Annotated in this window: 116 protein-coding genes and 1 pseudogene (1 of these 117 only partly in view); 36 read left to right on the top strand and 81 right to left on the bottom strand. The window is 69.6% G+C overall.

The window, feature by feature from the left end; genetic code table 11:
* Window positions 1–15: 15 nt before the first annotated feature.
* Both AC1MEY_RS27615 and AC1MEY_RS27610 read right to left on the bottom strand, forming a co-directional pair.
* Window positions 16–675, bottom strand: a complete 660-nt coding sequence (locus AC1MEY_RS27615; protein ID WP_480228509.1) for a phosphate signaling complex PhoU family protein — start codon at window positions 673–675, stop codon at window positions 16–18.
* A 79-nt stretch (window positions 676–754) separates the two neighbouring features.
* Window positions 755–1,156: an ATP-binding protein gene (locus tag AC1MEY_RS27610; protein ID WP_480228508.1), complete on the bottom strand. Its 402-nt coding sequence runs from the start codon at window positions 1,154–1,156 to the stop codon at window positions 755–757.
* Window positions 1,157–1,426: 270 nt separating this feature from the next.
* On the opposite strand from AC1MEY_RS27610, the gene AC1MEY_RS27605 reads away from it, so the two are divergent.
* On the top strand, window positions 1,427–1,792 hold the full coding sequence (locus tag AC1MEY_RS27605) for an STAS domain-containing protein (RefSeq protein WP_480228507.1): 366 nt from the start codon (window positions 1,427–1,429) through the stop codon (window positions 1,790–1,792).
* A gap of 7 nt (window positions 1,793–1,799) precedes the next feature.
* Window positions 1,800–3,176: a hypothetical protein gene (locus AC1MEY_RS27600; RefSeq protein ID WP_480228506.1), complete on the top strand. Its 1,377-nt coding sequence runs from the start codon at window positions 1,800–1,802 to the stop codon at window positions 3,174–3,176.
* A 90-nt stretch (window positions 3,177–3,266) separates the two neighbouring features.
* Here the strand turns inward: AC1MEY_RS27600 and AC1MEY_RS27595 are convergent, their stop codons facing one another.
* The 3 genes from AC1MEY_RS27595 to mbp1 form a co-directional block, all read right to left on the bottom strand.
* On the bottom strand, window positions 3,267–4,448 hold the full coding sequence (locus AC1MEY_RS27595; protein WP_480228505.1) for a zinc-dependent alcohol dehydrogenase: 1,182 nt from the start codon (window positions 4,446–4,448) through the stop codon (window positions 3,267–3,269).
* Window positions 4,449–4,518: 70 nt separating this feature from the next.
* On the bottom strand, window positions 4,519–5,691 hold the full coding sequence (locus AC1MEY_RS27590; protein ID WP_480228504.1) for a glycosyltransferase: 1,173 nt from the start codon (window positions 5,689–5,691) through the stop codon (window positions 4,519–4,521).
* A gap of 169 nt (window positions 5,692–5,860) precedes the next feature.
* The gene (gene mbp1 / locus AC1MEY_RS27585) at window positions 5,861–6,094 is read right to left on the bottom strand and encodes a microaggregate-binding protein 1 (RefSeq protein ID WP_480228503.1); all 234 of its coding nucleotides are present in this window, start codon (window positions 6,092–6,094) and stop codon (window positions 5,861–5,863) included.
* A gap of 142 nt (window positions 6,095–6,236) precedes the next feature.
* Between mbp1 and AC1MEY_RS27580 the strand changes: the two genes are divergently transcribed.
* Window positions 6,237–7,592 (top strand): hypothetical protein, encoded by a 1,356-nt coding sequence (locus tag AC1MEY_RS27580; RefSeq protein WP_480228502.1) that lies wholly within the window; start codon window positions 6,237–6,239, stop codon window positions 7,590–7,592.
* Between the two features lie 3 nt (window positions 7,593–7,595).
* On the opposite strand, the gene AC1MEY_RS27575 is transcribed toward AC1MEY_RS27580, so the two are convergent.
* The 3 genes from AC1MEY_RS27575 to AC1MEY_RS27565 are packed head-to-tail and all read right to left on the bottom strand — an operon-like array spanning window position 7,596 to window position 9,514.
* Window positions 7,596–8,225, bottom strand: coding sequence for a methyltransferase domain-containing protein (locus AC1MEY_RS27575; protein ID WP_480228501.1), 630 nt, complete (start codon window positions 8,223–8,225; stop codon window positions 7,596–7,598).
* Entirely contained in the window at window positions 8,226–8,864 is a 639-nt protein-coding gene (locus tag AC1MEY_RS27570) for a TIGR04282 family arsenosugar biosynthesis glycosyltransferase (RefSeq protein WP_480228500.1), read from the bottom strand.
* 29 nt (window positions 8,865–8,893) lie between these two features.
* A complete protein-coding gene (locus AC1MEY_RS27565) occupies window positions 8,894–9,514 on the bottom strand; it encodes a glycosyltransferase (RefSeq protein ID WP_480228499.1) in 621 nt (206 codons plus the stop codon).
* Between the two features lie 137 nt (window positions 9,515–9,651).
* On the opposite strand from AC1MEY_RS27565, the gene AC1MEY_RS27560 reads away from it, so the two are divergent.
* Entirely contained in the window at window positions 9,652–10,332 is a 681-nt protein-coding gene (locus AC1MEY_RS27560) for a response regulator transcription factor (RefSeq protein ID WP_480228498.1), read from the top strand.
* Between the two features lie 19 nt (window positions 10,333–10,351).
* Window positions 10,352–11,380, top strand: coding sequence for a sensor histidine kinase (locus tag AC1MEY_RS27555; protein ID WP_480228497.1), 1,029 nt, complete (start codon window positions 10,352–10,354; stop codon window positions 11,378–11,380).
* A gap of 107 nt (window positions 11,381–11,487) precedes the next feature.
* Here AC1MEY_RS27555 and AC1MEY_RS27550 read toward each other — a convergent pair whose 3' ends face one another.
* The 3 genes from AC1MEY_RS27550 to AC1MEY_RS27540 all read right to left on the bottom strand — a co-directional run bounded on the left by AC1MEY_RS27550 (window position 11,488) and on the right by AC1MEY_RS27540 (window position 14,551).
* Window positions 11,488–12,615: a nitronate monooxygenase gene (locus AC1MEY_RS27550; RefSeq protein WP_480228496.1), complete on the bottom strand. Its 1,128-nt coding sequence runs from the start codon at window positions 12,613–12,615 to the stop codon at window positions 11,488–11,490.
* Window positions 12,616–12,746: 131 nt separating this feature from the next.
* Window positions 12,747–13,778, bottom strand: coding sequence for an NAD-dependent epimerase/dehydratase family protein (locus AC1MEY_RS27545; RefSeq protein WP_480228495.1), 1,032 nt, complete (start codon window positions 13,776–13,778; stop codon window positions 12,747–12,749).
* A complete protein-coding gene (locus tag AC1MEY_RS27540) occupies window positions 13,775–14,551 on the bottom strand; it encodes an S-methyl-5'-thioadenosine phosphorylase (RefSeq protein ID WP_480228494.1) in 777 nt (258 codons plus the stop codon). The genes AC1MEY_RS27545 and AC1MEY_RS27540 overlap by 4 nt, the downstream gene beginning before the upstream one ends.
* A 126-nt stretch (window positions 14,552–14,677) precedes the next feature.
* Here AC1MEY_RS27540 and AC1MEY_RS27535 point away from each other — a divergent pair, with 126 nt between their 5' ends.
* The 3 genes from AC1MEY_RS27535 (at window position 14,678) to AC1MEY_RS27525 (ending at window position 19,457) form a co-directional block, all read left to right on the top strand.
* The gene (locus AC1MEY_RS27535) at window positions 14,678–17,662 is read left to right on the top strand and encodes an arabinosyltransferase domain-containing protein (protein WP_480228493.1); all 2,985 of its coding nucleotides are present in this window, start codon (window positions 14,678–14,680) and stop codon (window positions 17,660–17,662) included.
* A gap of 27 nt (window positions 17,663–17,689) precedes the next feature.
* Entirely contained in the window at window positions 17,690–18,559 is an 870-nt protein-coding gene (locus tag AC1MEY_RS27530; RefSeq protein WP_480228492.1) for a 1,4-dihydroxy-2-naphthoate polyprenyltransferase, read from the top strand.
* Window positions 18,560–18,662: 103 nt separating this feature from the next.
* Window positions 18,663–19,457 carry a class II aldolase/adducin family protein gene (locus tag AC1MEY_RS27525; protein ID WP_480228491.1) on the top strand — a complete coding sequence of 265 codons (795 nt, stop codon included), beginning with the start codon at window positions 18,663–18,665 and terminating at the stop codon, window positions 19,455–19,457.
* Here AC1MEY_RS27525 and AC1MEY_RS27520 read toward each other — a convergent pair.
* Window positions 19,454–20,494 carry an aminotransferase class V-fold PLP-dependent enzyme gene (locus AC1MEY_RS27520; protein ID WP_480228490.1) on the bottom strand — a complete coding sequence of 347 codons (1,041 nt, stop codon included), beginning with the start codon at window positions 20,492–20,494 and terminating at the stop codon, window positions 19,454–19,456. The two genes, AC1MEY_RS27525 and AC1MEY_RS27520, sit on opposite strands and share 4 nt — an antisense overlap.
* A gap of 7 nt (window positions 20,495–20,501) precedes the next feature.
* Entirely contained in the window at window positions 20,502–20,780 is a 279-nt protein-coding gene (locus AC1MEY_RS27515; RefSeq protein ID WP_480231704.1) for a DUF4229 domain-containing protein, read from the bottom strand.
* A 75-nt stretch (window positions 20,781–20,855) separates the two neighbouring features.
* Here AC1MEY_RS27515 and AC1MEY_RS27510 point away from each other — a divergent pair, with 75 nt between their 5' ends.
* Window positions 20,856–21,020: a hypothetical protein gene (locus AC1MEY_RS27510; RefSeq protein WP_480228489.1), complete on the top strand. Its 165-nt coding sequence runs from the start codon at window positions 20,856–20,858 to the stop codon at window positions 21,018–21,020.
* A gap of 4 nt (window positions 21,021–21,024) precedes the next feature.
* Here the strand turns inward: AC1MEY_RS27510 and AC1MEY_RS27505 are convergent, their stop codons facing one another.
* The 20 genes from AC1MEY_RS27505 to AC1MEY_RS27410 all read right to left on the bottom strand — a co-directional run bounded on the left by AC1MEY_RS27505 (window position 21,025) and on the right by AC1MEY_RS27410 (window position 37,377).
* Complete coding sequence (locus AC1MEY_RS27505) at window positions 21,025–22,182, bottom strand: MinD/ParA family ATP-binding protein (RefSeq protein ID WP_480228488.1); 1,158 nt, start codon at window positions 22,180–22,182, stop codon at window positions 21,025–21,027.
* A 2-nt stretch (window positions 22,183–22,184) separates the two neighbouring features.
* Complete coding sequence (ccsB, locus tag AC1MEY_RS27500) at window positions 22,185–23,168, bottom strand: c-type cytochrome biogenesis protein CcsB (protein WP_480228487.1); 984 nt, start codon at window positions 23,166–23,168, stop codon at window positions 22,185–22,187.
* Window positions 23,165–24,706 carry a cytochrome c biogenesis protein ResB gene (gene resB / locus AC1MEY_RS27495; protein ID WP_480231703.1) on the bottom strand — a complete coding sequence of 514 codons (1,542 nt, stop codon included), beginning with the start codon at window positions 24,704–24,706 and terminating at the stop codon, window positions 23,165–23,167. Before resB ends, ccsB begins: the two co-directional genes overlap by 4 nt.
* 56 nt (window positions 24,707–24,762) lie before the next feature.
* The gene (locus tag AC1MEY_RS27490) at window positions 24,763–25,554 is read right to left on the bottom strand and encodes a cytochrome c biogenesis CcdA family protein (RefSeq protein ID WP_480228486.1); all 792 of its coding nucleotides are present in this window, start codon (window positions 25,552–25,554) and stop codon (window positions 24,763–24,765) included.
* Entirely contained in the window at window positions 25,551–26,147 is a 597-nt protein-coding gene (locus AC1MEY_RS27485; RefSeq protein ID WP_480228485.1) for a TlpA disulfide reductase family protein, read from the bottom strand. Before AC1MEY_RS27485 ends, AC1MEY_RS27490 begins: the two co-directional genes overlap by 4 nt.
* The gene (locus AC1MEY_RS27480) at window positions 26,147–26,767 is read right to left on the bottom strand and encodes a histidine phosphatase family protein (protein WP_480228484.1); all 621 of its coding nucleotides are present in this window, start codon (window positions 26,765–26,767) and stop codon (window positions 26,147–26,149) included. Before AC1MEY_RS27480 ends, AC1MEY_RS27485 begins: the two co-directional genes overlap by 1 nt.
* Window positions 26,767–28,083, bottom strand: coding sequence for a glutamate-1-semialdehyde 2,1-aminomutase (gene hemL, locus AC1MEY_RS27475; protein ID WP_480228483.1), 1,317 nt, complete (start codon window positions 28,081–28,083; stop codon window positions 26,767–26,769). The genes AC1MEY_RS27480 and hemL overlap by 1 nt, the downstream gene beginning before the upstream one ends.
* Before the next feature lie 78 nt (window positions 28,084–28,161).
* A complete protein-coding gene (locus AC1MEY_RS27470; RefSeq protein WP_480228482.1) occupies window positions 28,162–28,656 on the bottom strand; it encodes a pyridoxamine 5'-phosphate oxidase family protein in 495 nt (164 codons plus the stop codon).
* A gap of 9 nt (window positions 28,657–28,665) precedes the next feature.
* Window positions 28,666–28,890, bottom strand: coding sequence for a hypothetical protein (locus AC1MEY_RS27465; protein WP_480228481.1), 225 nt, complete (start codon window positions 28,888–28,890; stop codon window positions 28,666–28,668).
* Window positions 28,891–28,949: 59 nt separating this feature from the next.
* Window positions 28,950–29,534 (bottom strand): TetR/AcrR family transcriptional regulator, encoded by a 585-nt coding sequence (locus AC1MEY_RS27460; RefSeq protein ID WP_480228480.1) that lies wholly within the window; start codon window positions 29,532–29,534, stop codon window positions 28,950–28,952.
* The gene (locus tag AC1MEY_RS27455; protein ID WP_480228479.1) at window positions 29,521–30,387 is read right to left on the bottom strand and encodes an oxygenase MpaB family protein; all 867 of its coding nucleotides are present in this window, start codon (window positions 30,385–30,387) and stop codon (window positions 29,521–29,523) included. Before AC1MEY_RS27455 ends, AC1MEY_RS27460 begins: the two co-directional genes overlap by 14 nt.
* 52 nt (window positions 30,388–30,439) lie before the next feature.
* A complete protein-coding gene (locus tag AC1MEY_RS27450) occupies window positions 30,440–30,679 on the bottom strand; it encodes a hypothetical protein (protein ID WP_480228478.1) in 240 nt (79 codons plus the stop codon).
* Window positions 30,676–31,158: a DUF3093 domain-containing protein gene (locus tag AC1MEY_RS27445; protein WP_480228477.1), complete on the bottom strand. Its 483-nt coding sequence runs from the start codon at window positions 31,156–31,158 to the stop codon at window positions 30,676–30,678. Before AC1MEY_RS27445 ends, AC1MEY_RS27450 begins: the two co-directional genes overlap by 4 nt.
* Window positions 31,155–31,547 carry a hypothetical protein gene (locus AC1MEY_RS27440; protein ID WP_480228476.1) on the bottom strand — a complete coding sequence of 131 codons (393 nt, stop codon included), beginning with the start codon at window positions 31,545–31,547 and terminating at the stop codon, window positions 31,155–31,157. Before AC1MEY_RS27440 ends, AC1MEY_RS27445 begins: the two co-directional genes overlap by 4 nt.
* 60 nt (window positions 31,548–31,607) lie before the next feature.
* Window positions 31,608–32,018 (bottom strand): hypothetical protein, encoded by a 411-nt coding sequence (locus AC1MEY_RS27435; protein ID WP_480228475.1) that lies wholly within the window; start codon window positions 32,016–32,018, stop codon window positions 31,608–31,610.
* The gene (gene hemB / locus AC1MEY_RS27430) at window positions 32,015–32,995 is read right to left on the bottom strand and encodes a porphobilinogen synthase (protein WP_480228474.1); all 981 of its coding nucleotides are present in this window, start codon (window positions 32,993–32,995) and stop codon (window positions 32,015–32,017) included. Before hemB ends, AC1MEY_RS27435 begins: the two co-directional genes overlap by 4 nt.
* Before the next feature lie 19 nt (window positions 32,996–33,014).
* Window positions 33,015–34,670, bottom strand: a complete 1,656-nt coding sequence (locus AC1MEY_RS27425) for a bifunctional uroporphyrinogen-III C-methyltransferase/uroporphyrinogen-III synthase (protein ID WP_480228473.1) — start codon at window positions 34,668–34,670, stop codon at window positions 33,015–33,017.
* On the bottom strand, window positions 34,654–35,613 hold the full coding sequence (hemC, locus tag AC1MEY_RS27420; RefSeq protein ID WP_480228472.1) for a hydroxymethylbilane synthase: 960 nt from the start codon (window positions 35,611–35,613) through the stop codon (window positions 34,654–34,656). The genes AC1MEY_RS27425 and hemC overlap by 17 nt, the downstream gene beginning before the upstream one ends.
* Window positions 35,614–35,643: 30 nt before the next feature.
* A complete protein-coding gene (locus AC1MEY_RS27415) occupies window positions 35,644–37,014 on the bottom strand; it encodes a glutamyl-tRNA reductase (RefSeq protein ID WP_480228471.1) in 1,371 nt (456 codons plus the stop codon).
* Window positions 37,015–37,101: 87 nt separating this feature from the next.
* Entirely contained in the window at window positions 37,102–37,377 is a 276-nt protein-coding gene (locus AC1MEY_RS27410; RefSeq protein WP_480231702.1) for a glutaredoxin family protein, read from the bottom strand.
* Window positions 37,378–37,455: 78 nt separating this feature from the next.
* Here AC1MEY_RS27410 and AC1MEY_RS27405 point away from each other — a divergent pair, with 78 nt between their 5' ends.
* On the top strand, window positions 37,456–38,286 hold the full coding sequence (locus tag AC1MEY_RS27405) for an HAD family hydrolase (RefSeq protein WP_480231701.1): 831 nt from the start codon (window positions 37,456–37,458) through the stop codon (window positions 38,284–38,286).
* Window positions 38,287–38,355: 69 nt separating this feature from the next.
* Window positions 38,356–38,895, top strand: a complete 540-nt coding sequence (locus AC1MEY_RS27400; RefSeq protein ID WP_480228470.1) for an FAS1-like dehydratase domain-containing protein — start codon at window positions 38,356–38,358, stop codon at window positions 38,893–38,895.
* A 23-nt stretch (window positions 38,896–38,918) separates the two neighbouring features.
* Here the strand turns inward: AC1MEY_RS27400 and AC1MEY_RS27395 are convergent, their stop codons facing one another.
* From AC1MEY_RS27395 to AC1MEY_RS27355, 9 genes are all read right to left on the bottom strand, one after another.
* Window positions 38,919–39,983, bottom strand: coding sequence for a lysophospholipid acyltransferase family protein (locus AC1MEY_RS27395; protein WP_480228469.1), 1,065 nt, complete (start codon window positions 39,981–39,983; stop codon window positions 38,919–38,921).
* Between the two features lie 33 nt (window positions 39,984–40,016).
* Entirely contained in the window at window positions 40,017–41,138 is a 1,122-nt protein-coding gene (locus tag AC1MEY_RS27390; protein ID WP_480228468.1) for an SDR family oxidoreductase, read from the bottom strand.
* 29 nt (window positions 41,139–41,167) lie between these two features.
* Window positions 41,168–41,269, bottom strand: coding sequence for a 30S ribosomal protein bS22 (locus tag AC1MEY_RS27385; RefSeq protein WP_003402602.1), 102 nt, complete (start codon window positions 41,267–41,269; stop codon window positions 41,168–41,170).
* 136 nt (window positions 41,270–41,405) lie between these two features.
* Window positions 41,406–41,672, bottom strand: coding sequence for a helix-turn-helix domain-containing protein (locus AC1MEY_RS27380; protein WP_163796757.1), 267 nt, complete (start codon window positions 41,670–41,672; stop codon window positions 41,406–41,408).
* 138 nt (window positions 41,673–41,810) lie between these two features.
* Window positions 41,811–42,683 (bottom strand): pyrroline-5-carboxylate reductase, encoded by an 873-nt coding sequence (proC, locus tag AC1MEY_RS27375; RefSeq protein WP_480228467.1) that lies wholly within the window; start codon window positions 42,681–42,683, stop codon window positions 41,811–41,813.
* Window positions 42,684–42,721: 38 nt separating this feature from the next.
* Window positions 42,722–43,585, bottom strand: coding sequence for a thioesterase family protein (locus AC1MEY_RS27370; protein WP_480228466.1), 864 nt, complete (start codon window positions 43,583–43,585; stop codon window positions 42,722–42,724).
* A 15-nt stretch (window positions 43,586–43,600) separates the two neighbouring features.
* Window positions 43,601–44,446 carry a sugar phosphate isomerase/epimerase family protein gene (locus tag AC1MEY_RS27365; RefSeq protein ID WP_480228465.1) on the bottom strand — a complete coding sequence of 282 codons (846 nt, stop codon included), beginning with the start codon at window positions 44,444–44,446 and terminating at the stop codon, window positions 43,601–43,603.
* 19 nt (window positions 44,447–44,465) lie between these two features.
* Window positions 44,466–45,641 carry a hypothetical protein gene (locus tag AC1MEY_RS27360; protein WP_480228464.1) on the bottom strand — a complete coding sequence of 392 codons (1,176 nt, stop codon included), beginning with the start codon at window positions 45,639–45,641 and terminating at the stop codon, window positions 44,466–44,468.
* On the bottom strand, window positions 45,638–46,624 hold the full coding sequence (locus tag AC1MEY_RS27355; RefSeq protein WP_480228463.1) for a Ppx/GppA family phosphatase: 987 nt from the start codon (window positions 46,622–46,624) through the stop codon (window positions 45,638–45,640). Before AC1MEY_RS27355 ends, AC1MEY_RS27360 begins: the two co-directional genes overlap by 4 nt.
* Before the next feature lie 133 nt (window positions 46,625–46,757).
* Between AC1MEY_RS27355 and AC1MEY_RS27350 the strand changes: the two genes are divergently transcribed.
* Window positions 46,758–47,504 carry a DUF3109 family protein gene (locus AC1MEY_RS27350; RefSeq protein WP_480231700.1) on the top strand — a complete coding sequence of 249 codons (747 nt, stop codon included), beginning with the start codon at window positions 46,758–46,760 and terminating at the stop codon, window positions 47,502–47,504.
* Between the two features lie 3 nt (window positions 47,505–47,507).
* Here the strand turns inward: AC1MEY_RS27350 and AC1MEY_RS27345 are convergent, their stop codons facing one another.
* Both AC1MEY_RS27345 and AC1MEY_RS27340 read right to left on the bottom strand, forming a co-directional pair.
* Window positions 47,508–48,863, bottom strand: a complete 1,356-nt coding sequence (locus AC1MEY_RS27345) for a glutamate-1-semialdehyde 2,1-aminomutase (protein WP_480228462.1) — start codon at window positions 48,861–48,863, stop codon at window positions 47,508–47,510.
* Window positions 48,860–50,254: an O-antigen ligase family protein gene (locus AC1MEY_RS27340; protein WP_480228461.1), complete on the bottom strand. Its 1,395-nt coding sequence runs from the start codon at window positions 50,252–50,254 to the stop codon at window positions 48,860–48,862. The genes AC1MEY_RS27345 and AC1MEY_RS27340 overlap by 4 nt, the downstream gene beginning before the upstream one ends.
* A gap of 146 nt (window positions 50,255–50,400) precedes the next feature.
* On the opposite strand from AC1MEY_RS27340, the gene AC1MEY_RS27335 reads away from it, so the two are divergent.
* From AC1MEY_RS27335 to AC1MEY_RS27310, 6 genes are all read left to right on the top strand, one after another.
* A complete protein-coding gene (locus AC1MEY_RS27335) occupies window positions 50,401–51,774 on the top strand; it encodes a hypothetical protein (protein ID WP_480228460.1) in 1,374 nt (457 codons plus the stop codon).
* A gap of 379 nt (window positions 51,775–52,153) precedes the next feature.
* A complete protein-coding gene (locus AC1MEY_RS27330) occupies window positions 52,154–52,933 on the top strand; it encodes a WecB/TagA/CpsF family glycosyltransferase (RefSeq protein ID WP_480228459.1) in 780 nt (259 codons plus the stop codon).
* Window positions 52,923–53,852, top strand: a complete 930-nt coding sequence (locus AC1MEY_RS27325; protein WP_480228458.1) for a glycosyltransferase family 2 protein — start codon at window positions 52,923–52,925, stop codon at window positions 53,850–53,852. The genes AC1MEY_RS27330 and AC1MEY_RS27325 overlap by 11 nt, the downstream gene beginning before the upstream one ends.
* Complete coding sequence (locus AC1MEY_RS27320) at window positions 53,849–55,117, top strand: oligosaccharide flippase family protein (protein ID WP_480228457.1); 1,269 nt, start codon at window positions 53,849–53,851, stop codon at window positions 55,115–55,117. The genes AC1MEY_RS27325 and AC1MEY_RS27320 overlap by 4 nt, the downstream gene beginning before the upstream one ends.
* An 8-nt stretch (window positions 55,118–55,125) precedes the next feature.
* The gene (locus AC1MEY_RS27315) at window positions 55,126–56,508 is read left to right on the top strand and encodes a tyrosine-protein kinase domain-containing protein (RefSeq protein WP_480228456.1); all 1,383 of its coding nucleotides are present in this window, start codon (window positions 55,126–55,128) and stop codon (window positions 56,506–56,508) included.
* Window positions 56,508–57,368, top strand: coding sequence for a glycosyltransferase family 2 protein (locus AC1MEY_RS27310; protein ID WP_480228455.1), 861 nt, complete (start codon window positions 56,508–56,510; stop codon window positions 57,366–57,368). The genes AC1MEY_RS27315 and AC1MEY_RS27310 overlap by 1 nt, the downstream gene beginning before the upstream one ends.
* Here the strand turns inward: AC1MEY_RS27310 and AC1MEY_RS27305 are convergent.
* Window positions 57,331–58,434: a class I SAM-dependent methyltransferase gene (locus AC1MEY_RS27305; RefSeq protein ID WP_480228454.1), complete on the bottom strand. Its 1,104-nt coding sequence runs from the start codon at window positions 58,432–58,434 to the stop codon at window positions 57,331–57,333. The two genes, AC1MEY_RS27310 and AC1MEY_RS27305, sit on opposite strands and share 38 nt — an antisense overlap.
* 14 nt (window positions 58,435–58,448) lie before the next feature.
* On the opposite strand from AC1MEY_RS27305, the gene rfbC reads away from it, so the two are divergent.
* The gene (gene rfbC, locus AC1MEY_RS27300) at window positions 58,449–59,000 is read left to right on the top strand and encodes a dTDP-4-dehydrorhamnose 3,5-epimerase (RefSeq protein ID WP_480228453.1); all 552 of its coding nucleotides are present in this window, start codon (window positions 58,449–58,451) and stop codon (window positions 58,998–59,000) included.
* On the opposite strand, the gene AC1MEY_RS27295 is transcribed toward rfbC, so the two are convergent.
* The 10 genes from AC1MEY_RS27295 to AC1MEY_RS27250 all read right to left on the bottom strand — a co-directional run bounded on the left by AC1MEY_RS27295 (window position 58,984) and on the right by AC1MEY_RS27250 (window position 68,877).
* Window positions 58,984–60,018, bottom strand: a complete 1,035-nt coding sequence (locus tag AC1MEY_RS27295; protein WP_480228452.1) for an NAD-dependent epimerase/dehydratase family protein — start codon at window positions 60,016–60,018, stop codon at window positions 58,984–58,986. The two genes, rfbC and AC1MEY_RS27295, sit on opposite strands and share 17 nt — an antisense overlap.
* Window positions 60,015–60,683 carry a PIG-L deacetylase family protein gene (locus AC1MEY_RS27290; protein WP_480228451.1) on the bottom strand — a complete coding sequence of 223 codons (669 nt, stop codon included), beginning with the start codon at window positions 60,681–60,683 and terminating at the stop codon, window positions 60,015–60,017. Before AC1MEY_RS27290 ends, AC1MEY_RS27295 begins: the two co-directional genes overlap by 4 nt.
* Entirely contained in the window at window positions 60,680–61,474 is a 795-nt protein-coding gene (locus AC1MEY_RS27285; RefSeq protein WP_480228450.1) for a glycosyltransferase family protein, read from the bottom strand. The genes AC1MEY_RS27290 and AC1MEY_RS27285 overlap by 4 nt, the downstream gene beginning before the upstream one ends.
* Window positions 61,471–62,727, bottom strand: a complete 1,257-nt coding sequence (locus tag AC1MEY_RS27280) for a class I SAM-dependent methyltransferase (RefSeq protein ID WP_480228449.1) — start codon at window positions 62,725–62,727, stop codon at window positions 61,471–61,473. Before AC1MEY_RS27280 ends, AC1MEY_RS27285 begins: the two co-directional genes overlap by 4 nt.
* A gap of 176 nt (window positions 62,728–62,903) precedes the next feature.
* Window positions 62,904–63,590 (bottom strand): two-component sensory transduction protein RegX, encoded by a 687-nt coding sequence (regX, locus tag AC1MEY_RS27275; protein ID WP_480228448.1) that lies wholly within the window; start codon window positions 63,588–63,590, stop codon window positions 62,904–62,906.
* A gap of 56 nt (window positions 63,591–63,646) precedes the next feature.
* Window positions 63,647–64,831 carry a sensor histidine kinase gene (locus tag AC1MEY_RS27270; RefSeq protein ID WP_480228447.1) on the bottom strand — a complete coding sequence of 395 codons (1,185 nt, stop codon included), beginning with the start codon at window positions 64,829–64,831 and terminating at the stop codon, window positions 63,647–63,649.
* A 149-nt stretch (window positions 64,832–64,980) separates the two neighbouring features.
* Window positions 64,981–65,721, bottom strand: coding sequence for a phosphoglyceromutase (locus AC1MEY_RS27265; protein WP_480228446.1), 741 nt, complete (start codon window positions 65,719–65,721; stop codon window positions 64,981–64,983).
* A 33-nt stretch (window positions 65,722–65,754) separates the two neighbouring features.
* Window positions 65,755–66,270, bottom strand: a complete 516-nt coding sequence (locus AC1MEY_RS27260; protein ID WP_480231699.1) for a type III secretion system chaperone family protein — start codon at window positions 66,268–66,270, stop codon at window positions 65,755–65,757.
* A gap of 14 nt (window positions 66,271–66,284) precedes the next feature.
* Complete coding sequence (mshA, locus tag AC1MEY_RS27255) at window positions 66,285–67,601, bottom strand: D-inositol-3-phosphate glycosyltransferase (protein WP_480231698.1); 1,317 nt, start codon at window positions 67,599–67,601, stop codon at window positions 66,285–66,287.
* Window positions 67,602–67,611: 10 nt separating this feature from the next.
* A complete protein-coding gene (locus AC1MEY_RS27250) occupies window positions 67,612–68,877 on the bottom strand; it encodes an ROK family protein (RefSeq protein WP_480231697.1) in 1,266 nt (421 codons plus the stop codon).
* A gap of 229 nt (window positions 68,878–69,106) precedes the next feature.
* On the opposite strand from AC1MEY_RS27250, the gene AC1MEY_RS27245 reads away from it, so the two are divergent.
* A complete protein-coding gene (locus AC1MEY_RS27245) occupies window positions 69,107–69,856 on the top strand; it encodes an SDR family NAD(P)-dependent oxidoreductase (protein WP_480228445.1) in 750 nt (249 codons plus the stop codon).
* A 9-nt stretch (window positions 69,857–69,865) separates the two neighbouring features.
* On the opposite strand, the gene AC1MEY_RS27240 is transcribed toward AC1MEY_RS27245, so the two are convergent.
* The 3 genes and pseudogenes from AC1MEY_RS27240 to AC1MEY_RS27230 all read right to left on the bottom strand — a co-directional run bounded on the left by AC1MEY_RS27240 (window position 69,866) and on the right by AC1MEY_RS27230 (window position 73,027).
* Complete coding sequence (locus AC1MEY_RS27240; protein WP_480228444.1) at window positions 69,866–71,173, bottom strand: L,D-transpeptidase; 1,308 nt, start codon at window positions 71,171–71,173, stop codon at window positions 69,866–69,868.
* Between the two features lie 15 nt (window positions 71,174–71,188).
* Window positions 71,189–71,449 (bottom strand): annotated as a pseudogene (gene murB, locus AC1MEY_RS27235) (UDP-N-acetylmuramate dehydrogenase); the annotation flags it as partial.
* Between the two features lie 432 nt (window positions 71,450–71,881).
* A complete protein-coding gene (locus AC1MEY_RS27230; RefSeq protein WP_480228443.1) occupies window positions 71,882–73,027 on the bottom strand; it encodes a hypothetical protein in 1,146 nt (381 codons plus the stop codon).
* Window positions 73,028–73,140: 113 nt separating this feature from the next.
* On the opposite strand from AC1MEY_RS27230, the gene AC1MEY_RS27225 reads away from it, so the two are divergent.
* Genes AC1MEY_RS27225 through AC1MEY_RS27215 form a run of 3 tightly spaced genes read left to right on the top strand, consistent with a single transcriptional unit; the run spans window position 73,141 to window position 77,576 of the window.
* Complete coding sequence (locus AC1MEY_RS27225) at window positions 73,141–74,574, top strand: hypothetical protein (protein WP_480228442.1); 1,434 nt, start codon at window positions 73,141–73,143, stop codon at window positions 74,572–74,574.
* A complete protein-coding gene (locus AC1MEY_RS27220; protein ID WP_480228441.1) occupies window positions 74,567–76,981 on the top strand; it encodes a CHAT domain-containing protein in 2,415 nt (804 codons plus the stop codon). Before AC1MEY_RS27225 ends, AC1MEY_RS27220 begins: the two co-directional genes overlap by 8 nt.
* Window positions 76,982–77,027: 46 nt before the next feature.
* Window positions 77,028–77,576, top strand: coding sequence for a hypothetical protein (locus AC1MEY_RS27215; RefSeq protein WP_480228440.1), 549 nt, complete (start codon window positions 77,028–77,030; stop codon window positions 77,574–77,576).
* 3 nt (window positions 77,577–77,579) lie between these two features.
* Here the strand turns inward: AC1MEY_RS27215 and AC1MEY_RS27210 are convergent, their stop codons facing one another.
* Window positions 77,580–78,596 (bottom strand): UDP-N-acetylmuramate dehydrogenase, encoded by a 1,017-nt coding sequence (locus AC1MEY_RS27210; protein WP_480228439.1) that lies wholly within the window; start codon window positions 78,594–78,596, stop codon window positions 77,580–77,582.
* Between the two features lie 71 nt (window positions 78,597–78,667).
* Between AC1MEY_RS27210 and AC1MEY_RS27205 the strand changes: the two genes are divergently transcribed.
* From AC1MEY_RS27205 to AC1MEY_RS27185, 5 genes are all read left to right on the top strand, one after another.
* Window positions 78,668–80,260, top strand: a complete 1,593-nt coding sequence (locus tag AC1MEY_RS27205) for a Rieske 2Fe-2S domain-containing protein (protein ID WP_480228438.1) — start codon at window positions 78,668–78,670, stop codon at window positions 80,258–80,260.
* A 725-nt stretch (window positions 80,261–80,985) separates the two neighbouring features.
* Window positions 80,986–81,489 (top strand): DUF2505 domain-containing protein, encoded by a 504-nt coding sequence (locus tag AC1MEY_RS27200; RefSeq protein ID WP_480228437.1) that lies wholly within the window; start codon window positions 80,986–80,988, stop codon window positions 81,487–81,489.
* Window positions 81,490–81,508: 19 nt separating this feature from the next.
* A complete protein-coding gene (locus tag AC1MEY_RS27195; protein WP_480228436.1) occupies window positions 81,509–82,297 on the top strand; it encodes a class I SAM-dependent methyltransferase in 789 nt (262 codons plus the stop codon).
* Window positions 82,298–82,315: 18 nt separating this feature from the next.
* Entirely contained in the window at window positions 82,316–83,131 is an 816-nt protein-coding gene (locus tag AC1MEY_RS27190) for a carbon-nitrogen hydrolase family protein (RefSeq protein WP_480228435.1), read from the top strand.
* Window positions 83,128–84,051, top strand: coding sequence for an LmeA family phospholipid-binding protein (locus AC1MEY_RS27185; protein WP_480228434.1), 924 nt, complete (start codon window positions 83,128–83,130; stop codon window positions 84,049–84,051). Before AC1MEY_RS27190 ends, AC1MEY_RS27185 begins: the two co-directional genes overlap by 4 nt.
* Window positions 84,052–84,054: 3 nt before the next feature.
* On the opposite strand, the gene fmdA is transcribed toward AC1MEY_RS27185, so the two are convergent.
* The 8 genes from fmdA to AC1MEY_RS27145 form a co-directional block, all read right to left on the bottom strand.
* Window positions 84,055–85,311, bottom strand: coding sequence for a formamidase (gene fmdA, locus AC1MEY_RS27180; protein WP_480228433.1), 1,257 nt, complete (start codon window positions 85,309–85,311; stop codon window positions 84,055–84,057).
* Window positions 85,312–85,335: 24 nt separating this feature from the next.
* Complete coding sequence (locus AC1MEY_RS27175) at window positions 85,336–85,665, bottom strand: FmdB family zinc ribbon protein (protein ID WP_480228432.1); 330 nt, start codon at window positions 85,663–85,665, stop codon at window positions 85,336–85,338.
* Between the two features lie 77 nt (window positions 85,666–85,742).
* Complete coding sequence (deoC, locus tag AC1MEY_RS27170) at window positions 85,743–86,420, bottom strand: deoxyribose-phosphate aldolase (protein WP_480228431.1); 678 nt, start codon at window positions 86,418–86,420, stop codon at window positions 85,743–85,745.
* Window positions 86,421–86,828 (bottom strand): DUF2599 domain-containing protein, encoded by a 408-nt coding sequence (locus tag AC1MEY_RS27165; RefSeq protein WP_480228430.1) that lies wholly within the window; start codon window positions 86,826–86,828, stop codon window positions 86,421–86,423.
* 3 nt (window positions 86,829–86,831) lie between these two features.
* Window positions 86,832–87,116, bottom strand: coding sequence for a DUF2516 family protein (locus AC1MEY_RS27160; RefSeq protein ID WP_163796728.1), 285 nt, complete (start codon window positions 87,114–87,116; stop codon window positions 86,832–86,834).
* Between the two features lie 56 nt (window positions 87,117–87,172).
* Window positions 87,173–87,853 carry a heparin-binding hemagglutinin gene (locus AC1MEY_RS27155; RefSeq protein WP_480228429.1) on the bottom strand — a complete coding sequence of 227 codons (681 nt, stop codon included), beginning with the start codon at window positions 87,851–87,853 and terminating at the stop codon, window positions 87,173–87,175.
* A 59-nt stretch (window positions 87,854–87,912) separates the two neighbouring features.
* Window positions 87,913–88,344, bottom strand: a complete 432-nt coding sequence (locus tag AC1MEY_RS27150; protein ID WP_480228428.1) for a helix-turn-helix domain-containing protein — start codon at window positions 88,342–88,344, stop codon at window positions 87,913–87,915.
* An 85-nt stretch (window positions 88,345–88,429) separates the two neighbouring features.
* Window positions 88,430–89,758, bottom strand: a complete 1,329-nt coding sequence (locus tag AC1MEY_RS27145) for a DUF445 domain-containing protein (protein WP_480228427.1) — start codon at window positions 89,756–89,758, stop codon at window positions 88,430–88,432.
* Window positions 89,759–89,845: 87 nt separating this feature from the next.
* Here AC1MEY_RS27145 and AC1MEY_RS27140 point away from each other — a divergent pair, with 87 nt between their 5' ends.
* From AC1MEY_RS27140 to AC1MEY_RS27130, 3 genes are all read left to right on the top strand, one after another.
* Window positions 89,846–90,550, top strand: coding sequence for a TetR/AcrR family transcriptional regulator (locus AC1MEY_RS27140; RefSeq protein WP_480228426.1), 705 nt, complete (start codon window positions 89,846–89,848; stop codon window positions 90,548–90,550).
* 52 nt (window positions 90,551–90,602) lie between these two features.
* The gene (locus AC1MEY_RS27135) at window positions 90,603–91,475 is read left to right on the top strand and encodes a polyphosphate kinase 2 family protein (protein WP_480228425.1); all 873 of its coding nucleotides are present in this window, start codon (window positions 90,603–90,605) and stop codon (window positions 91,473–91,475) included.
* A gap of 110 nt (window positions 91,476–91,585) precedes the next feature.
* Window positions 91,586–92,443 (top strand): endonuclease domain-containing protein, encoded by an 858-nt coding sequence (locus AC1MEY_RS27130; RefSeq protein WP_480228424.1) that lies wholly within the window; start codon window positions 91,586–91,588, stop codon window positions 92,441–92,443.
* Window positions 92,444–92,518: 75 nt separating this feature from the next.
* On the opposite strand, the gene AC1MEY_RS27125 is transcribed toward AC1MEY_RS27130, so the two are convergent.
* The 3 genes from AC1MEY_RS27125 to AC1MEY_RS27115 form a co-directional block, all read right to left on the bottom strand.
* Window positions 92,519–93,373 (bottom strand): 3-hydroxybutyryl-CoA dehydrogenase, encoded by an 855-nt coding sequence (locus AC1MEY_RS27125; protein ID WP_480228423.1) that lies wholly within the window; start codon window positions 93,371–93,373, stop codon window positions 92,519–92,521.
* A gap of 68 nt (window positions 93,374–93,441) precedes the next feature.
* Window positions 93,442–94,728, bottom strand: coding sequence for an isocitrate lyase (aceA, locus tag AC1MEY_RS27120; RefSeq protein ID WP_480228422.1), 1,287 nt, complete (start codon window positions 94,726–94,728; stop codon window positions 93,442–93,444).
* 260 nt (window positions 94,729–94,988) lie between these two features.
* Complete coding sequence (locus AC1MEY_RS27115; RefSeq protein ID WP_480231696.1) at window positions 94,989–95,765, bottom strand: acyl-ACP thioesterase domain-containing protein; 777 nt, start codon at window positions 95,763–95,765, stop codon at window positions 94,989–94,991.
* Between the two features lie 134 nt (window positions 95,766–95,899).
* Between AC1MEY_RS27115 and ramB the strand changes: the two genes are divergently transcribed.
* Both ramB and AC1MEY_RS27105 read left to right on the top strand, forming a co-directional pair.
* Window positions 95,900–97,327 (top strand): acetate metabolism transcriptional regulator RamB, encoded by a 1,428-nt coding sequence (gene ramB / locus AC1MEY_RS27110; protein ID WP_480228421.1) that lies wholly within the window; start codon window positions 95,900–95,902, stop codon window positions 97,325–97,327.
* 10 nt (window positions 97,328–97,337) lie between these two features.
* The gene (locus AC1MEY_RS27105) at window positions 97,338–97,904 is read left to right on the top strand and encodes a carboxymuconolactone decarboxylase family protein (RefSeq protein WP_480228420.1); all 567 of its coding nucleotides are present in this window, start codon (window positions 97,338–97,340) and stop codon (window positions 97,902–97,904) included.
* Here the strand turns inward: AC1MEY_RS27105 and AC1MEY_RS27100 are convergent.
* The 3 genes from AC1MEY_RS27100 to AC1MEY_RS27090 form a co-directional block, all read right to left on the bottom strand.
* Window positions 97,901–98,170, bottom strand: coding sequence for a hypothetical protein (locus tag AC1MEY_RS27100; protein ID WP_480228419.1), 270 nt, complete (start codon window positions 98,168–98,170; stop codon window positions 97,901–97,903). The two genes, AC1MEY_RS27105 and AC1MEY_RS27100, sit on opposite strands and share 4 nt — an antisense overlap.
* Window positions 98,171–98,181: 11 nt before the next feature.
* Window positions 98,182–99,576: a dihydrolipoyl dehydrogenase gene (gene lpdA, locus AC1MEY_RS27095; RefSeq protein WP_480228418.1), complete on the bottom strand. Its 1,395-nt coding sequence runs from the start codon at window positions 99,574–99,576 to the stop codon at window positions 98,182–98,184.
* Window positions 99,577–99,664: 88 nt separating this feature from the next.
* Complete coding sequence (locus AC1MEY_RS27090; protein WP_480228417.1) at window positions 99,665–100,162, bottom strand: DUF779 domain-containing protein; 498 nt, start codon at window positions 100,160–100,162, stop codon at window positions 99,665–99,667.
* A 26-nt stretch (window positions 100,163–100,188) separates the two neighbouring features.
* Between AC1MEY_RS27090 and AC1MEY_RS27085 the strand changes: the two genes are divergently transcribed.
* The 3 genes from AC1MEY_RS27085 (at window position 100,189) to AC1MEY_RS27075 (ending at window position 104,489) form a co-directional block, all read left to right on the top strand.
* Window positions 100,189–102,216, top strand: coding sequence for a prolyl oligopeptidase family serine peptidase (locus AC1MEY_RS27085; protein ID WP_480228416.1), 2,028 nt, complete (start codon window positions 100,189–100,191; stop codon window positions 102,214–102,216).
* A complete protein-coding gene (locus AC1MEY_RS27080) occupies window positions 102,213–102,536 on the top strand; it encodes a hypothetical protein (RefSeq protein WP_480228415.1) in 324 nt (107 codons plus the stop codon). The genes AC1MEY_RS27085 and AC1MEY_RS27080 overlap by 4 nt, the downstream gene beginning before the upstream one ends.
* A 135-nt stretch (window positions 102,537–102,671) precedes the next feature.
* Window positions 102,672–104,489, top strand: coding sequence for a GMC oxidoreductase (locus AC1MEY_RS27075; RefSeq protein WP_480228414.1), 1,818 nt, complete (start codon window positions 102,672–102,674; stop codon window positions 104,487–104,489).
* Here AC1MEY_RS27075 and AC1MEY_RS27070 read toward each other — a convergent pair.
* From AC1MEY_RS27070 to AC1MEY_RS27035, 8 genes are all read right to left on the bottom strand, one after another.
* Window positions 104,486–105,250 carry a hypothetical protein gene (locus tag AC1MEY_RS27070; RefSeq protein WP_480228413.1) on the bottom strand — a complete coding sequence of 255 codons (765 nt, stop codon included), beginning with the start codon at window positions 105,248–105,250 and terminating at the stop codon, window positions 104,486–104,488. The two genes, AC1MEY_RS27075 and AC1MEY_RS27070, sit on opposite strands and share 4 nt — an antisense overlap.
* Window positions 105,178–105,522: a hypothetical protein gene (locus tag AC1MEY_RS27065; protein ID WP_480228412.1), complete on the bottom strand. Its 345-nt coding sequence runs from the start codon at window positions 105,520–105,522 to the stop codon at window positions 105,178–105,180. The genes AC1MEY_RS27070 and AC1MEY_RS27065 overlap by 73 nt, the downstream gene beginning before the upstream one ends.
* 3 nt (window positions 105,523–105,525) lie before the next feature.
* The gene (locus AC1MEY_RS27060) at window positions 105,526–106,650 is read right to left on the bottom strand and encodes an alpha/beta fold hydrolase (protein WP_480228411.1); all 1,125 of its coding nucleotides are present in this window, start codon (window positions 106,648–106,650) and stop codon (window positions 105,526–105,528) included.
* Complete coding sequence (locus AC1MEY_RS27055) at window positions 106,647–109,172, bottom strand: LuxR C-terminal-related transcriptional regulator (RefSeq protein ID WP_480228410.1); 2,526 nt, start codon at window positions 109,170–109,172, stop codon at window positions 106,647–106,649. Before AC1MEY_RS27055 ends, AC1MEY_RS27060 begins: the two co-directional genes overlap by 4 nt.
* A 450-nt stretch (window positions 109,173–109,622) precedes the next feature.
* Window positions 109,623–110,495 (bottom strand): hypothetical protein, encoded by an 873-nt coding sequence (locus tag AC1MEY_RS27050; protein ID WP_480228409.1) that lies wholly within the window; start codon window positions 110,493–110,495, stop codon window positions 109,623–109,625.
* A gap of 62 nt (window positions 110,496–110,557) precedes the next feature.
* The gene (gene ppk2, locus AC1MEY_RS27045) at window positions 110,558–111,403 is read right to left on the bottom strand and encodes a polyphosphate kinase 2 (RefSeq protein WP_480231695.1); all 846 of its coding nucleotides are present in this window, start codon (window positions 111,401–111,403) and stop codon (window positions 110,558–110,560) included.
* Window positions 111,404–111,517: 114 nt separating this feature from the next.
* Window positions 111,518–113,047, bottom strand: a complete 1,530-nt coding sequence (locus tag AC1MEY_RS27040; protein ID WP_480228408.1) for an aldehyde dehydrogenase family protein — start codon at window positions 113,045–113,047, stop codon at window positions 111,518–111,520.
* Between the two features lie 9 nt (window positions 113,048–113,056).
* Window positions 113,057–113,406 carry the 3' portion of a phosphatase PAP2 family protein gene (locus AC1MEY_RS27035; RefSeq protein ID WP_480228407.1) on the bottom strand. It continues 235 nt past the right edge of the window, so the window shows 350 of its 585 coding nt (coding positions 236–585); the start codon falls outside the window, past its right edge — the gene reads right to left on this strand; it ends in the stop codon at window positions 113,057–113,059.

Genomic DNA, 113,406 nt, shown 5'->3' with positions numbered 1-113,406 from the left:
GGATAGACGTCAGGGTCAGACCAGCGCGTCGCCGTGCACGTTGCTGCCCGTCGTCTGGAACCGCACCCGGCGGGCGATCTCCCCGGCGTGGTCGGCGAAGCGCCCGTAGAACCTGCCCAGGAGCACCGCGTCGATCGCGGCGGTCGCGCCGTGGGACCAGTCCTTCTGCATCACCGCGCGGTGGACCCCGCGGTGCACCTGCTCCATCGCGTTGTCGTCGTCGAGGATCCGATCCGTCTGCGCCCCCGTACCGTCCAGCACCGCCGCGCGGCACCGGTCCGCGAGGTCGACGGCCAACGCGCCCATCTGAACGAAGCTGGGCTGCAACGGATCCGGCACCACCGGATCGGGATGGCGGAGCGTGGGCACGCGTGCGATGTGGGCCGCGAGCCCGCCCATCCGATCGGCGTCGGCGGCGATCTGGATGGCGGTGACGACCTCGCGGAGGTCCCGGGCGACCGGTGCCTGCCGTGCCAGGATGCTGACGACCTGTCGTTCCACGGCGCCGTCGAGCACCCGGAGGCGGTCGACGTCGTCCGACACGCGTGCCGCAGCGCCGAGGTCGTCCCCGAGCAGGGCATCCGTCGCCGAGCCGACCGCGGTGCCGGCCAACGAGCACATGCGGCCGAGGTCGGCGCGCAATGTCTCGAGTTGCCGGTGGTAGTCCGCCCGCATCGCTCCCCCGTGTTTCGTCGATCGCTGACGTGACGCGGTACCCGCGGCGCCCGCGATGCAAACCCGGCTTCGGCCGCGCCTAGGTCGGTGCCGGGAAACTCATCGACAGGCGGGTGCCGCGATCGCTGGTGCTGAGGTCGACGCGGGTGCTCAGGGCGCGTACCAGCGGGAGTCCGCGACCGCGCGACACGTCCGCGTCGGTGGCACCGCCCCGCCACTGCCCGAAGTCCTCGATGGTGAGACAGATGCCGTCCGATTCGTGGTCCGCGCTCAGACGGACGACGCCCGGGGTCCGGCCGAGGTAGGCGTGCTCGATGCTGTTGGAACACGCCTCGTTGACGACGAGGAGGATGTCGGCGGCGAGTTCGGCGCCGACGCCCGCCAGCGCCAGCCACTCGGAGAATCGACGCCGCACCGACGCCAGCTCTTCGGCGCGTGCCGGGATCTCCAGATGCAGCGGCGGTGAGTGAGGTCTCGTCATGATCGTTCGACGCAGCATCGGAGGGTGCCCGAAGGCGCCGTCGATCGGCCTGCCCCGTACGCCGACGACGGGCATGCCGCCGCGCGCGAGGGTGGTTCGAACGACATGCAGGCTCCCGTGACTCGTTCCCCGTGATGCTTCGTCCGTATGTGCACATTGCGGTGATGGTTCAAACATTGCGATAGGGTTCGATCGGTTTCAGACCCGAGGCCCGACCAGTGCTGCACGCCGTGCAGCCAGTCCCTCGCCCCTCATTGGAGGAAGGTCCGAATGCCTCGAGACCTGTTGACGACCCGCGTCGAACGCCTCCCCGGCGACGTCGCGGTGCTGTCGGTCGAGGGTGAGATCGACCTGGCGACGGCCACCATTCTGGACGCCGCCGTAGCCGAGGCGACCGCCACCGGCAGCCACGCGTTGATCGTGGACCTGAGCGGCGTCGGCTTCATGGGATCGGCGGGCCTGCGGATCCTCGCGGAGACGAACGACAAGATCGCCCCCTCCGCGTTCGCCGTCGTCGCCGATCGCGCCGCCACCCGCCGGCCGATCCAGGTGACGGGCCTGACCGACGTGTTCGCGATGTACGACTCGCTCGCCGACGCACTCGCGGCCGTCCGACCCGATCCGGGCGACTCCTAGCCGTACCGTGGACCGCCGAGAGTTCCTGCATCGCAACGGCTCTCGTCGCGACGTCGTCGCCGCCCTCGCCGGTGTCGGCCTGGTGCTGGCGGCGTTCGGACTGCCACGGCTGAACGTCGGCGTCGCACCGCTGATCGGCGCCACGCCGGAGAAGTACGCGGAACTCGCGGGATCCGCCCCGATCCACGGCTGGTGGGAGTGGCACGTCGGGGCGGGCACCCTCCCCGCGGTCGTCATCGGACTCGCCACGGCACTGTGGGGTCCGGCCGTCGCCGCCCGGATCCCGTGGCGCACGCTCGTCGCGACGACGTGGGCGACGTCCTGCGCCTGGGCGTTCTCCCTGGCGTTGATCGACGGATGGCAACGCGGTTTCGCCGGCCGGCTCACCACCAAGCACGAATATCTGCGGCAGGTGCCGTCGGTCAACGACGTCGGTGCGGCGGTGCGGGGCTTCGCCGGCCGGATCCTCGACTACCAGCCCGACTCCTGGGTCACCCACGTGTCCGGCCATCCCCCCGGCGCGCTGCTGACCTTCGTCTGGCTGGACCGGATCGGACTCGGCGGCGGCGCGTGGGCGGGCGTGCTGTGCCTGCTGGCCGGGTCCAGCGCCGCGGCGGCCATCGTCGTCGCCGTGCGGGCGCTGGCCGACGAGGCCACGGCGCGGTCGGCGGCGCCGTTCGTCGCGGTGGCCCCCACCGCGATCTGGGTCGCCGTATCGGCGGACGGCTACTTCGCGGGGGTGACGGCGTGGGCGCTGGCGCTGCTGGCCCTCGCCGTCCGCCGCGACGTCCGCAGGCCGGTGGCCTGCGCGGCCGCCGCGGGCCTGCTGCTGGGGTGGGCGGTGTTCCTCAACTATGGGCTGGTGCTGATGGGGCTGCCCGCCGTGGCGGTACTGCTCGCCGCCACCGACCGACGGGTCGCGCTGCGGGCCCTGGCCGCCGCGGTACTCGCCGCGCTAACCGTGGTGGCGGTGTTCCTGCTCGCCGGGTTCTGGTGGTTCGACGGCTATCACCTGGTGCAGGAGCGCTACTGGCAGGGCACCGCCAGCAGCCGCCCGTTCGGGTACTGGGGATGGGCGAACTTCGCGTCGGTGGCGTGCGCGGTCGGCCTCGCCGGCGTGGTGGGCGTCGCCCGGGCCGTCGACCCGGCGGCGCTGCGCCGACGGTCGGGCCTGCACCTGATCGTGGTGGGGATGCTCGCCGCGATCCTGTGCGCCACGGCCAGCATGCTCAGCAAGGCCGAGGTCGAGCGGATCTGGCTGCCGTTCACGATGTGGTTCCCCGCCGCGGCCGCACTGCTGCCGCCGCGGTCACACCGGTGGTGGCTGCTGTGCGGCGTCGTGGGTGCGCTGCTGCTGAACCACGCGCTGGTGACCACCTGGTGATCGGCTACTCCTGCCCGCGAGTTTGACGTGGCCGACACGTGTACTCGAACTTCGTCGCGCCAGCGTCAATCTCGCGGCCTCGGGTCGAAACTACGGCTTGAGCATCACCTTGATGGCGCCGTCCTGCTTCTTCTGGAAGATGTCGTAGGCGTGCGGTGCATCGGCGAGCGGGAGTACGTGGCTGGCAAACCCGTCGACGCCCAATGGGTCCGAATCGGTGAGCAGCGGCAGGATGTCGTCCACCCACCGCTTCACGTTGGCCTGCCCCATGTGCAGCCGGACCTGCTTGTCGAACAGCGTCAGCATGGGCAGCGGATCGGCCATCCCGCCGTAGACCCCGCTCAGCGAGATCGTGCCGCCGCGACGGACGATGTCGATCGCGGAGTACAGCGCGCCGAGCCGGTCGACACCTGCCTTCTCCATGAGGGGCTTCCCGAGCGCATCCGGGAGCAACCCTGCGGCCTGCTGCACGAGCTTGGTGACGGGTGACCCGTGGGCCTCCATGCCGACAGCATCGATCACGGAGTCGGTGCCGCGCCCGTCGGTGAGGTCGCGGACGGCGTCGCCCACCGGCCCGCCGAGCGCCTCGATGTCGATCACCTCGATTCCGAATGCCGCCGTCCTGGCGAGTCGCTCGGGTACCCGGTCGACACCGATGACCCGGTGGCCGCGGTGGTGGGCGATGCGCGCGGCCATGTCGCCGATCGGCCCCAGACCGAGGACGGTCACCGAACCGCCGTCCGGAACGTCGGCGTACTCGACCGCCTGCCATGCGGTGGGCAGGACGTCGGACAGGTAGACGAACCGCGAGTCCGGCGGGCCGTCGGGCACCTTGACGTGGGTGAACTGCGCCTGCGGGATCCGCAGGTACTCGGCCTGGCCGCCCGGCACCGAGCCGTACAGTTCCGAGTAGCCGAAAAGCGCTGCGCCCATGCCCTTCTCGCGCACCTGCGTCGTCTCGCACTGCGTGTAGAGCAGGCGGTCGCACATGAAGCAACTGCCGCAGGAGATCTGGAACGGCACGACGATGCGATCGCCCACCGAGAGATTCGAGACACCCGGGCCGACCTCGCGCACCACGCCCATCGCCTCGTGGCCCAGCACGTCGCCCGCATTCATGAACGCGCCCAGAACCTCGTACAGGTGCAGGTCGGATCCGCAGATGTTGGTCGACGTGACCTCGATGATCGCGTCGGTGTCCTGTTCGATTCTCGGGTCCGGTACCTCGTCGACGCGGACGTCCCGCTTGCCGTGCCAGGTCACTGCCTTCATGCGTGCCACCTTCCAGTCGGTCCGTGGCGGTTACCCGGGACCGGACACCGGAAACGCGGCGCGCGGACGGTCAGCGGCCGCCGGCACCCGCGGCGGGCCGGCCCGAGGGAGCCACGAGGTGGTCGTCGACCGCACGCAGGTGCACAGTCTCGGCATCCGCGGCGACGCGGTCCCAGCCGTAGCAGGATCGGGCGCGGGCGCGTCCGGCCAGACCCATCCCCTCGCGGAGCAGACCGCCGTGCAGCATCGCGCCGAGCGCTGCCGACAATCGGACCGGATTGCGCGGCGGCACCAGCAGGCCCGTCACCTCCTGGACCACGAGGTCGCCGGCGGCACCCGCCTCGGTGGCGACGACGGGCACGCCGCACGCCATGGCCTCGATCACCGCGACGTTGTTCGGTTCGTACCACGACGCGCAGGCGAACACGTCGGCCGATCGGAGCATCTCGGCTCGCTGGTCGACCGGCAGCGCACCGGTCAGCCGCACGCGGCCCGCGACGCCGGTGTCGACCGCCAGCCGTTGCAGCCGGGCGGCCTCGACGTCGTGTTCGAGCCGGTCGGGTGCCGGGCCGCCCATGATCACCAGCTCGGCGTTCGGCAGCCTTGTCATCACCCGAACGAGGTCGTCGAGACCTTGATGCGGGAGCAGTTCGTCGACCGCAGCCACGATCCGGTGGCCGTCCGCACCGCGGTCGGCCACCGGGCCCGTCGGCGCGAACGCCTCGACGTCGACGCCGTGGGGCAGCACGGCGATCCGCGCGCGGGCGCACCCCATCCGGATCAGGTCCTCGACGTCGTCCGAGCAGGCGGCCGCGATGCGGGTCGCACTGCGCGCGAGCAGACGCTCCATCCGCGTGCGGGCCGGCGGGCCCACGACGCGGGACTGCCGCCTGCGCAGCGCGGATCCCAGCTCGGGCAGGGCCTGCACGGTGGGCAGGGCATGCCGGTCGGCCGACAGTTGAGCCGCCACGCCGTGCAGCCACGACCGGGCGTGGACCACGTCGGGGCGGTCGGTCGACCACTGGTCGACGAGGAAGTGGGCGAAGTCGTTGAGGACCTCGGCGAGGTCGGACGTGGCCGTGCCGATCGCCCGCGGGGTCTGGACGAGGCGGTACCCGTCGATCTCGACCGAGTCGGGTGCGTCGGCGTGGTGGCGCGGCGCGTACACGGTGACCTCGGCGCCGCGCGCCGCCAGAGCGGCGGCCAACTCCGCCGTCGACATGCCGCGCTCAGCCGGTTCCACCGCCGGATTCGCGCCAACCAGACCAACCCTCATCCCGACGCCTCTCACCTAGGGGTGAAGAGAAACCCGGATCCGGCGGTCGGCAAACCGCGTCGGCTCGTCCGCTTCGCTTCGGGGACGACGGGCTTCGCCCAGCGGATCGTGACGAGGGTCGGCCCGGCCGAGCGGCCTACTCCGCGGACTTCTGGCGCGCCTCGTTGGCCTTGGCGGCCCCGCGGGCACTCTCCGCCTCGGCCTCCTTCTGTGCGGCCTCGCGCTGCGCGTCCGCCTTGTCCTGTTGCGCCTCGCCCTCGCGCTGCAGGTCGTCGCTGCCGGTCACCGCGCCGGCGACCTCCTTGGCCTTGCCCTTCACGCCCTCGACCGCGCCCTTGACGCCTTCCTCCGGTCCGCTGTCGCCTGCCACGTGGCCGTCCCCTCTCGTTGAGATGTGACCCCGTGCGGGGTCCGTGCGCGTCGTGGGTTCCCACCGGATCCCCCGCGAAACGACCGACCGTCATGAACCCGTCAGGCCGGGTACACGAGGTCGACGCCTAGGGTTGACAGGCGTGAAGACCGCCCGTCGTGACGTGATCGCCGTGACCCTCGCGATCCTGTTGGTGGTGGCGGCATTCGTGGTTCCGCACCTCCACCTCGGCATCGTCACGCCGCTGATCAATGCCACCCCCGAGCGGTTCCGCGACTTCGCGGGCACCGCGCCGGTGTTCGGCTGGTGGAACGCCCACGTCGGCTGGGGGACGCTGCCCGCGATCGTCATCGGCGCCGCCATGGTCGTGGCCGGCCAGTCCGTGGCCGCCCGGCTGCCGTGGCGGGCGCTGCCCTGGGCGACGTGGGCGGTGTCGTGCGCCTGGGCGTTCTCGTTGGCGATGATCGACGGCTGGCAGCTCGGTTTCGCCGGCCGCCTGGAGGCCCGCCACGAGTACCTGCGGCAGGTGCCGACCATCACCGACATCCCCGAGACCGTCCGCACGTTCTCCGACCGGATCCTCGACTTCCAGCCCGACTCCTGGATCACCCACGTCTCGGGCCACCCGCCCGGCGCGCTCCTCACGTTCGTGTGGCTGGACCGGATCGGGTTGAGCGGCGGCGGCTGGGCCGGGCTGCTGTGCCTCCTGGTCGGCTCGAGCGCGGCGGCCGCCATCGTGGTGGCGGTCCGGGCGCTGGCCGACGAGCCCACCGCGCGGCTGGTCGCGCCGTTCGTCGCGGTGGCACCGACGGCGATCTGGATCGCCGTCTCGGCCGACGGCTACTTCGCGGGTGTCGCCGCGTGGGGTCTGGCCCTGCTCGCGCTGGCGGCACGGTCGGCGGTGCGCGTCCCGATCCTCGCCGCCGCGGGCGCCGGGCTGCTGCTGGGCTGGGTCATCTTCCTCAACTACGGCGCCGGGCTGATCGCGCTGCCCGCCGTCGCGATCCTGGTCTCGGCACGGAACGCGCGGTCCGCCGTCCGCGCGCTGGTGCCCGCGGTGGCGGTGGCGCTCGTCGTGGTCGGGGTCTTCGCGGCCGCCGGGTTCTGGTGGTTCGACGGTTACCACCTGGTGCAGGAGCGCTACTGGCAGGGCATCGCGCTGGACCGGCCGTTCCAGTACTGGGTGTGGGGCAACCTCGCCGCGGTGGTGTGCGCGATCGGCCTGGGGACCGTCGCGGGCATCGGGCGGGTGTTCGACGTCGCGGCGATCAAGCGGCGCTCCGGCCTGCACCTCGTCGTGCTCGGCGCCCTGCTGGCGATCGCGTGCGCCGACCTCAGCATGCTCAGCAAGGCGGAGGTCGAGCGCATCTGGCTGCCGTTCATGGTGTGGCTGGTGGCGGCGGCGGCGCTGCTACCGGCCCGTTCGCACCGCTGGTGGCTGGCGCTGAACGTGGTCGGCGCGCTGGCGCTCAACAGCTTCATCCTGACGAACTGGTAGCCCTCAGGCCGCGGCCAGCGTCGTCAGCAGCCGGGTGCCCATCGGCTGCACGTCCTCGATGGTGAGGCCCACCTCGTCGGCCAGCTGGTGGGCGCCCGCGAGCCCCACCGTCGCCCAGCGGAACCACGGCCCGATCGTGCGCGAGGACTCGAGCCGGACCCAGCGGACCACGACGCCCTCGGTCTCGGCGTCGAACTCGGTGACGCACCGGCCGCCGGAGCGCAGGAGTTCCGCCGCGCGGCTGAGGACCCGCCGCGGATCCCCGCCGAGGCCGACGTTGCCGTCCGCCAGCAGCACCGTCGACCAGCGACCGGTGCCGGGGAGCGGCTCGAAGACGTCACGCCGGAGTGCGGGCGCGCCACGGCGTCGCGTCATCTCGACGGCGGTCGCGGACTGGTCGACGCCGAGGGCGGGCAGTCCGCGCTGGATCAGGTCGACCGTCAGGCGCCCGGGGCCGCAGCCCAGGTCGATCGTCGGCCCGACGCACTCGCCGACGACCGCGCGGTCGAAGTCGTCGTCACTGCGGCGCTGGCCGAGCCAGCTGTGCACGGGCAGACCGTGCACGCTGCCGTCCTCGTAACGGATCCAACATCGCTCGCCCGTCAGGGCGCGGTCATACAGATTTCCGAACATTCAGGCTCCTCCGGCCGGTGCGAGTCTGCTGAACCGGGTTCCGGAGGTGCACTCGCGTCGCACGGCATCCAGATCGTCGATGGTGTCGAGGTCGGTCAGGGTCGCGACGAGCGCGACGTCGAGGCCCGTGGCCTCCAGCGCCGCCAGCGTGAGCGCGCCGGTGTCGTCGCGCGACATCGGGACGTCGCGCAGGGCATTCGCCGTCACGGGATCGTGGACGCCGAGCACCCACCAGCCGCCGTCGGACGCCATGCCCAGTACGGCCTCGGACGCGAGCAGGGTGGTGGCGCACTCGTCGAGCAGGGCGGCCGTCACCTGCGGGGTGTCCATGCCGATCTGGAGGACCGGCAGTCCGCTGGCGGCCGCCGCGTCGGCGTGCGCGTGGGCGAGGCGGTCACCGAAGGCGTCGCCCCTCTGGTCGACCACGACGAAGTCGGCGAGGCGGGCCCGGATCGCGTCGGACCGGCTGGCCCCGTCCAGGTCGCCGGTCATCGCGACCACCCGCGCGGTCGCCGACGACGAGGCGACGGCGTCGAGGGTGTCGAGCAGGGAGGCGGCGGCGAGGTCGGCGGCGGCTTCGTCGCCGAGGGTCGCGGCCAGCCGTGTCTTCGCGAAGCCGGGTACGGGTGCCTTGGCCACGACCAGCACGGTGCACGGGACGCCGCCGCTCACGAGATCACCCGCCAGAAATCCAGGGCCGCGTGAACGCTGCCACGCACCGAGCCGCTGACCTTGGACTTCCCGCCGGAGCGGGGACCGTAGGCGACGTCGCGTTCGACCACGTTCCAGTCCGCAGCGGCCGCGCGGACCAGTAGTTCGAGCGGATACCCGGAACGGCGGTCGACGACACCAAGGCCGAGTACGGCGTCGCGGCGGGCCACGCGCATCGGCGCGATGTCGTGCACCGGCATGCCGTGCCGGGTGCGCAACCGCCAGCACACCGCGGCGGTGCCGAGACGGGCGTGCCAGGGCCAGCCCACCCCACCGGCGGCGCGGCGGCGGCCGACGGCCATGTCGGCACCCCGGTCGAGGTCGGCGACCAGGGCGGGCAGGTCGGCGGGGTTCAGCGAGCCATCGGCGTCGATGACGGCGACGATCTCCGTGTCGGCCGCTTCGATGCCGGCGTGGACGGCGGAGCCGTAGCCGGGCCGGGACTCCTCGACCACCCGGGCGCCGGCGCGCCGCGCGACGTCCGCGGTCCCGTCGGTGCTGTTGTTGTCGACGACGAGCGGGGCGAATCCGGGGGGCATCGAGGCGAGCACGCCGGGGAGGGCTTCGGCCTCGTTCATGCACGGCAGAATCACCGTCACCCGACCGTCGTTCACGGTCCCATGGTTTGCCACGCGGGCTCCGATCAAACGACTAATGGGCTGACGAAAGAGTGACGCGGGCGTAAGGAACCTCTTTGCCCGTTAACCTTGACACCGTGACCCGAGTCCTGATCGCCGACGACGACAACGTCGTCCGCGACGTGTTGCGCCGATATCTCGAGCGCGACGGGCTCGAGGTGACCATAGCCCGGGACGGGCACGAGGCGCTTCACGTACTCGACACCGAGGCGATCGACCTCGCCGTCCTCGACGTGATGATGCCCGGGCCCGACGGCCTGGTGCTCTGCCAGACGCTGCGCGACCGGAGCGGCTACGAGGTCCCCGTCATCCTGCTGACCGCCCTCGCCGAGGAGGACGACCGCATCGCCGGCCTCGAGGCGGGCGCCGACGACTACGTCACCAAGCCGTTCAGTCCGCGCGAACTGGCGCTGCGGGTCCGGTCCGTGCTGCGCCGCAACCCGTCACCGCAGGCGTCGCCGCCCGCGACGCTGTCGACCGGTGCGTTGAAGATCTCCGCGTCGGCGCGCTCGGTCACCCTCTACGACCAGCCGGTGTCGCTGACCAACCGCGAATTCGACCTGCTGCTGTTCTTCCTCACCCACGACAACACCGTCTACAGCCGCGAGGAGCTGCTGAAGAACGTGTGGCAGTGGGACTTCGGCGACCTGTCGACGGTGACCGTGCACGTCAAGCGACTCCGGTCGAAGCTGGGCGACCAGCACCGCGTGCAGACGGTGTGGGGTCGCGGCTACATGTGGAGCGAGGCACGGGAATGACGCGGAGCGCCACCGTTCGATGACCGCACCCGACATCTGGGAGATGATCGGCCTCGCGCTGGCCTTCTCCGTTCCCGTGGTCCTGGTCGGCGCACTGGTGATCAAACTCGCGCAGTCCTGGTCGCTGGCCGTCAGCATGGTCGCGCTGGTGCTCATCCCGACCGTCGCGACGTTCACCGGCGTGCTCGGCGCCAGCGGCTTCATGGTGACCGACGGCTTCGAGAGCTTCGGCGTGGTGCTGGTGATCGTCTCGGTGGTGACCATCCCCGCCGCGGTCATGCTCGCCCGTCACCAGGCACGGAAGATGGTGTGGGAGGACCAGATCCGTCAGTCCGAACACGCCGCCGAGGTGTCGCGGCGCCGGCTGGTGGCGTTCGTCAGCCACGACCTGCGCACGCCGCTGGCCGGCATCCGGGCCGTCTCCGAGGCGATCGCCGATGGCGTCCTCGCCGACGACGAGATCCGCGACCACGCCCGCCACATCGAGCAGGAGACCATCCGGCTCTCGGAGATGGTCGACGACCTGTTCGAGATGAGCAAGATCAACGCCGGCGCGATCCAGCCCGTGTTCGACCGGGTGGCCCTCGACGAGGTCGTCGACGACGTGCTGTCCGCGCACCGCATCACCGCCGAGCGCGCGGGCGTGACGCTGCGCGCCGACCTGCCCGACGAGCCGGTGCGGGTGATCGGCAGCGACCGGGCGCTGGTGCGGGTGCTGTCCAACCTGGTCGCCAACGCGATCGCCCACACCCCCGACGGTGGCAAGGTGGCGCTGTCGGTCGGACGCGACGAGCGCGGCGCGTGGGCCCGCGTCGACGACACCGGCGTCGGCATCGACGAGGCCGACCTGGCGCGGGTGTTCGACATCGCCTACCGCGGGTCCAACGGCCGGGTGCCCCGCTCCGACGCCTCGCTGCCCAGCGGCTCCGGGCTCGGGCTGGCGATCGCCGCGGGCCTGGTGCAGGCCCACCACGGCACCGTCACCGCCTACAACCTCGAGCACGGCGCGCGCCTCGAGGTGCGGCTCCCCCTCGCCGGCGAGGCCTGAGCGCTCTCTTCCTTCCGCGAGCCCTCTCTTCCTTCCGCGAGCGTGCGTGTCTGCGGGCGACACGCCGGTCGCAAACCTGAGTTTCCGCACGCTCGCCGGCGGGCCGGTCAGTCGGGGATGGTGCGCCCGAGGCGCTCGGCGGCGGCGAGGTAGTCCTCGATGAACTCCAGCACCACCTCGCGGGCGGGCTTCACCTTGTTCATCATCCCGACGCCCTGACCGACGAAGTACGTCGCGAGCGATTGCGCACCCTCGTGCCCCTGCTCGGCGAGCGCGTCGACGCGGCGCAGCACCGGCTCGACGAGCATCGACTGCAGCGGAAGCGGCAGCGGCCGGCGACCGCCGTCGTTGGGGGCCCACGCGTCGGTCCAGTCCGAGACGAGCTGCCGCGACGGCTTGCCGGTGCGACCGGCCGACCGCACCGTGTCACGGGACGACGCCGCGAGCATCTTCTGGACGGTGTGCGGCGCGGTCTCGGCCTCCTCGGTGGTCAGCCACACCGAACCCGTCCACGCGCCGGCCGCACCCATCGCGACGGCGGCCGCCATCTGCCTGCCCGTGACGATGCCACCGGCGGCCAGCACCGGGATGTCACTGCCGGCGGCCTCCAGCGCGTCGAGCACCTCGGGGACAAGCACCAGCGTGCTGACCTCGCCGCAGTGCCCACCCGCCTCGGTGCCCTGCGCGACGATCAGGTCGACCCCGGCGGCGGCTTGCTTCAGCGCGTGCTCCTTGGCGCCGACGAGCGCGGCGACCGGGACGCCTGCGGCGCGACCCGCCTCGATCATGTAGTCCGGCGGCACGCCGAGCGCGTTGGCGATCAGCTTGATCGGGTGGCTCATCGCGACGTCGAGCAACTCACGGCCGGTGTTGCCCGACAGCATCGGGCTGCCGATGCGGGGCGTGGCGTCGGGCTCGATGCCGTGGCCGCTGAGCAGTTCGGCGACGAACGCCTTCGCGTCGTCCGGGATCCGGCTCGCGAGGTCACCCTTGGACAGACCCTCGCCCTTCCCCTCGAACTTGGCGGGCACGATGATGTCGGCGCCGTAGGGCTTGCCGTTCACGTGATCGTCGATCCACGACAGCTCGCGGTCGAGCTGCTCGGGTGAGTACGCGGTGGCCCCGAGAACGCCGAAGCCCCCGGCGTTGGTGACCGCGGCGACGACGTCGCGGCAGTGACTGAACGCGAACAGCGGGAAGTCGATGCCGAACTGTTGACAGATGTCGAGTTTCACGTTCGCCAGTATGGCTTCCCCGCCCACCTCTCCCCGCGAGCAGACACAAACGTTCGCATTTGCCCAGGAGAGCGCGCACATTTACGTCTGCTCGCGGGAAGACGGGACCCGCGCGGAAGGACGGGGAACGGCTACCCGCGCAGCGGGGCGAACGCGAAGTCCGCCAACCCCTCCTGCGGGTCGATCGCGGCGCGGAAGCCGAGCACGTCGGCGGCCGCCGCGGGGCTGGCGACGATGTGCCGCACGTCGCCGCTGCGGTACTGCCCGGTGACCACCGGCGCCAGCCCGTCGCGCACCTCGCAGATGCGCGTGGCGACGTCGCGGATGGCGATGGGCCGCCCCGAGCACACGTTGAACGCGGCGAAGCCCTCGCCGCCGAAGGTCGTGGCCGCGACGTTGGCGGCGGCGACGTCGTCGACGTGGACGAAGTCCCGCATCTGGCCGCCGTCCTCGAACACCCGCGGCGGCTCGCCCCGCTCGATCGCCGACCTGAAGATCGCCGCCACACCGGAATACGGGGTGTCGCGCGGCATGTGCGGGCCGTAGACGTTGTGATAGCGCAGCGCCACCACCGAGCCACCCGTCGCCTCGGCCCACGCCAGCGCGTAGTGCTCCTGCGCGACCTTGCTTGCGGCGTACAGACTTCGGGGCCGCAGCGGCGCGTCCTCGTCGACCAGCCGCCACTGCAGCGGTTCGGCGCCGACGGGGCAGCGGTGCTCGAACTCGCCGGCGTCGAGGTCGGCCTTGGTCCGGGGCAGCGGGTCGACGACGCCGTGCTCGGCGCACGCGAAACCACCCTGGCCGTAGACCACCATCGACGACGCCAGCACCAGCTTCTGGCAGCCGGCGGCATACATCTCGGCGAGCAGCACCGTGGTGCCGTAGTCGTTGTGGCTGCCGTAGGACGGCGCGTCCGACGCGTCGACACCCGCACCGACGACGGCCGCCTGGTGGCACACGACGTCGACGCCGGGCAGCAGTTCCGCGAGGCCCGCGGCGTCACGGACGTCGAGCACCCGGACGCCGTCCGGCGGCGTGGTGGCGTCGCCGTGGGCGGCGGGCAGCATCGCGTCGACCGCCACGACCTCGTGACCGCCGTCGGTCAGCTGGGCACGAATCCGCGATCCGATGAAACCGGCTGCGCCGGTGAGCAATACCTTCACGGCAGCTCGATTGGCAGCGTGACGCCGGCATGCGGCGAGCAGTGCGTGCAGGCGTTCTCGACGTCGACCTGGTCTATCGCCTCGTGCACCAGCTGCTTGAACGGCACCAGGTTCTTCTCGAACTCGGCGAAGACGTCGACCGCGGTGACGCCTGCGCCCGATTCGATGCCCGCGTCCAGGTCGGTGACGAGTGCGATTGCGGCGTAGCACATCTCGAGTTCCCGGGCGAGCACCGACTCCGGGTAGCCGGTCATGTTGACCAGCGCGAAGCCCTCGCTTGCGAACCAGCGACTCTCCGCGCGCGTCGAGAACCGCGGGCCCTGGATGACCACCATCGTGCCGCCGTCGACGACGCCGGGCAGGCCGGTGACCGCACGCCGCAGCGTCGGGCAGTACGGGTCGGCGAACCCCACGTGGATGCCGCCGGAGTCGAAGTACGTGTCGGCCCGGGCGCTCGTCCGGTCGACGAGCTGGTCGGGCACCACCATCGAGCCCGGTCCGAGTTCGGGCTTGAGGCTGCCGACTGCGCACGGACCGAACACCCGTCGCACGCCCAGCGCCCGCAACGCCCACATGTTGGCGCGGTACGGGACGGTGTGCGGCGAGAACTCGTGGTTGGCGCCGTGCCGCGGCAGGAACGCCACCTCGTGCTCGCCCACGGTGCCGACGGTGATCGCGCCGCTCGGCGCGCCGTAGGGCGTGTCGAGGTTGACGCTGCGCGCGTCCGCTCCGAAGAAGGAGTAGAAACCGCTGCCACCGATCACACCCAGCATGCACTGCTCCTCACGTCGATTCCGCTACATCATCGCCCATACCCGTCCGCCGGTTTTCTGACGCCGGGGTGACTTCGGGCGGTTGCCGTGCACGGCGCGGCAGCCAGGTGACAGCCTCTTGGGGACGTGACGACCACACAGACGAGACCCGACCGGGCGGCGCGGAGCCCGTGGCCTGCACTGATCGTCGGGCTGGTGGGCGTTCTGGCCGCGCTGGCGCTGCCGTTCGCGCCGGTGTGGGTGGCGTCGAGCACGGTGACGTGGCCCGCCCAGGACCGTGCCGCGGCACGCGAGACCGCCGCGGAGGACACCGCGTCCAGCACCGCGATGATCGTCCCGTACCGCCCGGCGAGCCTGACCGCCGTCGTGCCCTGCGCGGCGCTGCGTGCGGCGGTCCAGCGGAGCACCCCGACCGTGCTGGACACCGGCGACGAGGGCCTGCTCGTCACCGCCGACGCCGCCGGCGCGGCCGTGACCCTCGACGACCGGCGCGTCGCCGTCCCCGTCCCGCCTGGTGACTGCCGCGCCGTCGTCATCCGGTCGACGCCCGACGGCATGGCCGTCGACACCGCCGACGGCCGGACCGTGACGCTGGACGGCGCACCCGTGCCGCGGGTGTTCGGCTTCCGCACCGCACTCGGCGGGGCCGACGCCGCGGGGCTGACGGTGACGCTGTCGACGATCGACCGGTTCACGACCTCGCCGTCGCCGCTGAAGTGGGCGCTGATCGCCGTGGCGCTGCTGGCCACGGCGGGCAGTCTGATCCTGCTGCCGGGATCGCGGTGGCGGCGCCCGCCAAGACGACCCAGGTGGCGACCGCGCCGAGCGTGGTGGGTCGACGCCGGGGTGGTCGGCGTGCTCGCCGGCTGGGCGGTGATCGGGCCGCTCGCGGTCGACGACGGCTGGGCCACGATGATCGCCCGCAACGTCGCGGCCACCGGCAACCCGGGCAACTACTACCGCTGGTGGAACGCCGCCGAGGTGCCGTTCGCGTTCAGCCAGGAACTGCTGTCGGGCCTGACGACTCTCAGCGTCGCACCGCTGTGGCTGCGGCTGCCGAGCACCGCGCTGGCGATCGCCACCTGGTTCGTGCTCAGCCGCGGCGTCCTCGGTGCGGCGCTACCGGTACGGTCGGCCACGGTCCGCGTGCGACTGCTCGCGGCGGTGTGCCTGCTCGCCACGTGGCTGCCGTTCAACCTGGGCACCCGCCCCGAGTCCTACGTCGCGCTGGGCGCCACGGCCGTTCTGGCGCTGGCGATGCGGGCGCGGTCGCCCCGTGACGTCGCCCTGCTGATCCTGGTGGCCGGGTTCGTCGTGCCGATCAGCCCCAACGGCGCGGTGGTTGTCGCGCCGGTGGTGGTGTTCGCCCCGACGCTGTGGGCAGCACTGCGGTCGGGCGCGGCGCCGCGACGGCGGGTGGCGGCATACGTGCCCGCGCTCGCCGCGGTGGCCGCGGTGTCGGTGGTGCTGATCTTCGGCGACCAGACGTGGGATGCACTGGTCACCGCCACCGACTGGCACACCTTCTTCGGGCCGGCCCTGCCGTGGTACGACGAGCCCGATCGCTACGCCTATCTCCTCCAGTCCGATCAGCAGGGTAGCTTCGCCAAGCGGGCGGCCGTACTGCTCACCGTCGCAACGATTCCCGTGATCCTGCTGCTGCGCTGGCGGCGTCCGGATTTCGTGGCGCGGGCGGCGGCCCGACTCGCCGTGGTCGTGCTGCTGACGCTCGCCCTGTTCTCGCTGGCGCCGTCGAAGTGGTCCTACCACCTGGGTGCGGCGGCGGGCCCGTTCGCCGCGCTGCTGGTGGTCGCGGTGGTGCTGATCGTGCGGCGGGCGTGGACGCCGGACCGCCGTACCGTCGTCGCCGCGGCGTGCGGCTCCGCGCTGCTGACGTGGGCCGTGGCGGTGTCGTTCGCCGGACCGAACGCGTGGTGGATCCCCGCGGTGTACGACGTGCCGTGGCCGTCGGAACACCCTGCACCTCTTGGCATCCCACTCATCTGGCCGGTGCTCGCCGGTGCGGTGCTGGTGCTGCTCGCCACGAGGCGCGTGGCGGCGGCGCCCGCGGCGCTCGTCGTCGTCTCGCTCGCCACGTCGGTGGCCGTCATGCTCGGCTCATTCGTCGCCGCACCGCTGCGGCGGCCGGAGGGGTCGCTCGCCATGGCCGACGTCGGCCGGATCACCGGGGCGCGGGTGTGCGGCCTCGCCGACGACGTGGAGGTGCTGCCCGACGGACCGGTGCTGCGGGCCGCCCCCGACGCCGCCCCCGACGCCGCCCTCGACCGACTCGACGGCTTCATCCGCGGCGGCGGCTACCCGCCCGAGGCCGCACCACCCGACCCGCCCGGCGTCGGCACGTCCGAATTCCTATGGGGCAGTTGGGCGGATCCCGACCCCGGCCGCGCGGCGATGACGAGCCGCTGGTTCGTGGTGCCCGCGCTCGCCGCCGACGGTGGCCTGGCCGTGTCGGTGGCGGGCCGCACCGACGACGGCAACCGGTTGGCGTTCGAGTTCGGCCGCGCCGACGGCGACGAGGTGACGACGCTGGGCGAGCGCTCCCCCGCCGACCGGCCCGCGTCCGACGAGGACCCGGCCGACCCGCTGTGGCGGTCGATCGGCGTCGACGCACCCGACGTCCCCGCCGGCGCCGACCGCGTCCGGATCCGCGCCGAGGACGGCCGCACCGACGACCTGGGCTGGCTCGCGGTGACGGGCCCGCGCCAGCGGTCGGTGGTGCCGCTGAACCGCTTCCTCGAGTCGCGCGGCCCGGTCCTGGTCAGCTGGCCGCAGGCGTTCCTGTTCCCCTGCGTGCGGAACCCACCCACCATCGTGGCGGGCGTCGTCCAGACACCGCGGGCCGTGATCGAGTCGCCCCGGCCGTACTCGATCGACGACCGCACGACGGCCGCGGGCGGCAGCTTCGCCGGCCTCCTGGCCTTCGACGAACTGCACGAGATGACGACGCGGCTGCGCGGCCGACCCGACGTCGACTGGGGCGCCCTGCGCCTGCCGCCCGACACCGCGGCCGTCGACGACTACTCGCACACCGTCACGCACGGCCTGGTGCCCGGCATCCACGGCGTCCCGGCGGTGCAGCCCGAGAGGTGACGACGCACGCCATGGCACGATTCCCCCATGGCGACCGTCGCGCAATGGATCGAAGGCGCCCGCCCCCGGACGCTGCCCAACGCGGTGGCGCCGGTGATCGCGGGCACGGGTGCGGCCGCGTGGCTCGGCGAGGCCGTCTGGTGGAAGGCGCTGCTGGCGCTCGCCGTGTCGCTCGCGCTGATCGTCGGCGTCAACTACGCCAACGACTACTCCGACGGCATCCGCGGCACCGACGACGTGCGCTCCGGGCCGCTGCGCCTGGTGGGGTCGAAGGTGGCTTCGCCGCGCGCCGTCCTGACCGCGGCGCTGGTGAGCCTCGGCATCGGTGCGGCGGCGGGATTGGCCCTGGCCATCCTCAGCGCGCCCTGGCTGATCGCCGTCGGCGCGGCGTGCATCGCGGGCGCGTGGCTCTACACCGGCGGGTCCAAGCCGTACGGCTACAGCGGCCTGGGCGAGGTCGCGGTGTTCGTGTTCTTCGGGCTGGTCGCCGTGCTGGGCACCCAGTTCACCCAGGCGCTACGGGTCGACTGGGTGGGCGCCGCGGCGGCCGTCGCCGTCGGTGCGCTGTCCTCCGCGGTGCTCGTAGCCAACAACCTCCGCGACATCCCCACCGACCGGGAGACCGGCAAGATCACCCTCGCCGTCCGGCTCGGCGACGCCAAGACCCGCGTCCTGTACCAGGTGCTGGTGGCGGCGGCGTTCGTGCTGACGCTGGTGCTGATGCTCGCGACGCCGTGGTGCGCGGTGGGCCTGCTGGCGCTGCCGCTGGCGGTCCGCGCGGCCGCGCCGGTGCGCAAGGGCCTCGGCGGCCGCGAACTGATCCCCGTGCTCCGCGACACCGGCCTGACGATGCTGGTGTGGTCGGTCACCGTCGCGCTCGCCCTCGCGCTGGGCTGACCGCCCGCCCAGTCGCCGAACGTTGGTTACCGCCACGCTTCAGCGAGAAAAGCGTGGCGGTAATCAACGTTCGGCGGGTTGCGCCGCGGCCTACGCTGGCGTCATGTCCGCTGACGCCGACCAGGCCTCCCGACTCGCCGGTGGCAACACCGCAGCACTGCTCCCCCAGGACCGCACGGTCTCCGAGGAGCGCCTGCACCGCAAGCAGCGGCTCGCCGCGTCGTTCCGGCTGTTCAGCAAGTTCGGCTTCGACGAGGGCGTGGCAGGCCACATCACCGCCCGCGACCCGGAGCTGACCGACCACTTCTGGGTGAACCCGTTCGGCATGCACTTCGGGCACATCCGCGTCAGCGACCTGCTGCTGGTGCGCCACGACGGCACCATCGTCGAAGGCGACCGGCCGCTCAACCAGGCGGCGTTCGCGATCCACTCGCAGGTGCACGCCGCCCGGCCGGACGTGGTCGGCGCCGCCCACTCGCACTCGGTGTACGGCAAGACGTGGTCGACGCTGGGCCGGCTGCTGGATCCGATCACCCAGGACGCATGCGCGTTCTACGAGGACCACGCGCTGTTCGACCAGTACTCCGGCGTCGTCCTCGACCTCGAGGAGGGCAAGCGGATCGCGCACGCGCTCGGCGATCGCAAGGCCGCGATCCTGCGCAACCACGGCCTGCTCACCGTCGGGCAGTCGGTGGAGGAGGCGGCGTGGTGGTTCATCACCATGGAGCGGTCCTGCCAGGCGCAGCTGATGGCCGAGGCCGTCGGCACGCCGATCCTGATCGACCCGGACATGGCCAAGCTCACCTCGGGCCAGGTCGGCACCCACTTCGCCGGCTGGTTCAGCTACCAGCCGCTGTTCGACCGCATCACCCGCGAGCAGCCGGACCTCTTCGACTAGCCGCCCAGCGCGTCGACCAACCGGTCCAGGTCGTCGTCGGTGTTGTAGAGGTGGAAGCCCACCCGCACCGCCCCGGCGCGGACGGCGGCGCGGATGCCCGCCCGCCGAAGCCGCTCGTCGGCATCCGTCACCGGGATCGACACGATCGCCGACGTCGACGGGGGTAGCTTCAATTCGGCGCGCAACCGGTCGGCCAGGCCGACGCAGTGCGCCTCCACCGCCGCCGCGTCGAGCGACGCCAGCCACGACATCGTCGCGCCCGCGCCCAACGCCCCGGCCCACGCGGGCGACGCGTCGAACCGGCGGGCGTCGTCGGCCAGCCGCAGCGGCAGCCCGTAGATCGTCGACCACGGTTCGGCACCGGCGTACCAGTTCGCCGCGTGCGGTGTCATCGAGTCGGCCGCCCGCTCGCTCAGCGACATCCACGCCGTGCCCCGCGGTGCCAGCAGCCACTTGTAGACCGCCGCGACGGTGACGTCGGCCCAGCCGAGGTCGAGCGCCTTCCACCCGACCGCCTGGGTCAGGTCGACCACCGACAGCGTGCCGGTGCCGGCCACCGCATCCCGCAGGGCGTCGACGTCGAGGACCGCGCCCGACGACGACTGCACCAGGCTGACCGTCACCACGTCGAACTCCGGCGCAGCCGCGAGCAGTTCCGCCTGCGTTAGTTCGGTGACCGTCACGCCGCGTCGCTCCTGCGCGGCGAACGGGAACGTGGTGCTGGTGAATTCGCCCGCCAGCGTCAGCACCCTGCTGCCGTCGGGGACCGCCGCGGCGACCAGCGCGAGCAGCGCCGACACGCTGCCGCCCATCGCCACCGACCCGGCCGGCACGCCGACCAACGACGCGTAGGCCGCGCGACCCCGTCGCACCGACTCGTCGTAGGCCGGCGGGTACATCGTCCCGCCCTGCCACTGCGCAAGATGGCCGTGCAGTTCGTCGATCAGAAAAGTGGGTGGCAGGCCATAGGTCGGCGAGTTGAGAAAGCCCGCCGCCCCGGTGAACTCGGCCCCGAAGGCCGCCCTCGCGGACGTCACGGATTCGTCACTCGGGCGTGGAGCCGTCGCCGCGCAGCCGGGCGCGCAACTGGTCGCGGTCGGTGCGCCGGCGCTCGTCGAAGACCGCCATGCTGGCGGTGGCGCGGCGACGCAACGGCGCGAAAACCCATATGCCGAGCGGTAATGCGACGACGAGTGCGAACAGCATCGCCACGACGAGCGGGAACTCGCCGGCCACCAGCGTTCCCACGCCGTAGACCACGCCGGTGAGCACTGCCACCAGGAGCAGACGGGCGATGGCGTAGGCCGCCACGTCGAGCAGCATGCGGGTACCGGGGCGTCCGTCAGTCACGCCTTCGAGGGTACCGACGACGCGTATGCTGGACGTAAGGAGGTTTTCGTGCAGTTTTTGCTCCTCGTTCTCGTGTTGGCAGGCTTGGCCTACGTGGCTTGGCGGTTGATCCGCGCCTCGGCCAACTCACCGAGGACGCGCGTGGTCGGCCCGGACGACGATCCGGACTTCCTGCGCAGGATCAACAACCACCCGGACCCGGACGGCGTCTGACGCCTCACCTCGCAGCGGGGAATCCCGTCGCGACCGTCGCCGCCAACTGAAGCAGCGCATCCCGCGTCTCCGGCCGCAACCGGTCGAGGCTGATCTCCGCACCCTCTTCCAGATGGGCGTCGAACGGCACCCGCTGCACGGCCCGGCACCGCCGGGCGAAGTGGTCGACCACCTTGTCCATGTCGACGCGCGTGCCGCCGCGACCGGCCCGCACCCCGTTCACCACCACGATCGAGGTGGTCACCAACTGCTGGTAGCCGTGGGCGTCGAGCCAGTCGAGCGTCGCCGACGCACTGCGCGCGCCATCGACCGCACCTGAGCTAACCACGACGAGCACGTCGGCCGTGTCGAGCACCGCCGACATCGCCGAGTGCAGCATGCCGGTGCCGCAGTCGGTGAGCACCAGGCTGTAGTACCGCTCGAGCACCTCCAGCGTCCGCTGGTAGTCCTCGGAGCTGAACGCCTCCGACACCGCGGGGTCGCTCTCCGAGGCGAGCACCTCGAGGCGGCTCGGCCCCTGGGAGGTGTAGTGCCGTACGTCGCTGTAGCTGTCGATGCCCTCCGCGTCCCGCAGCAGGTGCCGCACGGTCGACGGGGTCTCCAGCGGCACCTTCTGGCTCAGCGTGCCGCGGTCGGGGTTGGCGTCGACGGCGATGACGCGATCACCGCGGACCGACGCGAACGTGGCGCCCAGCGTGGCGGTGATCGTGGTCTTGCCGACGCCGCCCTTGAGCGACAGCAGCGCGATCCGGTAGCAGTCCCGCAGCGGCCTGCTGACCTGCGCCTCGAGGTTCCTGCGCTGGACCTCCCGAGGCCCCTCGCCGACGTTGACGAGGGATCCGGTACCCCGGTAGAGCGCCCGGCGCCACCCCCGCGACGGCGGGCGTTTGGGCTGGCCGAGGAGCGCCACCGCGGCCGGATCGAAGTGTGGCGGGGAGTCGGCCACGACGGGCATGGGCGCCGACGGCGGCGCACTCACGGGAGCGGGCGCCGGACCCGGCGGACGGCCGACCGCGGTCAGCAGCGGGGCGAGCGGGATCCCGTGCGGCGGGGTCGGTGCCGTCCACTCCGGCGGGATGGTCTCCGACGGGTCGCGGAACCGATGCTGCTCCCGGAAGCCGGACGGCTGCGCCGGCACCGACGGATCCCCGGAGAACGGCAAGGTCAGCCCACCCCTGCGTAGGAGTGCAACCCGACGGTGACGAGGTTGATGAAGAACAGGTTGAAGACCATCGCCACGAAGCCGACCACGTTGATGTAGGCGGCCTTCTTGTCGCGCCAGCCCGCGGTGGACCTGGCGTGCAGGTACGCCGCGTAGACGACCCACGCGATGAACGAGACGGTCTCCTTGGGGTCCCAGCCCCAGTAGCGGCCCCACGCCTCCTCGGCCCAAATGGCGCCGAAGATGACGCCGAAGCCGAAGATCGGGAACGCGAAGATGGTGGTGCGGTAGGCGATCCGGTCCAGCGTCTGCGCGTCGGGCAGCCGCGACACGACGCCCGCCACGTACCCCTGCCTGCCGGGATCGCCCAGCTTCGACATCTTGACCAGGAACAGGATGCTGGCGACGCCGCCGACCAGGAACACACCGGAACCCAGGCTGACCACCGACACGTGGATGGGCAGCCAGTAGGACTGCAGCGCGGGCATCACGGGGGCGGCGTGGGTGTAGAGCCACTTGCCCGACACCGCGAGCAGGATCAGCACCGGCGTGAGCACGAACACCCACAGTGCGCGGAACTGCGGGCGGCGCAACACGATTCCCGCGGCCACCAGACCGCAGAAGCACGTCAGGTTGATGAACTCGTACATGTTGCCCCACGGCACGCGGGAGGTGGCGAAGCCGCGCAGCACGATGCAGACGAACAGCACCCCGATGCCGACGTAGGTGAGCGCCAGACCGGCCCGGCCGATCCGCTCGTCGAGGGGACGCCGCGGGGCGTCGACCACCACGCCGGGGCGGGCACTGTCCGCGGCGACCGAACCGCCGCCCGCCGTGACCAGTTCCCGCGCCTCGACCTTGCGGCCGCGGCTCGATGCGAGTTCGACGGCGAGCAGCAGCAGCGCGGCGACCAGGACGATGACGGACGTGGTGAACGCCCAATCCGAGTACCGAGCCAACTCGACGTCTATGTCATAGGTATTCACGCGATCCCGCTCCGCTTCTCGCTGCCGCTATTCACCGCGCCACCTCGTGTCTCTGCCGGCAGCAACCGCCCGGTCAGCTTCTCGAACTCGTCGCCCCACCCGCTGTTGTCGGTGCGCGCGAGACCACCCAGTTGCACCTCAACCGTACCCGCCGGACCTGGCGTGATACGAACCCAGACGCGGCGCCGGCGGATCACCAGCGACACCAGCAGACCGGCCATCATCGACATCGACCACACCAGCACCCACACCTGTGCCGGATCGTGCGAGACCTGCACGTTGATGAACGGGACCGCGTTGTCGAAGCGGATCACGGTGCCGTCCTTCAGCCGCGTCGACTCGCCCTCGGAGAGGTTGACCCGGACCTCCTTGGTGAGGCGGTTCTGGCCGATGAGGCGGGTGTCGAGCGAGAACAGCGACTGCGGGCGGCCGGAGTCCAGCCCGCTGTCGCCGCGGTATACGTCGATGGCCACCGCGGGGTCGTTCAGCGACGGGAAGCTCGACGACAGCAGCGTCCCGTCGAGCTGCTTGGTCGGCGCGAACAGGCCCTGGATGGCGATCTGGTTGCGGCGGCGCTCGAAGTCGTTGGGGAAGGTGCCGCCGGGCGGGTCGAAGCGCATCACGCCCGACGACAGCAGCGTGAGCTGATCGTCGGGTCGCCACTGCACGGTCTGGGTGCGGGTCTGGCCGTCGGGGAAGGTGACGGTGAAGGTCGGCGCGTAGCCGTGGCCCTGCAGGTAGAGGCGGTCGCCGCCGAGGCGCAGCGGGTGGTTGACCTCCAGCCGGTACTGGCGCCAGGTGTCACCGGCGAGGTCGTCGCCGGCCTGGTACTCGACGTTGGCGGCGAACGTCAGCGCCTGTCCCGAGGGCAGGTACTGGGCGTCGAAGTCGTTGACGCGCAGACAGATCGGGTTCAGGGACGTGCCGTCGACGGTGTTGCCGGCGCGGAACGAGTCGAACGCGGCGGGCGAGGCGGAGCAGAAACCCGGCCCGCCGTTGGCGACCACGATCACGTTGCCCTCGTAGCCGAACAGCTTGCCCACGGCGATCGCGACCAGCAGCCCGAGCAGCGAGAAGTGGAAGACGATGTTGCCGAACTCGCGGAGGTATCCCTTCTCCGCGGAGATCTCGGTGACTCCGCCGTCGGTGCGGGTGGTGCGCCGCCACCCCTTCAGCGCCCGGTCGACGTCCGCGGCCACCGCCGAGGCGTCGCCGGGCACCGTCGCCGAGTGGTGCTTGGGCAGCCTCGCCAGGTTGCGCGGTGCGGCGACCGGGCGGGCCCGCAGGCTGCGGACGTGCTCGGCCAGTCGCGGGGTGAGGCAGCCGACCAGCGAGATGAACAGCAGCACGTAGATGGCGGTGAACCAGAAGCTGGCGAACACGTCGAACGCCTGCAGCCGGTCGAGCAGCGGACCGATCGTGGAGTGGTCGGCGATGTACTGGTCGACCTTGCTCGCGTTCAGCGAGCGCTGCGGCAGCAGGGCGCCGGGGATCGCGGCGAGGGCCAGCAGGAACAGCAGCACCAGGGCGGTGCCCATCGACGTCAGGTTGCGCCACGTGTTGCGGATCAGCGCGAACACCCTGCGGACGGGGTTCACAGCGGCAACCTGACGTCGCTGACGAACGCGTCGCGCACCCAGGACACGAAGTCCGCCCACAGACCGGTGACCAGCGCGATGCCGACCCCGATCAGCAGGATCCCGCCGAACACCTGGATGGTCCGGGTGTGCCTGCGCAGCCACCCCAGTCCGCGCATCGCGCGCGCCGATCCGAACGCCAACGCCACGAACGGGAGCCCGAGCCCCAGGCAGTACGCGACCACGAGGCCCACGCCGCGGATCACGTTGCTGCCCTCGGTCGCCGACGCCATCGCGATCACGGCCGTCAGCGTCGGCCCCAGGCACGGCGTCCAGCCCAGCCCGAACACGGCGCCGAGCAGGGGTGCGCCCGCGAGCGTCGACATCTGGCGCGGCGTGAACCGGGTGTCGCGCTGCAGCGCGGGCACGAACCCGACGAACACCAGGCCCATCAGGATGGTGACCACGCCGCCGATGCGTTGCAGCAGAACCTGATTGATGATCAACGTGGTCGTCATGCCCAGCACGGCCACCGTGCCGAGGACGAACACCACGGTGAAGCCCAGGACGAACAGCGCGGTGGCGCCCGCCACCCGCAGCCGGGCGGTGCGCAGCGCGACCCCGCCCCCGTCGGCATCCTCGGTGTCGGGGTCGACGCCGACGATCGCCGCGAGGTAGGAGAGGTATCCGGGCACCAGCGGCACGACGCACGGCGACGCGAACGACACCAGGCCGGCGAGTGCGGCCACCAGCAGCGCCAGTACCACGGGCCCGGTCGCCATCAGCTGGTCGACCTGATCGAGACTCACGGCTGTGCAGCCAACCGCTCGACGACGGGCTGGAGATCCTCGGCGAGGAGTTCCCGCAGATACACCGCGGCCACCCGGTGCTGGCGGTCCAGCACGATGGTCGACGGGATGACGGTCGTCGGATACTTGCCGCCGAACGCGATCATCGTGCGCATCGACGGGTCGTAGATCGACGGGAACGTGATCTTGCGGTCGATCACGAAGTCGACCGCGGCGTCGCGGTTGTTGTCCCGCACGTCGATGCCGAGGAACTGGACGCCCGCGGCCTTCGTCGCGTCGTAGACCTTCTGCAGCTGCGGCATCTCCGAGCGGCACGGCCCGCACCACTGTCCCCACACGTTGACGACGACGACCTCGCCCTCGAAGTCGTCGAGTCCCACGGTCTTGGCCGGGTCGCGCAGTTCGGGACCGGAGATCTTGCCCGGCTTGCCGCGCGCCTCCGGCGGGTCGTAGAAGATGTCGGTCTTGCCGCCGGGCGCCACGAACTCGAACGTGCCGCCCTGGGCGACGGCGTCGTCACCGGTCGAGCAGCCCGCCAACAGCACGGTCAGCGCTGCCGTGCACGACACCGCCACTGCGGCAAACGATCTCACTACAGCCTCCAGGGCTCCGAATAGCCCCAGCGCACCAGTTCCTCGCCCAGGAACGTGAACGACGTGATCGATCCGACGTTGCACAACCTGCTGTGCGGCAGCGGTAGATGGGCGAGCTTGCGGTCCGTCATCGCGCGGCGCAGCGTCTCGACGGGGAGTTGGTGGCTGACGCAGACCGCCTCGTGCCCGACGGCCTTGCGGCGGGCCCGGTGCAGCGCGTCGATCATCCTGGTCGCCACCTCCTCGTACGGCTCGCCCCAGGACGGTGTGCGCGGGTTGCGGAGCTTCGGCCAGTTCCGCGGGTTGCGCAGCGCGCCGTCGCCGGGCGCCACCTTCTCGCCCTCGAACTGGTTCCACGACTCGATGAGGTCGGCGTCGGTGTGGACGGCCAGGCCGTGCGTCGCGGCGACCGGCGCCGCGGTCTGCTGCGCGCGCTCCAGCGGCGAGGCCACCACGTAGACGACGTCGTTGTGCGCCAACCACTCCGCTGCGGACTGCGCCTGCGTGCGGCCGCGATCCGACAGGTTGAATCCCGGCAGCCGGCCGTAGAGCACCTGGTCCGGGTTGTGCACCTCGCCGTGGCGCATCACGTGCACCGTCGTCTTCTCCGGGGTGGCCATCAGGCGGGCCGCTCGGCGGAGGCGGCGGCGCGGGCCGCGGCGGGGAGTGCGGACGCGATCCGGTCGAAGGCGTCGTCGTCGAGCGCCGTGGAGACGAACCACGCCTCGAACGCGCTGCAGGGCGGGTAGACGCCCGCGTCGAGCAGCGCGTGGAAGAACGGCGGGAAGCGCCAGGTGTCGGTGGCCTTCGCCGAGGCGAAGTCGGTGACCGGCTGGTCGGAGAAGAAGACGCTGAGCATGTTGCCCGCGCGGGAGACGCGGTGCGCGACGGAGGCGTCGGTCAGTGCGGCGGTCAGCAGGCCGTCGAGCCGGTCGGCGTTGGCGTCGAGGGTGGCGTAGGCGGCGGCGTCGGCCGTCTGCAGCGTGGCGAGGCCGGCGGCCATCGCGACGGGGTTACCCGACAGCGTGCCTGCCTGATAGACCGGACCGATCGGCGCCAGCTTCTCCATGACGTCGGCGCGGCCGCCGAACGCGGCGGCGGGCAGGCCGCCGCTCATCACCTTGCCGAACGTCACGATGTCGGCGGCCACGCCGTCGACGCCGAACCAGCCGGCGGCGGTCACGCGGAAGCCCGTCATGACCTCGTCGAGGATCAGCAGCGCGCCGTTCTCGTCGGTGATGCGGCGCAGTTCGGCGTTGTATCCCGGCGACGGCGGGACCGCGCCCATGTTGCCCGCCGCGGCCTCGCTGATGACGCAGGCGATCTGATCGCCGAACTCGGCGAAGGCAGCCTCGACCGCCGCGACGTCGTTGTAGGGCAGCACGATGGTGTCGACGGTGGCGGCGCCGGTGACGCCCGGCGACGACGGCAGCCCCAGCGTGGCGACACCCGATCCGGCGTCGGCGAGCAGGCCGTCACTGTGTCCGTGATAACACCCGGAGAACTTGATGATCTTGGCTCGGCCCGTGTAGCCGCGGGCCAACCTGATCGCGCTCATGGTGGCCTCGGTGCCGGAGTTCACGAACCGGATGCGCTCCACCGGCGCCACCCGCTCGATGATCTCGGCCGCGAGGTGGGTCTCCGCCGCGGTCGGTGCGCCGAACGTCAGACCGTCCAGGGCCACCCGCCGTACGGCCTCGACGACCGCGGGGTGGGCGTGTCCGAGCAGCGCCGGACCCCAGGAACACACCAGGTCGACGTAGTCGTTGCCGTCCGCGTCGGTCAGGTGGCAGCCGTTGGCCTTGGCGATGAAACGGGGCGTGCCGCCGACCGAGGTGAACGCCCGGACCGGCGAGTTGACGCCACCGGGGATGACGGCGGACGCCTCGGCGAAGAGGCGCGCCGATACTTCGGTCGAGCGGGGTTCGGCGGGCATCTCCCCAGTGTTCCAGCCGGGGCGCGGGCGTCAACTACAGGGTGTAGTGGGAGGCCCCGGGGAGGCGCGCCGACGGGGTCACAGATCGACGTCCGACGACCAGGTGAGCGGTGCCCCCTCGCCCGCGGTCATGACCGTGCCGGGCATGACCCGCAGCCGGTAGGGCGTCAACCGGATGACGGCGAACTGGTCGCTGGTGGGGCCGTCCTGCCACGGCCCGATGATGGCCGGGTCGTAGCCGACGGGTGCGGGGCCGTTCGCGAACTTCGCCCACACCTCCCGCCGGGTGTCGTCGTCGACGTACCACTGCGCCTGACACTCGGCACTGCACGTGTCATGGGTCGGCGCCCAGTAACTCACGGACACCTGCGGGTGGGCCTCGAGGTGGGCACGCTTCAGCGGCGTCGGCACCGTCGCGATCCACCCGTCGAGATCGGTGCCGTCCCAGTCCCAGATCGGGTGCAGGATCCGCGTGCGCGGCCGCCCGTCGGACGCGACGGTGGCGACGGTGGCCCACACGATCCCGTGGGCCATGTCGCGGAACGCCGGTGCGATGTCCCCGAGGCTCGTCACGGGGTCGGCCTAGGTCTCCCCGACCGGGCGCTCGACTTCCTTGTCCACCTCGCCGAACTTGGGCGAACCGTCGTCGTCGACCCAGTCGTTGACCGCGGTGCCGGTGACGCTGTTGCCCGACCCGGGGAGCGCGATGGTGGGCCGCTCCTCCTCGTAGGACTTGCGCATCTCCTTGGCCTGCTCTTTGTGCTCGTCGGTGATCTCGGGCTTTTCCGTCACTTGTTCGTCAGCCATGCCCGCAGGCTGCCCGTTCGTGTGATCTGCGAAACAGTTGCCTGATCCGGGGGCCCGGGTCACACCGGGACGGCGCGCAACGCGGACGGCAGACTCGGCAGGAAGTGGCGGGTCGCGAATTCGCGGATCTGCTCGGCGGTCTCGAGCGGCTGCGCGCTGGGCAGCATCAGCACCATCAGCGCGTAGCGCAGGATCGTGTCCGCCAAGTCGGCGACGGCCCGTTCGCCGACCCGGTCGGCGAACCCGTCGGGGAAGATGACGTGCAACGCCTCGGCCATCCGCTCGATGGCCCGCGGGTAGTGCCGCCGGGCCTGGGCCAGCACGAGCGCCGGTTCGTCGGCCATCAGCTGGTCGAGCACGCGGTGGCGCCGGAACCGCAGGATCGACAGCGTGAACGCCTCGACGTAGTAGTTGGACCCCCGCCCGGCGCCCCTCAGCTCCTCGGCGATGTCGGCGAACAGCGCGACGTTCTCGCGCTCGATGACGGCGGCCACCAGCTCGTCGCGGTTGGCGAACCTCCGGTAGATGGTGGTGCGGCTGACGCCCGCGCGCCGCGCGACGTCGTCGAGCGCCACCCGGTGCACGCCGTGCCGCTCGAACTCGACCAGCGCGGCATCCAGAATGGCCCCCTCAGCAGCGGCCATACCCCACCTGCGCAAATCCGTTGTACCGCACCCGCATCGGCAGCCGGTCCCACACCCAGTTGACCGGCCGCGACCGCCAGAAGGCGGCGAACGCCCGGTACGCCCGCTCCCTGCGCGGGCTCCACGGCAGCGCGAGCAGATCGCGGGCGCGCGGCGGCATTCCGCCGGTCGTGAGGAAGGCGGCGATCGGGTCGAACACCGGCGACAGCAGCCGCCAGGCGAGCGGCGAGATCCCCTTGGGACGGGGGAAGCCCTTGGTGACGTAGCCGACGCCGTACTGCGCGGTGGGATGGGCGACGATGATCTCGTCCATCATGCGGTCCCAATAGCGCTGAAAGCCGGCGTAATCCGCGGGCATCGGGCGCTCGCTGACGCCGTAGCGGCGGTACCACGTCTTCGACTCGAGGTAGATCCGCTCCCGGTCCGCGTCGGTCAGGCGTCGCACGAACGTGTCGGCGAAGTACAGCACCTGCTCGACGAACGTGGCGTGCGCCCAGAAGTACGTGTCGGGATCGAGCGCGTGGTACCGCGTGCCGTCCGGCATGTCCCCCTTGATGTCGCGGTGGAAGTCGCGCACGCGGGTGCCCTCGTCGTCGTCGTCGGTGCCGTACACCGTCATCATGATCGGTGGGATGGACCGCTTGACGCGAGCGGCCGTGTCGGAGAAGAACACCGAGTGGTCGAGTACGCCCTGGCCGAGTTCGGCGAGCATGTTCTGCAGCACCGCGGGCCGCGGCCCGATCAGGTACATGCGGTTGTCCCCGAAGTACTTCCACACCAGCGACTCCGGCCCGAGCGGCAGGGCGTCCGGCGGCGTGCTCGAGCGGCGATCGTCCTCGGCCAGTTCGGTCATGGGGACAGTGTTACAGATTCCGCACTTTGTACCAAGATGGATGTGACCGGGCTCACCGGCCGCCGCGGAGCCGTCCGATCCCGACGACCGCGAGCACCCCGGCGACCGCGAGCAGCAGCAGGGCCAGCCCGATCAGGGGCGGGTAGTAGACCGCCGACACCTGGGACGGTTCGGTGGTCGCGACGGGCGGCGCCATCTCGGTCGAGCGCGCCCCGACCCAGCAGGCGGCGCAGCCGATCAGCGCCGCGACGGCGAGGACCAGCTCGACGGTCGCCCGACCGCGGCCCCTCACGGCTCGCCGTTCAACGACTCGAGCGCCGCCCGCAGCCGGCGGTGCCGCTTGGCCCACGCCTGCGCGGTGCGGCCGCTGGTCAGCTTCAGGCCGATGCCGGTGCGGCCGCGCGGCACGCCGGTCAGCTCGCCGAGCGCGCGCGCCGACTGCCACTTCGGCGTCTCGGCGCCCTCCGCCTCCGGGTACACCACGAGGATCTCCGAGGTCCGGATGGTCTCGGCACCCTGCCGTAGGTACTCGGGCGTCAGCTCCAGCGACGTGTGCATGCGGGCGGCCTTCACCTGGATCGAGAGGAATCCGGTCACCAGCACGAAGAAGACGATCGGCACCAGGAAGTCGATGCCGTAGCCGGTCCACACCTGCAGCAGCAGCATCGCGCCCGCCGCCACGGGCCCGGCCATCGCCCACCACCACGTCGCGCCGGGTTCGGAGTACAGCACCTCCACGGGCTTCGACGGCTCGGCGTCCGGTGCGCTCACCGGGCGGCCTCGAGCCACTGCCGGGCCTCGTCCCTGCGGATCAGCACCGAGCCGACGATCAGCAGCACCATCGTCACCGCCACGATCGCGAGCACCACGATGCCCGCGCCGAACAGCAGCAGCATCGCCAGGAACACGATGGACGCCATCGCCAGCCCCACTCCCGCCGCCGCGAACCGCGGCTCCCGCCTACGCGCCCGGCCGGCGAGGAACGCCTGCCCGAGTCCGGCGGCGAACAGCAGCGCGCCCGCGACGAACATGAAGGGGTGGCCACCCTGGCTCAGCGTCAGCATGCCCAGCGCCGAGGTGAGCACGGCGCCCGCGACCCAGCACCAGAACGCGGTGTCGACGATGCGCGGCCGATCAGGCGATGCGGGGGTGGCGGGCATGATCGGGCCAGCCTATCGGTCACCCTCGGCGAGACGTCAGCGGTAGAAGCGCGCGGGTCGTCAGCGGACGAAGTACGCGTGGGCGTCCTTGCGGTGCAGCAGGTACACCCCGCCCGCGACCAGCACCGAGCCGATGATCGCGCAGCCCGCGTAGACGGGCGCCGCGACCTCCGGGCGCTCGACGGCGAACAGGTTGCCCACCATGTAGACCACGGATGCGGCGGCCCCGCCGGTGAGCAGCGTGCGCGCCCAGCGGTAGCCCTGCCGGAGCAGGAGCAGCAGCGCAACGGAGATCGCGGCGATCACCACCGCGGAGAAGCCGGCGAAGGCCGTCACCACCCACGGCTGGTCGGGTGCGGTGACCAGGTCCACCACGTAGCCGCCCACCATCAGCGGCAGCGCGACGACCCACAGCCAGAAGCCGGTGACGACGTCCTCGGGGATGCCGTCAGGGGTCTCGTCGTCCGTCACGCCAACCAGCCGGCGACGTCCGCCGCCCAGTAGGTCAGCACGATGTCCGCGCCGGCTCGCCGGATGCCGACCAGAGTCTCCAGCGCGACGGTCTGCAGATCGATCCAGCCGTTGGCCGCGGCGGCGCTGATCATCGAGTACTCGCCCGAGACCTGATAGGCCGCAACGGGAACCGGTGAGACGTCGGCCGCGGCGCGAACCAGGTCGAGGTAGGACATGGCGGGCTTCACCATGATGATGTCGGCGCCCTCGTCGATGTCGAGTTCGATCTCGTGCATCGCCTCGCGGGCATTGCCGGGGTTCTGCTGATAGGTGCGCCGGTCGCCGGACAGGCTCGAGGCCACCGCCTCGCGGAACGGGCCGTAGAAGCCGGACGCGAATTTCGCGGCGTAGGCGAGGATGGCCGCGTCGGTGTGGCCGGCGGCGTCCAGTCCGTCCCGGATGGCGGCCACCTGACCGTCCATCATCCCGCTCGGGCTGATCACGTGGGCACCCGACTCCGCCTGTGCGACCGCCAGTTCCACGTACCGCGCATTGGTGATGTCGTTGTCGACCCGGCCCGCGGCGTCGACCACGCCGCAGTGCCCGTGGTCGGTGAACTCGTCGAGGCAGGTGTCGGCCATCAGCACGGTGGCGTCACCGACCTCGGCAGCCAGGTCCCGCAGTCCGACGTTGAGGATGCCGTCGCGGTCGGTGCCCGCCGAGCCGATGGCGTCCTTGTCCTCGTCGCGCGGCACCCCGAACAGCATCAGACCGCCGACGCCCGCGGCGACCGCGTCCACCGCGGCGCGGCGCAGCGAGTCGCGGGTGTGCTGCACGACGCCCGGCATCGACGCGATCGGGCGTGGCTCGTCGATGCCGTCGGCGATGAACATCGGCAGTACGAGATGCCGTGGCTCCAACGAGGTCTGCGACACCAGTCGGCGCATAGCCGGGGTGTTGCGCAGACGCCGCGGACGGTGTCGGGGAAAGGCCATGGAGGAGTCCGTCGAACGGCTAGCGGCGACGGCTCTTCTTGCGCGGCGGCGGCAGGGCACCCTCGGCACGCAGGCGGGCGGCGTGCTCGGCGAGCGCCTCCACCAGCGGACCGACGGCCGCCGTCTCCGGCTGGACGTCGACGCGCAGCCCGAACTCCGCTGCGGTCTCGGCGGTCTTGGGCCCGATGCACGCGACGATGGTCCGCGCGTGCGGCTTGCCGGCGATGCCGACGAGGTTGCGCACCGTCGAACTCGACGTGAAGCACACGGCGTCGAAGCCACCGGTCTTGATCATCTCGCGCGTCTGCGCCGGCGGCGGGGCCGCGCGCACCGTGCGGTAGGCGGTGACGTCCTCGATCTCCCAGCCACGTTCGCGCAGACCCTCGGCCAGCGTCTCGGTGGCGATGTCGGCGCGGGGCAGCAGCACCCGGTTCACCGGGTCGAAGATGTCGTCGTACGGCGGGAACTCGTCGAGCAGCCCGAGCGAGGACTGCTCACCCGAGGGCACCAGCTCCGGATTGATGCCGAACGCGCGCACGCGATCCGCGGTGGCCTGTCCGACGCAGGCGATCTTGACGCCGGAGAACGCCCGCGCGTCGAGACCGAACTCGTTGAACTTCTCCCACACCGCACGCACCGCGTTGGTGGAGGTGAAGACGACCCACTGGAACCGGCCGTCGACCAGACCCTTGACCGCACGCTCCATCTGCGCGGGGCTGCGCGGCGGCTCGACGGCGATCGTCGGCACCTCGATGGGCAGGGCACCGTGCGACACCAGACGATCGCTCATCTCGCCCGCCTGGTCCTTGGTACGCGGCACCAGCACGGTCCAGCCGTACAGGGCGCGGCTCTCCCACCAGTTCAGCTTGGCGCGGTTGGCGACGGTCTTGCCGATGGTGGCCACCAGCGGTCCGGCCAGCGGGCCCGCGGGCTCGCTGCCGGCCAGGGTGGCCTTGTCGAGCAGGCCGGCCAGCGTGGTCTCCACCGAACGCTGTTGGCAGGTGGTGCCATTGGCGGTGATGACGCACGGGGTGCTGTCGGTCAGCCCGTACTCGATGAGGGTGCGGGCCGTGTCGGAGAGGTGCGACGCCGTCGCGTGCAGGATCAGCGGGCCGGGGGCGGCGGCCAGCGCGGCCCAGTCCACGTCGCCGCGGACGTCGGCCACCGTGTGGGCCGAACCCAGCGGGAGCCCCGCGTAGGTCGGGACGGCGGTCGTGGCGGGCAGGCCCGGCACGATCTCGAAGTGCGCCTGCGAGCGGGCGACGGCGGTGACCTCCGCGAGCACGGCATCCACCGACAGCGGATCGCCGGAGACCAGGCGCACCACGTCGACGCCGGAGCGTGCCTCGTTGACCAGGATCTTGGCGACCTCGGCGGGATCGCCGAGCGCGGGCCGGACGTCGACGCCGTTCGGCACGGCGACGGTGGCGTCGGAGGTCGTGCCGGCGTCGCCGTCGGCGGCGTCGTCGGTCTTGGCCGGCGCCTCGGGGCCCGAGGGTGGCGGCAGCTCGGAGCCGATGAGGGCGAGCACCGCCTCGGGCACGTCGGGGTCGGTGAAGGCCAGCGCGGCATTGGTCAGCACGATGCGGGCGCGGGTCGTCAGGAGACCAGGGTCCCCCGGCCCGGAACCCACGAACGTGATGCGGCCGGGCTTGTGCCTACGTCGGGTCGTCATCTTTCGCTCCCGCTCTATCAGTCAACTCCACCAACAGTTCTCGCGCTCCCAGCTCGAACAACTCCCCGGCCACCGAGAGCCCGAGCTCTCGTGCCCGATCGGGAGTCCCGATGCCGGACGCACGGATCACGTCGGATCCGTCCAACGTCGCCACGCAGCCGCGAAGCGACAGTTCCACGAAGACGTTGCCCTCCTCGTCGATGGACTCGACCACTTCCGCGATCGCGCCCACCGGCGCGGAACATCCCGCCTCCAGTTCGGCGAGCAGGGCACGTTCTGCGGTGACCGCCGCCCGCGTGTCGGAATCGTCCAACTTTGCGAGCAGTGCGACCAGCTCGGCATCGCTCGCGCGGCACTCCACCGCGAGCGCTCCCTGCGCCGGTGCTGGCAACATCTGCACCGGCTCCAGGGTCTCGGTGATGTCCTTCAGACGTCCGATGCGGGCCAGGCCCGCTCGGGCGACGACGACACCGTCGAGATCACCGCTACTTACCCTGTTCAACCTGGTGTCTAGGTTGCCTCGTAGGGGGCGGATTTCCAAACCCAGACCCAGTGCTCTAAGCTGCGCGGTCCGCCGTGGGCTCGACGTTCCGATCACCGAGCCGGTCGGCAACTCCCCCAGCACCATTCCGTCGCGGGCGACGAGCGCGTCCCGGGCATCCTCGCGACGGGGTATCGCCGCGATCGAGAACCGCGGGTCGGCCGCGGTCGGCAAATCCTTGTACGAGTGCACGGCCATGTCGACCCGGCCGTCGGCGATCGCCTCGCGCAGTGCGGCGGTGAACACGCCGATGCCGATGTCGGCGATGGGGGCGCTGGAGCGGTCTCCCGCCGTCGAGATGATCACCAGCTCGGCCTGATGCCCTCGGGAGATCAGTTCGTCGCGGATCAGGCCGGCCTGGGTGGTGGCCAGCAGACTGCCGCGCGTACCGATGCGGATCACGGCCGATTCAATTGCTGAAGTGGGCAAGCGCTACTCGGTCTTTTCCGGATCGAAGATGGATTCGCCTGCCATCAGCGGCAATTCGCCACCGGCCACGGCGTCGACGGCCTGCGGGTCGAGTTCGAACAGTTCGCGCAGCGCCTCGGCGTAGCTGTCGCCGCCGGGCGCCCCGGCGAGCTGCTTCACCCGCACCGTGGGGGCGTGCAGCAGCTTGTCGACGACCCGGCGCACGGTGCGCGCCACCTCGTCGCGGTGCGAGGCGTCCAGGCCGGGCAGGCGGTTGTCGAGGCGCAGCAGCTCGGCCTCGACGACGTCGGCGGCGCGCTGCCGCAGTGCGGTGACGGTGGGGGTGACCTCGGCCATCCGCTGGCCCGCGAGGTAGTTGGCGACCTCGGCGGCGACGATCGCCTTGGCTGCCTCGGCGTCACCGGCCGCGGCACGCGACGCCGGTTCCCGCTGGATGCGGTCCATGTCGATCACGTGCACGCCGGGCAGGCCGGCCACCGCGGGGTCGACGTCGCGGGGCATGCCGAGGTCGCAGATGACGAGTTGCTTGGGTTCCTGGCCGTGGGCGAGACCGCGGTGCACGTCGGCCAGCGAGACGACGGGAAGCACCGCGCCCGTACAGGACACGACCACGTCGGCGTCGGTGAGCACCGGCGGCAGGTGGTCGAACGGGAAGGCGTCGGCCTCGACGCCCTGGGCCCGCAGGTTCGCCACGATCCGCTCGGCGCGGGGCAGGGTGCGGTTGACGACGTGCACCCGGCCGATGCCGGCCCGGACGAGGTGGGCGGCGGCCAGCGCGCCCATCGATCCGGCGCCGACCACGACGGCGGTGCGGCCGGCGAGGCCGTCCACGCCGTCGGCGCCGAGCCGTGTGGCGGCCATGTCGAGCGCGACCGACACGACCGAGGCGCCCGCGGCGTCGATACCGGTCTCGGAGTGCACGCGCTTGCCGACCGACAGTGCGCGCTGCGCCAGTTCGTGCAGGGTGCGGCCGACGGTGTGGTTGGCCTCGGCGGCGGCGTAGGAGCGGCGGACCTGCCCGAGCACCTGCTGCTCGCCGATCACGGCGGAGTCCAGGCCGCTGGTCACCGCGAACAGGTGCTCGACGGCGGCCTCGGCGTACCGGACGTAGGCGTACCTGGTGAGGTCCTGCAGCGACATCCCGGAGTGGTCCGAGAGCACCTGGCCGACCACGGAGAGTCCGCCGTGGAACGCCTCGACGACGGCGTAGATCTCGACCCGGTTGCAGGTCGACAGGATCATGGCCTCGGTGACCAGCGACGACCGGAGGAGTTCCTCGACGATCTTCGCCTGGTCCGACTCGGCGGTGCTCAGCTGTTCCAGCACGGACACGGGCGCGCTGCGATGCGACACGCCGAACAGGAGAACGCTCATGGCCTCGTCACCACGTATCCGAAGGTAGTCGCAGCGTGACCGGTCCTCCAAATTTGCTGAGCAGTATCACAGCCCGTGGGAGCGATGTCACAGCCCGCCGAGGTCGGCGCGCAGCCGCACCTCGTCGACCTCCCAGTAGCTGTGCTCGGTCCCGTCGAGCAGCACGACGGGCAGCCGGTCGCCGTACTCGGCCCGCAGCGTGGCGTCCCCCGCCTCGGCTGCGGCGTCGACGTCGGTGGTGGACAGCTCGAAGCCCAGCTCCTCGGCCAGCGCGGCCAGCTGGACCCCGGCCCGGTCGCAGAGGCTGCACCCTGCCCGGCTCAGCAGGACCACCTCTCGGCGCGGTTGCTCGCCCACTCGCATCACGCCACCGAGTATGGCGTGACCTAGGGTTGACGCGTGCCCGAGTCCGGTGACCGTGAAGCCGAGGCCGACTCCGACGTGCTGGTCGGCGAGCAGGGCGTGCTCGCAGAGGCGTCGCCCTCGCCGCCGCCGCCGCCCGATCTGACCGCGGCCGCCTTCTTCGACGTCGACAACACCCTCGTACAGGGATCCTCGCTGGTCCACTTCGCCAGGGGGCTCGCCGCCCGCAAGTACTTCACCTATGGCGACCTGGCCCGCTTCGGCTACGCGCAGGCGAAGTTCCAGCTGACCGGCAGGGAGAACAGCGACGACGTCGCCGCGGGCAGGCGCAAGGCGCTCGCGTTCATCGAGGGCAGGCCGACGTCGGAACTCGCCGAGGTGGGCGAGGAGATCTTCGACGAGATCATCGCCGACAAGATCTGGTCGGGGACCCGGGCGCTGGCGCAGATGCACCTCGACGCCGGCCAGCAGGTGTGGCTGGTGACCGCGACGCCCTACGAGCTGGCGGCCACGATCGCCACCAAGCTCGGCCTGACCGGCGCGCTGGGCACGGTCGCGGAGTCCGTGGACGGCGTCTTCACCGGTCGGCTGGTCGGGGAGATCCTGCACGGCGCGGGCAAGGCGCATGCCGTGCGGTCGCTCGCCATCCGCGAGGGGCTGAACCTGCGGCGCTGCACGGCCTACTCCGACAGCTTCAACGACGTGCCGATGCTGTCGCTGGTGGGCACCGCCGTGGCGATCAACCCCGACTCGGCGCTGCGGGGCCTGGCCCGCGAGCGGGGCTGGGAGATCCGCGACTTCCGCACCGCGCGCAAGGCCGCGCGGATCGGGGTGCCGTCGGCGCTGGCCCTCGGCGCGGTCGGCGGCGCCCTGGCCGCGGTCGTGTCCCGCCGCGACGGCGGCCACTAGCCACACCGTCGGGAGCACCTCCGCTGATAAACTCGCGCCGCTCCGACCACGATAGGAACAGCACCGACCATGACCATCGCCGCCGACATCATCGGAACCCACTACCGGTATCCCGACTTCTTCGAGGTGAACCGGGAGAAGGTCCGTGAGTTCGCGCGCGCGGTCAAGGACGACCATCCCGCCCACCACAGCGAGGACGCCGCCAAGGAGTGCGGGTACGACAGCCTGGTCGCGTCGCTGACCTTCGTCGCCGTGGCGGGCCGCCGGGTGCAGCAGGAGATCTTCGAGCAGTTCGACGTGCCGGTGAACATGGAGCGGGTCCTGCACCGCGACCAGAAGCTCACCTTTCACCGCCCGATCGTCGTCGGCGACCGGCTGTGGTTCGACTCCTACCTGGATTCGGTCATCGAGTCGCACGGCACCGTGATCACCGAGATCCGCGGTGAGGTGACCGACGACGACGGCAAGCCCGTGCTGACGTCGGTGGTCACGATGTTCGGCGAGGCCAGCAGGGACGAGTCCGACGAGGTCAGCGCTCAGATCGCCGCCGCGCGTGACGCCGCGATCGCGAACATGATTGCCGGGCAACGGGGTAACGCGGCCAAGTAGGCCCGTTCGACCGTCGCGGGCGGTCAGCCGAGGAAGGTGTTCCTGCGGTTGGCCAGCAGCTGGTACAGCGTTTGCTGGATGGTCTCGCGCACCTGGTCGGTCAGCTCGAACGTGACCATCGGGTCATCGGCCGCGGACTCGTCGTAGTCGGCCGTGCTGATCGGCTCGCCGAACTGGATGTGCCACTTCGACGGCAGCGGAACCAGTCCGAGCGGACCGGCGAGCGGGAACAGCGGCGTCACCGGGAAGTACGGCAGGCCGAACAGTCGCGCGAGCAACTTCACGTCGGCGAGCATCGGGTAGATCTCCTCGGACCCGACGATCGAGCACGGCACGATCGGCGCGCGGGCGTGCAGCGCTGCCGAGACGAAGCCGCCCCGGCCGAAGCGCTGTAGCTTGTACCGGTCGCGGAACGGCTTGCCGAGACCCTTGTAGCCCTCGGGGAACACGGCGGTCAGTTCGCCGGCGGCCAGCAGCCGGTGGGCGTCGGCGGTGCAGGCCATGGTGTGGCCGGCCTTGCGCGCCGCCTGACCCATGACGGGCATGTCGAAGACCATGTCGGCGGCCAGCAGACGCAGGTCGCGGTGCGCCGGATGGTTGTCGTGGACGGCCACCGATGCCATCAGCCCGTCCAGCGGGAGCACGCCGGCGTGGTTTGCCACGATGAGCGCGGCACCGGTCTCGGGGAGGTTCTCGATGCCGCTGACCTCGACCCGGAACCAGGACTTGAAGAGCCCGCGCAGCAAAGGCAGGAAGATTGCGCTGTTGAGGTGGGGGTCGAAGCCGAACTCGTCGACCTCGTAGTCCCCGGTCATCCGCTTGCGGACGAACTCGGCCACCGCGGAGATGCGCTGGGCCAGTTCGTTGGGGGTGTCGTCCTCGCTCGCGCCGCCGACCGCGCTGCGGCGTTCGTCGATCTCACGGACCACCGCGGCGATCTGCTCGGCCGACGCCCGACTGCCGGGATCGGCGAGCAGCGACGGATGCCGCCTGGTGCTCTCGGCGCGTGCCGCGGCACGTCGCGCTGCCGATGACCGACTCGAAGTCGAGTGCAGCGGAATCACATTCGCCTTGGATTCACCTGCCATGTCGCTGCCTCCTCCCACGGGTTCCACGTCTTGTCACCGGCCCAGTCGTTGCGCTACGGCCACGGCGCGATGCTCCATGGAGCGTACCCAGCGAGGATCGATGATCGGCGTCAACGAGCGACCGCGGACGTAATCGTCAAAAGCTTCCGCCGTCGTCCACTTCGGGATATAACCCAGCTCGTCGAACATCCTCGTCGTGTCCATCACCCGGCCGTAGCTCAGGTATCTGAGCTGCTCACGATCGACCTCAGTGTAGCGGGTTGCGCGTCTCAGCGAATCAACGGCAGACAATGCCGATTTCGGAACGGGCAGGCGAACCCGGCCTGAACGGCGAATGGCCTGCGACATCATGATGATGCCCGAGCCGCCGATGTTGAAGGTGCCCGCGCGGCCGGCAATCGTCGCGCGCTCGAGCGCCCCGAGCGCGTCCTGCTCGTGCAGCAGTTGCAGACGGGCGTCGCGCCCGAGGACCGACGGCACCATGGGTCCGGCCAGGTACCGCGACAGCGCCGTGTCCATCGCCGGCCCGATCATGTTGGCCAGGCGCAGGATCGTCACCGCGATGTCGGGCCGGCGCCGGGCCAGGCCGCGGGCGTAGCCCTCGATGTCGATGCTGTCGCGGGCGAAGCCCTCGCCCGGTGGGCGTCGTGCGCTGCTGTCCTCGGTGAACATCACCGGGTCGTGCGCGCTCGAGCCGTAGACCTCCGAGGTCGACTTGAGCACCACCCGGCGAACCGACGGCGCCTTCTGGCAGGCGGCGAACAACTGCATCGCGCCCATCACGTTCTGTTCCTTGAGCGCGACCCTGCCGCCCGACCCCGGGGCGTACGACGCCGCCGAGGCATGCACCACGGTGTCGACGTCGCCGTTGCGAATCACCTTCGCGATGAAGGGATTCCGGATGTCGGCGCGCACGAACTCGGCGCGGCCCATCCTGCGCAGCAGGTCCTTGGTCGGCATGACGGCGTCCACCGCGATCACGTGATCGATCTGCGGGTTCTGCGCCAGACGTGCCGTCAGGTAGCCGCCGAGGAATCGGCAGGCACCGGTGACCAGCACCACCTTCGGATGATTCGGCGGTTCGATGGCATCCGATCCACCGGTGGACGTCGAGCCAGGCTCGGACCGCCCACCAGAGCGTCCGTCAGCGTCCATCGGCTCAGCCTATCGGCTGAGGCCGAGAACTACTTGCCAAGTTTTCTGCGCTGCACCCGGGTACGACGAAGCAGCTTGCGGTGCTTCTTCTTCGACATGCGCTTGCGCCGCTTCTTGATGACTGAACCCATGAACTCCGCTACCTAAGACAAACCGAGGACAACTGAGGCTGACGATCTCGAGTACGCCTCGTTAACTGACCTGGTCACCTTACCCGGCCACCGGGTGCGGACGAAAACGCCTGCTGCCGTACCCCCAGGGGCTCGGCTATCCGGCGTCGAAGTACGACGTCTCCAGGAGGTCGTGCACCGCCTTGGCGTGCACGCGGAAGGACCGGCCGACCCGGACGGCGGGAAGTTCGCCGTTGTGGACCAGTCGGTAGACCGTCATCTTGCTGACCCGCATCAAGCTGGCCACCTCGGCGACGGTGAGGAATTGAGCACGGGGCTGTTGACCATCCCCGGATCCTCCGGCGGCATCACGCGCCTTGCCGCCAGAGGAATCGCGTGCCGATGGCCCGTTCATAGACGTCATCGCAACCCAATCAATCAGGCACGGCCCTGCCAGCGGCTTCCCCACCGCTGGCGCAGGTCCGTGCATACAACGAGGAGAATAGCGTGGCAGTTGTGGTTATTGCGACGGGTGTGGGGTAACTCGTCGGAAATTCATTAACTACTCTGATGTAATTCCTAGCTGCTCAGAGCGTGTTTTTGCCGCGGCGACCGCGTTGTCCACCGCGGTCCGCAGGCCCCCTCGCTCGAGTTCCCGCAGACCAGCGGCCGTGGTGCCGCCCGGAGACGTCACCATCGCCCGCAGCTGGGCGGGGCTGGTGTCCGGCGCCGGGCCCGCGGCCCCGTCCACACCCGCGGGGCGCCGCTCGAGGCGATCGAGCAGCATCGCCGCCGAACCGGCCATCGTCTGCGACACCAATTCGGTCGCGACGTGGCGCGGCAGGCCCGTCGCGACGGCGGCGTCCACCAGTGCCTCGGCCATCAGGAAGAAGTACGCGGGACCGGACCCGGACACCGCCGTGACGGCGTCGATCTGCGTCTCCGGGACCACCGCGACCTCGCCGACGACGCCGAAGATCGCTGCGACGTCCTTCACCTGCTCGGGGGTCGCGTAGGTCCCGGGCGACACCGCGCTCATCCCCACCCCGACGAACATCGGGGCGTTGGGCATCACGCGGACCACCGGCGACCCCGCGGGCAGCTTCGACTCGTAGAAGGCGGTGCCGACGCCAGCCGCCACCGACACGATGACCTGTTCGGCGCTGCCGTCGTGGGCCTCGGCGAACGCGTCGGCGATCTGCGCCACCACCGACTCCACGTCGCTCGGCTTCACCGCGACGATGACGTAGGCGGCGTTCTCGGCGGCGTCTGCGACCGAGGTGAGCAACACCGAGTACTGCTCCGAGAGGTGCTTGGCCCGCGCGGGATCCTTCTCCGCGACGGCCAGGTCCTTGGCCTGCCGCCCACCCTTCAACAGTCCCGAGAGCAGCGCCTCGCCGATGCTTCCGCCGCCAATGATCGCGATTCTCGCCACGCGGAAAGCATTGCACGTCACCCCCACCCCGGGCGGCGTCAGGCCTGGGCGGGCACCATCGCCAGTTGCCGGGTCTGCACGATGATCCGGCCGGCGGAGTCGACCACGACGTGGTCCTCGTCGAACCACTCCTGGCCGATCTGCATGGTCGTGCACAGCACGCGCAGCCACCCGTCTGCCGGGATGCCCCGCAGATAGGCCGTCAGCTGCACCGTGGGCGCCCAACCGAGCCGGTTGACGCCGAACGTCACCGGCGCCGACACGTCGCCGCACACGAGGGCGAACAGGACGTCGGGCGCGCAGTCCCGCGGCCGCACCCAGTACTCGATCACCGGTGGACCGCCGTCGGAGCGCGGCTGCATGGTGGTCAGCGACGGCCGGATGTCACAGCCGCGGGCGAGGTGCACGACGTCGGCCATCGGGTGGCCCGGCCCGATCGGTTCGAGCCCGGGCGGCGGTTCGGGCGTCATGAGCGGCACCACCGGGTTCGCGACGAGCAGCGGTGCGACGTCGTGCTCCGGCTCGGCCAGCGTGATGGTGGCCCGGACGGCCGTGCGGTCCCCCTGGTCCAGTTCGACGTCGACGATGCTGACGCGCCTGCCGCGCTTGCGGGTGGTCGCGGTGACGCGCATCGACCCGGGGTCGGGCGCCCACAGGAAGCTCCCCGACACCGCGATCGGCTGCAGGCCGTATTCGTTTCCCGGGTCGCTGCGCTCCAGCCCGCCGGCCGCACCCGCCGCCGTCCGCGCCGCATTCGCGCACAGCGCGAGCATCACTCCCCCGTGCACCTTCGGCCCGATCGTCCAGTTCTCGTTGACGAAGCCGTCGAACCGCGAGACCGGCCCGTCGCTGTCCACCGGCGTCAACTGCATCGCCTCGGTGAACGACGTGGATTCCGTCACTGATACCCCAATCTGTCAGCGCAGCAGGTGTTCCCGCGCGAACTCCAACGACTCGACGAGGAGCTGCTCGCGCTCGGCGGCGTTGCGCGCCCGCGACGTGGTGACCTCGAGGATCACGTGGCCGGAGAAGTCGCTGGCGGCCAGCATCTGGCAGATCTCCGCGGCGGGCTGCGACCCGTGGCCGGGCACCAGGTGCTCGTCGGTGGCGGCGCCGCTGCCGTCGCAGAGGTGCAGGTGCACCAGTCCCTCACCCATCCGCTGCGCCATCTCGATGGCGTCGGTGCCGGCCGTCGCCGCGTGCGACAGGTCGAGCGTGTAGTGCGCGTGGTCGCCGTCGAGCGGGTCGAACGACGGGGCGAACGCCGAGATGCCCGTACCCGGGCTGCCACCGCGGCGACGCATCCGCTCGATCGAGGACTGCCCGGCCCCGAAGAAGCGGTCGGCGCGGAACGGGAACATGTTCTCCACCGCCACCATCACGTCGCTCGCAGCCTCGAGTTCGGCGACCTGCTCGGTGAAGCCCTCCGCGTAGCGGCGCTGCCAGCGGAACGGCGGGTGCACCACCACGGTCTGCGCGCCGAGCGCCTCGGCGGCCCGCACGCTGCGCTCCAGCTTGGGGATGGGGTTGGCACCCCAGATCCGCTGCGAGATCAGCAGGCAGGGTGCGTGGACCGACAGCACCGGGACGTCATACGTCCGCGACAGCTTGGCGATGGCATCGACGTCCTGGCTGGCCGTCTCGGCCCACACCATGAGTTCGACGCCGTCGTATCCCAGTCGCGCGGCGTATTCGAAGGCCGCCTCGGTCCGCAACGGGTAGACCGAGGCAGTCGAGAGACCGACCTTGATGGCGGGGCGCACCGGGGATCTGTCTCGACCCTCAGTGCGACTGCAGGAGCGCCAGCGGCCCCAGCGTGACCAGTGCACCCACCGCGACCGCGATGAGCGTGCTTCCGATGTCCTCGGTCTTGCGCACCACGCGCACGCCGACGACCAGCCCGAGGATCACCAGCACCGAGAGCACCAGCGCCACGATGTTGTTCCACTTCCACAGCTGGTCGAACGCGATGAACAGTCCGGCGCCGAAGGCGACCGCCAGGATGCACTGCCCGACCACCCACACGCCGCGCAGGAACGCCGAGCCGCGTGTCTCGGTGGTGGCGGCGGGGGTCACGTCGACGGCGACGGTGTCATCCGCGTGGTCCTCGTCGCCGAGGTCGATGTCCTCGGGGCCGGGCCGGGTGCCGCGGCGCGCGAGATCGTCGGCCATCGACTGACCGTCGCCGAACAGCGTGTCGTCGGCGGACCGGAGGTAGGACGGCGACGGGCTCTTCGTCGTCGAATCGCCCTTGTCGGCGGCGATTCCGGCGAAGTCGAGGTCGATGCCGTCATCGGCGCCGAGATCGTCGTCGTCGTCGAAGGACGGGTCGGGGCTCATCTCCTCGGCGCCGCCGGCGGCGGAGAAGCCGGTGCTGGTGGCGGCACCGGGTCGGCGCAGCGGCGGGGCGAAGGCGATGGGGGCGGGATCGGCGTCGCGCTGTTCGAGGTGTGCCGCGTAGGCCTCCTCGGCGTCGTCGGCGGGCGTCGGGTCCAGCTCGACCAGTTCGTCGGCCTCGGGGTCGTCGACGACGTCGGATTCCTCGGCGGTGACCTCGGGTGCGGGTGATTCGCTGACCGACGCGTAGTCGGCCGCACCGGGGCTCGGCTCGTCGGCCGCGGGCTCCTCGGCGACGGGCTCTTCGGCGGGCTCCTCGACGGCCGGCTCCTCGGCGGGCTCCTCGACGACCGGCGCCGCGGCGACGGGCTCCTCGACCGGCTCCTCGACGACCGGCGCCACGGCGGCGGGCTTCTTGGCGGGACGCGTCTGCGCCAGTTCCTCGGGGGCGGCGCTGATGATCGGGATCTCGCCGGTGAGTTCGGCGACGGTCACCGAATCGGTGTTGCCACGCCTGCGCCTGCGGCGGCCGCCCGCCGGCGGTGCGCCGATGGTGCCGTTCTTCGCGAGGAGTTCGGCCACCGAGATGGGCCGGGTGGCGTTGTCGTCTGAATCAGTCATCGTCTGCTGCCTCTGGCCTTGGCCAAGTCCGCGGAAGACTCCACCAGGGCGGTTCCGTCGGCTTCACTGTCGAGTTTCCGCAAAATCAGTCCCTCTCGCAACGCCCAGGGGCAAATGTCCACCGTGTCGATCGACAGTGCCCGCATGCTCGCTTCGGCAACGAGTGCGCCCGCCACGATCTGTGGCGCACGTTCGGTGCTCACCCCTTCCAGTTCGGCGCGGTCCGCGGCGGTCATCCTGGAGATGAACGCGATGAGCTGTCGCAGGCCCGCTGCCGTCAGTGTCCTCTTCACACGCGGTCCTGCGCCGGAAGGCGCCGCACCGGTGAGTCGCGCGAGCGAGCGGAACGTCTTGGACGTCGCGACCGTGAGGTCGGGGGCGCCGGCGTCGAGCACCTTGGCGCCCGCCTCGGCCATCTCGGTGTCGAGCCAGTCGCGCAGCATCGCCACGCGGCGCCGGCCCGGCGGGTCGTCGGGCAGCCACTCGCGCGTGAGGCGGCCCGCACCCAACGGCAGGGACAGCGCCACGTCCGGCTCCTCGTCGACGCCACTGGACAGTTCGAGTGAGCCGCCGCCGATGTCGATGTTGGTGATCCGGCCCGCACTCCAGCCGTACCACCGACGCACGGCCAGGAAGGTCAGACGCGATTCGTCGACGCCGCTGAGCACCTTCAGGGCCACGCCCGCCTCGGTGCGCACCCGCGCCAGCACGTCCTCGGAGTTGGTGGCGTCGCGCACCGCGGACGTCGCGAACGCCATCAGCTCCGAGCATCCCGAACTGGCTGCGATCTTGGCGAACTCGTCGATGGTGTCGACCAGCTTGTCGGCGCCCTTGCGGGTGAGCTTGCCCGAGCCGTCGATGGCCTCCGCCAGCCGCAGCGACGCCTTGGTGGAACTCATGGGCGTGGGGTGACCACCCCGCCTGGCATCGACTACCAGCAGGTGAACTGTGTTGCTGCCCACGTCGAGCACGCCCAATCGCACGCAGCCCACGTTAACGGGTCTACCGTTGGTTTCCGTGACGGGGACCGGCGATGAGCGCTTGCGCGAAGAGCAGAAGACCGGCGACGAGCACTCGCGCGACCGGCAGAAGACACGGCATCCCGGCGAAGTCGACATGGACTTCGCCCGCGAGTGGGTCGAGTTCTACGATCCCGAGAACCCCGAGCACCTCATCGCGGCCGACATGACGTGGCTGCTGTCGCGGTGGACGTGCGTCTTCGGCACCCCCGCCTGCCAGGGCACCGTGGCCGACCGGCCGGACGACGGCTGCTGCTCGCACGGCGCCTTCCTGTCCGACGACGACGACCGCGCGATGCTCGACGACGCGGCGTCGATGCTGACCGACGAGGATTGGCAGTTCCGGTCCAAGGCGCTGGGCCGCAAGGGATACCTCGAGATGGACGAGTACGACGGCAAGCCGAACTGGCGGACGCGCAAGTACAAGGGTGCGTGCATCTTCCTGAACCGGCCGGGCTTCCCCGGCGGCATCGGCTGTGCCCTGCACTCGAAGGCCCTCAAGCTGGGCGTCGAGCCGTTGACCATGAAACCCGAGGTGTGCTGGCAGCTTCCGATCCGCCGCACGCAGGAATGGGTGGAGCGGCCCGACGGCAGCGACATCCTGCGCACGACGATCACCGAGTACGACCGCCGCGGCTGGGGCGAGGGCGGCGAGGATCTGCACTGGTACTGCAGCGGCGATCCCGCGGCCCACGTCGGCACGCGCCCGGTCTGGGAGTCGTACGCACCCGAACTCACCGAGCTGCTCGGCGAGAAGGCCTACGGCGAGCTGGCGGCGATGTGCAGGCGGCGCGGCGGGCTCGGCCTGATCGCGATCCACCCCGCCACCCGCGCGGCTCGGTGACCGTTACGCGCGTCGCGCGATGAACCGAGGTTCGGCGGTGCGACGGATCGCGGGCGCCACCGGGCGCCCCTCCAGCAGACCCTCGACCGACTTCGCCTCGATCGCCCGCCGGTAGACCGTCAGCGCCTCGGTGACCGCGGCCACGGTCTGGTCCACGTCCGCCGCGGCGTGCGCGGCCGAGGTGACGAACGACTGGCCGAGCACCCCGCGCCGCAGCAACTCCTGCAGGAACAGCGTGCGGTACGCCTGCGACGGCTGCCCGTCGGCGCCGCGGGTGGAGAACAGCAGGCACGACGGCCTGCCCAGCACCTCGACGTAGTAGTCCAGGCCCACCGCGGACACCGCCGCCGAGATCTCGCTGGCGAGCTGGCGGCCCGCGGCCTCCATCCGGCCGATCGGATCCTGCGTGCGGTAGGCGTGCACGACGGCGCGGAAGGCGGCGAGCGACGACGTCTCGGCGCCGTGGGTGGTCGACAGCAGGAACACGCGGTCCTTCTCCGTCCGCAGCCCGCCGAGTTCCATGTACTCCCGCTTGCCGGCCAGCGCGGACAGCGGGAAGCCGTTGGCCATCGCCTTGCCCCAGCAGGACAGGTCGGGGGCGACGCCGTACACGCCCTGCGCACCGCCCGCCGACCAGCGGAAGCCGGTGATCATCTCGTCGAATACCAGCAGCGTGCCGTGCGAGTCGCACAGCGCGCGAACGCCTTCGAGGAATCCCGGTTGCGGCTCGGCGAGTGCGGTCGCCGCCTCCAGGATCACGCAGGCGACGTCGTCGCCGGCCAGTGCGGCGGCCACCGACGGCAGGTCGTTGTAGCCGAAGCGCACGGTCGACTCGGCGGCCGCGGCGGGGACCCCGCCGTTCATCGGCGTGGTGCCGATGAACCAGTCGTCGGTCGAGAAGAACGGCTGGCGGCACACCGCGACCCGGGTCCGCCCGGTGGCTGCGCGCGCCAGCCGGACCGCGGCGGTGGTGGCGTCCGATCCGTTCTTCGCGAACTTCACCATGTCCGCGGCCGGCACCAGGTCCAGGAAGTCCTCGGCCGCAGCGAGTTCCAGCTCGGTGGGCCTGCTGAAGTTGACCCCGTCGGCGATGGTCCTGCTGACCGCCTCGACCACGGGCTGGTATCCGTGTCCGAGCGTGACCGACCGCAGCCCCATGCCGTACTCGACGTAGGAGTTGCCGTCGACGTCCCAGACGCGGCAACCCTGGCCGCGCACCAGCACCGGCGCCATGAACTCCGGGAACTGGTCGGAGCCACGGGCGTACGTGTGCGCGCCGCCGGGCACGACCTCGTGCAACCGGTCCTGCAGGACACGGGAGCGCTCGAAGGAACGCGGGGGCATCTCGTGGGCGGTCATGACCGACCTCCTCCTGCTGGTACCGGGACACGGGTGTGGTCGATGGCGGCGGGCGGTGCCGCGGCGTCGGGGGCGGGGTGCGCGGCGAGCAGGCCGAGCAGCATCACCACCAGGACGGTGAACTGTGGTGTGGAGAAGGTGTTGTCGATCGCGGAGTAGAACAGCACCCCCACGGCGAAGGCGGCGACCGTCCACCGGGTGGTGCCGCGCTGGGCGCGCGCCGCCCGGTAGAACAGGGCCATCATCGCGGCGAGCAGGCCGAGCGCGAAGAACACGCCACCATCGAGGACGAGGTGGATGTACTCGTTGTGCGGCGCGACGAACTGCTTCTGCACGTGCGGCGGCGCGAACATCTGCACGGCGACCGTGGCGAAGCCCAATCCCCGCCCGGTGACCGGACTCTGGCTGGCGAGACCGTAGAAGAACTCCCACGCCTGATCGCGGCCGGACGTGTTGAACGTGCCCTCGTAGCTGTTGCCCATGCTGCGGCGGATCAGCTCCGGGGCGGCGAACACCATCGCCGCTCCACCGACCCCCGTCACGAGCCAGGCCGCCCGCTTAGCGCGGCGCGTGACCGACCGCTTGCGCAGCAGCGACTGGGCGACGAATGCGAGCGTGACGAGACAGCCGACGACCAGTGCGCCGCGGGTGGCGGTGCCGATCAGCACGACGAGGTTGAGACCCGCCCACAGGAAGGTTTGCGGACCGCGGGGCGCGTGCGCCGACGCCAGCAGGCACAGGCTCGCGGTCAGGCCGATCAGCGCGAGCATCGCGAGGTGCGCGGGCAGCGACGCGCCCTGCAGACGGGGTACGCCGGTGTCCTCGACGCGCAGCACGGTCGTGATGCCGGCGAACTGCAGCAACAGCCCCGCCACCAGGCACCACAGCGGCAGCTGCGCCAGGAACGTCAGCCCGCGGGCGACCCCGATGCGCCGCCAGTTGACGAACAGGAACGTCCACGGCAGCGCGTAGCCGATGAATGCGCGGGCGGCGGTGCCCATCTCGACGTCGATTGCCCCGCCGATGTCGAGGGCGGATACCACGAACGCGATGCCGATCGTGGCGACGGCCGCGCCGCCGATGGTCGACCACCTGCCGCCCGCGGTGATCAGCAGGCACAGCAGGACGACGATCAGCAACGCCTTCTGCGCGGCGTCGCCGTTGGGCAGGGGGTTGCCGACCGAGTCGACGAAGATCGACGGTGACACGACGAGGATCGCCAGCGGGGCCAGCTGCCACCACGTGCCGGGGTAGAACAGCGAGGCGAGCACGAGGAGCAGCAGCGCCTCCACTGCCAGGAAGCGGGGATCGACCGCGACGGCCGCGCCCGCGGCGATCGCGGCGGCCAGTGCGACGAGCACCGGCGCCGCCCCGCGGATCCGACTCAGCATGACCTCACCCCTTCGGTTGGTCCCGCGCATGGCGTTCTGGCAACTAGCATCTGCGTCCGAGGGCGCGAGAGTCGAGGCTCCGGTCCCCGCGCCGGTCGGCCCACGCGATCTCCCGGCACGTCCCGCCCGAGACAGAAGGACCCACCGTGAGCGCAGCCGACAAGCCCACCGCACCTGCCGCCGACGGCGTCGACCGCAGCAGGCGCGGCATGCTGACCATCTCCGCGGTGGCGATCGGCGCCGGTGCGGCGGCCGTCGCGTCGGCGTGCCAGCGGCCGGACGCCGGGTCCGTCGAGGTGGAGGTGACCGCGCGCAGCGTTCGGGCGGCGCTGTCCACGTCGGCCGACGCCGCGGCGAACTCGGCCGCGCTCGACGACGCCGTCAAGGAGTCGGTGGATTCCGGGGCGGACGTCGTGCTCCCCGGCGGCGAGTACGCGATCGCCGGTCTGACGCTGCCCGTCACGGGCAGGGTCAACGTCCGCGGCGCGGGCCGCGGCATCACGGTGCTGCGCAACGAGGGCACCGGCGCCGCGGTGACGGCACACGGCGTACCCGGCGGTGACGAATACCTGTCCGACTGGTCGCTGTCCGGAGTCACCCTCACCGCGGCGGACAAGGGCCGCGACCTGGTGGGGCTGAGCGTCAAGCTGGCGTCGCGGTTCTCGGTCAGCGACGTCACGGTGTTCGGCCACGGCGTGGGCGTGCGGCACGAATCCGGCTGGGACGGCGGCTATGACGGCGTCAGCGTCAGCGGCGCGGGCACCGGCTGGCTCTTTCCCCGCACCGACTTCGCACCGACGTCGCCGCTGGGGCTGCGCAACTGCAGCGCGGTCGACAGCGATACCGCCGTCATGATCGAGAACGGCGTCGAGACCATGGAGTGGATCGGCGGCGACTTCGCAGGCTGCGGGCGGGGTCTGGTCGCGCTCGGAAACGACACCAGGTCGATCTCGTTGCACGGCATCAACTTCGAGCGCATCCGCGACGAGGACATCGTGGTGGGTGACGGCGAGACCGGCCCGGCGACCATCACCGTCAACGGGTGCCGCTTCCTGCGGGTGACCAAGGGCGGCTCGTCGGTGCGCTTCGTACGCGGTGACGCGCTGACGTTCACCAGTTCGCGCTGGACCAAGTACCGCACCGCGGTCGACCAGGGTCCGGACTCCGGCACGCTGGTGGTCAACACCAGCACCGGGTACGAGGTGGATCAATTCATCACCTCGACGAGCGGCGTCGCCCCGCAGGGAGTGTTCAACGCGAGCGCGGGCGCGATGTCGCTGGTGCTGTCGGTCGACGGCACCTCGTACCTGCCCGCGGTCACGGGCCGCGAGGGCGTCACCACCAAGGTGGTGTCCGGCCCCGACAGGACGACCATCGGCGATCGCGACTTCGCGATCGCGCCGCAGCCGGGATGCACCGCGCTCCTGCGGAACGAGTCCGACGGGTCCATCCGGCACGCCGTCAGGGGCGTGACCGGCTGGTTCGTCTCGGCGCCGTATGCGCCGGCGCGGCGTCCGTAGCCCGCCGCACGCACACCAGATTCCGCCACGTCGTCACCTCCCGCGTCCCCCCGTGCGCCCGATCGGCGCTGTCGGCACTATAGCAATAGTTTGCTGAAACGGCACATTGATGCGAAACGTCGAGAACGATCCGGTGGCCGGAATCACACCCGCCAGGCGCCACTGGCGTAGAGATGCTGGTCAGAGCTGGTGTATAACTCCACCTAAGAAGTGCAGGAGAACTGCCATATTGAGCGGAGTAGCGAAGAAATGCATACCAGTAGTACGATTCCTCAGGCCGGGTACAACGGCCTCCGGAAGGCTGGTTTCGCGACCTACCTTCACACTTCGAATGAATTTGCACGTTAATAACATGGCAAACATCGACACGGAAAAACCTGTGACTGACTTCAAAGATCTCGAGCTGAGCACCGCACGCGAGTGCGTCCTGATCGGCGGGTTGCCCTTCGAGGTGACCGACATGGACACGGCAGTCGAGGACGTCATCGACATCGCCGCGGACCGCACGCCCACGGGCGTGGCGGTGCGCCTCTCCAACGCCTACTGCGTCGCGCTCGCCAGCCAGGACCCCGAGTACCGCGAGATCTTCGACGGGCCCGGCCTGACGTTCCCCGACGGCGCGCCCGTCGCATGGGCGATGCGCAGCAGGGCCCGCGACCCGGAGAAGACCGGCCGCGTACGCGGTCCCTCCTTCTTCGTCGAGGTCCTCGACCGCGGCCGCAAGCGCGACCTGCGCCACTTCATGCTCGGCGCCACCGACGACGTGCTCACCAAGCTCACCGACGAGGCCGAGGCCCGGTATCCGGGCGTCAACATCGTCGACTCGTACTCGCCGCCCTTCGGCCCGGTCGAGGAGTCCATCGACGAGGCGTGCATCGAGCGCATCGCACGATCGGGCGCCGACATCATCTGGATCGGGATGGGCACGCCGAAGCAGGACTTCGCCGCCGCGATCCTCGCCGACCGACTGCCCGGCGTCTTCGTCGGCGTCGGAGCGGCATTCGACTTCGTCGCGGGATCGGTGCGCGAAGCGCCCAGGTGGGTGCAGAACTCCGGCTTCGAGTGGTTCTACCGGCTCTGCGCCGAGCCGAAGCGGCTGTGGCGTCGCTACCTGTTCGGCAACGCCCGCTTCGTCATGGCAGTGCTCCGTGGCCGGTGACGGCTGGGGCGAACCCGTCCTCAGCGTCGTCCTGCCGACGTACGACTCGGCGCACACGCTGGGCGCCGCCGCCCGCAGCGTGCTCGGCGGCAACACCGTCGCCCTCGAACTGATCGTCATCGACGACGGCAGCACCGACGACACCGCGGCCGTGCTCGCCGAGCTGACCACCGATCCCCGGGTGCGCGTCATCTCCCGGCCCAACCGGGGCCTGGCCGCGTCGCTCAACGAGGGCATCGCCGCCGCGCGGGCCCCGTTCATCGCCCGCATGGACGCCGACGACGTCTCGGCCCCCGGACGGTTCGACGCCCAGGTCGAGTTCATGGCGGACCACCCCGACGTCGTGCTCGCCGGCGGTCAGATCCGCCGGGTCATCAACGGTGTGGCCGAATCGTCGTCGCGCTTCCCGCTCGACCACGACACGATCGTCGCCGCGCTGCTGCGCGGCCAGCACGCGGTGTGCCACCCCGCCGTCGTCATGCGCCGGTCCGCGCTCGACCGGGTCGGCGGATACTGGGACGAGGGCGTCGCCGAGGACTGGGATCTGTTCCTGCGACTGTCCGAGGTCGGCGAACTCGCCAACCTCGACCGCCACGTCCTCGACTACTCGTTCCACGGCGGTGGCATCAACGCCTCGAGCATGGTCGCGGTCCGCACCAACATCGGGCTCGCGGTTCGCAACCACTACCGCCGTACCTGTGGGCTCGACACCCTCAACGTCCGTCGCTACCGCGAGGACCTCACCGTCCCCAAGCGCATGAAGATCCGCGCCGAGAGCCTCAGCCTGGGCCTGTACCGCCGGTCGATGCAGGCGGGCACGTCGAGCAAGACGGCGAAGACCGTTCTGCTCGCCGGTGCCGCGCTCAGCTGGCCGCCGTTCGCCGTGCGCCGCATCCGCGAGACTGCGCACGCGTCGTGAACGCCCAGTTCGCCTCGATCCTGTCGGCGCGCATCCTCGCGAACGTGCTGCAGGCCGTCAACGTCATCGTCCTCGCCCGGGCCGTGGCCCCCTCGGACATCGGCATGACGTCGGCGATCATCGGGTTCTGCATGGTGCTGTTCACCATCACCGACTTCGGGCTCTCGACGCTGATCTCGAAGTCCTATGCGCGCGAGGACCACGTGATGGTCGCCTCCGCCCTGCGCTTCACCACCATGACCACCTGGGGCTTCGGGACGCTCGCCTTCGCCGTCGGCCTCGGGCTGTCGGCCGGCGACCTGATCCCGCTGTCGATGACGGCGCTCATCCTGTCCGTCGCGATCGACCGGTGCGTCGAGTACCGGCTCAGCGTCCCGATCGCGGCGGACTCGAAAGTCGTTCCCGCGTCGTCGATCCTGCTGCGCCGTGGCATCCAGTTCCTGATCTTCGTCGCGCTGGTGATCGGCGGGGTGTCCGCGCTGTGGGCGTACTGCCTGGCCCAGCTGATCGGCGCGCTCGCGGGCTACGTCCAGAGCACCTACTTCCTGCGCTCGCGCGTGGTGAAGATCGCGGATCGTCTGCCGTGGCGGACGGTGCTGACGAACTCGTACGCGTTCTTCGTCAACAGCGTCACCGCCCAGATCACCACGCTCGACACGTTTCTGGTGTCGCTCTTCTCCGGCGCCCACAGTGCCGGCCTGTACGCCGCGGCCTCGCGCGTCACCAGCCCGCTGATCCTCATCCCCGGCACGCTGGCCTCCACCGTGCTGCCGCCCGCGGCGCGCGCCACGCCCGCGCAGGCGCGCAAGATCGGTGTCCGGCTCACGATGCTGCTGCCGGTGGTCCTCGCGATCGCCGCGCCCGCAGGCTACTTCGTCGCCGAGCCGCTCTGCCAACTGCTCTACGGCGCCGACTACCGACCCGCGGGCCTCCCGCTGACGGTGCTCGTGGTCGGCATCCCGTTCGCGATCCTCGCCGCCGCACTGAGCGCCATCCTGCAGGCGCAGGGCAACGAGCAGTTCGTCGCCAAGGTCGGCGTCGGCTTCGCCGTCGTCTTCATCAGCGCCATCGGCGTCGGCGGACACCTCTACGGCGCGTTCGGCGCCGCGATCGGCGGCTGCGCGGCCGCCGCACTGAACTGCATTCCGCTCGTGATCAAGGTCTTCGGGCTACGCGACGCACCCGAGGCGGCCGACCACCGTCCCCTCGGAACCGCCGACCTGGCAGCAGCGCCTGCCGTCGGCGCAGGGACATCGGAGAAATAGGAGCACCCATGACAGATCTGCACGAGCGCATCCAGCCTGCGCCCCCGCCACCGTCCGTCGCCGCCGGCGACGAGGCGGGCGCCCCGACCGGGCTGCTCGACTTCGCCCGCCTGGTGGCCCGCCGCTGGATCATCATCGCCACGGCCGTCGTCCTCGGCGTGCTCGGCGCGGGCGTCGTCTCCTTCCTGGCGCCGCCCGAGTACCACAGCTCCACGCGCGTGCTCGTCGGCACGTGCGCCGAGGGCTCGATCGAACAGGCCTACCAGTGCGGCATGTTCACCAAGGACCGTGCGCTGTCCTACGCCGCGCTGGTGACCAGCGACCTGCTGGCCCAGCGGGTGGTCGACGACCTCAAGCTCGACCGCGACGCCGGTGACGTCGCGGGCAGCATCGCCGCCGCCGCCGAGCCGGAGACGGCCCTCATCGAGATCACCGTCACCGACCACGATCCCACCGAGGCACGCCGGATGGCCGACTCCGCGGCACGCCAGTTCGTCCAGATGGTCGGCACGGTGGAACTGCGCAACACCGGCCTGCAGAACAACCCCTTCACCAACCTGACCGTGGTCGAGGCCGCCAAGGCGGCGTCGAAGACCGGGTCCACGACCGCGATGAACCTGCTGTTCGGTGCGCTCGGCGGCCTGATCGTCGGCCTGATCATCGCCATCGTGCGGGATCGCCTCGACAACAAGGTGCGCGGCGCCGGCGACGTCGAGGGCGCCGGCCTGCCCGTGCTGTCCGAGCCGCCGCACGCCGTGTCGGTGCCGTGGACCGACGGCGACCAGCGCGTCGAGGAGTTCCGCCGGCTGCGCATGTCCGCGGCCGGGTCCGGCCAGGTGCTGACGGTCGTCGGCGTGCACTCGCAGGAGGCGGCGTTCTCCGCAGCGGTCGACCTCGGCCGCGCGGCCAGCGAGTCGGGCGCCCGCATGCTGCTGGTCAACGCAGACATGCGCAGCGGCCAGAACTTCGGCACCGTGCCGTCCAGCCACCAGGGCCTCGCGGACCTGCTGCGCGAACCCGAGATGACGATCGAGGTCGCCGAGCGACTGCCGACCTGGAACACGCCGGCCGTCCACATCCTCGGCGCCGGAACGGTTCCCGCGGGCACCACCGCGACCTCGCTGCTCTCGTCGGGCCGGCTGCCCAAGGTGCTGGAGTCGCTGCGCCAGGAGTTCGACCTCGTGATCGTCTATGCTGCACCGGTACTCGACGCTGCAGACGCGTCGATCGTGGGGGCCGCGTCGGACGGTGCACTGCTGGTCGTCGAGGTGGGGGAGAATTCGCGCGAAGACGTCGCCGCCGCGGTGGCGACGTTGCGCGGGACCGGGGTCAACGCGCTCGGCGCGGTGCTGACCCGCAGGACATCGAAGGTCAGACGCCTGGGGGGCTGATGAACGATCTCATGGAGAACACCCGCACACCCGCTGTCTCGCTGTGCATTCCGGCCTACCAGGCCGAACGGCACCTCAAGGAGACGCTGGACGCCGCGTTCGCGCAGACGTTCCAGGACATGGAGATCGTCGTCCTGGACAACAACACCACCGACGGCACGCGACGGATCCTCGCGGAGATGCGCGACCCGCGTCTGCGGGTCGAACGCAACGACAGCACGCTGTCGATGCCCGACAACTGGAACCGCGTCGTCGACCTGTGCCGCGCACCGCTGATCAAACTGCTGTGCGCCGACGACCTCATCGACGAGACGTGCGTGGCCGATCAGGCCCGCGTCCTGATGGACGATCCGGACGTCGCGATGGTCGCCTGCAAGACCGACCTGCTCGACGACCGCGGCCTCCCGCTGCGCCGATCCACCGGCCTGCGCCGGCTCATCGGCCGCCACGACGGCAGGACCGTCGTGCGGCACGTGGTGCGCAGCGGCGGCAACCCCATCGGCCCGTCCGCGGCAGTGACGTTCCGCCGCGCCGACTTCCGCGCGGTGGGCGGCTTCAAGGGTGACCTGCTCTACCCGATGGAACTCGAACTGTGGACGCGGCTGCTGCGCCAGGGCGACTTCGTGGGGCTCCCGACGCCGTCCGCGGCGTTCCGCGTATCCGCCGACGGCGCAACCACGTTCACCTCGGCGAAGTCGCAGTTCGATCAGCAGGTGGAGCTGAGCAAGCGCATCAGCGACGACGCCGCCTGGCAGGTGCGCTGCTCGGACCGGCTGATCGGCTGGGTCGGACGCGCCACCATGCAGGCTCGGCGCAGCATGCTCATCGCACAGTCCGGGCGGCGATCGACTCATCGGTGACCCAGCGGCCGGCCAGCTCCGGGAAGCGGGCCGAGACCTCGGGCAGCAGGTCGGCCAGCGTCAGCACCACCACGTCGGGGTCGGCGGCGACGAGGTCCGCCGGGGACGTGATGGGGATGTCGGTGCCCGGCATCCGGCGGCCCTGCTTGGCGGTCGACGCGTCGGCCACGCTCTGCAGCAGGCCGCGGTCGAGTCCCGCCAACGCCAGGAGGGCCACCGCGCGCGACGCCGCGCCGTAGCCGTGGCAGCGCCGCCCCGCGGCGCGCTCGCGTTCGAGGTAGGTCCGCAACGCCGTCGCGTGATGGTCGGCGGCGGACTGCAGGGTCGCCAGTCCCGCGGGCGTGGCCAACGCTGCCTCGCCCGCCAGCATCCGGTCGATCTCCGGGTCGCGCAGCGCGTCCCGCGTGGAGCCGCGGTGCACGGCGGCGACGAGCGCGGTGCCGCCGTAGAGGCCGAAGTGCCACACGGCGACGGCGCGCATGCCCGCACCCGTCAGCAGGGCCTCCAGCGCGGGCATCGAGTAGTACGCGAAGTGCCCGTGGCGCAGCGCATTCCACTGACCGGCCGAGGTGATCGCGCCCAATTCGTGGTACTGGACCAGCAGCACGCCCTCTGGCGCGGTGGCGGCGGCCCGCTCGGCGAACGCCGCCCGCTGATCGGGTTCGTGCATGATGCCGAAGCAGTCCAGCACCACGTCGGCGGGCCAATCGGTGACGGTCATGCCGCGGTCGGCGAGCAGCGGCAGCCAGCTGCCGCCGTGCGGACTGCCGAACTCGCGCACCGACGTTCCGGTCAGCCACCCCGCGTCGGCGACCCTGCCCACGGCGTCGAGCGCCTGATCCACCAGCACCCGGGGTTCCACCCCGCGGGGCTCGCTGGTGACCGTGTCGTCGTCGGCGAGTTGGGCCAGCCCGCACACCGTGCAGAGGTCCATCGCCAGCGGGTGGCTCGTCTCGCCCGGCTCGACGGGCGATCCGGCCGGCGGGAAGTGGTCGGCCGCCGGTACCTCGCCGAGATCGAGGACGCGGTGCAGTCCCCCGGCCCCACACGCGCGGCAGGCACTCATGCGACCATGACCGCGTGCGCATCGAACCGGCCGGACTGTCGGGTGTGATCGTCCTGGTCCCCGAACCCTTCCACGACGACCGCGGACTGTTCACCCGCACCTTCGACGCCGACGAGTTCGACGGGTGGGCGGGTGCGGGCACCTCGGCGCGCTTCGTGCAGGACTCCCAGTCCCGCTCGCGCCGCGGCGTCATCCGCGGCATGCACGGCAGGCGCGGCCGCGGCGAGGCGAAGCTGGTGCGGTGCGCGCGCGGCGCCGTCCACGACGTCCTGGTCGACATCCGGCCGGATTCGCCGACGTTCGGCAGGCACGAGGCCTTCCGGCTCGACGACGAGGAATTCCGACACCTCTACGTCCCGCCGGGATTCCTGCACGGCTTCCAGGCGCTGACCGACGAGGCCGACGTCTGCTACCGCATCGACCGGCCACACGACCCGGCGGAGGACGTCGGGGTGGCTCACGACGATCCGGATCTCGCGATCGACTGGCCGCACCCCGTCGGCGTCGTGTCCGCTCGGGACGCCGCCGCGGGCAGCTGGCGGGATCTGGTCACACTGCTGCGCTGACACGGCGCATCGCCTGGTCGATCGCTCCGGAGGATCGCAGCGCCTCCAACCGCGCGAGCCGGGTGAAGCCGTTGTCGAAGGCGTCGCGCGTCAACCCGAACGCGGTGTAGGCGTTGAACAGCTCGCTCGCACCGTCGGCCACCGACCACAGCGCCTCGAAGCCCAGTTCCGTTCGCGCCCTGCTGAAGTCGACGCGGTAGGACCGGGGGTCGGATCCGCTCTCGCCGGTGATCAGCAGCTCCGCCGCGGGAACCGTGTCGCAGACGGCGTCGGCGATCTGCGCCACGGTGAGGTTGTTGGCCTCCGTGCCCACGTTGTAGGCGCGCGCCGAGACGACGTCGGCGGGCGCCTCGAGGCACACCTGGAACGCCCGCGCGATGTCGACGGCGTGCACCAGCGGCCGCCACGGCGTGCCGTCCGACAGCACCCGCACCACGCCGGACAGCACGGCGTGCCCAACGAGGTTGTTCAGCACGATGTCGGCGCGCAGCCGCGGGGAGAAGCCGAAGGCCGTGGCGTTGCGCAGGAACACCGGGGTGAAGGCCGAGTCGGCCATCGCGGCGACGTCGCCCTCCACGCGGACCTTGCTGATCGCGTACGGCGTGATGGGATGCAGCTCGGCATCCTCGCCGACCAGGTCCTGCCCCGCCGCCCCGTACACCGAGCACGTCGAGGCGTACAGGAAGCGGCGTACGCCGGCCTCCTTGGCGGCGGCCGCCAGCCGCACCGACGCGTGATGGTTGATGCCGAACGTGATCTCGGGATCGAGCGCGCCCAGCGGATCGTTGGACAGCGCGGCGAGGTGCACCACGGCGTCGAACCCGCGCAGGTGTTCGGCCGTCACGTCGCGCAGGTCGACCGCCAGATTCGGCGGGTCGTCCGGGAGGGGGCCCAGCACGCAGTCCGCGAAGTAGCCGTTGTCCAACCCGACGACGTCGTGGCCCGCCTGTCGCAGGATCGGGACCATGACGGTGCCCAGATATCCCTGATGGCCGGTGACCAGAACCCGCTGACTCATCTGCTGCCTCCACTGCCGTCGTTACCGAAAGTCACTGATACCTTGTCCACCACGAACGCCTCGGCGTGCGGGCTGCGGCACTGCACGCCGCGCAGCCGGGACAGCCCGAGGAACGACAGCTCGTCGAACCAGTCGCGGCTGCGCTGCGAGGGGTAGTGCTCGTGCAGGAGCTTCACCTTCTCCTCCGCGGTCGCGGCGTCCAGGCCGTGGAACACGGTTGGGGTTGGGGTGTCCGTCTCCCACTTGAGGATCTCGTAGCCGAGCGTCAGATGGTCCCGGAACTCCGTGGGGACCAACTCGGCGAGCGTGCGGTGATCCTGGTGCGCGTCGTGGCGCTGGGTCGCGAACACGACGTCCGGCTCGCAGGTGCGGCGAAAGTCGCCCAGCGCCTGCTTGATCCGGTCCCAGTGCTGCGGCGCGCGGCCGTCGGGCAGATCGAGGATCGTGGCGGTCACCACGGCGTCCGGACAGAACGCGGCCAGTGCCGCGCGTTCCTCGGCCTCGCGGTCGGTGCCGCCACCGCTGAGCACCAGCGCGTGCACCCGCAGGCCCGGGTTCGACCGGGCGAGCGTCAGCAGCGTCGCGCCCATGCCGATCGCGATGTCGTCGCAATGCGCTCCCAGCACGGCGATCTCGCCGACCTCGGCGGCGCTCAGCGAGATCACGAGGGAACGGGTTCCTTGGCGTGCTCCCACAGCATCCACGGGCGGTCGCCACGCGCATAGCCGGAGTCGAGTTCGGCGCGCTCCTTGAACGTGTCGGCCGGCTTCCAGAACCCGAGGTGCTTGTAGCCGTGCAGCTTGCCCTTCTCGGCCAGCGCACCGCAGACGTCCTCCACCAGATCGCAGTCCTCGGTGAGCATGTCGAGCACCTGGTTGGACAGCACGAAGAAGCCGCCGTTCTCCCAGATCGGGAGACGCGACACCGGCGTGATGCCGGTGATGGCACCGGTGCCCTCGATGTCGACGCAGTGGAACGACGACTGCGGCGGCACGATCAGCATCGACGCCGCGGCGCCCGACTCCTTCACCTCGTCGATGATGTCGTTCATCGGTGCGTCGGTGAGCACGTCGGAGTAGTTGGCCAGGAAGTACTCCTCGTCCTCGACGAAGCTCTTGACGCGTCGAAGGCGCTCGCCGATCGGCGATTCGGGGCCGGTGTCGACGAACGTGATCGACCAGTCGCTGATGTCGGAATCGAGGAGTTCGACCTTCCCGCCGCGGATCACGAAGTCGTTGGACACCGATTCCTGGTAGGTCAGGAAGTAGTTCTTGATGTGTGCCGCACCGTAACCCAGGCACAGGATGAAGTCCTTGTGCCCGAAGTGCGCGTAGTAGCGCATCACGTGCCAGATCAGCGGCCGCGGCCCGATCATCTGCATGGGCTTGGGGATGGAGTCGTCATCACCGTTGCGCATCCGCATGCCGTAACCGCCGCAGAACAGGACGACCTTCATGGCGTTTCTCCTTCTCGGTCCCCGGCGGCCGGGGTGACGACGTGCAGGGTCGGTAGCGGGTAGACGAGTTCGGCGCCCCACTCGGCGGTGTAGCCCAGCTGGGCGGTGATCTCCGCCTCGAGGTTCCAGGGCAGCACGACGATGACGTCGGGCCGGTCCTTGTCGAGACGGTCCACGGGATGGATCGGGATGCGCGTGCCGGGGGTGAACCGGCCGTGCTTGTAGGGGTTGCGGTCCACGACGTATTCGATGAGGTCGGAACGGATTCCGCAGTAGTTGAGCAGGGTGTTGCCCTTGCCGGGCGCGCCGTAGGCCACCACCCGCTTGCCCTCGGCGCGGCGGTCGAGCAGGAAGCGCAGCAGTTCCTGCCGCTGCCCCTCGACCCGCCGCTGCAGGCCGACGTAGCCGGCCACGTCGTGCAGGCCCGCGTCGGACTCCATGGCGAGTGCCGCGGCGACCCGCGCACTCGGTTCGTCGGCGACCGCGGCCGGACGTGCCCACACCCGGATCGACCCGCCGTGCGTCTCGACGAGTTCGACGTCGACCACGGTCAGGCCGGCGGTGGCGAGGGCGTTGATCGCGGACGCGACCGTGTAGTACTGGAAGTGTTCGTGGTAGATCGTGTCGAACTGGGCCTGTTCGACGAGCGCCAGCGCGTGGTGCACCTCGATCGACACCCAGCCGTCGTCGGCGACCAGCGCGCGCAGACCGCGGGTGAACCCGAGCACGTCGGGGATGTGCGCGTAGACGTTGTTGGCCACCACCAGGTCGGCCGGCCCGTGCTCGGCACGCACCCCCGCACCCGTCGCCTCGTCGAGGAAGGCGGTCAACGTCGGCACGCCGTTGGCGACGGCGGCGGCGCCGACGTTGACGGACGGTTCGATCCCCAGGCACCGGACGCCCGCGTCGACGACGTGGCGCAGGAGGTAACCGTCGTTGCTGGCGACCTCGACGACAAACGAGTTCGCTCCCAACTCCAGCCGGTCGACAGCCGCCGCGACGAAGTGTCCGGCGTGCGCGACCCAGCTGTCGGAGAACGACGAGAAGTACGCGTACTCGGTGAAGGTGTCCTCGGGCGTGATGAGCGCCGGGATCTGCAGCAGCAGGCAGTCCGCGCAGAGTCGCAGGTGCAGCGGATAGGTGGTCTCCGCCTGGTCCAGCGCGTCTTCTGCCAGGAACTTCTCGCACGGCGGGGTGGCGCCGAGGTCGAGGACACTCAGTAGTTGGTCGGACTCACACACTCGGCACGACACGCTGGGACGCTTCTCTCCTGGAGTTCACCGCGTGGACTCCAGTCGGGCCCCCGCGCCGCCGTACGCGTGCGCGGGTTCGCATTCCCCCGCAGCGCATGGCCACGGGAGGAAGAGTAGCAAGGTCGAGCTAAGTATGCGAGCGTTGCTGAAATCGCATCGCGCGGAACTTTTGCGAGTCAGCCCTCGAGCTTGTAGCCAAGCCCGCGGACCGTGACGAGGTGCACCGGGTTCGCCGGATCCGCCTCGATCTTGGATCGCAGCCGCTTCACGTGGACGTCGAGCGTCTTGGTGTCGCCCACGTAGTCCGCGCCCCACACCCGATCAATCAGCTGGCCGCGGGTGAGCACCCGGCCACTGTTGCGCATCAGGTACTCGAGCAGGTCGAACTCCTTGAGCGGCAACGTGATCGGATCGCTGTTCACCGACACGACGTGCCGCTCGACGTCCATCCGGACCGGGCCTGCCTCCAGGACGCCGTCGACGATGCCCGACTCGTCGGGATCGGCGCCGCGGCGCAGCACGGCCCGGATGCGCGCGATCAGCTCCCGCGCCGAGTACGGCTTCGTCACGTAGTCGTCGGCGCCGAGTTCCAGCCCGACGACCTTGTCGATCTCGCTGTCACGCGCGGTGACCATGATCACAGGCACGGTGGACCGCAGGCGAAGTTGTTTGCACACGTCGGTACCGCTCATCCCCGGCAGCATCAGATCCAGGAGCACGATGTCGGCTCCGGACCGCTCGAACTCGGCCAGGGCCGAGGGCCCGTCGGACACCACCGTCGCCTCGAAGCCCTCCTTGCGCAGCAGGAACGCCAGCGGATCCGCCAGCGACTCCTCGTCCTCCACGATCAACACACTGGTCATCAGAGAGCCGTGCCTTCCGTTTCGATGTCCTCCACGATCAACACACTGGTCATGGTTCAGTCCTCCGATTGGTCGAGATGATCTGAGTCGTCATCGTGAAAGGGGTAGGCCGGTATCGACAGCGTGAACGTCGACCCGGTGCCCGGCTGACTCCACAGCCGGATGGATCCGTTGTGATTGGCGGCCACGTGCTTGACGATGGCCAGTCCGAGGCCGGTGCCGCCGGTGGCCCGGGAGCGGGCCTTGTCGGCGCGGAAGAACCGCTCGAACACCCGCTCCTGGTCGGCGCGGGGGATGCCGATGCCGCGGTCGGTGACGGCGATCTCGACGTCGTCGCCGCGCCGCCGGCGGGAGATCGACACCCCCGACCCCTCGGGCGAGTAGGCGATCGCGTTGGACACCAGGTTGGCCAGTGCCGTGACGAGCAGCTGCTGGTTGCCGTACACGCGGTAGCCGGTCGGGGCGTCGGTGGTGATCTCGATGTCGGCGTTGTCGGCGGCCACCTTGTAGCGCGACAGCGCCTCTGCCACCACGGTGTCGACGTCGACGGCCTCAAGGTCGGGCAGCGGATCGGCGCCCTGCAGCCGGGACAGCTCGATGAGTTCGCCGACCATGTTCGCGAGCCGGTGCGATTCGATCAGCATCTTGTCGGCGAACCGCTTCACGTTCTCCGGGTCGTCGGTGGACGCCAGCAGTGCCTCGGCCAGCACGCCCATGGCGCCGACCGGGGTCTTAAGCTCGTGGCTGACGTTGGCCACGAAGTCGCGGCGGGTGGCCTCCATGCGGGCGTGCTCGGACTGGTCGTCGACGAAGATGACCGCGAAGCGGCGGTCCTCCTCGGTCAGCAGCCGGACGTGGCCACGCACGTGCAGTCCCGAACGCCCGGGGTGCCGGCGCGACGGCGCCAGGTCGACCTCGACGTCGGCGCCGGTCACGAGGGTCCGTTGCGCGGCGGCCCAGGCACGGTCGTCGAGCAGCCGATCCCGCACCAGGCCCAGCTGACTCGCCTGGGGGTTGATGAAGACGACGTCGCGGTGGATGTCGACCACGACGATGCCCACCGGGGACAGGGCGACGACGTGCTGCAGCATTTCTGAGATCGTGATGCCCGCCTGATCGGCGGCCCGGCGTTCCCGGCGGTCACGAAGACGCGGAACGAGCACCGCTCCCGACGCGACGCCGAGCGCCAGCGCGAGCAGTGCCACGACCGTCGCCAGGGACAGTGCGGACCCCACACTCACGGGCAAAGCGTACGCATTGGGTGAACGTCATCCCAGCAGCGTGCGGCCAATTCGGGACAAGTCACACAGACAAATACAGGAGTTTGGCACCCGTTCACCGGAGTTAACCGACTGTTCGCTCGGGTGGGCACCGGTCCGCGCCCGGTGCGCTACTTGGCGCCTTGGGCGGCGACCGCGGCGGCGCCTGCGGCGGCGGCCTCCGGGTCGAGGTATCGGCCACCCGGGACGGTGGGCTTCAGGTCGTCGTCCAGTTCGTAGACGAGCGGGATGCCGGTGGGGATGTTGAGGCCGACGACGTCGGCGTCGGACATCCCGTCGAGGTACTTCACCAGCGCGCGCAGCGAGTTCCCGTGGGCGGCGAGCAGGACGGTGCGTCCGGCGCGCAGGTCCGGCACGATCGTCTGCTCGAAGTACGGCACGAACCGTGCGACGACGTCGGCCAGGCACTCGGTGAGCGGTCCGCCGTCGATGTCGGCGTAGCGCGGATCCGCGTCCTGGCTGTACTCGCTGCCCTTCTCGATGGGCGGCGGCGGCGTGTCGTAGCTGCGGCGCCACGCCATGAACTGCTCCTCGCCGTACTTCTCCTTGGTCGCGGCCTTGTCGAGGCCCTGCAGGGCGCCGTAGTGCCGCTCGTTGAGCCGCCAGTTGCGGTGCACGGGAATCCAGTGCCGGTCGGCTGCGTCGAGAGCGAGGTTGGCGGTGGTGATCGCCCGTCGCATCAGCGAGGTGTAGAGCACGTCGGGCAGCACGCCGGCCTCGGCCATCAGCTTCCCGCCGCGGGAGGCCTGCTCCCTACCCTTCTCGGTGAGGTCGACGTCCACCCATCCGGTGAACAGGTTCAGGGCGTTCCATTCGCTCTCGCCGTGGCGGAGCAGCACCAGCGTGGCCATGCGGACATCCTGTCACGGCCGGGCCGGAACGGGTCAGTCGTCGTCGCCGTCGTCGCCGTCGTCGTCGTCGATGAGGTGCTCGAAGGCCTTCAGGTTCTTCAGCGACTCGCCGCGGGACACCCGCCACTCCCATTCCTTCTGGATGGACGTGCGGAAGCCCAACTCCAGCAGCGTGTTGAAGTCGGCGTCGACGGCCTGGAGCACCTGGCCCAGCACGAGGTCGACCTCGTCGGTGGTCACCGCGTGCGGCGCCATCCGGCCCACCAGGTAGATGTCGCCGACCTTGTCGAGGGTGTAGGCCACGCCGTAGAGCTTGCGGTTGCGCCGCAGCATGAAGCGGTAGACGCCCTCGTGGTTCTCGTCGGGCCGGCGGCAGACGAAGGCCTCGACGCGCACGGCGTGGTCGCCGATGCGCAGCAACGTGTTGGTCTTGAGCTTGCGCTCCCCCGGCAGCGCGACGATCACGGCGGGGTGGTCGCCGTGCTCGTCCTCGCGGACGGCGTACTCGAGTTCGCCCTCGGTCAGCGTGTCCTCGATGGTCTGCCGCATCTCGGCGATGGTGCTCACGCGCGCACGCCCCGACGGATCGAGAGCCGTCGGCGGTCGCGTCGCGGGACGTCGCGGCGCTGGTGGCGGGACCGGTAGTCGGTGATGGCGTGGCCGTAGCTGGCCAGCAGGCCGTCGACGGTGTGCGCCCAGGAGAACGTGGCGGCGTGGTCGTGGGCCGCGATCGAGATCTCGGCCGGGTCGCGCCGGAGCACGCCGTCGATGGCGGCCGCCCAGTCGTCGGGGTCGTGGGTCGCGACGAGCGCTCCGCTGACCCCGTCCCGCACGGCGACCGGCAGGCCCCCGACCGCGGCGGCGACCACGGGCGTGCCGCACGCCTGCGCCTCGACGGCGACCAGGCCGAAGGACTCGGCATAGCTCGGGATGGCCACCACGTCGGCGGCCCGGTAGACCTCGACGAGTTGCTCGCGGGTCTGGGGCGGAAGGAACGTCACGCGATCGGTGATACCCAGGTCGGCGGCAAGCCGAACCAGGCCGTCCGGATTGGCCAGCCCGTTCCCCGACGGACCGCCCGCGACCAGCACGCGCAGGCCGGGCAGCTTGGCGGCCGCGCGCAGCAGCACGTCGGGTGCCTTCAAGGGTTGGATGCGGCCGACGAACGCCACCACGCGCTCGTCGACTCCGATGCCGAGCGTGGCGCGCGCGGCGGTGCGGTCGCCGGGGGTGAACGTCGCGAGGTCCACACCGGGATGCACGACGTCGATGCGGTCGGGCTGCGCGTGATGCAGCGAAACCAGTTGCCGCGCTTCGTAGTCGGTGTTGACGATCAGCCGGTCCGCCTCGTCGACCACCTGCTGTTCGCCGACGGCCCGCAGCGGCGGTTCGGGGCGGTCTCCCTCGGCGAGCGAGGCGTTCTTGACCGCAGCCAGCGTGTGCGCGGTGTGCACCAGTGGCACGGCCCACCGGTCGCGGGCCAGCCAGCCGACCTGACCGGACAGCCAGTAGTGGGAGTGCACGACGTCGTAGTAGCCGGGTTCGTGGGTGGCCTCGGCGCGCAGGACGCCGGCGGTGAACGCGCACAGCTGCGTCGGCAGGTCGTTCTTGTCGAGCCCCTCGAACGGGCCCGCGACCACGTTGCGCACCAGGACACCCGGCGCCACCCGCACCACCGGCGCGTCGCTGGAGGTGGTGGCCCTGGTGAAGATCTCGACCTCGACGCCGCGGCGCGCGAGTTCCAGCGCGCTCTGCAGGACGTAGACGTTCATCCCACCGGCGTCGCCGGTGCCCGGTTGGGCCAGCGGCGAGGTATGGACCGACAGGACGGCGACGCGCACCACCCCATCCTTACACCGGTGGTCGTCGCCCCTCGTCAGCCGGTGCCCGCTAGGCCGATTCGGTGCGGCGCGACTGCGCGCGACGCATGGCGCCGATCGGATCGGCGTACAGCCCACCGAGCGACACCACGCCCGCGCCGGCCTCCTGGATCCGGTTGCCGAACGAGGTGACGCGGATGTCGCGGGCGCCGAGCACCGAGCGCTTCGCGAACGCCTCCTCGACGAGCGGAATGCCCTCGGGATACTCGGTGAACGCCTGGCCGCCGACCACGAGGTCGTCGGGGTTGAGCATGTCGCGCAGTAGCGCGACGGCCTCGCCGAGGACGCGGGCACGTTCGGCCAGCAGTCCGGCCGCCTGATCGTCGCCGGTGCGTGCCGCGCGCAGCACGCCGCCGATGGTCGACGACGGTCCGTCGGCGGGCACGATCCGCAGCCTGCGGGCCGCCGACAGCACGGCCTCGTCGCTGACCGTCGACTCCAACTGTCCACTGCCGCCCAGGATCTCGGACTGCGCGGGCAGCGCGGCGATCGTGCCCGGGCCGCTCGACGGCGAGTGCACGCGGCCGCCGATCGACAGCGCGTAGCCCACCGTCTCGCGGGCGTACACGTAGAGGCTGGTGCCGCCGTCGCCCGCCGCGGACGTGGGCCTGCGCGAGCCGAGGAGCAGCTCGGCGCCCGCCATCGCGTCGACGTGCGAGGCCAGCGAGACCGGCAGTCCGAGCGCCTCGGCGAGCACCGGACCGACGGGGGCCTCGGCCCAGCCGAGCCGCGGGTGGTCGACCAGTCCGGTCACGCTGTCGACGACGCCGCCGGCGGTGACGCCCACCCACAGCGGACGGCGCCGGTGCCAGCGGCTGAGGTAGCGGCGGGTGCTGCCGGCGAGGGCGGCCAGCGCCGCGGCCTGGTTGCCGCGCGGCGTGGGCATCTCGACGACGTCGAGGGTGCGGCCGAACAGATCGGTGGCCGCGATGCTCGTCACGCGCGCGCCGATGTGGACGGCGAGCGTCAGGAACGGTTCGTGGTTGACCTCGACCGGCACGCGGGGTCGTCCGATGGCGCCGGACACGGCGAGGTCGGCCCGCTCGCGCAGCACGCCGGCGTCGAGCAGGGCCGTGACCTGCCGGTTCACGGTCGCGATGCTGAGCCCGGTGACCTTTGCGACCACGTCGCGGGCGATGGGTCCGCGCACCCGGGCGGCGCCGAAGACGGCGGCCGCGGCGGCGTCGGCGACCCGCAGCGACGGGGCGACGATGTGGTGGCGGGCGAGCAGGGCGCGCTTGGCGTGCGCCGCGGGGGTCTGACGGGGGGCCGCGATGGGGGCGACGGTGGTGGAGGGTGAAGCAGACACGGTGTTATCCTCTGGTGAAGTCGGCTGGTGGTTTTCGAGGCCACACCTGGCGACTCAGCGGGACGAACGTCGTCCGGGTCTAGTCAGGCGCAGCAGAAAGTGCGACAACAACAACAACACGCACGCCGAGCGGCGTAAGCGGATGCGTGACTAGCGGACACATCCACAAGTTAGCACGCTGACTAAAGTCGGGGGAATGACCGCTTCAACATCAGACCAGCGCGTCGCAGTGGTCACCGGTGCCAGCTCCGGCATCGGTGAGGCCACCGCGAGAACCCTTGCCGCCCTTGGCTTCCACGTCGTCTGCGTGGCCCGCCGCGCCGACCGCGTCGAAGCCGTCGCCGCGGAGATCGGCGGCACCGCCACTGTGGCGGACGTCACTGACCAGGCCGCCGTGGACGCCCTCGCGGCCGGCCTCGACCGGGTGGACCTGCTCGTCAACAACGCCGGCGGCGCCAAGGGACTCGAGCCGGTGCTGGAGGCCGACGTCGAGAACTGGCGGTGGATGTGGGAGACCAACGTGCTCGGCACGCTGCGGGTGACGCGGGCCCTGCTGCCCGCCCTGATCGCCTCCGGCGACGGCCTGGTGGTCACCATCACCTCGATCGCCGCGTTCGAGACCTACGACGGCGGCTCGGGCTACACCGCGGCCAAGCACGCGCAGGGTGCACTGCACCGCACGCTGCGCGGCGAGCTGCTCGGCAAGCCGGTGCGGCTCACCGAACTCGCGCCCGGCGCCGTCGAGACCGAGTTCTCGCTGGTGCGCTTCGAGGGCGATCAGGACCGGGCGGACAACGTCTACCGCGGCATCACGCCGCTGGTGGCCGACGACGTCGCCGAGGTGATCGGGTTCGTGGCCTCCCGGCCGTCGCACGTCAACCTGGACCAGATCGTGATCCGGCCGCGCGATCAGGCACCCAACGGGCGCTTCAACCGCAGGTCCTGACGCGCTCGGCTACCCGCCGGGGGTGGACGTCGACTGGCTCGGTGCGGTGGTGGTCGGCGTCCCCGACAGCGTCGGGGCGTCGCTGGGTGTGGCGGGCGCGTTCGCGGGGATGTTCGCGGGCGTGCCCGGCGCCCCCAGCGCCGACATGGACGTCCACTCCTCCCACGGCACGGCCCAGTCCCAGATGTCGCCGTCGGCGTAGGACAGGTCGATGCGGGTGCCGGTGACCTCCACCGGGTCGCCGTAGAGCGCGCTGTTGAAGTACTGCTGCGAGTCCTCGAGGTTGAGGTTGATGCAACCGTTGGTGACGTTCGTATTGCCCTGCGAGGCAATGCTGTTCGGGTTGCAGTGGATGAACTCGCCGTTGTTGGAGATGCGCACCGCGAAGCGCTCCCGCACGTTGGCGTAGCCCGCCGCGGGGTTCGTCATGTAGAAGTCCTCGTACTTCTCGGTGACGACGTGGATGCCGCTGCGGGTGACGTTGCGGTCGAGGTCGCCCTCGCCGTAACTGCACGCGAAGTCCATGATCACCGCGCCGCCCCCGTCGAGCACCTGGATGCGGTGGCTCGAGGCCTCGGCCTTGACGACCTGCCGCCGGCCGATCGTGAAGTCGAGCGTCGAGTCCTGCGCGCCGAACGCGCCCTCGCCGAACGGGACGCCGTAGAGATTGGCCTTGACGTGCACGACGGTGCCCGTGGGGTAGTAGTCGCGCGTCCGCCAGTGCATGCGGGAGCCGCCGGCCTCGTCGGGCAACCAGGCCCAGCTGCCCTCGACCGGGGGTTCGGTGGTCACGATCATGTTCTTCTCGACGCCCGCACGGTCGGCGTCGTCGATCGCCGAGTCGAACTGCATGATGATGGGCGCGGCCACGCCGACGGTCTGACCGTCGGCCAGCTGGAACGTCCCGGACACCTGCTTGGACGGGTTCACCGTCGTGAAGCTGCCCTTGAGCGGCGTCGCCTTGCCGTCGTGGCCGACCACGGAACCACCCCAGGAGTACTCGACGCCGTAGCCGAGCGGCTCGGTGGCGGTGAAGGAGTTGCGGTCCCGGTTGACGACGCCGTTGACCACCCGGCCCTCGGAGTTGGTCAGCGTGACCTTCTGGAACCAGCCATTGTCGACCTCGACGCTCACCGGCATGGTCGGCGCCACGTCCGCGGTGGAGTTCGACGGGGTGAACGTGATCTCGGGCGCCTTGGGGGCCTCGGACTCGGCCGCCTCACCCGAACCGGTGACCGACGTGCCGGCACATGCGGCGAGAAAACCCGTCGTTCCCACCGCGAGCGCGGTGAGGGCCTGGCGGCGATTGAGTGTCACGTGTGCCAAGGGTACCTAGAGGGAGCAGCCGAACAGGCATGGCTCGGGTGTGAGATCGATCCCGAAATGGGATCGCACCCCGTCGCGCACGCGTCTGGCCAGCTCCAGGACGTCCGCCGTGGTCGCCGGTCCGCGGTTCGTCAGCGCCAGCGCGTGCTTGGTGGAGAGCCGGGCCGGGGCGTCCGGACCCGGGAATCCCCTGCCGAAGCCGGCGTGCTCGACCAGCCAGCCCGCCGCGAGCTTCACGCCGTCGGGCGCCGGATAGTTCGGAAGTGGCACGACGTCGAGAGCGGGAGCCGGTCCGCAGTAGCGCAAGCGGCGCGGACTACCGCCGACGTCGATGACGGCGAACTCACCTCCAGCACCGTGGCGTGGTCCGAGTTCTCAGTCACGATCTGCTGTTCGTACTCGCGAAAACGACGAAATGTGGTCTCGAGCGTTCCACCGCTACGCCGACCGGACGTTAAAAGGCGATCTGCAAAGCAATCAGAACCCTTCCCGTTAAATAAACATTTCGGATGCGACCGGCGATGATTCCGGGCCGAGAAGGATCGGCATCCGACAAGTGGGCATGAAGCCGTCCCGGGTTCGGGGTAAAAGTTGGGTGTACCGTTTCGTCACTTTGCGACCCGAGGTCCATCTGGGAAGCTGGCCACCCGCCACTCGAGCCATCATCAACTTTCGTATGACGAGGACGATAGTTCGACGTTACTGAGCCCGGGTGATCAAGATTTCGGCTGCGGCGACCATCATGCGGCGGGCCGACCTTATCCCCGAGAGGGTCTCCTGCAGCAGGTACTCGGTGGTCTGGGGACGGTCGCCTCGATCGGCGCCGAATCCGACGACGTCAATGTCAGCGCCATGTCCGAGGTACAGCCGCCGGCAAGCGTCGAAGCGTTGGAAGGGCACAAACACCTGGGTGGTGACGATCAGAATGCCGTCGCCCTCACGCGGATCAGCGACCTGAGCCCACAGCTCGAAGGTGTCGGATGTGTCGGGGCGATACGGCGGACGCCCCGTGCTCGCGGACAGCACCGAGCCACGCACCGCTCCTGTGGCGTCAAGCAACCTAACCCGGCGCTGGTGAGTGAAACGGGGTGGCATGTCCACGTGTTCACTAGAGTTCGGGTGCTCGGACATCCAGCGCGGACAGACCGCAAAGTCCTCGGTGCAACCACATAGGAACTCGACCGGCGCTGCGGACAGACCGTCGAACTCCCGAACGGCCGCTGCCACCATGAGGCCAAACTCGTCCCGTGCACCGGGCGCGTAGTAGGCGACGACGGGCGCCTCCGGTGGGTCCGCAATGAGCAGCCGAGGACTTCCGAGCAGGTAGAGCTGCCCGAGTTCCGTTCCAGATGCGGCAAGTTCGGCGGCATACTGAGTGCGAATCTGAGGCGACTTGTATCCACCGCCAAGCACCAGCGTGCTGGCGTACTCCTTCGCGCGAGGCCGCATCGGATCGACCAAGCCGAGTTCGTTGCACTGCCGGCGCACAAGCGCTTCGGTCTCGGCGTCGAAACCGGCGGATGTCACTTGGTTGCGCTCGCGGTAGCCACCGCCTTCGGCAGCGCGAAAGTCAAAATGCTTCACTGCAAAACGCTCGACAGCCATGGCCGACTGAAGTTGTCTGACGTGGTCAGAGGTCAACTCCGAGGGGCGGTTGCCGCGCAGCAGTCCATCCACCCAATCCGGTAGATCCTCGTTGAGCGGTAGCCAGCCGTCGTCGATCACCGGACCGGACGGTAGGTCCCCGAACGCGTCGAGGAGGGCGTCCATCGGATCACTCGACAACCACTCGGTTCCGATCGACAACACGCGCTCGGCTCTGACCGCAACCTCTTCGCCCGACACGCGGTCCAACCTACCGACCGACGCTGCGCGGACTGCGGCGCTGATGACGGGCGATCCAGCCGACGCGTTGCTACACTCGCCAATCTTGGCGGTGGCGTTTAGGGGGCCTGGGGTTGGCAGCCGTTACTGGGGATGACTTTCCCGACGACCACGTTCCCGGGGTTGATGTACCAGAGGACCAGTACGTCGCCGAACTCGAGCGAATTGCGCATCGGCTGCCGAGGATGAGGCCGAGGCTCAGCGACATCGGCAACTATCTCCCCTTCCTCAGAACGGTGTTTCAGCACCTGCGCGCTAGCCACGTTGCCCTGACTGCGCGCGGCAAGCCGCCCGCAGTGGTCCCGCCCCCAGACCTGATCGACGAACTGCGCTTCTTCGGTTGGGCGCTGTACGAGGCCGGTCAAGTGGCCATCGACAAGGTCGGGCTCGCCTTTCCCGACCTTCGGGGTGACGCACGGAGCCGATCCGAACTCAACTGCGCGCAGATCGCCGAGATCGCAGACATGGGGCGTGGGACGCCATGGCCAGAATTCAGCCTGCGCTCGTTCGGCGCGGTCCGCTGCCAAGCACTGGCTCACTCCAAACGCGACACTGCCGAGGGGTACGACGACGCTGAGACCACGCATACCGAGCTCGACAGGATCCTCGCGCGGCGCGCCGACGAGATCGAATCCGGCAAGTTCGGTAACGGTCCTCACCTCGAAGACCTCAAGTGCGACCTCACCGAGATCCGCGAGCAGCACTACTTGTCGAGGACCGGAACCGCCTGCCGTGAGCCGGAGTTCGTCGTCGCCCGCTGGAGTGAGCGAGTAGCCAGGGGGGAAGTCGACGACGACGACCAAGACGAGGCCATTGCGGAACTTGCGCACAGCCTTCGCGTCGGTGTGGAGAGCGGTCGACTCGCGATGAAGCTCGCTGACATGACGTTTCTGGAATACGGCCCTGCCAAACAGAAGACAGCCAAGCGGTTGCTTGGCAGGGCATCGATGCAGAACCCCGGGATCATGACGGCGCGGGCGCACCTCCTACTTGTACCGATGTGCCCGCTGATGGAATCGTACGAGCATGACGCGCCAGAGGCCGATAGTTGGGATCAGTACACCGACCAGCTGGTTGAAGGCTTCAAGGAAGCGTACCGCCGCATTGAACACCCCTTCCCGAACGAAACACTCGATGACGTTCCGTACATCGGCTCCCACCTTCGCTCGTTGATACAGCTTCGACTGGCGTACTTCCTGCTGTGCCCTGATGGTGAACTTCCGACGATCCTCGAGCACGACGTCATGGGTCGTCGTTGTGATCTCAACGAAGTCGAAGACCTCGCCGCGTGGCTCCGAGCGCAGACGAATCCTCGGGCTGATGCAAACGTGATCGGGAGCGCCACCATGCCGGAGTACATCCGCGGCATCGAAGCGATTCGAAGCAAGTTTGGAGCGCGAACGGGTTACCGCGCTTGGCGTCGCGAGTGGCTCGAGTTGGACCGGTTCGCTACTGAATCGGGCCGGCGAGATCGAGTTCTGGCCGTACTTGGCACCGATCGTGACTGACACGCGAATCCCTCGGGACGTCTCTCATTCCGAGCGCCGAGCGCTGGCTCTTCGCTGCCTGAAGCGTTACGACCTGCTGATGTCCGGCCACTGGGCGGAAGTCGCAGCACGTACCGAGCGCAGCATGCAGAGGGCTGGCGACCTCTACGACATCGATGAATTGTTGAAACGGGCGGCAACCAAACACCTCGTACTTGGATCGAGATCCACCGTCGGTGGACGCGAAGTCTCTGCGCGCGTCGAGAACCTGAGCCATGCGGCCGCGATCGCGGAATGCTGCAACCTGCTCGGACTGAGGCCCAAGAGTTGGTTCGACCCGGTGGCGGTTGATCGAGGACTGGAAGCTCACCCGGGGTCCGACTACGGCTGGTGGCGGGACCGCCAGAACGCGCCGACGGCTGCACACGTCTACGAGCACGCGCTGCGACTGCTCGGACACTTCGAATCTTCCGACATCGCCGACCCGTCGCACGTACACAACCTTGACCTCCGGGCCGTCACCTTTTGGCTATACAGCCGGAGCTGCAGACTCGATCCTTACCATCCCCGCGAGTGGCTCGACACCCTGCTCGAACTCGACGAGGACCGCTTCCTTACTGGAACCGGTAATGACCACCTACGGCACAATTTTGAGTGTGAGCGGCTCGCCGGCCTGGCCACCGATCCAATCGGACTTGCGAAGCACCTTGCAGTGAAACGTAAGTCGATCAATGCCCCGAATCTCGATGAGAGTTGGTGGCGGGGTCGGCTGACGATGGTGCGGGGCGTCGTCGCGTACCTTCAAGGCGGACTGGACACCAGCGGCCTCGCCCACCTCGCGCAGGTCAAAGTCCGCGATGAATTGGCTGCCGGGCAGACGAACGCTCCGTCGTTCTTGGTTCACGAATTGAACGCCGTGCTATGCGCGATGGACGCCTGGCATCTCGCCGGAGCGGACGACGCCACCGTCCTTGCCTCAGCAGAGCAGGCGGTGTGGGTCATCGAGCAGCTCTTTCGACAATGGCGAGTGCTGGCACGGAGCCAGAGTCCCCTCGCGCGAGTGTTGCGCGCATGCCTCGGGGATGTCGCCGAAGTTTGCGCTGCGCGTCCGAATCGTTTCAACATCCTGGGTTTTCGCATCGCCGTCCTTGTCAAACAGTACTCACTCGGGCACATCATGCAGGACTCGTCGATCTCGCTACCAAGGCACATCAAGAACTACCTCGGCGAGGTGTCTAGGATCGATGCCGAGCTCTGGCGCATCGACCTCGACCCCGCGGTGCGAGAAGAGCAGGTAGCCGCTCGGCGTGTGCTCAGACAGCGGGTTGAGGGCCGCATAAAGTCCCGCCTTCACCAACTCTCACTCGACCTACTCGACCCGCGTCGCGTGGACGTCGCTGGCGTCGTCGCCGCCTTAGCGGGTCGCGAAGCCTTGGACTACGTCTGGCTCGAGAACACTGCGCGCGGTACCCAGCGTGTCCTCTACCGGTCCCACGTGACGTCCGAAGGTTCCGTCACGTTCACGCGTCAACCGGCGGACTTTCGCGGAGCCCTTGTGAGAAGGGTCGCGGAAGGCAAGTACCCGAGCCGCGCCGACCTTAGTGCCGTTTCCATCTGGCTGCTGCCCGCCGAGATCCTCCAAGCGCACAGGAATCACCTGCCCGATGCACCGCAGTTGGTGGTGTCACCCCACGACTTCCTCGAGATGGTTCCGTGGGCCGCACTGTGCGCCGATGTCGACTCCGGGCGGCTCATCGAGCGCTTCCTCATCACCCTCACACCGTGTTTGGCCAACCTTTCGTCGCAGGGTCCACCGGCGGTCCAAGGCCCAGCGCTCGTCCATCTCGTGTCGGAGCAGGTCGAGGTCGACGGCTGGACCGGCGCGCGCCTTGACCTCCAATCGGAGTTCGAGAGTTGGGGGTTCCCCTACAGTCCGGACACCGACACCGTCGTGTCATACGATTCGACGCGCGGAGCATTGGTGGCGCCACGCGACCTCAAATCCGTACTGACAACTGTGGGTGCGAGCTACGGCTTGCTTCACATCGCCGCACACGGGGGGAGTACCGGCCTGCGACAGTCCATCTATCTTCCCGAACCCTTTACTGCTGCTGAAGCATTCGGGATGCAGTGGCCAAGCGCGGTCATACTTGCGGTCTGCCACTCCGGCGAGTTGAAGAACAGCTCATTCAGCGAACCACTGGCTTTCTGCGTGGCTGCGCTAAGCGGTGGCGCGTCGGCGGTGATCGCCGGCATCGGGCCCGTCAGCGACAAGGGTGCAGGCTTTGTCGCAAGCAATATCGTCAACCGCACGCAGAACGAATCATCAAGCGCACTTCCCCAATTGCTGCGGGCGGCTCAACTCGCTGCGCTCGGCACCGCTCTAGAGGTGTGGGAGTGGAGTCGGTTCGTCACCTACGTCAGATGACCCCATCTCGGTTCCTATTCAAGAAATCCAGGTCAAAGGAGGACAAGTGGTAAGCGAAGAGACAGAGGCGCCGACCGAGATCGACGTACCCGTTGACCGCCTCGACGAGGTGCTGACAATCTGCGCCAACCATGGGGTCGAGGTTCCACCCGCCCCGAGTGACCGTTCGTGGGTCGACGCCTTCGGAACCGCGATCAACGTCGCGACCGCATTGCATTTCACGTATATGGGTTACGTCAAGTTGCCCGTGATCTTCCGTCGGGACGGCGGCGAAGCGCTCGACTCCATTGACAAGGCGCTTGGTGGCTATCTGGTCTTCAAAGACGACGACACCAACCTCATCGAGGACCTGCGTTCAGACCATTTGGATTACGGAGTGGTGCGCGCGATCTCCATGAACCACTTCCTCGACATCGACGCGAAGGACCACATCGTTGATACGTACTCGGGACAGCACTTCGTCAACAACTTGAAGCCTCAGTACGAAGAACTCGCCGACGACCTGCGCGAACTCGGCCGACGCATTCGGCTGTGGAAGGGAGTGCGTTCAGTGAAGTTGTTCGACGGGCCGGGGCGCCCCGCCCTTCTCATCTGACGCTCAATCGTCGAACGAGCAGTTGACCAGATCGCACTCGGGCCCGAGCCTGATGTCGAAGGCCTGCTCGACGCCCTCGCGAATGTGTGCGGCGAACTTCATCACCTCGAGCGTCGTTGCGCCGCCCCAATTCGTCACGGCCAATGCGTGTTTTGTCGAGAGGCGCACGTTGCCGCTGCCCCAGTCCGCCCCGTACCCGGGCGCGAAGCCGGCGTGGTCGATCAGCCAGCCGGCGGGGAGCTTCGTACCCAGCACGTCGGGGTAGGTCGGCGCTGCGCTGGCCTTCTCGGGCACCGTCGCCAACACCGGGTTGATGAAGAACGAGCCCACGCTCCAGGTGTCGTGGTCGTGCTCGTCGAGCAGCATCTTCCGTTCGGCCCGCATTTCGAGCACGGTGTCGCGAACCACCGACACCGGAACGCGCTCGCCTACCGGCACTCCGATCCGCTCGGCAAGCGAGCCGAACCTGATCGGACGCGAAGTCGTCGTGCGCTCCAACGTGAACGAGACCGAGAGGATGACCCAGCGGTCGCTGTGCTTGAAGATCGATTGCCGGTGACTGCCGAACCCGCAGTCGGCGTTGGGAATGTGCACGACCCCGCCAAGCTGCCGGTCGTAGGCGACGACGTCGACGAGGAAGTCCGAGACAAGGGTGCCGTAGGCGCCGACGTTTTGAACTGGTGTGCCGCCAACCGACCCCGGTATGCCTGACAACGGTTCCAGGCCACCGAGGCCCTGCTCGAGCGAGAACTGCACCACCAGATCCCAGTCCACCCCTGCGTCGACGTGAATCGTCTCACCCTCGATCGACCTGCCCGACGTCCGAACGTGGGCGACTAAACCGTCAAACCCCTGGTCACCGACCACCAGGTTGGACCCGCCGCCCAGGATCAGGACTGGTCGGCCAGTTCGGTCGGCGGCGCTCACTGCTTCAATCAGGTCGTCGGCACTGGATACCATGAGGTAACCCGTGGCGGGCCCGCCAAGGCGCATCGTGGTCAACTCGGCGAACGTGGGCATGCCAAAACGCTACCGGGGCGACCGACGCAGCCCAATTCGTCGGCCCCGGTCCGGAACGAGAAAGGACGCCCGTGGAGATCACCAGTGTCGGCCACGCGGGTTTCCACATCAGGACCGCAGCCGGTTCCATACTCTGCGATCCGTGGGTCAACCCCGCGTACTTCGCCTCGTGGTTCCCCTTCCCCGACAACTCTCAGCTGGACTGGGACGAACTTGGCGACTGCGAATACCTCTACGTCTCGCACCTCCATAAGGACCACTTCGACCCCCGCAACCTGCGCAAGCACGTCAACAAGGACACCGTCGTGCTGCTGCCGGATTATCCAGTACCGGACCTGCGGCGCGAACTCGAGAGCTTGGGCTTCAAGAACTTCTTCGAGACTGAGAACAACGTGCGCCACACCGTGAGTGGCCCCAAGGGGCCACTCGACGTGATGATCATCGCGCTGGCCGCGCCTGCAGACGGTCCCTTGGGTGACTCAGCCTTGGTGGTAGATGACGGTGAGACGACGGCGTTCAACATGAACGACGCACGCCCGGTCGATCTGGATCCGTTGCACGGCCAGTTCGGGTCGATCGACATCCACATGCTCCAGTTCTCCGGCGCCATCTGGTACCCCGTCGCCTACGACATGCCGCAGAGGGCCAAGGACGCCTTCGGCAGTCAGAAGCGACAGCGCGGCATGGACCGGTGCAGGCAGTACATCTCGGACATTGGTGCCACCTGGGTGATCCCCTCGGCGGGGCCGCCGTGCTTCCTCGACGATTCGCTGCGCAAGCTCAACGACGTCTACGGAGATCCGGCGAACATCTTCCCGGACCAGGTCGTTTTCCTCGCCGAACTGGAGGCTCACGGGCAGGAAGGCGGCCTGCTCATGATTCCGGGGTCTACCGCTGTCCTGCACGGCGCGGAGCTGGACGCACTGACACACCCCGTACTGAACCCCGAGTCGCTGTTCACCACCGACAAGGCCGACTACATCGAGGCCTACGCGCAGCGTCAGGCGCCGACTATCGCGGCCGAGAAGGCCGCGTGGGCGTCCGACGACGGCGAGCCGCTGTTGGGCCCACTGCGCGCCAAGTTCGAGCCCATCATGGTCGCCTCCGACCTCATCTGCGACGGCATCGGCTACCCGGTGGCGCTGAAGCTGGGCGCGGAGACCGCCGTGCTGGACTTTCCGAAGCGGATCGTGCGAGAGCCGATCCGCGATGAGTCGTACCGATTTACCTTCACTATCGATCCTGTGCTCGTGAGAACCGCGCTGCGCGACGACGAGCCCGACTGGGTCAACAGCATCTTCCTGTCGACCCGGTTCACCGCGCACCGCGTCGGCGGTTACAACGAATACCTCTACACGTTCTTCAAATGTCTGACCGCCGAGCGAATCGCCTACGCGGAGGGATGGTTCGCCGAGGCGATCGACGACAGCGCGTCGATCAAACTCGAGGGCTGGGAGATCCAGCGTCGCTGCCCGCACCTCAAAGCGGATCTAACAAAGTTTGGCCGCATCGATGGCAAGCGAATTACCTGCGACTTGCATGGCTGGCAATGGGATTTGCAAACTGGGCGATGCCTCACTTCCAAGGGCCATGAGCTTCGCGCCCATCAGATCGGTGAAGAGCGGAAGGCAATTGGTGAATCGGGCTCGGCCGATGATGACTAAGGGTGATTGTCGGTTCTTTAGATTTGATCCGATCGTCCGCACGATCTCGTTGGCAATCGACACAAGGCCTAAGCCGCATACGGTTTGCATGCCACGAACTCAAAGTAATGGCTCTTCCAGGGCACGGGATTTGTGATGTTGTTGACGGCAATACGCCACGCACCACCTTTTGCAGAACCACTTACGCAGAGCAACGGCGCAAGGATTTCAATCTGCCCGCGCGGGTAAAGCTCGAGGCGAGCCCACCGCTGCCCGCATGGACTGATGGCGCTGCTACCCGGCGCACCAGCTACATTGACTCGCGTAATGCTCCCTTTTCCCTGCGCACCACTTATCGCTGTAAATAGGGAAGATTGTTCTCATCGCGAAATGCCGACGGAGCCCCTAAATGAATCATGAGGAGCACAGCGACAACGACCATCGTGCGCACCATTCGACTGATTAACACGTGGCTTCCCCCACCTCTGCGCGTACGCGCGAAGCTAGCTAGCCCCGATCTCAAGCGCAACGCTTCGAGGACTCTGCAGTGGCGAATAAGACGATTGTGGTGATCTAGCACGAACCAGCGCCGCGTTCGACACGTGCGAAACACCCCCCGACCACCTAGGCGGCGTGCGACCGGGCCGACGCGCAGCGTGGCAGCGGCGCCAGGGGAACGGATTCCTCGACCGCCGCGCCCGCGAAGTACGAACCGACCACGGGCCGTAACGGTAGCGTGGTCGGCTATGCCTCGTTCCTTCGACATGGCTGCCGACTACGACGGCGGCGTCGAGCAGGTCTTCGAAGCGTTCGGCGATCGGCAGTACTGGACGGACCGGCTGGAGCAGTCCGGGTCCGACGAGGCCACCCTCGACTCGATGACGGTCGGTGCCGACGGCATCGACGTCGTCACCACCCAGACGTTGTGGGCGAGCCGGCTTCCCGGCCTCGTCGCCCAGTTCCACAAGGGCGATCTCAGCTTCATCCGCGAGGAACTGTGGACGCCGATCCGGGACGGCCGGACCACCGCCACCGTCAAGGGCACCATCCCCGGCGCCCCCGCCTCGCTGACCGGCACCGCCGTGCTCGCACCGTCGGACACCGGGTCACGCCTGGAGTTCAGGGCCACCGTCGAGGTGCGCATCCCGCTGGTCGGCGGCAAGGTCGAGGGCTTCGTCGGCAGCCAGCTGGTGGAGCTGCTGATCGCCGAGCAGCGGTTCACCACCGACTGGATCCGCGCCAACGCCTGAGCGCGAGAGGATGGTGGCCATGGGTGCCCCCATCGGACGGCTCACGCGTGGCACCACGGGCTACAACCGGCTGCGGCGCAGCGACCGGTGGCTGGTGCACTCCGACCGGGTCCGCGCCGCCCTGCTCGCGGCGAGCGACCCCCTCGTCGTCGACCTCGGCTACGGCGCGCTGCCGGTGACCACGCTCGAGCTGGCCGCGCGGCTGCGGACCGTGCGTCCCGACGCCCACGTCGTCGGCCTCGAGATCCACCCCGAGCGGGTCCGCGACGCGAAGACCCTGGCCGGGTCGGAACCCGGCGTCGAGTTCGGGCTGGGCGGCTTCGAGCTGGCCGGTCTCGTGCCGGTGCTGGTGCGGGCGTTCAACGTGCTGCGGCAGTACGACGTCGAGGCGGTCCCCGACGCGTGGGCGTTGATGACCGGCCGGCTCGCGCCCGGCGGTCTCGTCGTCGACGGGACGTGCGACGAACTGGGCCGGCTGTGCTGCTGGGTGCTGCTCGACGCCGACGGGCCCATCAGCCTGGTGCTGGCGTGCGACCCGTTCGCCATCGAGAAGCCGTCCGACCTCGCCGAGCGGCTCCCCAAGGTGCTCATCCACCACAACGTCGAGGGCCAACCCGTGCACGCGCTGCTCGCCGCCGCCGACCGAGCCTGGGCCGCCGCCGCGCCGCACGGCGTGTTCGGGCCGCGGATGCGCTGGCGGGCGATGCTCGCGACGCTGCGCGACCAGGGGGTGCCCGTCGACCCGCCGCGGCGGCGGATGCGCGACGGCGTGCTGTCGGTGCCGTGGGACGTCGTCGCGCCACGGTGACGTCGGTACCCTCGACCCATGCGGATTGCCCTCGCGCAGATCCAGTCCGGCACCGACCCGTCGGCCAACCTCGAGCTGGTCGAGGACGGCGTGCGCCGCGCCGCGGAGGCGGGTGCGCGCCTCGCCCTGTTCCCCGAGGCCACGATGTGCCGCTTCGGGGTGCCGCTCGCCCCGGTCGCCGAACCCGTCGACGGGCCGTGGGCCGGCCGGGTACGGGCGATCGCCGACCGGTACGGCGTCGTGGTCGTGGCAGGCATGTTCACCCCCGGTGACGACGGTCGCGTGGTCAACACGCTGCTCGCCACCGGTCCCGGCGTCGACGCGCACTACGACAAGATCCACCTCTACGACGCGTTCGGATTCGCCGAATCACGAACCGTCGCACCGGGTCACACGCCCACGACCATCACCGTCGACGGCGTCGTCGTGGGTCTGACCACGTGCTACGACGTGCGCTTCCCGGAGCTGTACGTCGAACTCGCCCGCCTCGGCGCGCGGCTCACCACCGTGCACGCGTCGTGGGGTGCCGGTCCCGGCAAGCTCGAGCAGTGGACGTTGCTGGCGCGGGCCCGCGCGCTGGACACCGGCGGGTTCGTCGCGGCGGTCGGCCAGGCCTACCCCGGCGCCGAGATCGCCGCGTCGGGACCCACCGGCGTCGGCGGCAGTCTGGTGGCCTCACCACTGGGTGAGGTGCTCGCCGCCGCCGGCGACGAGCCGGCGCTCGTGGTCACCGACGTCGACGCCGACACCGTCGACACGGTGCGCGAGACCCTCGGCGTGCTCCGCAACCGCGCCGACTTCGCCGGGAGCGGTAGGGCACAATCGCGGGGGTGACCGATCCGTGGAGCCGTCCGGCCAACCAGCCACCGCAGGGGCCGAACCCTCAGAGCGGTGAGCAGCCCACCCAGCAGTTCCGCCAGCAGCCACCCCCTCCCCCGCCGCCGCCGTACTCCCCGCAGGGTCAGCCGTCGGACGCGCCGCCCCCGCCGGAGTCGCCGAAGGAGTCGCGCGGCAAGCGCCTCTTCCGCGACCCGCTGTCGATCACGCTGGTCGTCGTCATCGTCCTTGCGCTGTCGTTGGCCGGGCTGGTCGGCGCCGAGCTGTACGCCCGCCACCTCGGCAACCAGGAGGTCGCGAAGGCCACGTCCTGCGTCGTTCAGGACGGCGTGAGCGTCTCGTTCGGCCCGCGCCCCTTCCTGCTGCAGCACCTGACCGGGCACTACAGCGGCATCCACATCACCACCGAGGGCAACCGGCTGCGCGAGGCCAAGGGCATGAAGGCCGACATCGTCATCGACGACGTCACCGTCTCCGACAACCCGAACTCCGCGGGCACCATCGGCTCGCTGAACGCCACCATCGACTGGTCGGCCGACGGCATCAAGCAGACGCTGCAGGACGCGATCCCCCTGATCGGGTCGTTCGTCAACGGCGTCACCACCAACCCGTCCGACGGGACCATCGAACTCCAGGGCATGCTCGGATCGATCGTCACCGAGCCGCAGGTCGTCGACGGCGCCATCGCACTCAAGGTCGTCTCGCTGACCGGCCTCGGGTTCACGTTGCCCCGCGAAGCCGTGCAGCCGGCGCTCGACGCGTTCAGCGCCCAGCTCACCAAGGACTACCCGCTCAACGTCCGCGCCGACAGCATCGAAGTCACCGACACCGGCATCATCAGCAAGTTCTCCGCGCAGAACGCCTCGATGCCCGCCGGCGGCGGGCAGGGCGACGACGCCTGCTTCTCGGGGATCTAGCGGCTAGGCGAACGACGCGCGCGGCGCACCCGGGCCGGGGTCGATCTGCGTCGGACCGGAGACGGACGGCGCGATCGGGAAGTCGAAGATCGCCGTCGGCAGGTACACGGTCGCGCAGGCGTTCGGGATGTCGACCACACCGGACAGCCGGCCCTCGATCGGCGCCGCGCCCAGCAGCAGGTACGCCTGCTCCGGGCTGTAGCCGAACTTGGTCAGGTAGTCGATGGCGTGCAGGCAGGCCCGCTGGTACGACAGGTGCGAGTCCAGGTAGCGCTGCTCGCCGTCCAGCGTCACCGAGGTGCCCGAGAACGCCAGCCACTCCGAGTACTGCGGGTCGGTGTTGCCCGGCATGAAGATCGCGTTCTCGCTGACGCCGTAGGTCTCCATGCCACCCGGGATCACCTCGACCCGCAGGTCGATGAAGCCGCCCATCTCGATGGCCCCGCAGAAGGTGATCTCGCCGTCACCCTGGGAGAAGTGCAGGTCGCCCACCGACAGGTTGGCGCCGTCGACGAACACCGGATAGAAGATCCGGCTGCCCCTGGTCAGGTTCTTGATGTCCTGGTTGCCGCCGTTCTCGCGCGGCGGCGCGGTGCGGGCGGCCTCGGCTGCGGCCCTGGTGAAAGCGTCACCGGTGAGGCCGCCGAGGATCGCGTCCCGGGGTTCGGGCGGCAGCGCCAGCGGCGGTACCCGGTCGGGATCCGTGGCGATCAGCGCGGCCTCGCGGGTGTTCCACGTCGACAGCAGCCCGGCGGACGGCGCGGTGCCCATCAGGCCGGGATGCACGATGCCGGTGAACTCGACGTGCGGCACGTGCCGCGACGTCGCCTTCTGCCCCGAGAAGTCCCAGATCGCCTTGTACGCATCGGGGAACTGCTCGGTGAGGAAGCCGCCGCCGTTCTGGGTGGGGAAGATCCCGGTGTAGCCCCAGCCCTGGCCCGCGAGCGGTCCGGAGTCCTCCTGCGGGATGGGGCCGACGTCGAGGATGTCGACGACCAGCAAGTCACCCGGCTTCGCACCCTCGACGGCGATGGGCCCGGACAGCACGTGCACGGTGGTCAGGGGCGCGTTGAGGATGTCCTCGGCGGAGTCGTCGTTGACGATGGCGCCGTCGAACCACTCCCGGCAGTGCACCCGGAACTCGTCCCCCTGCTTGACCGTCACCGCCGCGGGGATGTCGGGATGCCAGCGGTTGTGGCCGAGCTTCTCCTGGTCGGTGAACTTCCTGGTGGAGTCGAGGGGGAAGACGAGCTCGGGCATGGGAACTCCTTCTGGGGTCGCGTTCTACGGTCGCGGCAGGGTTCGGTGCAGCGGATTGGTGGTGACGGTCTGCCGGCGTCCCGTGGACGGCGGACGTGACACCACGGCCGGTCGGTCGCCCGTGGCCCGGGTCCGGTCGTGCAGCGCCATCGCGGCGGCGTCGGCCCGTCCCACGTGAGGTGAGGCGAGAGTCCGCCGGGCCGAACCCTGGCACGTCGGGCACTCGACGGAATCGGGTCGGTCCGCCATCGGATGGAACTGCGTCGTCGTGCCGCAGCCGGACTCGCAGCGAAAGGCGTAGAGGATCAACGGGTTTCCCTCCTGGTCCGGCCGACGCACCGTCCCAGCAGTCACCCTACCGAGGGTCGGCCCCAGCGGCGCGGCGGTTCGAGATCGAAGCACCGGCAGACGCGACGCCGTGGTGTCCGGATCTAGTCCGGGAGGCCGTCGAGGACGGCGCGCGTCCCGGACAGGCCGAGGCGCGTGGCGCCGGCGTCGAGCATCGCGATCGCGTCCGCTGCGGAGCGGATGCCGCCGCTGGCCTTGACGTCGACCTCGGGGCCGACGGTCTCCGCCATCAGCGACACCGCGCGCACCGAGGCGCCGCCCGCGGGGTGGAAGCCCGTCGACGTCTTCACGAAGTCGGCGTCGGCCTCCTTGGCGGCGAGGCACACGTCGATCAATGTCTGCTCGTCCGCGAGGTCGAGCAGCGCCGCGGACTCGACGATCACCTTCAGCACCGCGTTGGGGACGGCCGCCCGGACGGCCGCGATGTCGGCACGCACGGCGTCGATGTCACCGGCGACCGCGGCGCCGACGTCGATCACCATGTCGATCTCGTCGGCGCCCATCATCACGGCCACCGACGCCTCGTGCGCCTTCACCTCGGACACGTGCTTGCCGGACGGGAAGCCGACGACGGCGGCGATCTGGCGGCCCGAAGGGCCAACGCGCGCAACGGTCTTCAGCATGGACGGGGACACGCACACCGCGTACACGTCGAGGTCGGACGCCTCGGCGACGAGCTTCTCGACGTCGGCGTCGGTGGCCTCGGGCTTGAGCAGCGTGTGGTCGACGAGTTCGGCCACCTGACTGCGGGTCCAGGCCACCTAGAACGGCTCCTGCGTACCACCGGGATTGCACCCGGTCGAGATCATCGTGTCGTCGGACACCTCGGGCCGCCACGGCTCCAGGTTCCAACTCGTCTTGCCCGGTTCGACCATCTCGGCGAACTGCCAGTGGCAGATGAACTGCTGCCGCATGCCGGGCAGGTCGGCGTCGGGGGCCTGGGCCAGCACCTCGGACCACGCCTCGTCGCCCGCAGCGGTGGCGCCGCCGGCCTGGACGGAGGCCTGGCGGCCGGCGGACGTCGGGTAGACGCGGAGGCTGTTGAGGTCACCCCACTTCGCCCACTCGGTGTGGTCGACGAACGGCGGGCCCACGGTCGGCGTCGCCGAGGCGGGCGCCGCTAGGGCGAGCGCCGCCGCTGCGAGCGTGGCGGCGAGGAGACGGGACACGCGCTACCGCGACTTTCCCTGGACGTCGAGAACCTTCGGCCTGACGTCGACGATGTAGATGCCCGCGGCGCACGCGACGATCGCCGATCCCACCGGGGGACCGAGGACGAGGGCCAGCAGGGCGGTGCCGCCGATGATCGCGAGCCAGATCGGCTTGCTCATCTTCTCGGCGGCCGTGAACGCGTCGGGACGCTGGATGGCGGCGTGGACGAATGCGTACGCACCCGTCGCGAGGGCTGCCACCTGAATGACGAGGAGGACGTAACCCACCAGGCTAGAAGGCTGCACGCCTCGAGCCTATGCGGGTTACGTCCTCCTGTGCCAAACAGGACTACTCGGAGTCCTTACTTCTGGGTGACCTTCTTGGCCGGGGCCTTCTTGGCGGGCGCCTTCTTGGCGGGAGCCTTGGCCGGCGCGGGCGCCGGAGCCTTGGCGGCCGGGGCCGGAGCCTTCTTGGCGGGCGCCTTCTTGGCGGGGGCCTTCTTGGCGGCTTCCTTGACCGGCTCGGCGGCCTTCTCGGCACGCTTGGGCAGCTCGACGCCGACCAGCTTGGCGGCGCGCTCGCCGACCGCGCGGGTCTGGGTCGCGACGTTGCCCAGCGCATCCTGGGTCAGCTCGACGGCTTGGTCGGTGACGCTCTCGACGCGGTTGGCGGCGTCTTCGAGGGCCGGCTGGCTGCGCAGGCGGGCCAGCGCCTCCTCGCCACGCTCGACGAGCTTGTTGTACGTCGCGGTCGCGCTCTCGGCGTAGGTCTCGGCGGCCTTGCGCAGCTCCTCGCGCAGTTCGTCGGCGCTGAGGCGCTCGCGGAACTCGCCGACCTGGCTGGGCAGGTCTTCCTGCAGCTTGGTCAGGTTGGCGCGGGCCTCTTCGACGCGTGCCTCGGCGTCGGTGCGCGCCTCGCCGGCACGCTCACGCAGCGTCGCGAGGATCTCGTTGACCGTGGCGAGCGCCAGGTCTGCGGCGCCGACCGCCGCGAGGAGCGGGGCCTTCAGGTCTTCGATGTTGGTCTGGTTCTTGTCGGCCATGTCAGCCATTCCCTTCGTGGATGTCTTCGATCTTCGTGGTGGTTGGGCGGAGTCGGGCGTCAATCAGTGGGTGACTCCTCATCTACTACGACGGCGTCCGCGGCCGCCAGGGCGTCGTTCTGCTGACAGAAGGACGTGTAGATGTCGAGCAGCACCTGCTTCTGCCGCTCGGTGATCGAGGCGTCGGCGACGATGGCGTCCCGCACCTCACTGTGTTCGCTCGGCTCCAGCATCCCGGCCTGCACGTAGAGCACCTCGGCGGACACACGCAGGGCCTTTGCGATCTGGCTGAGCACGTCAGCGGACGGTTTGCGCAGGCCTCGTTCGATCTGGCTGAGGTAGGGGTTGCTGACCCCGGCCTGCTCGGCGAGTTGCCGCACCGACACCTGCGCCGCTTCGCGCTTGGCGCGAATGAAGCTGCCGATGTCGGATGCCGCGTTCGACGCCACGGTGGTCACGACGGCGGCGATGTTCTCGTCTTGTGACGCCATCTGGTTGCCCCCTTCGTCCGTGATCGGCTGACACTCACAACCGTAGGACGGGGTGCTAACTTTTGCAAGCACCTGCTAGCGCAGGTCAGAACAGTAGCTGGGCTATCGAGTAGATGATCAGACCGGCGAGCGAGCCCACCACGGTGCCGTTGATGCGGATGAACTGCAGGTCACGGCCCACGTGCAACTCGATGCGACGGCTCGCCTCGTCGGCGTCCCAGCGCTCGATGGTCTCCGTGATGACGGCTGTGATCTCCGTCCCATACTGTTCCACCAGGTGTTTTGCCGCCCGGACGATCCAGTTGTCGACCTTGATGCGCAGGTCCTCGTCGTCGCGCAGCGACTCCCCGATGTGCACCACCGAGTCGGCGACGCGGGTCCGCAGGGCCGACGTCGGATCCTCGACGGACTCCAGGATGATCCGCTTGGCGGTGCCCCAGGCGGTCTCGGCGGCGCGGGCGACCTCGTCGCGCGCCATGACCTCCTCCTTGACCTTCTCCGCGCGGGCGATCGTGTCGTCGTCGTGCTGCAGATCGTCGGCGAACTCGACGAGGAACTTGTTGGCCGACTGCCGGATCTCGTGCTCGGGATTGCGGCGCACCTTGTCGGTGAAGTCCATCAGTTCGCGGTGGATCCGCTCGCCCACCAGACCGTCGACCCACTTCGGCGTCCACGTCGGCGAATCTCGCTCGATGACCCGCTCGATGGTGTCGCCGGCATTGAGCGACCACTGGAAGGCACGGTCGGCCAGCAATTGGATGACCGCTTCGTGACGTCCCGCCTCCAGCATCGATGCGAGCACCCGGCCGGCCGGCGGACCCCACTGCGGTTCCGCGACGCGCTTGACGATCATCCGGTCGAGCAGCTGCTGCACGTCGTCGTCGCGCAGCATCTCGACCAGCACCCGCAGCACGGTGGACGCCTCGGCCGCCACGCGTTCGGCGTTCGTGGGGTGCGCCAGCCAGCGGCCCATCCGGCCGGCGACCTCCGCCTCGCGGACCTTGCCCTCGATCACCTCGGGCGACATGAAGTTCTCGCGGACGAAGTCGCCGAGCCCCTCGCCCAGCTGATCCTTCTTGCGCTTGATGATCGCCGTGTGCGGGATCGGGATGCCCAACGGGTGCTTGAACAGGGCCGTCACCGCGAACCAGTCCGCGAGTGCGCCCACCATGCCCGCCTCCGCGGCGGCCCGGACGTAGCCCACCCAGGGTGCGGCGCCGTGCGACTGGGCCCAGGTGCAGAGCAGGAAGACGATCGTCGCGCCGAGCAGGAAACCGGTCGCGACGACCTTCATCCGTTGCAGTCCGCGGCGGCGTTCGGCGTCGGCGGGCGACTCGGTGCCGGCCATCGACTCGGCAAAGCCGCGGCGCTCGGCGCTCGTGGGAGGTGATGACACGTCTCCATTCTCCGTCATCGCGACGGATGCCCCGTCGTCCGACCACCCGTAGCCCCCCGCCGCGCCGTATCATCGATCGGGACGAGGGAATGGATAACTGCGACAGTGGCACAGCAATCAATCGCCGGGGCGGTGAAGACCGACGGGCGCAAACGGCGCTGGCATCAGCACAAAGTCGATCGCCGCAACGAGTTGGTCGACGGCACGCTGGACGCCATCAGGCTCCGTGGCAGCAACGTCAGCATGGACGAGATCGCCGCTGAGATCGGCGTCTCGAAGACCGTCCTGTACCGCTACTTCGTCGACAAGAACGATCTGACCACCGCGGTGATGATGCGGTTCGCGCAGACCACCCTGATCCCCAACATGGCGGCCGCGCTGACGGCCAACCTCGACGGCTACGACCTGACCCGCGAGATCATCCGCGTCTACGTCGACACCGTGGCCGCCGAGCCGGAGATCTACCCGTTCGTCATGGCCAACAGCTCGGCGAGCAAGAGCAAGGCCGTCGCGGACTCCGAACAGATCATCGCCCGCATGCTCGGCGTCATGCTTCGCCGCCGCATGGCCGAGGCAGGCATGGACACCAGCGGTGCGCAGCCGTGGGCGTTCATGATCGTCGGCGGCGTGCAGCTGGCCACCCACTCCTGGATGTCGCATCCCCGGATGACGGCCGACGAGCTGATCGACTACCTCACGATGCTGTCGTGGAACGCGCTGCGGGGCATCGTCGAGGTCGGCGGATCGCTCGAGGAGTTCCGCTCGATGCCCCACCCGTCGCCCGTATTGCCGCCGCAACTGCTTGACTGACCGGGTACCGAACGCCTCCGAGGGGCGATCGCGGCGAGGACTGGAGCGAGCATTGAGCGACGACGTGACCAACGATCTGCCGGAGCTGTGGACCCACGAGCCGCACATCCACCTGGCGTTCAAGCCGGGTGACTCCGTCGCCGCCATCGAGACGAACGCGACGCCGGGCTTCAAGGGCAGCAAGTCCGACGCGCCCGACCTCCTGCTCGAGCGCGCCGAGCGCTTCGCCGAGCTGCAGGAGATGCTGTACGCCAACAGCCTGGCGGGCGACAACCGCAAGGTGCTGCTGGTGCTGCAGGGCATGGACACCGCCGGCAAGGGTGGCATCGTCAAACACGTTGTCGGCGCAGGCAATCCGCAGGGCATCCAGTACGCCAACTTCGGCAAGCCGACCGAGGAGGAACTCGCCCACGACTTCCTCTGGCGCATCGAGCGCAAGCTCCCGACGCCCGGACACGTCGGCGTGTTCGACCGTTCGCACTACGAGGACGTGCTGATCGTCCGCGTGCACGACCTCGTCGCCCCCGAGGTGTGGAGCACCCGCTACGACACCATCAACGACTTCGAGAAGCGGATCGCCCTCGACGGCACCACGATCGTCAAGGTCGCCATGTTCGTCTCGCTCGACGAGCAGAAGAAGCGGCTGACCGAGCGCCTCGAGCGGCCGGAGAAGTTCTGGAAGTACAACCCCGCCGACGTCGACGAGCGGCTCTTGTGGCCGCGCTACCAGGAGGCGTACCAGGCGATGCTGGAGCGCACGTCGACCGACATCGCGCCCTGGCACGTCATCCCCTGCGACCGCAAGTGGTACGCGCGGCTGGCGGTCACCGAGCTGCTGATCGAGGCGCTCGAGGGACTCGACCTGTCCTGGCCCGCAGCGGATTTCGACGTCGAGGCGGAGAAGAAGCGGCTCGCGTCGGCCTGATTGCGCCGAGCGCACGCTTGATGAACGCATCGGCCGAGTAGCGGCGGCAACAAGCGTGCGCTCGACGATTGGTGTCGGGGGCATGTCCCGGCAGCGGTGACGATGTATGCATGCGCGACCCCCTCATCGTGGGCACCGAGGCCCTCGCGACCGGCGACGTCACCCGTCGGGACCTGCGCCGCCGATACACGAAGGTCCACCGCAACGTCTACACCAGGGCCGGCGTCGAACTCACCGCCGTAGACCGTGCGCGGGCCGCATGGCTGTGGTCCGACCGGCGAGCGATCCTCGTCGGCCACAGCGCCGCGGCCATGCTCGGCAGCAAGTGGATTCCTGCCGACCTACCCGCCGAGGTCGCGCACGCTCGTCGCGGCAGGCCGAACGGAATCGCCATCCGCAGCAACTGCATTCGCGACGACGAAGTGCGACACGTCGGCGACGTCAGGTGCACCACCGCCGCGCGCACCGCCTACGACCTGGGCCGTCGACTGAGCCTCGAGCTGGGCGTGATCCGGATCGACGCCTTGATGAACGCGACGAGGGTCTCCGCGTCGGAGATCGAGGCGGTCGCCGCTCGGTACCCGGGAGCGCGCGGTATCCGCCGGCTCCGCATGGCGCTAGACCTCGCCGACGGCGGCGCCGAGTCGCCGCAGGAGACGCGGCTACGTCTGCTGCTGGTGCACGCGGGGCTCCCGCGACCTCAGACGCAGATACCCGTCACGGAGAACCGGCGCGTCGTTCGCGGCATCGACATGGGCTGGCCACGGTGGACCGTCGGCGTCGAGTACGACGGTGAACAGCACTTCACCGGTCCGGAGGACTACGCGAACGACATCGACCGGCTCGAGTACCTGGCCAACCGCGGCTGGACGATCGTCCGGGTGAGCGCGCGACAACTCCGCCATCAGCGTCAGGCCGTCGTGCAGCGCGTGACGGCGGCACTGCTGGCAGCCGGTATGCCGTCCTGACCCCGCCGAGCGCACGCTTGTTGGCGGCCCTACTCGACGTTCGCGTTCAACAAGCGTGCGCTCGGCGCCAAGACCTCAGTACGTGTAGAAGCCCTTACCCGACTTCTTGCCGAGCTGACCCGCCTCGACCATCCGCTGCAGCAGCGGCGGCGGCCCGTACAGCGGCTCCTTGAACTCGGAGAACATCGAGTCCGCGATGAGCTTCAGCGTGTCCAGCCCGACGAGGTCGGAGAGCTTCAGCGGGCCCATCGGGTGCGACAGCCCGGCGACGACGGCGGTGTCGATGTCCTCGACGGTCGCGACGCCGGCCTCGGCCATCCGGATCGCCGACAGCAGGTACGGCACCAGCAGCGCGTTGACCACGAAGCCCGACCGGTCGGTGCACCGCACGACCTTCTTGCCCAGCGTCTCGCCCGCGAACTGAGCGACCCGCTCCAGCGCCGCGTCGCTGGTGACCAGCGTCGGCACCAGCTCGACCAGCGGCAGCACCGGTACCGGGTTGAAGAAGTGCAGGCCCAGCACGCGGCTCGGGTTCGTGGTGGCCGCGGCGATCTTCATGATCGGGATGCTCGACGTGTTCGACGCCAACACCGCATCGGGGTCGGTGATGGCCTCGTCGAGCTGCGCGAAGACCTTCGCCTTGACCGCGGCGTCCTCGACGATGGCCTCGACCACCAGCTGACGGTCGGCCAGGTCGGCGATGTCGGTGGCGACGCTCAGCCGCGCCAGCGCCTCGTCGCGTTCGGCCTCGGTGAGCTTGCCCTTGCTGACACCGCGCTCCAACGACGAGACGATGCGGCCGCGGCCAGCCTCCGCGAGCGCCTCGGTGGGCTCGTAGATGCGGACGTCCACACCCGCGCGCAGCGACACCTCGGCGATGCCCGCACCCATCTGTCCGGCGCCGACGACGCCTACCCGCTCGATAGTCATTGCTCTCCTCAGATACGGCATCAGGCCCCGCCCATTATGGGACGGGGCCTGACGTCAGAACGTACGGCCTAGTGGAACTGGCCCTCTTCGGTCGAGCCCGCGAGCGCGGTGGTCGACGAGGTGGGATCCACGGTGGTGGCGATGCGGTCGAAGTAGCCGGCGCCGACCTCGCGCTGGTGCTTCGTCGCGGTGTAGCCACGCTCCTCGGCGGCGAACTCGCGCTCCTGCAGCTCGACGTAGGCGCTCATCTGGTTGCGGGCGTAGCCGTGGGCCAGATCGAACATCGAGTAATTGAGGGCGTGGAAGCCGGCCAGGGTGATGAACTGGAACTTGAAGCCCATCGCGCCGAGCTCGTTCTGGAACTTGGCGATCGTCGCGTCGTCCAGGTGCTGCTTCCAGTTGAACGACGGAGAGCAGTTGTAGGCCAGCATCTGGTCGGGGAAGTCCGCCTTGACGGCCTCGGAGAACTTCTTGGCCAGCTCGAGGTCCGGGGTGCCGGTCTCCATCCAGATGAGGTCGGAGTACGGCGCGTAGGCCTTGGCGCGGGCGATGCAGGGCTCCACGCCGTTCTTGACGTGGTAGAAGCCTTCCTTGGTCCGCTCACCGGTGATGAACGGCTGATCGCGCTCGTCCACGTCGGAGGTGATCAGGGTGGCGGCCTCGGCGTCGGTACGGGCGATCACCAGGGTCGGCACGTCGGCGACGTCGGCCGCGAGACGGGCCGAGGTCAGGGTGCGGATGTGCTGCTGGGTGGGGATCAGCACCTTGCCACCGAGGTGGCCGCACTTCTTCTCCGAGGCCAGCTGGTCCTCCCAGTGCGAACCCGCGACACCGGCGGCGATCATGGCCTTCTGCAGCTCGTAGACGTTCAGCGCGCCACCGAAGCCGGCCTCGCCGTCGGCGACGATCGGGGCCAGCCAGTTCTCCACCGAGGTGTCACCCTCGACCTTGGAGATCTGGTCGGCGCGCAGCAGCGCGTTGTTGATGCGGCGCACGATCTGCGGCACCGAGTTGGCCGGGTAGAGGCTCTGGTCGGGGTAGGTGTGACCGGAGAGGTTCGCGTCACCGGCGACCTGCCACCCGGACAGGTAGATGGCCTTGAGGCCCGCGCGCACCTGCTGGACGGCCTGGTTGCCGGTCAGCGCGCCGAGCGAGTTGACGTAGTCCATGGTGTGCAGCTGATCCCAGAGGACCTCGGCGCCGCGGCGGGCCAGGGTGGCCTCCTCGACGACGCTGCCCTGGAGGGCGACGACGTCTTCGGCGCTGTAGGTGCGCTCGATGCCCTTCCAGCGGGGGTTGGTCTTCCAGTCGTGCTGGATCTGCTCGGGGCTCTTCGGCGTGCCGACGGTGGACATGGGTGCTCCTTCGATTTCTTCACTATCCGTGTCACCGCGATGCAGGACTGCTAACACCGCGGCGCCTTAACTTCTGTGCTAACACGACCATGGCACATCACATATCCGCAGGTCCACCAGTTTCGGTTGCCAATTTCCGCCAACCAGTACGAGCGTATTGCGAAGTTTGCGAAGTCGGCCCCTAGCTGAACCGGTTCAGAAGTTACCGTCGGGTAACGGATCGTCGCAGGTCAGTACGCTCGTACTGTTAACCGCGTGGGTCACAGCGGGAAGATGCTCGCGACGGCTTTCGTCTCGTCGCCAACCGCATATGTGAGCGTTGTAACAGTCCGGTCGGCGAGGTCCTCACCGAATCGATCGGTGGAACCGGCGGAGTGGACGTGCCGGATGATCTCCAGCCGGTCACCCAGCGCGACGGGCAGATCGTGCTCGATGGCCACCCGCAGCGGCGCCGCGGTCAGCTCGGGGTGTTCGGCCAGGTAGTCCTCGACCACGCTCCAGTACACCGAGTTGTTCATGTGGTCGAAGATGTCGATGTCGCTGACGCGGACGGGGTAGTCCCGGACGTGCTCGGCGTCCTCGCGGCTGCCGGCCTTCAGGTAGGCCTTCCATCGCAGCCGGTGCACGTCGGTCGTCCGCTGCAGTCCCGCGAGGAAGTCATCCGAGATGCGGGCCGGGCCCTGCGTCTCGCGGTTGATGTTGATCCAGAACGCCTCGGACTCCATCAGGCCGCCCCTGCGTCCGTCGATGCGCACCCGCATGTCGCACCACCGGTTGGACGTCCCCGAACACCAGCGCCGCAGCCGCAGGGTGTCCTTGAAGGCGATGGGCTCGATCAGGTCGATCATGGTCCGACGCACGATCCACAACGGGTGAGTCTCCTCGAAGCCCATCTCGCGCAACTGGTCCGAGCCGATGTCCTGGATGTGACGGGTGGCGGCGTCGAACTTGAGCCTGCCCGCGCGGTCCACGTCGGCGACCCGCAGCGGCCACCGGACGTCGAACACGTCCGGGTGCGGGTCGGGAACCGGCATCATCACCTTCGACAGACCGGTGGGGCCACCGGCCGACGACGCTCCGTCCTTCGCACTCACGGGTCCTGATCCTGCCACAGGATCACGCGTGCGAATGCTGCGAAGACGCACTTGGCAAGAGTGTTTAGGCTGTTGGGGTGGCCAAGACCTTCGTCGGCGTCCGACTGCGGCAGTTGCGCAGCGAACGCGGTTTCAGCCAGGCGGCGCTCGCGCAGATGCTCGAGATCTCGCCCAGCTACCTCAATCAGATCGAGCACGACGTCCGCCCGCTCACGGTGCCCGTGCTGCTGCGCATCACCGAGGTCTTCGGCGTCGACGCCACCTTCTTCGCCTCGCAGGACGACACCCGACTGGTCGCCGAACTGCGCGAGGTCACGCTCGACCGCGACCTCGGCGTCGAGGTCGATCAGGCCGAACTCGCCGATGTCGTCGCCTCGCACCCGACCCTCGCCCGCGCGATGGTCAACCTGCACCAGCGCTACCGGTTGACGGCCACCCAGCTCGCGACCGCCACCGAAGGCCGCTTCTCGGGCGGCAGCGCCACCAGCTCCGGGACCGGCTCGATCACCATGCCGCACGAGGAGGTCCGCGACTTCTTCTACCAGCGGCAGAACTATCTGCACGAACTCGACTCGGCCGCAGAGGATCTCACGATCGAGATGCGGATGCACCGCGGCGATCTGGCCCGCGACCTGTCCGATCGGCTGACCTCGCTGCACGACGTGCGCATCGTCCGCCGGGCCGACCTCGGCGACACGATTTTGCACAGGTTCGATCCCGAGACCCGCACCCTGCAGATCGGACACCACCTGCCGTCCGGCCAGTACGTGTTCCGCCTCGCCGCCGAGCTGGCCTACCTGGAGTTCGGCGGCCTGATCGACGCGCTCGTCGACGAGGGCGTGTTCACCAGCGACGAGTCACGCACGCTGGCCCGGCTAGGTCTGGCCAACTACTTCGCCGCCGCGACGGTCCTGCCGTATCGCCAGTTCCACGAGGTGGCCGAGAACTTCCGCTACGACGTCGAGCGGCTGTCGGCGTTCTACTCGGTGAGCTTCGAGACCATCGCCCATCGGCTGTCCACGCTGCAGCGCCCGTCGATGCGCGGCGTGCCGCTCTCGTTCGTTCGCGTCGACCGCGCGGGCAACATGTCGAAACGTCAGTCCGCCACGGGTTTCCACTTCTCGTCCAGCGGTGGGACGTGCCCGCTGTGGAACGTCTACGAGACGTTCGCCAACCCGGGCAAGATCCTGGTGCAGGTGGCGCAGATGCCCGACGGCAGGCACTACATGTGGGTGGCGCGCACCGTCGAGCGACGCGCGGCACGCTATGGGCAACCCGGCAAGACGTTCGCGATCGGGCTGGGCTGCGAGCTGCGGCACGCGCACCGGCTCGTCTACTCCGAGGGGCTGGACCTGTCGAGTGAGGTCGGGACGCCGATCGGCGCGGGATGCCGGGTGTGCGAACGTGACAACTGCCCGCAGCGGGCGTTCCCGGCACTGGGCCGCGCGCTCGACCTCGACGAGCATCGCAGCACGGTGTCGCCCTACCTGGTGAAGCATCCCTAGACTCGGACCCGTGAGCGCTCCCGACCGGATCCCGGACACAGCCCCCGCCCGCATCAAGCCCGGCGGGTTCCGCGAACTCGGCCCGCTGAACTGGATCATCGCCAAGCTCGGCGCGAGAGCCATCCGCGCGCCCCGCTTCTCGCTGTTCAACGTCCTCGGTCAGCACCACCTGCTGTTCCTCGCGTGGCTGCCCTACTCGGGGCTGCTGCTGGGCCTCGGCAAGCTGCCCAAGGCGGAGGCCGAACTCGTCATCCTGCGGGTCGGACACCTGCGCAACTGCGAGTACGAACTGCAGCAGCACCGGCGACTGGCCCGCAGCCGTGGCGTCGACGCCGCGCAGCAGGCCCGCATCTTCGAGGGCCCCGACGCCGAGGGCCTCACCGAGCGTCAGCGGATCCTGATCACCGCGACCGACGAGTTCGTGATCACCCGGTCGATGTCGGCCGAGACGTGGTCGGCGCTGTCGGGCCACCTGAGCAAGAAGCAGCTCATCGAGTTCTGCATGCTGGCCGCCAATTACGACGGACTCGCGGCGACCATCACGACGCTGCGCATCCCGCTGGACTTCCCGGATTAGAGGTACGTCACCCCGAGCACGATGAGCGACAGCAGGACCGGCGCCACCGGCAGACACCAGGCGAACCACGCCCTGGCGTGGGCCTTGCGCTTCTCCAGCTGCCAGCCCAGCAGACCCGACAGCACGGCCACCACCAGGCACGCGGCCGACACGACGAGCACCCAGCTGCTGACCGACGTCGTGTTGATGGCCAGCGAGATGCCGATCAGCCACAGCACGTGGCCGATGATCAGCCCGCCGATGGCGGCGACGACTACGGACCTCACCGACGCGAGACCTAGAAGTTGATCATGTGGCCGGCGAGGCCGTGGAAGCACTCCTGCAGCGCCTCGGACAACGTCGGGTGGGTGTGGACGTTGCGGCTCAGCTCGTTGACCGTGAGGTCCCACTTCTGTGCCAGCGTCAGCTCGGGCAGCAGCTCGGACACGTCGTGGCCGATGAGGTGTCCGCCGAGCAGTTCGCCGTACTTGGCGTCGGCGATCACCTTGACGAACCCGCCGGGCTCGCCCAGACCGTGCGCCTTGCCGTTGGCGGTGAGCGGGAACTTGGCGACCTTGACGTCGTAGCCCTCGTCGCGGGCCTGCTGCTCCGTGAGACCGAAGCTGGCGACCTGCGGCTGGCAGAACGTGGCGCGCGGCATCATCCGGTAGTCGCCCAGCGGCAGCGTCTCGGCACCGGCGATGGTCTCGGCGGCGACGACACCCATCGCCTCGGCGACGTGGGCCAGCTGCAGCTTGCCGGTGACGTCACCGATCGCGTAGATGTGCGGCTTGTTGGTGCGCATGTAGTCGTCGATGGCGATGCCGCCGCGGTCGTTCAGCTCGACGCCCGCCTTCTTCAGGTCGTAGCCGTCGACGTTCGGGACGAAGCCGATGGCCTGCATGACCCGGTCGGGCTTGAGTTCCTCGGTCTTGCCGTCCTTGCTGATCGTCACGGTGACCTTGTCGCCGTCGTCCTCGATGGACTCGACCTTGGTACCGGTGAGGATCTTCACGCCCAACTTCTTGAACGCCTTCTCGATCTCCTTGGAGATCTCGGCGTCCTCGTTGGGCAGCGCGCGCGGCAGGAACTCGACGATCGTCACGTCGACGCCGTAGTTCTTCATCACGTAGCCGAACTCCATGCCGATGGCGCCGGCGCCGGCGATCACGATCGACCCGGGGAGGTCGCGCTCCATGATCTGCTCTTCGTAGGTGATGACGTTCTTGCTCATCGACGTGCCGGGCACCAGCTTCGTGTGCGCGCCGGTGGAGATGATGGCGTTGTCGAACGTGAGGGTCTCGGTACCGCCCTCGTTCAGGTCGACCTCGACGGTGTGGTCGTCGGTGAACTTGCCGTACCCGTGGACCTCGGTGATCTTGTTCTTCTTCATCAGGAAGTGCACGCCCGCGACGCGGCCCTCGGCGACCTTGCGGCTGCGGTCGAACGCCGAGCCGTAGTCGAACGACACGTCGCCGTTGATGCCGAACTGCTTGGCTTCCTTGGTGAAGATGTGGGCCAGCTCGGCGTTGCGCAGCAGCGCCTTCGACGGAATGCATCCGACGTTCAGGCAGACGCCGCCCCAGTACTTGGGCTCGACGATGGCGGTGTTCAGGCCGAGTTGGGCTGCGCGGATGGCCGCGACGTACCCGCCGGGGCCTGCTCCGATTACGACGACGTCATAGTGGGTCACGCCTTCCACCCTAATGGTCGAACGACGGGTACCAGCGGCCGAACCAACCGAAGACGTAGGACCTCCGAGGTAAACCCCGGTGCGGCCGCTAGCCCTGCACGATCGCGGCGCGTCCCGCAGGCATCGGGCAGGCGTCGACGGCCTCGGCCACGACGTGCGAGCCCGTCTCCTCGGGCCGGTCGCCCGCCTCGTAGCGGGCGCCGGTGATCGGCGCGTGCGCGGCGAGTTCGGCGTTCTCGTCGTCGGTGAAGGCGCGCCCGCGCGACAGGAAGCGCATGCCCTCCGGTGTCTCCAGGCTGAACCCGCCGCCCCGACCGGGGACGACGTCGATCACCAGCTGCGTGTGCTTCCACGCCTCGAACTGCGGGCCGGAGATCCACACCGGGACCCCGTCGCCCACGTCGAGCACCGAGAGGAGGACGTCCCGGTCGCCGACGATGAAGTCGCCGTCGGGGTAACACATCGGCGAGGAGCCGTCGCAGCAGCCGCCGGACTGGTGGAACATGAGCGAGCCGTGCCGGTCCTGCAGCCGACGCAGGAGGTCGGCCGCGGCCGACGTGATGAGGGCTCTGCTCGGGACGGCCATCACCCGACTTTAGCGCGGCGGCCACAATGGAGCCCGTGGATCAACAGGCTGACCAAGACCCGTATCTCTGGCTCGAGGACGTCACCGGCGACGACGCGTTGGCGTGGGTCGCCGAGCACAACGCACCGACGCTGGCCGATCTCGGGGGCGACCGGTTCGAGACCATGCGGGCCGAGGCGCTCGAGGTCCTCGACACCGACGCGCGCATCCCGTACGTCCGCCGGCGCGGCGAGCACCTCTACAACTTCTGGCGGGACGCGGACAACCCGCGCGGGCTGTGGCGCCGCACCACGCTGGAGAGCTACCGCACCGACGACCCCGCGTGGGACGTGGTCATCGACGTCGACGCCCTGGCCCACGCCGACGGCGAGAACTGGGTGTGGGCCGGCGCCGAGGTGATCGAGCCGGACCTCTCCCTCGCGCTGGTCAGCCTGTCCCGGGGCGGCTCGGACGCCACCGTCGTGCGCGAATTCGACATGCTGACGCGACGATTCGTGCCGGGCGGCTTCGAACTGCCCGAGGCGAAGACCGACATCGGCTGGGAGGGCCCGGATGCCGTGATCGTCGGCACCGACTTCGGACCCGGCAGCCTCACCGACTCGGGCTATCCGCGCGTCACCAAGCGGTGGCGTCGCGGGACGCCCCTCTCGGCCGCCGAGACCCTGTTCGAGGGTGAGGCCTCCGACGTCAGCGTGGGCGCGGGCTACGACCCGACCCCCGGGTTCGAACGGCTACTGGTCTCCCGGTCCTTCGACTTCTTCAACCGCGACCGCTACGAGCTGCGCGACGGCGCGCTGCTGCGGATCGACGTGCCCACCGACGCGGGCACGTCGATCCACCGCGAGTGGCTGCTGATCCGCCCGAAGAGCGACTGGACCGTCGGCGGCACCACCCATCCCACCGGCGCCCTGCTGGCGACCAGGTACGAGGACTTCCTCACCGGCGCCGCCGAATTGACCGTCGTCTTCTCCCCCGACGACCACACCAGCCTGCAGAGCTACACGTGGACGCGCGACAGGCTGATCCTCGTCACGCTCGTCGACGTCGTGAGCCACGTCGAGGTGGTGACACCCGGGACGTGGACCCGCGAACCGGTCGCCGGGATACCCCCGAACACCAACACGGTCGTGGTGGCGGCCGACGAGTACGGCGACGAGATCTTCCTCGACTCCAGCGGATTCGACACCCCGTCGCGGCTGCTGTGCGGCCGGGTCGGTGACGAGCTGGTGGAGGTCAAGAGTGCCCCGGCGTTCTTCGACGCCGGCGACATCGAGGTCAGCCAGCACTTCGTCGCATCCGCCGACGGCACGATGATCCCGTACTTCGTGGTCGGGCACCGCGATTCGGACGGGCCGGGCAAGACGCTGCTCGGTGGCTACGGCGGTTTCGAGAACTCCAACACGCCGGGTTACGGCGGCGTGCTCGGCCGGCTGTGGTTGTCCCGTGGCGGCACCTACGTGCTGGCCAACATCCGCGGCGGCGGTGAGTACGGGCCGCGGTGGCACACCCAGGCGATGCGTGAGGGCCGGCACCTGGTGCACGAGGACTTCGCCGCCGTGGCAGCCGATCTGGTGGCGCGCGGCGTCACGACCGTCGATCGGCTCGCCGCTCAGGGCGGCAGCAACGGCGGCCTGTTGATGGGCATCATGCTGACCAAGTACCCGGAACTGTTCGGCGCGCTGGTGTGCAGCGTCCCGCTGCTCGACATGAAGCGCTATCACCTGCTGCTGGCCGGGGCGTCGTGGATGGCCGAGTACGGCGACCCCGACGATCCCGACGACTGGGCGTTCATCTCCGAGTACTCGCCGTACCAGAACATCTCGGCCGATCGCGGGTACCCGGCGCTGCTGATGACGACGTCGACGCGCGACGACCGGGTGCACCCCGGCCACGCCCGCAAGATGACGGCGGCGCTCGAGGCGGCAGGGCACGCGGTGCGGTACTACGAGAACGTCGAGGGTGGCCACGCCGGTGCGGCGGACAACGCGCAGACGGCGTTCCGGTCGGCGCTGATCTACGAGTTCCTGCACCGGACGTTGGGCGCCGAGCAGTGACCGAGCAGTCGCTGCTCCTCACCCTCGTCGGCTTCGCGATCCTGCTCGCCGGGTTGGTGGTGCCGGGGTGGGACACCGACCGGATCCCGAAGCGCGCGATGAAGCGTCGCATCTACTGGACGGCCACCGCGGTGGCGATCCCGGTGCTGTTCACATCCGGCCTGCCGGACATGCAGAGTGCGATCGCGTTCGTCGTGACGACGCTGATCCTGATGGTCGGGTGGGCGTACTTCCGCACGTCGAACCTGAAGATCGGCGGCGAGATATACGCCGCCTACGAGCCGAACCGCGAGCCGGACCCGCCACCGCGCGGGGGCTGAGGGGCCAGGCGCGTCGACTTCTGCATCCGCGTCGTCGGGAACGCCCAACCACGACCGTGGCGCAGAACTCGCGGCCGGTTTTCCCTCCCCGGCCGGCCCGTCCCTGCATAATCCGTGCAGGGATCGGGGGGTCACATGCCGTTGGATGAGGAACTGGGCGGCGCGTACGACGTCGTCATCGTGGGGAGCGGATTCGGCGGGTCGGTGATGGCCGCGGAGTTGGCGGACTACAGCGATGCGAAGGTATGCGTCCTCGAACGTGGGAACGCCTACGCACCGGGCGCCTTCCCGCGGGATGGCGACGAGATCGTGCGCAACTTCTGGGCACCGGAACACGAACTCCTCGGTCTGTACGACGTCCGATGGTTCTCCCACATCACCGCCGTCGTGGCGAGCGGACTTGGCGGCGGGTCGCTCATCTACGCGAACGTCATGCTGCGCAAGGACTGCACCTGGTTCCAACAGCGCACTCCGAACGGCGAATTCACCGAGCAGTGGGCGCTGCGGCTGAGCGATCTCGATGAGCACTACGGGGCAGTGGAGGACTTCCTCGGGGTGGAGGAGTTACCCCACACACCCGAGGATGCTGCGTTCCGTCTCGAGAAGACGTCTGCCTTCCTCGGGCCCGCTACGGACCAGAAGGCCGACGACCGCGGGTACACGCCGCTGGCGATCCGCTTCCGCGGCGAAGACGGCGTTGCCGCGGTCGGTGTACCTCTCCTCGATGACGAGTACGGCAACATCCACGGGACGATCACCCGAAACACGTGCTGCCTGAACGGTGAATGCGACGTCGGGTGCAACGAAGGTGCGAAGAGTTCGCTCGACCACACCTACCTGTCTCTCGCCAGTTGCCGAGACGCATCGGTGCACACCCGGACCCAGGTCGTGGGTCTCAAAAGGATCGACGACGCGGAGGGATACCGGTTCGTCGTCACGGCTCGGGTCTATCGCAAGGACGGCTCCGATGCGGCGCAACCGTTCTACGTGGATCGCCCGATAAAGGCTCGGCGGGTCGTGTTGGCCGCTGGGTCGCTGGGCTCGACGGAGCTGCTGCTCCAGCACTCGTCGACGCTCGGCCTCCACCACCCCGCTCTCGGGTCGAGATTCTCCGGAAACGGCGACTTCCTCGCAGCCGTGCAGGGCGCGGGCAAGGATTTGGACTGTTGGAAGGGCCCCGTCATAACGGCCTACCGGCGCTACCCCGCCGAGAGCGATCCGATCGAGGATCCTGATTCTCCGGATCCCGGTGGAGACGGCGCCGACGTCGACCGGCACGGGATGTACATCCAGGACGCCGGCCTGCCCAACTTCGGGATGTGGCGGGACGCAGGCCTCCTCCCCCACCTGTTGGGGCCCGAACCGGCGCCCGCGCGGATACCGGATGCACAGGTGGCAGAGATGTGGGCCGACACGGTCATGACGGGCATCGGCACGCAAGCCGACCCGAGAGCCGCACTCGACGTCAAGACCACGTTCAGCAAGTGGCAGGTGAGCAAGACCTTCATGCCGCTGCTCGGGATGGGACGCGACCGGCCCGATGGCCGACTGTCGCTGGGACGGAACGGTCGCCTGAACTGCGACTGGCGCGCCGACTCGTCGGAGGCCTACTTCGACGCGATGAACGAACGGATGGCGATCATCGCCGAGGAACTCGGCGGCACCTACGTCTCGAACCCGCTGTACGACGTCCTCAAGCGGGTGATCACCGTGCACCCCGTCGGCGGATGTCCGATGGACACGAACCTGCACGAAGGGGTGATCGACACGTACGGACGCGTCCGCGGCGTGCCGGGACTCCGTGTCTGCGACGGGTCGGTGTTTCCCGGCCCCATCGGCCCCAACCCGTCACTCACGATCGCGGCCTTCGCCCGAAGGAGCGCCCACAATCTCATTGCCGAACAGGACTTCAACGGGCCACCTACCGAAGCCGACGCATACGAGGGCAGCTAGGCGCGAGCGCGAAAGACGTAGATCCGGACCAGTGACGCCGCGAAGAACCACAGGAACCTCGAGATGACGAATGGCGCGCGGTACCAGCGCGCGTCGGTCGCATTCATCGAACCCACTTGATTGAACAGGGCGCTGGGCGTGAGTCGTACCTTGCCCGCGAGCCACCGGGGTCGGAGGAAGTCGCGTTGCGCTGCCGGCTCCTGCACGTCGTACGCCAGCGGAGGTTCCAGCGCCACAGCACAATCCGTATCGACGTCGACCCTCCCGCCGTGCGTCACGTCACGGAGGATCACCCTCATCGTCGTGGTCTCGCTCCAGAGCCTGAGGATCCGCCCGGGCGTGAGGTACTTGCGACCCGTCAGGACGAGGAAGCGCTCGCCATCGGTCAGGACGGCGTCGTAGACCATCAGTCGGCCGCGACCACCCGACGGGATGTCACCACGCCGGAACAATTCGAACGCACCGTCATACGCGACGAACGGACGCCCACTGAGAATGGGCACCTCCAATTCGACCCAGAGCTTCGCTCGGTGTGGCACGTCACGATCGACCAACAGCCCCAGATCGGCGATGCTGATGCGCGCGCGCAAGGACGCGGAGAACGCATTCTCGGCGTCGTATCCGTCGTCCGTGTCCAGCGCCCACGGAGCCAACCGCCCGCGCATGACTTCGTCGAAACGGATGCTGCTCAACGGTTCTCCCGGTGGCGGTAGGCCAGGATCCCGAACCAGCCGGCGATGGCAAGCCAGGCGATCGACCACGAGACCATCGTCACGGACCCCACGTGCGGGCCGTCCTGGAACGCGGCGACCGCCACGCACAGCACCGTGACGAACGGCAACCAGCGAAGACCGGAGAACATCTCGGTGACTAGCATGATTGCCGCCGTGACCCACATCGCAAACGTCATCGCCCGAAACAACCAGTGATCGGGGACGGGAACACCGCTGACCGTGGCGGACGCCGCGGCCCCCAGCATCAGGGAAAGCGACAGCAGGAGAACGGCATTCGAGACCAGGAGCAGTTTCGGCACGCGTTACTCGCGCAGTCTGTCGATGATATACGGGAAGACGTCGCGGCTCGCGTTCTTGCCGATGAAGACGTCCATGTGGCCGTAGCCGGCGAATCGGCGGGTCGTGTGGTTCCGCCCGGGATCGACACGGTCCAAGAAGGACCAGGTCTTCTCGATCGCCTCCGGTTTGAAGCAACGGTTCTCGGCGCCGGTGATGAAGTGGAAGGTCGCCTCGGTCTTCGGCGCCTCGACCGCGAACTCTCTGGGAAGGCGCCTGTCCTCCGGGACTTTGTCGGCGTCATAGGCGCGAGTGGAGACCAAGCGCCCCTCGCCGACACACCTGCGCACCTGCTTGAACAGCTTGGCGGGTGCGTGCCCGAACTCCCCCTTGAGCCACTCGTGCGTCTCGTCGTTCAGGTTGTCGTGATTCCACATCGTCGGGAAGCCCACGCCGTAGACGAAGCTCGCGTACTTGCACACGGCGTTGTTGCACTCGTGGTGGAACGCTCGCACCATCCAGTTCATGATCTTGGGCACGATTCTCGGAGGGTGCAGGCCGTACTGCGGGTTGAACCACTTCGCCAACCGGCCGAACGTCTCTACTGCGATCGGCAGTTTCACCCGGGCCATGAACGGCACCAGCGGATGCAGCGCGGACGAGTTCGAGATGACCGTGGAGAACGGACCAAGCTTGCCGGACACCAGTGCCATGAGGAACGAACAGGAACCCTGACAGTGGATGATCGCCTTGAGCGATTCGCACCCGGTGGCCTGCCGCACCACCTTTACTGCCGCGGGAAAGTCCAGCACTGCTGCGTCATCGAGATCCCACTCGATGGGCCGGAGGTCGATGCTGCTGCGCCAGTTGAGCATCCAGACGTCGAAACCCTCCGCAGACAGCATCGCCGGCAGTGTCATGGCGGTCGGCGGGCAGAAGAGGTTGGCCCGCACTCCCGTACCGTGCACCAGGATGACCGGGCCGCGCGAGATGCCGCCCGCGACGACGGACGCGACCGGAGGGAGTCGCTTGAAGTTCAGCCAGTGTCCGTCCAGCGCCTTGAACCAGACGGTCGTCGGCTGGCGCAACGTCATACCGGTGGGCGCCGTGAGGGCGATCTCCGGCGCCCCCGAGACGAACGTCTCGATCAATCCCCACCCCCCGATGCGGCCTCGACGGCGTGGGCCAACATGGTTCGGTCGGCGACGTCGAGTTTCGTACACGCATGGTAGACGTGGGTTTCGACGGTGCGCACCGAGATCGTCAACTTCTCCGCGATGGCCTTGTTGCTCAACCCGGCGGCGACCATCAGGGCGACTTCGCGCTGCCGACCGCTCAGCGGCAGCGGATTGAGCACGGCCTCGAGGGCCGGGGTCTTCGCGCCACCCGCGAGTCGACGAAGCTCCGCCGTGCGCGCACGTGCACCGAGCGCCCGCTTCCGATCGCCGGACAGCTCGAACGCCACCGCCGCCTGCGCGACGGCATCTGCTGCGGCGCAATTCATCCCGATCAGAGCCAGGTCGGCGGACACCGAGTTCAGCAGGGATCCGTCGCGAGTCGCCACGCCCTGGGCGTGCCGCAGCACGATGGGGCCGAGTCCGCAGTCCAGTTCGGCGACGATCCGGCCCACTCCGGTGACCGCCTGCGTGTCACCGAGCCGGACCGCGTCGTGGTGCGCGAGCAGAGCCTGCGCGAGCTGACCGGTGCGCATCGCGTAGCCGACGGCGTCGCGAGCAGCAGCCACCGCACCCCGCACGTCTCCTGCCGACGCACGCGTCCACGCCCGGGCCAGGTTCAGCTCGGGGGTGTAGATCGCCGATCGCATGCCGTGGCTCTCCTCGGCCTTGAGCAGTACCTCCTGCGCACCTGCGGCGTCGCCGCGCTGCCCGAGGGCCTTGGCCAGGTGCGACAAACCCATTGGCCCCCAGGAGTATCCGGTCTGCCGGAGCGCCGCCCCTGCCTGGCGGAGCACGCCGATCGCCCCGCCGAGGTCGCCCTTGGCGATGAGCACCTGCCCGAGGATCACCTCGCCGATGGCCCGGCCGGGCTGTTCGAAGTCGGCGAAACCCAGGTAGTGCCGCGCCGATTCCTCGGCGACGTCGACCTGCCCCTGGACCAGCGCCGTCTGCACCTCCCCCAGACCGGCGGCGTACCGCACCAGCCCCGGATGTTGCGCCTGCAGACACCGCTGCACCAGTCCCTCGACGTCGGCGAGACGTCCGGTCCGCGCGCACGAGATCGCGGCCGCCGAGGATGCCCACGCGATCGCGAGATCGTCGGCGTCGGTCGACTCCAGGACCGTCGTGGCGACGTCGATGGACCGGCGCGGATCGCCCGAGTTCATCGCGAACGTGGCCGCGAGCGCGTCGATCGTCTGCAACGGTGCCGGCAGCGTGACCCGCGCTCGCATCGTCTGCAGGAATTCGACCGCCCGCTCGGAGTCCTTGAGCATCCAGAACTGGTTCGCCGCCTTGGGCAACGTCCAGGCCGTCAGTTCCCACTCGGACAGCCCGGTGTGGTCGACCGGGGCCAGCGCCTCGTCCGTCTCCCGTCCGCGGCCCTGCCAGGACAGCGAGTGCGCCAGTGCCAGGCGCGCCGGCAAGCCGTCGGATCGACTGAGTGCGCCACGCGCGAGCCGCTCGCCGAGCGCCAGATCGCCCAGCTGCATGGCCTGCCACGACGCGGTGAGGATGTCGGGCACCTCGGGCGGCAGGTCGCTGTCGATCGCGAGCGCCGCGAGTCGCAGTCGATCGCTGACGTGCTCGGCGGTACGGGTGCCGAGCACGGCGACCAGGCTGGTGCGCAGCCGGCGGGCCGCCATCCGTCCCATCGACGCCCGAACGCTCTCGGTGTACAGCGGGTGTGCCGAGTGGACCACCAGATCGTGCCCGCGCTGCGACAGGGTCACGACGCCCGACTTCTCCGCGCTCTCGACCGCCTGGGCCGACACCAGCTGGGACAGAACGTCGACGGGCAGCGGCTCCTCGACCGAGAGGAAGTCGACGACGTCGCGAACGGCGGGCGTCATTCCGGCGAGGTGACTTTCGATGAGTTCGGACAGCTGGCGGGTCAGAGTGGTCTGACCGCGCAGTTGCCACACTCCGTCGACGACGCGGAGCGCACCGGCCTGTTCGGCCCCCTCGACGAGGTGTCGGAGGTACAGCGGATTGCCCTGGCTCATCGTGAAGATGCGGTTGGCACTCGCGGTCTCCAGGGGGCCGCCGAGCGCGAGTTCGACGAGTCTCGTCGTCTGTGTGCGGTCGAACGGCTCGATGTCCACGCGCCGGATGACGGCGTCCTTCCACAGCGTCGTGATCGCGTCGGGCACGGGCTCGCCCGAGCGCGCGGTGATCACCAGGCGCGCCGCCGAGGTCAGCGCGAGCTGGTGGACGAGCGCGGCCGAGAGGTTGTCGAGCAGGTGCGCGTCGTCGACGGCGATCAGGACCGGCTGAGTGCTCTCGCCGCACAGCGAGGCCCGCGCGGACTGCAGCAGCGCCACGGATTCCGACGCGCCGGGCATCTGCACCAGATGGCTGAAGGCCCCGAAGGGCACGTGCCGGGCCGACGCGGTCGCCGAGATCCAGTGCGAGAGCGCCCGGGGGTGGCGCGTCGCGAAGCGTCGCGCCGTCTCGCGCGCCAGCACGGTCTTGCCGACGCCGGCAGGACCGACCACGACAGCGCCTCGCGCTCCGTCGTCGGTGATGGCTGATTCAAGCAACCCCTGCGGTGCCCCCCGCTGGGCAGTCGTCCACTGCACTGCGCCCACCAGCAAATACTAGGGCCGGTAGCGTCATGTCGCGCTACATCGGGACTTCTCGCATCGACGCGTCGCTGGCGAATGCGTAGTCCGAATACGTAGTCCGCTACGGATGTGCCGCGGGGGTGATCGTTCATACGCTCAACGCAGTCGTCATCAGCCACCCGGTCGCACGGACGCGGCGGACCTCAAGGGGTTCGCCAGACCGTTGCGACGGCGCACCGGGGGGAGCGCGGTCCTTCGATCCGCTCAGGGGTGCGTCGCTGGTGACGGCGTTGGAGGCGCACGTGGGGGCGTGCGCCGGCGGGGGGACGTCGAGCCGTCCCAGCGAGTGAGGGGTTCGCTGGGGCGGCTCGACATCGCACGTCAGCGCGCGGGTTCGATCACCCTCCGGCGGCCCAGCCCGCCGAGCATCGCGGCGATCAGGCCCAGCACGATCAGCAGCGCGCCCGCCGCCAGCGTCAGGTTCAGCCAGTGGTGCAGGCTGTCGATCGCGTGCGCGACCACCACGTCGGCGATCGTGCGCACGTCGCCCTCGGTCTTGTTCAGGCCGTCCTCGACGTATCGCCGCCCGGCCTCGATGCCGGCCCAGCCCGCGGCGCCGACGATCAGCGCGGACACTCCCAGTGCGACGACGGCCTTGGTCCGGCTCCGCGCCGCCGCGAGCGTCAGCAACGCCAGCACGCCGGTGAGGATGATCGCGCCCACGCTCACCCACGGGCCCCAGGTGGCCAGCGGACGCAGCTGCCCGGGCTGCAGCCCCGACGAGATCGGGATGGTGATCGGCACGTTGAGTGTGTCGGGCACCTCGAGGTTCAGGTTGCCGAGGGTGTCCCGCAGCGACGGGTCCTTGAGCATCGGCGAGATGTCGACCAGCCACCGGTCGTCGGCGGTCTGATCACGCTGCACGGTGTCGGTGAACATCCACGTGTGGGCGATGCGGTTCACGGCCGCGAACTGGCCCGGGAAGCCGGCGTTCTGCGTGTACCCGGTGGTGACGCTGTCGACGAGATCCGGGTTGAGGTTGCCATAGCCGTTCTCGGCGGCGAACGACACGATCTCGTTGGTCAGCAGCGAGGCCATCGCCTGCTGCACCTGCGGCTCGCGGGCGGCCGACGCCGCGAAGTCCGCGTAGCCGTCGCGGTCGATCACGGTGTGCTGCGCCCACGCCGCGGGCACGGCCACCGCCAGCGCCGCGGTCGTGAGCACCCAGAGCAGGAGGGCAGCCAAGAACCGCACGGCGTCCTCCTTGTCCTCCGGCGTCGGTCGCCGCCGGGGCGGCTCCGGGGACGCGGAGCCCGTCAGTCGGCCAGCGCGCGTCCCACGATGAGCGGGTCGGCGCGGCCGACCACCTCGTGATCCTTGTTGTCGTAGTCGAACTTACCGAGGACGTAGCGCATGGCGTTGATCCGGGCGCGCTTCTTGTCGTTGCTCTTGACGACGGTCCACGGCGCGACCTCGGTGTCGGTCCACGCGAACATGTCTTCCTTGGCCGCGGTGTAGTCGTCCCACTTGTCCAGCGACGCGAGGTCGGTGGGCGAGAGCTTCCACTGCCGGACGGGGTCGACCTGACGGATCGTGAAGCGCGTGCGCTGCTCGGCCTGGGTCACCGAGAACCACAGCTTGGTCAGGCTGATCCCGTCGTTGGTCAGCATCTGCTCGAACAGCGGTGCCTGCCGGATGAACTCGGCGTGCTGCTTCTGGGAGCAGTAGCCCATCACCCGCTCGACGCCGGCGCGGTTGTACCAGGACCGGTCGAACATGACGATCTCACCGGCGGCTGGCAGGTGCTTCACGTAGCGCTGGAAGTACCACTGCGACCGCTCGCGCTCGGTGGGCTTCTCCAGCGCGACGACGCGGGCGCCGCGCGGGTTCAGGTGCTCCATGAACCGCTTGATGGTGCCGCCCTTGCCCGCGGCGTCGCGTCCCTCGAACACGATGACGTGCCGGAGCCCGTTCGACTGACTCCACTTCTGCAGCTTCAGCAGTTCGATCTGCAGGAAGCGCTTCTGCTCCTCGTAGTCCTCGCGCCGCATGCGCTCGTCGTACGGGTAGTTCTCACGCCAGGTGTCGACGACCTCGCCGCTGGGCACCAGCAGCAGTTCGGGATCGTCGTCATCGTCGTCGCGAACGGTGTAGCCGTTCATCGCAGAGGCATCCAGGGTCACCCGCCGAAGCTATCGGCCGCGGGGTACGCGACGGTGACGCCGAGATGAACAACCGGCATCCCCGTCGCTTCGCCCGCCCCCGGACGGTGCCCGCTACTTCGCGATGCGCTTCGGCCGGATCAGTGCCAGCTTCGTCATCATCGTGTTCATCCGCTTGAGCGCCTTCGGCGAGTTGTTGTAGTAGTTGCCGCCGGCACCGACGTTGGTGCGCGGCGCGACCACCGTCTCGATGCGGCAGTACTTGCGCAGCCCCTCGGGTCCACCGAACCGGGCGCCGATGCCCGACGACTTCCAGCCGCCCATCGGCGCGGTGGTGCACATCAGGTTGGAGATGACGTCGTTGATGTTGACGCCGCCGCAGTCCAGTTGCAGCGCAACGTCGTTCGCGCGATCGAGGTTGCGGGAGAACACCGCCGCACTCAGCCCGTACTGGCTGTCGTTGGCCAGCCGCACGGCCTCCGCCACACTCGACACCTTCATGATCGGGAGCGTGGGCCCGAAGGTCTCGTCGGTCATGCAGGCCATCGAGTGGTCGACGTCGACCAGCACGGTGGGCTCGTAGAAGGTGCCGGGCCCGCTGGGCCGCTTGCCGCCCGTGAGCACCTTGGCGCCCTTGGCCAGCGCGTCGGCGACGTGCCGTTCGGTGACGGCGACCTGCGCCTCGTCGATCAGCGCGCCGAAGGCGTTGCCCTCCCCCGCGCCCATCTTGAGGTTGCGGACGTCGCGCACCACGGCGTCGACGAACTGGTCGTAGATCTGCTCCATGACGTAGACGCGCTCCACCGACACGCACGTCTGGCCCGCGTTGAAGAACGCGCCCCACACCGCGGCGTGCGCGGCGAGGTCGACGTCGGCGTCCTCGAGGACGAGCATCGGATCCTTGCCGCCGAGTTCGAGGCTGACGGGTGTCAGCCTGCGGGCGGCGCGCTCCATGACCTTGGCGCCGGTGGCTGACGATCCGGTGAACTGGATGAAGTCGGAGTTGTCGATGACGGCCTCGGACACCTCGCGGGCGCCCTGCGCGAGCGCGAGCACCTCGGGCGCGCCAGAGTCGATCCAGCCGCGCATCAGCACCTCGGCGGTGAGCGGCGTGCGCTCGGACGGCTTGAGCAGCACCGAGCAGCCCGCGGCGAGCGCGCCGATCGCGTCCATCAGCGCGTTGGCGACGGGGTAGTTCCACGGCGCGATGATCCCGACGACGGCGCGGGGCCGGTAGTGCACGGTGATCTTCTTGATCGACAGGAACGGCAGCGCGGCGGGCCGGGAGTCCGGCGCCAGCGCCTTCTCCATGGTCCGCACGTAGTACGAGAGGATCATCAGGAGCAGCGGCACCTCCTGGGCGGCGTCCGTCGCGGACTTGCCGGTCTCGGAGATCAGGAGGTCTTCGATCTCGGCGCGGTGCTCGCCGAGCCAGACGGCGTAGCGGGCCAGCACCTTGGCGCGGCCGGCCGTGCCGCGGGCCTCCCACTCGCGCTGCGATGTCCGCAGCCCCGCGGCGATGCGGGACACGTCCGCCGGATCGGTCCAGCGCACGGTTCCCGCCGGAGCCCCGGTGGCGGGGTTCAGGATGGTGGCGACATCCAGTGAATTGCCGCCGGCTTCAACTTCTGGCGTTGCTGTCATGCACCCATGCTAACCAGTGCTGTGACGCACGTCGCAGCCGGGTTGACACCTGTCAAGTCCGGCCGCCCACGCGGCGAGGCAGACCAGCGACGTGGCCAGCAGCACGGCCCCCACCGTGTCGGTGAAGTAGTGGTACGTGAACGACTGACCGAGCACCGCGGGCACCGTCCACGCCGCCGCGGCGGCCATCGCCCACCGTTGCCCGTTCAGCACCAGGACCACCACCCCAAGCACGGCCACGGTCGCCGTCACGTGCCCGCTGGGATAGGCGAGCGTGAACAGCTCGCCCTTCTCCCGACCGAACACCTCCTTGAGCAGTCGGGCCGCGATCACGCCCACGATCGGCGTCAGCGCGACGA

The sequence above is a fragment of the Mycobacterium sp. PTI7 genome (genome assembly GCF_056679845.1).
Note: the sequence above shows the minus strand (reverse complement) of the source record. Positions and strands in the feature narration are given on the sequence as shown.

Coding starts and splice junctions, on each gene's coding strand:
- AC1MEY_RS27615 (WP_480228509.1), bottom strand. CDS start 675: ATGCGGGCGGACTACCACCGGCAACTCGAGACATTGCGCGCCGACCTC.
- AC1MEY_RS27610 (WP_480228508.1), bottom strand. CDS start 1,156: ATGACGAGACCTCACTCACCGCCGCTGCATCTGGAGATCCCGGCACGC.
- AC1MEY_RS27605 (WP_480228507.1), top strand. CDS start 1,427: ATGCCTCGAGACCTGTTGACGACCCGCGTCGAACGCCTCCCCGGCGAC.
- AC1MEY_RS27595 (WP_480228505.1), bottom strand. CDS start 4,448: ATGAAGGCAGTGACCTGGCACGGCAAGCGGGACGTCCGCGTCGACGAG.
- AC1MEY_RS27575 (WP_480228501.1), bottom strand. CDS start 8,225: ATGTTCGGAAATCTGTATGACCGCGCCCTGACGGGCGAGCGATGTTGG.
- AC1MEY_RS27565 (WP_480228499.1), bottom strand. CDS start 9,514: ATGAACGAGGCCGAAGCCCTCCCCGGCGTGCTCGCCTCGATGCCCCCC.
- AC1MEY_RS27555 (WP_480228497.1), top strand. CDS start 10,352: ATGACCGCACCCGACATCTGGGAGATGATCGGCCTCGCGCTGGCCTTC.
- AC1MEY_RS27540 (WP_480228494.1), bottom strand. CDS start 14,551: ATGCTGGGTGTGATCGGTGGCAGCGGTTTCTACTCCTTCTTCGGAGCG.
- AC1MEY_RS27530 (WP_480228492.1), top strand. CDS start 17,690: ATGGCGACCGTCGCGCAATGGATCGAAGGCGCCCGCCCCCGGACGCTG.
- AC1MEY_RS27525 (WP_480228491.1), top strand. CDS start 18,663: ATGTCCGCTGACGCCGACCAGGCCTCCCGACTCGCCGGTGGCAACACC.
- AC1MEY_RS27515 (WP_480231704.1), bottom strand. CDS start 20,780: ATGCTGCTCGACGTGGCGGCCTACGCCATCGCCCGTCTGCTCCTGGTG.
- resB (WP_480231703.1), bottom strand. CDS start 24,706: ATGGGCACCGCCCTGGTGCTGCTGTTCCTGCTGGCCCTCGCCGCGATC.
- AC1MEY_RS27480 (WP_480228484.1), bottom strand. CDS start 26,767: ATGGCCACCCCGGAGAAGACGACGGTGCACGTGATGCGCCACGGCGAG.
- hemL (WP_480228483.1), bottom strand. CDS start 28,083: ATGCCCGCCGAACCCCGCTCGACCGAAGTATCGGCGCGCCTCTTCGCC.
- AC1MEY_RS27465 (WP_480228481.1), bottom strand. CDS start 28,890: ATGGCTGACGAACAAGTGACGGAAAAGCCCGAGATCACCGACGAGCAC.
- AC1MEY_RS27460 (WP_480228480.1), bottom strand. CDS start 29,534: ATGGCCGCTGCTGAGGGGGCCATTCTGGATGCCGCGCTGGTCGAGTTC.
- AC1MEY_RS27455 (WP_480228479.1), bottom strand. CDS start 30,387: ATGACCGAACTGGCCGAGGACGATCGCCGCTCGAGCACGCCGCCGGAC.
- AC1MEY_RS27440 (WP_480228476.1), bottom strand. CDS start 31,547: ATGCCCGCCACCCCCGCATCGCCTGATCGGCCGCGCATCGTCGACACC.
- hemB (WP_480228474.1), bottom strand. CDS start 32,995: ATGGCCTTTCCCCGACACCGTCCGCGGCGTCTGCGCAACACCCCGGCT.
- AC1MEY_RS27425 (WP_480228473.1), bottom strand. CDS start 34,670: ATGACGACCCGACGTAGGCACAAGCCCGGCCGCATCACGTTCGTGGGT.
- AC1MEY_RS27415 (WP_480228471.1), bottom strand. CDS start 37,014: ATGAGCGTTCTCCTGTTCGGCGTGTCGCATCGCAGCGCGCCCGTGTCC.
- AC1MEY_RS27410 (WP_480231702.1), bottom strand. CDS start 37,377: ATGCGAGTGGGCGAGCAACCGCGCCGAGAGGTGGTCCTGCTGAGCCGG.
- AC1MEY_RS27400 (WP_480228470.1), top strand. CDS start 38,356: ATGACCATCGCCGCCGACATCATCGGAACCCACTACCGGTATCCCGAC.
- AC1MEY_RS27395 (WP_480228469.1), bottom strand. CDS start 39,983: ATGGCAGGTGAATCCAAGGCGAATGTGATTCCGCTGCACTCGACTTCG.
- AC1MEY_RS27390 (WP_480228468.1), bottom strand. CDS start 41,138: ATGGACGCTGACGGACGCTCTGGTGGGCGGTCCGAGCCTGGCTCGACG.
- AC1MEY_RS27385 (WP_003402602.1), bottom strand. CDS start 41,269: ATGGGTTCAGTCATCAAGAAGCGGCGCAAGCGCATGTCGAAGAAGAAG.
- AC1MEY_RS27380 (WP_163796757.1), bottom strand. CDS start 41,672: ATGACGTCTATGAACGGGCCATCGGCACGCGATTCCTCTGGCGGCAAG.
- AC1MEY_RS27360 (WP_480228464.1), bottom strand. CDS start 45,641: ATGACTGATTCAGACGACAACGCCACCCGGCCCATCTCGGTGGCCGAA.
- AC1MEY_RS27350 (WP_480231700.1), top strand. CDS start 46,758: ATGGACTTCGCCCGCGAGTGGGTCGAGTTCTACGATCCCGAGAACCCC.
- AC1MEY_RS27345 (WP_480228462.1), bottom strand. CDS start 48,863: ATGACCGCCCACGAGATGCCCCCGCGTTCCTTCGAGCGCTCCCGTGTC.
- AC1MEY_RS27340 (WP_480228461.1), bottom strand. CDS start 50,254: ATGCTGAGTCGGATCCGCGGGGCGGCGCCGGTGCTCGTCGCACTGGCC.
- AC1MEY_RS27315 (WP_480228456.1), top strand. CDS start 55,126: ATGACAGATCTGCACGAGCGCATCCAGCCTGCGCCCCCGCCACCGTCC.
- AC1MEY_RS27310 (WP_480228455.1), top strand. CDS start 56,508: ATGAACGATCTCATGGAGAACACCCGCACACCCGCTGTCTCGCTGTGC.
- AC1MEY_RS27305 (WP_480228454.1), bottom strand. CDS start 58,434: ATGAGTGCCTGCCGCGCGTGTGGGGCCGGGGGACTGCACCGCGTCCTC.
- AC1MEY_RS27295 (WP_480228452.1), bottom strand. CDS start 60,018: ATGAGTCAGCGGGTTCTGGTCACCGGCCATCAGGGATATCTGGGCACC.
- AC1MEY_RS27285 (WP_480228450.1), bottom strand. CDS start 61,474: ATGAAGGTCGTCCTGTTCTGCGGCGGTTACGGCATGCGGATGCGCAAC.
- regX (WP_480228448.1), bottom strand. CDS start 63,590: ATGACCAGTGTGTTGATCGTGGAGGACGAGGAGTCGCTGGCGGATCCG.
- AC1MEY_RS27265 (WP_480228446.1), bottom strand. CDS start 65,721: ATGGCCACGCTGGTGCTGCTCCGCCACGGCGAGAGCGAATGGAACGCC.
- AC1MEY_RS27260 (WP_480231699.1), bottom strand. CDS start 66,270: ATGCGGCAGACCATCGAGGACACGCTGACCGAGGGCGAACTCGAGTAC.
- AC1MEY_RS27245 (WP_480228445.1), top strand. CDS start 69,107: ATGACCGCTTCAACATCAGACCAGCGCGTCGCAGTGGTCACCGGTGCC.
- AC1MEY_RS27210 (WP_480228439.1), bottom strand. CDS start 78,596: ATGCCCACGTTCGCCGAGTTGACCACGATGCGCCTTGGCGGGCCCGCC.
- AC1MEY_RS27200 (WP_480228437.1), top strand. CDS start 80,986: ATGCCTCGTTCCTTCGACATGGCTGCCGACTACGACGGCGGCGTCGAG.
- AC1MEY_RS27195 (WP_480228436.1), top strand. CDS start 81,509: ATGGGTGCCCCCATCGGACGGCTCACGCGTGGCACCACGGGCTACAAC.
- AC1MEY_RS27190 (WP_480228435.1), top strand. CDS start 82,316: ATGCGGATTGCCCTCGCGCAGATCCAGTCCGGCACCGACCCGTCGGCC.
- fmdA (WP_480228433.1), bottom strand. CDS start 85,311: ATGCCCGAGCTCGTCTTCCCCCTCGACTCCACCAGGAAGTTCACCGAC.
- AC1MEY_RS27155 (WP_480228429.1), bottom strand. CDS start 87,853: ATGGCCGACAAGAACCAGACCAACATCGAAGACCTGAAGGCCCCGCTC.
- AC1MEY_RS27150 (WP_480228428.1), bottom strand. CDS start 88,344: ATGGCGTCACAAGACGAGAACATCGCCGCCGTCGTGACCACCGTGGCG.
- AC1MEY_RS27145 (WP_480228427.1), bottom strand. CDS start 89,758: ATGACGGAGAATGGAGACGTGTCATCACCTCCCACGAGCGCCGAGCGC.
- AC1MEY_RS27130 (WP_480228424.1), top strand. CDS start 91,586: ATGCGCGACCCCCTCATCGTGGGCACCGAGGCCCTCGCGACCGGCGAC.
- AC1MEY_RS27125 (WP_480228423.1), bottom strand. CDS start 93,373: ATGACTATCGAGCGGGTAGGCGTCGTCGGCGCCGGACAGATGGGTGCG.
- aceA (WP_480228422.1), bottom strand. CDS start 94,728: ATGTCCACCGTCGGCACGCCGAAGAGCCCCGAGCAGATCCAGCACGAC.
- AC1MEY_RS27115 (WP_480231696.1), bottom strand. CDS start 95,765: ATGATGCCGGTTCCCGACCCGCACCCGGACGTGTTCGACGTCCGGTGG.
- AC1MEY_RS27090 (WP_480228417.1), bottom strand. CDS start 100,162: ATGGCCGTCCCGAGCAGAGCCCTCATCACGTCGGCCGCGGCCGACCTC.
- AC1MEY_RS27085 (WP_480228416.1), top strand. CDS start 100,189: ATGGAGCCCGTGGATCAACAGGCTGACCAAGACCCGTATCTCTGGCTC.
- AC1MEY_RS27075 (WP_480228414.1), top strand. CDS start 102,672: ATGCCGTTGGATGAGGAACTGGGCGGCGCGTACGACGTCGTCATCGTG.
- ppk2 (WP_480231695.1), bottom strand. CDS start 111,403: ATGAACGGCTACACCGTTCGCGACGACGATGACGACGATCCCGAACTG.
- AC1MEY_RS27040 (WP_480228408.1), bottom strand. CDS start 113,047: ATGACAGCAACGCCAGAAGTTGAAGCCGGCGGCAATTCACTGGATGTC.